Genomic DNA, 113298 nt, shown 5'->3' on the forward strand with positions numbered 1-113298 from the left:
GCGCGTCGGAACTCTCCTTCAAGCCCTTGTTCGAAGGCTGGAACGACGACCACGCGCCTCGGTCACGTTCCAGGCCGAGCGCCTGGGCGAGGTCGCGGAGACCGCCCGAGTACTCCGCCGCGGCGGCGGTCCGCTGGTATCCGGACACGCTGTCCACGGAGGCCACCACGCGCGTGCCGGCGAGCACGACACCCACCGCCGTCGGCACCAGGATCAGCGCCGTCAGGCGCGAACGGACCCGCCAGTTTTTCAAGCCGAACCGGGCGGCAGGCCGCTTGCCACGGTCGGGTGCCGAAGCACCTCCGCTTTCGGATGTCGCCGTAGTCACCGCTCTCGCTACCCCTCAATCACGACACAAGTGGACAACATCAGACCACAAGGTCATGGAAAAGAATCAGCAAAACCGACATAGCGACTTTAATCGTTACGTAGGTGACGAGGGACCGCTACTGTTACCGGAGGGCAGCAAGCACCTGATCACGCACCTGCGCCCGCTGGACCTCGTCGGTCAGCGGGCGGCCGGCTCTGTCGACCACGTAGAAGACGTCCACCGCCTCTGCGCCGAGAGTCTCCACACGGGCGGCCCGCACGTCAAGGCCACATTCACCAAATGCTCTACCAATGCGCCACAAAAGCCCCGGACGGTCATGGGCTCGCACCTCGACGACGGTCGCGGTGTTGGACGCGTCGTCCACCAGGTTCACCCTCGGCGGCGCCACCGGCACCCGGGCCGGGCGCATCGACCTGGTCCTCCTGGCCAGGCGTTGCTCGATGTCGAGGCGGCCGGCCAGGACCAGGCGCAGGTCGGCCTCCAGCGTCGCGGGGTCGGGCGGCGAGCCGTACTCGGGCACGACGGAGAACTCGATCACGGCGGTCGCCCCCGCCGAGGCGGCCGACGCCGCGCGGACCACCATCCGGTGCGCGGCCAGCACCCCGGCCGCGCGCCAGAGCAGCCCGGCGCGGTCGGGCGCGACCACGGTGACCGCTCCCCCGTTGACGCGCACGGCGCCGCCGCCGTGGCGGGCCAGGGACGCCTGCTCCACCGAGAGGGAGGGCGCGGGGCGCAGCGGGGTCCCCGAGAGCGCCGAACGGACCCGGCGTACCAGGTCGGCGACGAGCGAGGCCTTCCACGAGTTCCAGGCGGCGGGCCCGGTGGCGTGGCCGTCGGCCACGGCGAGGGCCGCCAGCAGTTCGAGGACCTCGCGCGAGCCGACGGCCTCGGCCACCCGGGAGATCGTCACCGGGTCGTCCAGGTCGCGGCGGGTGGCCGTCTCGGGCAGCAGCAGGTGGTGGCGGACCACGGTCTCAAGAATGTCGACGTCGGCCGGGGGCAGGCCCATCCGGGCCCCGATGTCGCGCGCGACGACGGCTCCGGTGGTGGAGTGGTCGCCGGGGTATCCCTTGCCGATGTCGTGCAGCAGCGCCGAGATGAGCAGCAGGTCAGGGCGCGAGACCTCGCGGGTGAACGAGGCGGCCCCGGCGGCGGCCTCGATCAGGTGCCGGTCGACGGTGTAGCGGTGCACCGGGTTGCGCTGCGGGCGGTGCCGCACCCGCTCCCAGTCGGGCAGCAGCTTGACCAGCACCCCCGCCTGGTCGAGCTCCTCCCAGACCGGCACGGCCGCGCGCCCCGCGCCCAGCAGTGCCACCAGCGCGTCACGCGCCTCGTCCGGCCAGGGCACGGGCAGCGGCGGCGACTGGGAGGCCAGCGCGGTGACCGTCGCGGGCGCCAGCGGCAGCCCCGCCTCGGCCGCGGCGGCGGCGGCGCGCAGCACCAGGACCGGGTCCTTGCGCGGGTTGACCCCGCGGGCGAGCACGACCTCCCCGCCGTGCTCGACGACGCCGTCGGCGAGCGGGCGGCGGCCACGGGGAGTGGGACCGGTCAGCAACCGGTCGACGGTGCGCCAGGTGGCGTCGAAGGCGTGCCCGATCGTCCTGGCGGCCTCGGCGAGCCTGCGCATCAGCGCCTCGGCGTCGAGCAGGCCGAGCATCCCGGCGACCGCGTCCTGCTCCTGGAGCACCAGCCTGTCCGCGCCCCGGGCGGTCACCAGGTGCAGGCCGTGGCGGATGTCGAGCAGCAGCTCGTAGGCCTCGCGGACCCGGGGGCCGGGCGCCGAGGCGACCCAGGCCGCCGCCACGGCCTGCATCGCCTGCACGTCGCGGATGCCGCCGCGGGAGTCCTTGAGGTCGGGTTCGAGCAGGAACGCCAGCTCACCGCTCGCCTCCGCCCGCTTGTCGGCGGCGTCACGCAGCTCGCCCAGGCGGCGCCGGGAGTCGGCGCGCCACTCGGCGAGCACGATCTCGCGCGCCGAGCGGGTCAGCTCCGGGTCTCCGGCCACGTGCCGGGCCTGGATCAGGCCGAGGACCGCCTTGAGGTCCTCCCTGGCGACCTTGGCCGCCTCGTCCACCGTCCGCACCGAGTGGTCGAGACCGACCCCGGAGTCCCAGATCGGGTACCAGATGCGGTCGGCGACACGCGCCACGTCCTCCCGCCCGTCGTGGAGCAGGACCAGGTCGAGATCGCTGCCCGGCGCGAGCTCGGAGCGTCCAAGGCTCCCGACCGCGACGAGCGCGACTCCACTGAGGGCGCCGCGCTCGTCGTTTCTCGTCGTTCCCCCGTTGGTCCCGTACGGCGTACCGACAGCGGTGCGGACCAGGTCCGTCAGCCAGCGGTCGATGTCCGCGGCCCGTTCCTTACGGGCCGCGGCGTACGAGCGCGTGTCACCTCTCACCGGCTAGAGCGCCTCAGGTCCGCGTTCTCCGGTACGGACGCGAACGACCGTGTCCACCGGAACGGACCAGACCTTGCCGTCACCGATCTTGCCGGTCTGCGAGGCCTTGACGATGACGTCGATGACGTCCTCGGCGTCCTCCTCCTCGGCGAGCACTTCGAGGCGGACCTTCGGCACCAGGTCGACCTGGTACTCGGCGCCGCGGTAGACCTCGGTGTGACCGCGCTGGCGGCCGTAACCGCTGGCCTCGCTGACCGTCATGCCCTTGACCCCGAACTGCTCCAGGGCCGCCTTCACGTCATCGAGCTTGAACGGCTTGATGATCGCTGTGATGAGTCTCATGCGTCCACCTTCTTAGACGCCGGGGTGGGGGCCGGGCCGTTGACGGCGGCCACACCCGAGGAGTGGATGGTGCCGAGGTCGTAACCGGTCTCGGCGTGGGAGGTGATGTCGACGCCGGTGACCTCTTCCTCGGCGCCGATCCGGAAGCCCATCGTCTTGTCGATGATCTTAGCGATGATCCACGTGATGATGAAGGAGTAGGCGCCGACCGCGACCGGGCCGAGAACCTGCAGACCCAGCTGCTTGACGCCGCCGCCGTAGAGGAGGCCGGGGCTCTGCTGGTCCAGGAACGGGTAGGCGGCGATGAAGCCCAGGGAGACGGCGCCGATCACACCGCCGACCAGGTGCACGCCGACCACGTCGAGGGAGTCGTCGTAGCCGAACTTGTACTTCAGGCCCACCGCGTAGGCGCAGACCGCACCGGCGACGAGGCCGAGGAGGAGAGCCGCCCAGGGGTCCACGAAACCACAGGCCGGGGTGATGGCGACCAGACCGGCGACGGCGCCGGAGGCGACACCGAGGCTGGTGGCGTGGCCGTCGCGGAGCTTCTCGACCACGAGCCAGGCGCCCGCCGCGGCGGCGGTGGCGATCTGGGTGTTCATGAACGCCAGGCCGGCGGTGCCGTCCACCGCGAGCTCGGAGCCCGCGTTGAAGCCGAACCAGCCGAACCACAGGAGACCGGCGCCGAGCAGGACCAGGGTCAGGTTGTGCGGCCGCATCGGCTCCTTGCGCCAGCCGGAGCGCTTGCCGAGCACGATCGCGAGTGCCAGCGCCGCGGCTCCCGCGTTGATGTGGACCACGGTGCCACCGGCGAAGTCCTCGATGCCGAGGTTGAACAGCCAGCCGTTGCCCCAGACCCAGTGGGCCACGGGGAAGTAGACAATGGTCGCCCAGACGATGGTGAACAGCACCCAGGCGCCGAACTTGGCGCGGTCGGCGATGGCACCGCTGATCAGGGCGACGGTGATGATCGCGAAAGTGAGCTGGAAGGCCGAGAAAACCAGGCTCGGCATGCCCGTGCCATCGTCCTTGGTGGCGGTGTCGACCAGGCTCTGCAATCCAAGGGCGTCGAAGCCGCCGATGAACTTGTTGACGAGCTCGCTGCCGTTGTCGGTGAAGGTCAGCGAGTGCCCGTAAAGCACCCATGCGATGGTGACGGTGATGATGCTGACGAACGACATCATCATCATGTTCAGGACACTCTTGGCCCTTGTCATTCCTCCGTAGAAGAACGCGAGGCCAGGAGTCATCAACAGCACCAAGGCGGTGGCTGTGAGCATCCAGGCAGTGGTGCCGCTATCGATCTTCATTCGACGCGACCCTCCCTTACAAATGGCGTGTGGCCGGTTTCACAGTCGCAGTGATCGCTTCCTGGGCTCCATCGACCGGCCGCGCACTGACGTTGCGCCACAGCGTGTTCTTCCACCGTTTCAAGGTGCGACCTTGCGTGTTTCACATCTGTGAATCTCGGCCGCATGGTGTTTCAGACGTGTTTCGGACGAGGCATGCCATGACTTGGAGCTGACCGTAAAACCGCCCAGGTGAACCGTGCTTGACCGTTCCCAGGGGCTCGGATGCCCCGCCCACGACGGCCGCCACGCCCAGCATGTCCCCTCAATCCGGACATATAGGTGGGACCGTAAGTCCTGGCCAGTGCCTCATCCGGCCTTGATCGGCTTCGGCGCCGTTCACGCTCCGGTGGGCGGGTATTCCGGACGGCCGTCTCAGTGACGCCCTGGTGATCCAGGCCTCCGGCCTGCGCGGGCGCGGTGGTTGCGGGCTCTTTTGAAGCCGTCCGGAACACCCGCCCACCTCCGCTGCGCCCACTCCCGCCGCACGGCGTACGACCGTAGTGGCTCACTCTCCGGCCGCTCTGTGAACGGTGTGCGGCTGAAGCGATTCGTACGAGACCGTTCAGAGCGGGCCGCCGTAACTGAAGCGTTACTTTCGAAAGGAGCGCACGGCGAGCGCCGTAAAAACACGAACTCCACCGTGCCGATGTCTGGAGCGATCCTTCTCACCGAACAATGCGGCCGTACGTCGCGGAGCCCCGTAAACACCAGCCCTGAAACAGCTGATCGGCTCAGTTCATCCCATTACGGATGGCCAGCGCGTGAAGCTCCGCCGGGACCGGTCCCGCGCCGTACCGCATCCCCGAGATCAGCGTGGCCACCGCCGGTCGTCGGATCTCCTGGGGAGCGGTCCGCTCGGCCGCGAGCAACGCGGTCACCGCCCGATCCCTGCGGCCGAACTGCTCCCAGGCACGAGCCGTGTCAACACACCAGCGAGCATGGCGCTCGGGGGTGGGAAGCAGGCGGTGGTTCACCCCACGGGCGTGGTCGAGGGCGACCCCCGGCTCACCGAGAGCGGTGTGGATGCCGACCCGATACACCGCGACGTTCGCGGGCGTCGGAAGCCTCCCTCGCGACGTGGCCCCGGGAAGACGGCCCGCTGCCCGCTCCGCTTCCCCGATCAGATCGAGCGACTGGGCCCGCAGACCGTTCTGGGCACAGGAATAGGCGGCGGTGCACAGCAGCGCGGCGTAGACCTGAAGCGTCTGCGGCTCCGGAGTCCCCCTGTCCGCCCCCAGGTCGAGCGCGGTACGTGTGAGCATGCCGACCGCACCCTCATGACGCCCCTGGCGCCGCATGGCGATCGCCACCGCCCGGGAGGCCCCGGCGATCGCGAACGGGTCACCCGAGAAGGTGGCCGTGGCGAGGGCCCTGTCGGCTGCCACCCAGGCCATGCCGTCCTGATTGAGCTTGACCGCGAGCTCGCTGGTCAGCATGTAGGCATCCGCGAGACAGGCGTTCACCTGGTCACGTTTGCGCCCTTCGACCTGGGCGAGGGTGGCCTGCACGGCGGTGGCGACTTTCGGAAGCATGGCCGACAGGTCGCCGTATCGGCAGGCGTCGAATGTCGTACGCGCCACGTCCAGAGCCGCGCGCAACTCGGTCATGGTCGCCGGAGTTCCGGCGGTCTCCGTGGTGAGGAACCGTTCGAGACGCTGAGCCATCGTCGCGGCATCGGCCGCCTCCTGAGGCCCCGCGAGGAGGGCCGCCCCGGTCAGCCCGGTGAGCCCGGCGAGAAACCGGCGTCGCTTCACGGCGTCATCCTCCCCTGCCAGGTGAGGTTCAACACTAACGGGCACAGTCGTGGAGCGGGGGTGGACTCTCCGGCACGCGGGGGGATCCTCCGGGGCGGGCGGGGATGACAGCCCCAGCCACGACGATGGGATGTCAAGCACGCGGGCCAGGATGCGAAGCGTGGTGATGTCGTCCAACGCCTGATGCCCGGTTCCGAGCCGCGAGATCGTCGCGGCCGAGTAACCCGCCCGGACGCCGAGTTCCTGTTGTGTCAAACCTTGGGCCCGGCGGGCGAGCCGTACCACTTTCCCGTAGTCGTGCGCGGCGACCGCTTCGCGCATCTGAGGATCCGGCACGTCATGCCTTCGCGTCTCCACCATGGGCCACCCGCATCCAGGGAGGGGATCTCATGCGGCTGGGGTGGAACGCCCAGAACCCGACGGCAACGATTTCCGGCCGGGAACGAGGAGAACGGCCGAGGTCTCATGACCGTGGCGGCCCTGGCCTCCAAAGTCGGATATCGAGGCACCCAGGCCGTCGGCCACGTGGTGTGGGCACAATTCGACCTCACATCCCCGTGACACGGTACGGCGACCCGCCCTGCGCTCCTTTCCGAGGTGGAGCTTCAGCTACGGCGGCCCGCGCTGAACGGTCCCGTACGGATCGCTTCAGCCGCGCACAGTTCACTGGGCGGTCGGAGAGAAAGCCACTACGGTCGCACGCCGTACGGCGGGAACGTGCGCAGCGGAGGTGGGCGGGTGTTCCGGACGGCTTGAGAAGAGCCCGCAACCATCACGCCCGCGCAGGCCGGAGGCCTGAACCACAAGACCGTAACTGAGACGGCCGTCCGGAATACCCGCCCGCCGCAGCGTGAACGGCGACGGAACCCACCGACGCAACCGGCGATGCACCACAGCCTGAACACCCATGGAACCGACCAAGCGTGAACGGTTATGGAACCCGCAGAGAACCCTCACAGAGAACCCGCCGCAACGTGAACAGCGAACCGCCGCAGTGGCAAGACTCACCGCGAAAGCCAAGCGCCCCTGTGATCCGGCACGGTCCAAAAGGAACCGTGCCGGATCGTACGAGGTTAAGCGGCCGTGGCCATCTTTCGCAGCCGGGCCAGGGCGTCGCGCTCGATCCGGCGGGCGCGGTCGCGGCCGATGCCGTAGCGCTCGCCGACCTCGGTCAGCGTGTGCTCGCGTCCGTCCATCAGGCCGTAGCGCCAGCGGAGCATCTCGCGCGTCTGCCCCTCCAGCCCGGTCAGCCACACCTCCAGGCGCTCGCGCTCCAGGATGTCCATCGCCTGCTGCTCGGGATCGGCCCACGTGTCGTCGGCGATCATGTCGCCGAGCTCGGTCTCGTCCTCGTCGCCCACGCCCAGCTGCAGGGAGACGGGGTCGGAGGCCCAGCGGCGGAGCTCGCGGACCCGCTCGATGGGGAGTTCGAGCACCGTCGCCAGGTCGGCGTCGGTCGGCTCCTGGTCGAACTCGGCCAGCATGTCGCGGCGGACCCGCATCAGCCTGGTCATCTGCTCGCCCGCGTGGGTGGGCAGGCGCACCGGCCGGGCCTGCTCATGGATGGCGCGCCCCACCGACTGCCTGATCCACCACGTGGCGTATGTCGAGAACTTGTAACCGCGTTGGTAGTCGAACTTCTCGACCGCGCGGACCAACCCCAGGTTCCCCTCCTGGACCAGATCGATCAACGGCATTCCCCGCCCCGAATATTTGCGCGCGACGGCCACCACAAGACGTAGATTGGCCTGGATGAATTCATCCTTGGCCCTCCGCCCGGAAACGGCCAGTCGTTCGAGCTCCTCATCGGCCGCGTCCCCGATCCGCGGCTCCGTCAATCCACCCAGCCCGCCGTCCAGCAACTGCTCAGCGAAGAGACCCGCCTCGATCCGCTTGGCGAGTTCGACCTCTTCCTCCGCGGTGAGCAGGGGCACTCGTCCGATCTCTGCCAGGTAGGTCCCGAGCAGATCTCGATCAGAGACGTGCTGATCCTGCGTCCGATTCCCCGTCGGCCTTGCCATCCGATGGCACCTCGCTCCGCCTGCTTATGACGTGTCCACTCGCTCGCTTGACGCCCCGTGCGCGCAGACACATCGCTTGTCTTTTCAACGGACGTGCCAGGGCAAAGATTCCCTCAAAAAGTACGCCTGGAGAATGGTTTGGATTTCCTCCTCAAGGAGGAGGTCTCCCAGCGTGCCGCCAAGGCTGGCGACTAACCACCGCAAAGGCGCTCAAACCAGGCGGCGGCCCCGCTTCCACACCTGAGTCACCAGCGGCACCCCCGGCCGGTAGGCGAGATGGACGTACGTGGGTGTGTCCAGAATCACCAGATCACCGCTGCTCCCCACCCGCAGCGTGCCGACGTCCCCTCGGCGCAGCGCCCTCGCCCCGCCGTACGTGGCGGCCCTGATCGCCTCCAGCGGCGTCATCCGCATCTCGCGGACCGCCAGCGCCACGCAGAACGGCATGGAGGAGGTGAAGGAGGAGCCCGGGTTGCAGTCGGTGGCCAGCGCGACCGTCACCCCGGCGTCCAGCAGGCGGCGGGCGTCCGGGTAGGGCGAGCGGGTGGAGAACTCCGCGCCGGGCAGCAGGGTGGCCACCACGCCCGACGACGCCAGCGTCGAGACGTCGTCGTCGCTCAGGTGGGTGCAGTGGTCGGCGGAGACCGCTCCCACCTCGGCGGCGATCCGCACCCCGGGCCCCTCGCCCAGCTGGTTGGCGTGGATCCTAGGCAGCAGCCCCGCCTTCACCCCGGCGAGGAGGATCTCCTTGCTCTGGTCGGCGTCGAAGGCCCCGCGCTCGCAGAACACGTCGACCCACCGGGCGTGCGGCGCGCAGGTCTCCAGCATCTCCCCGGTGACGGTGCGGACGTACTCGTCGGCCGAGGAGGCGTCGGGGGGGACGACGTGCGCGCCCAGGTAGGTGGTCTCCTCGGTGAACCCCCGCGCGATCTCCAGTGACCGGCGCTCGTCGTCGACCGTGAGGCCGTAGCCGCTCTTGATCTCGACCGTGGTCGTCCCCTGGGCGAGCATCTCGGCGACCAGTCCGGCGGTGCGCGTCACGAGCTCGGCGTCGGAGGCGGCGCGGGTGGCCGACACCGTCGTACGGATGCCTCCCGCCGTGTACGGGCGGCCCGCCATGCGGGCGGCGAACTCGGCCGTGCGGTCGCCCGCGAAGACGAGGTGGGCGTGGCTGTCGACGAAGCCCGGGATCACGCAGCGCCCGTTCACGTCCACCCGCTCGTCGGCGTACGGGGCCGCGCCGGAGGGGCCCACCCACACCACCTCGCCGCCCTCGACGACGAGCGCCGCGTTCTCGATCTCCTCCCGCGCGCGGTCGCCCGTGTAGAGCAGGCCGATGCGGTCGAAAAGGGTGCTCGTCACCGGCCGGTCCTCACGCGTCATAACGACTTCCCCTCTCACCGGCCGGTCCTCACGCGTCATACGGACTTCCCCTCTCACCGGCCGACCCTCGCTCGTCATGCAGTTTTCCCCTCTCGCGCCTCGGCGATCGCCTCGGCGAGCATGGTGCCCACGTCGCCGAGGGCGTGCCTGCCGTCGGCGACCACGTGGCGCCCGCCGGACACCACGGAGTGCACGTCGGCGGCCGTGGCGGCGAAGACCACGGTCTCGGCCAGGTGCGCGGGCGCGGCTCCGGCCGTACGGACCGAGTCGAGGCGCACCGACACCAGGTCCGCCCACGCGCCGGGGACGAGCATGCCCGCGCCGGCGAAGCCGAGCGAGTCGTGCCCCGCGGCCGTGGCGGCGTTCAGGAGCTCGGCGGCCGACCAGTGGCCGCGCCGCTCGGTGGCGAGCCGCTCGTCCAGCTCGACCGCGCGGGCCTCCTCGAACAGGTCGACGACCGCGTGGCTGTCCGAGCCGAGCGTGATGGGCGCGCCCGCCTCGAACAGCCTCCTGGCCGGCCCGATGCCGTCGGCGAGGTCGCGTTCGGTCGTCGGGCACATGCACACGCGCGTGCCGGAGCTCCCGAGCAGCGCGACGTCCACGTCCGACAGGTGCGTGGCGTGTACGGCGGTCGAGCGGGGGCCGAGCGCGCCGTGCGCCTCCAGCAGCTGGACCGGGGTCGCGGCGTAGGCCTCCACGCAGGCGGCGTTCTCCGCGCGCTGCTCGGAGACGTGGGCGTGCAGCGGGACCCCGTGCCGGCGGGAGAACTCGGCGACCACCGGGATCTGCTCGGCCCTGACCGCGCGGACCGAGTGCACGGCCACGCCGATCTCCACGTCCCGCTCGCCCCGGTACCCGGCCGCGAGCGTCTCCGCCCGCCCGGCCCACCCGTCGACGTCCCGGTCGCCGAACCGCCGCTGCACGCCGCTCAGCGGGGTGCCGACGCCGCCGGTCAGGTAGCAGGCGTCCAGCAGCGCGATGCGCAGCCCCGCCTCCCGCGCGGCCTGGACGAGCGCGTGTCCCATGGCGTTCGGGTCGTCGTACGGCCTGCCGTCCGGCCTGTGGTGCAGGTAGTGGAACTCTCCCACGCAGGTGATCCCGGCCAGCGCCATCTCGGCGAACGCGGCCCTGGCGAGCCTGAGGTAGGAGTCGGGGTCGAGGGTGCCCGCCACGCCGTACATCTGCTCGCGCCAGGTCCAGAAGCTGCCCTTCTCGCGTTGCGTCGCCCCGCGCAGGGCGCGGTGGAAGGCGTGGGAGTGCGCGTTGGCCAGCCCGGGGAGGGTGAGCCCGGCGAGCCGGACGGCTCCGCCGGGCGGGGTCGTCACGCCGGTGACGATCTCGGTGATCAGGGTGTCGTCGACCCTGACGAGCACCCCCGCGACGACCTCGCCCGGTGGCAGCCAGGCCAGCTCGCACCAGTAGCTCAGCTCCCGCACAGATCCTCCACAACGGCGGCGAGGGCGGTGACCCCGGCGTGGCAGTCGGCCCTGTCCGCGTGTTCCTCCGGAGAATGAGAGATGCCCGTCGGATTGCGGACGAACACCATCGCGCTGGGGACACCCGCGGACGCCAGGATTCCCGCGTCGTGCCCGGCGCCGGTCGGCAGGACGGGCGCGCTCCCACCCCCGGCCGCGCCCCCACCCCCGGCCGCGTTCCCGGCCGCGGCCGCGACCCGCTCCCGCAGGACCGCGTCGAAGTCGACGACCGGGGTCCACGACTCGACGGTCACCTCGGCGCCGGAGAAGTCGGTCAGCTCGTCGACCAGCGCCCTGACCGCGTCCTCGTCGCCGCCCCTGGCGTCCAGCCAGGCACTGACCAGGCCGGGAACGGCGTTGGCGTTGTTGGGCGACACGCGCGTCTTGCCGAAGGTGGCGACCACGCCGTTGCGTTCGGCGGCCTGGCGGGCGTGCAGGACGGTACGGGCGAAGGGCAGCATCGGGTCGTCGCGATCGGCCAGGCGGGTGGTGCCCGCGTGGTTGGCCTGGCCGTGGAAGTCGAACCGCCAGCGGCCGTGCGGCCAGATGGCCGAGGCGACGCCGACCCGGGCGTCCCGGTGGACCAGGTCCTGGCCCTGCTCGACGTGGAGCTCCACGAAGACGCCGATGTGCCGCAGCGTCTCCTCGTCCCGGCCCAGCGCGCCGGGGTCGCGCCCGGCCCCGCGCAGCACCTCGGCCAGCGAGTCGCCCTCGTCGTCCTTCAGGGCGAGCGCCCTGTCCGGGGCGAGGATCCCGGTCAGCAGGCGCGAGCCGACGCACGGGACGCCGAACCTGGCGCCCTCCTCGTCGGTGAAGCAGGCGATCCCCAGGGGGCGTGCGGGCCGGAAGTCCCTCGCCCGCAGCAGGTCGAGGGCGGCGAAGGCCGACACGACGCCGAGGGGGCCGTCGAAGGCGCCGCCCTGCCGCACCGAGTCGAGGTGGCTGCCGGTGACCACGCCGGGTCTGGCGGACGGGTCGCCCCACCAGGCCCACAGGTTGCCGTTGCGGTCCTCCCTCAGGTCGAGGCCGCGCCTGGCGGCCTCCTGCCCGAACCACCGCCGGAGTTCCAGATCCGCGGGCGACCACGCGTCGCGCAGGTAGCCGCGGGTCCGGCCGTCACGTCCGAGGTGCTCTATGGCACCCCACATCTCGTCGAACACCCTCCCATTATGTGAATGACTCCATTCATTGGCGAGCCCGCCGCACCATCGGTCCTCCCCGCGCCCTCGGCCCCGGCCGCCTTTCGTACCGCTCTCAGTTCGGGGGTCCGGCGGCGGGGCGTACGGTGATCTCGGTGATGTGGGCGTCGGGGGACGCGGTCAGGGCCGTCAGTACCAGCCGGGCCACCGAGTCGGGGTCGAGATACTTCTCCGGCTGGTAGGGGCCGCCCTCGCGGTCTCGCACCCCGCGCTGCATGTCGGTGGCGACCCGCCCCGGGTAGACCGTGGTGACCTGGAGCTCGGGCTCCTCCAGGCGGAGCCCGTCGGCGAAGGCGCGCAGCGCGTGCTTGCTGGCCGAGTAGGAGACCCAGTCGGGGTTGGCCCGCTGCCCCGCCCCGGAGTTGATCAGCACCACGTGGCCGCGCGCCGCGCGGAGCGCGGGCAGCAGCAGCCGGGTCAGCTCGGCCACCGCGATCACGTTGACCTCCATCGTGCGCCGCCACACCTCGGCCGGGGTCTCCTCGACCCGTCCTAGGGTCACCACGCCCGCGCTGTGCACCAGCACGTCGAGCCGGTCGATGCCGGCGACGTCGGCCTCCGTGACGGCGGTGAGCTCCACCGGCCAGGGCCGCGACACCGAGGCATCGGGCAGGGCGGAGACCGTCCCGGCCAGCGCCTCGGTGTCGCGCCCGCCGAGCAGCAGGTCGTGCGTGGGAGCCAGGGCCCGGGCGATCGCGGCGCCGACCCCTCTGGAGGCGCCGGTGACCAGCGCGTTGGGGCGTACGGACATGGCAGTCACCTTACTCCGGGCGGGAATCCCTCACTCGGGGCGGAACGTCTCCGGCCCGGGACGCTCCAGCGTCACCGTGAGAACGTCCTCACGCGGATAGCCGAAGTCGTTCGGCCGGATCCCGACCGCGCCGGCCGCCGCCTCCACGATCACACACCGGTACCACTCCCCGTCCTCCAGGAACCGCCAGGGCCGCATCAGCACCTCCAGCCCGGACCGGTGGACCACCTCCAGCGCCTCCTCCTCCGGGGAGGGCTCCCCCAGGGGGTAGCCGAACACGGTCAGGGGCTCCCAGCCCTCACCCGCCGGGCGGATGAAGCCCATGAGGGCACCGTCGCCGTCACGCCTGATCTCTCGCATGGTTGACATCATACTCAAATTTGAATACAAACTTGAGTATGTCTTCCACCCGGACCCTGCTGCTCGGCGTGCTGCTCGACGGCCCGCTGCACGGCTACGAGGTACGGCGCCGCCTCGAACTGTGGGGCGCCGACAGCTGGGCCAACGTGGCCTACGGCTCGATCTACCACGGCCTGGCCAAGATGGCGGAGGAGGGGCTGCTGGAGATCGTCGAGCAGGGCAGGGGCGGCAAGACGATCTACGGCATCACCGGGGCGGGACGCGCCGACTTCCAGCAGCAGCTGATGAACAGCTGGTGGTTCGTGAGGCCGATCGTCGACCCCTTCCAGGTCGCGCTCACCTTCATGGACCGTCTTCCCCCGGCCGACCTGGTCAACGCCATGGAGGCGAGGGCGGAGCAGCTGCGGGCGTCCATCTCGATGATGCGGCGCGCGCTGGGCGGCAAGCAGGGCTACGGAGCCCCCCGGCACATCGACGAGTGCCTCCAGCTCAACATCCGCCAGTTCCAGGCGCAGCTCGACTGGATCGAGGCGTCCGTCGCCGACGTCAGAGCCGGAGAGCTGCCCTGAGCCCCGCCCCCGGGCAGGCCGCTGACGGCCCCGGCCTCACCAGCCCATGGAAAAGCTCACCGGGACACCCGCCGGCCCCCGAAACCTCCGGAGGACCGCCGGGCCGGAAATCCGGTTGAGCCTTCGCCGCTCCTCGAACCTTTCCCCACCCCCACGACGGAGAGCCATGATCATCGAAGCGCACGACCTGCGCAAGACCTTCACCACCAGGCGCGGCAGGGACAGCCCCCGGAAGGTCGAGGCCGTCAAAGGCGTCGACCTGTCCGTCGCCGAGGGCGAGATCTTCGCCTTTCTCGGCCCGAACGGCGCGGGGAAGACCACCACGATCAGGATGCTCGCCACCCTCGTCGCCCCGACCTCCGGCACCGCCCGGGTGGCGGGCCACGACGTGGTCACCGAGGCGGCCAGGGTGCGGGAGAAGATCGGTTACGTCGGCCAGGGCGGCGGCGTGGACGAGAACTCCCCCGGCCGCGAGGGCCTCGTCCTCGCCGCCAGGATCGGCGGCATGTCCCGCGCGCGGGCGAGGGCCCGCAGCGAGGAGCTCCTGGCCGCGTTCGACCTGGCCGAGCTGGCCGACCGTCCCGTACGGACGCTGTCCGGCGGGCAGAAGCGCAGGTTCGCCCTCGCCGTCGGCCTGGTCAATTACCCGCCGCTGTTCTTCCTCGACGAGCCCACCACCGGCCTCGACCCGCAGAACCGCGCCAACCTGTGGGACGAGGTGCGCTCCCTGCGCGAGCGGGGCACCAGCGTGCTGCTGACCACCCACTACCTGGAGGAGGCCGACGCGCTCTGCGACCGGCTGGTCATCGTCGACCACGGCCGCGTCGTCGCGGAGGGCACCCCCGCCGAGCTCAAGAAGGAGGTCGCGGGCGACGTCGTCACCCTCCGCCTCGACCGGGCCGCCGAGGCGCGGGCGCTCCTCGACGCGGAGCCATACGTCAGGGAGGTCCGCGAGGAGGGGGACGTCCTGCGCGCCTACCTCGACGACGGGGAGCACAACCTGCCCGTCCTGCTCCGCGCCCTGGAGGCCGGGGGGCTGCCGATCCGGTCGATCTCCCTGGACCGGGCCACGCTCGACGACGTGTTCCTGCGCCACACCGGCCGTTCCCTGCGCGACACGAACTGAACGACAAGGATCCCCCGTGCTCCGACACACGACGCTGTTCCTGGGCTACGAGCTCAGGGCCACCCTGCGCAACCCCGTCTGGCCGCTGTTCGGGCTGATGCAGCCCGTCCTGTACCTGCTCCTCTTCGCGCCGCTGGTGGCCAACACCACCGCGGGCGGCACCATGGGCGACACGCTGCGGATGTTCACGCCCGGCGTGATGATGATGATCGCCCTGTTCGGCTCGCTCTTCGTGGGCTTCGGCATGATCAACGAGATCCGCAACGGCTACCTGGAACGGCTCGCGGTCAGCGCCGTCTGGCGGCCCGCGATCGTGCTGGGCCGCACCCTGCGCGACATGATCGTGCTGGTCGTCCAGGCCCTGCTGGTGATCGCGCTGGCCACGCTGATGGGCATGCGGGCCAGCCTGCCCGGGCTCGCGCTCATGCTGGTGCTGATGGCGGCCACCGGGCTGCTCGCCTCCGGCCTGTCGTACGGCATGGCGCTGGCGCTGCGCGACGAGAACGGGATGTCGCAGATCATGCAGTTCTTCGCGATGCCGCTGATCCTGCTCACCGGGATCATGCTGCCCATGTCACTGGCCCCCGACTGGATGCGGGCGATCGCGCGGTTCAACCCGCTCTACCACGCGGTCGAGGCCGGGCGGGCGCTGTTCGACGGCGACTTCTCCGACGGCTCGATCCCGCTGGCCTTCGGCCTCATCCTGACCCTGTCCGCGATCAGCCTGCGCTGGTCGGTCGGCTCGATGAAGCGGCTCGCCGGATAGGCCCGGCGAGCCTCGGGTGACCCGCCTCTATCCCGTGACGGCGTCTCTCACGGTGCCAGGCGGGACTCCCGCGCCGTCAGTCGGGCTGCTCGGTGAAGACCCCGGCCTGGTCGGTCATCCGCTCGTACTCCTCAAGCCGGGCCTGGGTGCGCAGCGGCGCCGCGTCGGCCATCGACTCCACCAGCACCATGGCGAGGGCGAGCGGCGCCGCGTGCGAGTCGAAGACCAGCCGCTCGCCGACGGGGGCGGCCAGCACCACGTCGGCCTCGAAGGGCACGTCCCGCCGGTCGGTGATCACCGCCGTACGCAGGCCGAGGTCGCGGGCGTCGCGCAGGGCCCGCACGGCCTCGGCCGGGTAGCGGGGCAGCAGCACCGCGACCAGCCAGCCCGCTCCCGCCCGGCGCGCGGCGTACAGGCCGTCGGCCAGCTCCGAGCCGCCGTGGGTCAGCAGGCGGACGTCGGGGTGGATGCGGCGCGCGAAGTAGGCGAACGTGGTGGCCAGCCCGCTCGACACCCGCAGGCCCAGCACCGGCAGGGGCTCGCATCCCGCCAGGCTGGCGCCCAGCTCCGAGAGGTCGGAGGGATCGCTCAGCGTGTCGCGCACGCTCCGCAGGTTGTCGATCTCCACGTCGATCGCGGTCTGCAGGTCGTTGGCCCGCGACGGCTTCCTGCCGCCCACCACGAGGGGGCGCAGCGCCTGCCTGAGCTCGGGGTATCCCGCGAAACCGAGCACCACCGCGAACCGCGTCACCGACGGCTGGCTCACCCCGGCCCGGTCTGCCAGCTCCACGCTGGACAGGAAGACGGCCTCGGAGAGGTGGTCGCCCAGATAGCGCGCGATCCGCCTCTGCACGGGCGACAGCCGCCGCCCCTCCAGAAGCCGGTCGAGTCCGTCGCCCACGCCCCCTCCAACCGCTCGAAGACCCACGAGCATTCCCCTCCCCCGTCCCGCCCCGTTGTCGTTCCTACACCCGTAGGGGAGGGAGCGAGCACCCGGAGGGGAGGGAGCGAGCGGCGCCCGGCGTATTCGCTCTCCGGAACCGGGACACGGCACGCGAATCGGCACCCGCCGTCCGGGCCGGTGGAAAGCCGGGTGTCCTCCGTCGGGACGCGCGCCGCCCGGGACTCGCACGTCGCCGGTCGAGACCCACGCGGCCCGGGACTCACGTGTCCCCGGTCACCGGCGGGGCGGTCAGGACTCGCATCTCCTCGGTTAACGGTGGGCCGGTCAGGACTTCGCGAGCCCCGGTCGCGGCGCGAGTCCCGACGGGACGCGCGAGCCGCAGGCACGGCACACGTCCCCTCGGGACTCGCGAGCCCCGGGCGCGGCTCGCGGCCCGTCAGGACTCGCGCATCGGGATGCGCACGCCTCGTTCCTCGGCCACGGTGACGGCCTCTTCGTACCCGGCGTCGACGTGGCGGATGACGCCCGTGCCCGGGTCGTTGGTGAGGACCCGGTTGAGCTTCTCGGCACCGAGCGCGGTGCCGTCGGCAACGGTGACCTGACCGGCGTGGATGGAACGGCCGATGCCGACGCCGCCGCCGTGGTGGATGGAGACCCACGCGGCGCCGGAGGCGACGTTGAGCATCGCGTTCAGCAGCGGCCAGTCGGCGATCGCGTCGGAGCCGTCGGCCATGCCCTCGGTCTCCCGGTACGGGCTCGCGACGCTGCCGCAGTCGAGGTGGTCACGGCCGATCACCAGCGGGGCCTCGATCTCCCCCGAGGCCACCATGTCGTTGAACCGCTCCCCGGCCAGGTGGCGCTCGCCGTACCCGAGCCAGCAGATGCGGGCGGGCAGTCCCTGGAAGTGGACCTTCTCCCCGGCCAGCCGGATCCACCGGGCGAGCGGCTCGTTGTCGGGGAACAGCTCCAGGATCGCGCGGTCGGTCTTGGCGATGTCGGAGGCGGCGCCGGAGAGCGCGGCCCAGCGGAACGGCCCCTTGCCCTCGGAGAACAGCGGCCGGATGTAGGCGGGCACGAAGCCGGGGAAGTCGAACGCGCGGGTGTAGCCCGCGAGCCGCGCCTCGCCCCGGATCGAGTTGCCGTAGTCGAAGACCTCGGCCCCGGCGTCCTGGAAGCCGACCATCGCCTCCACGTGGGCGGCCATCGCCTCGCGGGCCCTGCGGGTGAAGCCCGCCGGGTCCTTCTCCCGCTCGTCGGCCATGTCCTCGAAGGCCACGCCGATCGGCAGGTACATCAGCGGGTCGTGGGCGGACGTCTGGTCGGTGACGACGTCGATCTCGGCGCCCCTGCGCAGCAGCTCCGGCACGACCTCGGCCGCGTTGCCCTCGACCCCGATGCTCAGCGGCCCGCGCCGGTCACGGGCCTCGTACGCCAGGCGCAGCGCCTCGTCGAGGTCGGCGGCGCGGACGTCCAGGTAGCGGTGCTCGATACGCCGGTCGATCGACCTGGGGTCGCAGTCGACGCAGATCACCACGCCGCCGTTCATGGTCACGGCCAGCGGCTGGGCGCCGCCCATGCCGCCGAGCCCGGCGGTCAGCGTGATCGTCCCGGCGAGGCTCCCGCCGAACCTCTTGGCGGCCACGGCCCCGAAGGTCTCGTAGGTGCCCTGCAGGATGCCCTGGGTGCCGATGTAGATCCAGGAACCGGCCGTCATCTGCCCGTACATGGTCAGCCCGGCGGCCTCCAGGCGCCGGAACTCCTCCCAGTTGGCCCAGTCGGGCACCAGGTTGGAGTTGGCGATGAGCACCCGGGGGGCCCACTCGTGGGTGCGGAACACCCCGACGGGACGGCCCGACTGCACCAGCAGCGTCTCGTCGCCCTCCAGGGTGGTCAGGGTACGGGTGATCGCGTCGAAGGAGCGCCAGTCGCGGGCGGCCTTGCCCGAGCCGCCGTAGACGACGAGCTGTTCCGGATGCTCGGCGACCTCGGGATCGAGATTGTTCTGGATCATGCGGAGTGCCGCCTCCTGCGGCCACCCCTTGGCGGTGAGCGTGGTACCGCGCGGCGCGCGCACGATCCGGCTGCCGGACATGCCCGACCTCCCCCTCAGGAATGAATGAACGTATTCATATTTGGTCACCCGGAGGCTACAGGTCAACCCGGAAAAGGGGGTGTCGCGGGCAGCGCGCCCGCGACACCCCCGGTGGTAGCCGTAACGATCGTCACGCCCCGATCCTCGTCCCGCACGGACGGGACCGGGTGATCGAATGCGGCGAGCGCCCGATCGGCGCCCCGATGCGAAGGAGAGGCTTCGCACAGGCGGGGATGCCCGATTCACCGGACGGCGAATCAGCCCCTCGGCCCGGTGTCCGATTTATTCCTTTATGGACGATATGAATTTACACAACCGAGCCAGTGACCGCAGGTTCGGCTGGGCAACGGGGACGGGCGCGCGGCTCCGGCGGGCGGCCGGAGCCGTCCCTCGGCTCCGGGCAGGCGACGGGCAACGGCTACCGGGCAGCGGGAACCGGGTGACGGCTCTGGGACAAGCGGCAAAAGGCTCTAGGTGGGCAGGAGGAACTGGGTGGTGGCCAGCTCGCGGTAGAGGGCGTCGTCGGCGAGCAGCTCGTCGTGGGTGCCCACCGCCCGCACCCGGCCCGCCTCCATCACCACGATCCGGTCGGCCCCCGCCACGGTGGAGAGGCGGTGGGCGATCACCAGCACGGTCGTCTCCGCCGCCACCTCCGCGATCACCTCGCGGAGCCGCAGCTCGTTGACCGCGTCGAGCTGGGAGGTGGCCTCGTCGAGCAGCAGGAGCCGGGGGCTGCGCAGCAGGGCGCGGGCGATGGCGACCCGCTGCCGCTCGCCACCGGAGAGCATGATCCCCCGATGGCCGACCCTGGTCTCCAGCCCCTCGGGGAGCCGGGAGACCAGGTCCTCCAGGCGGGTGCGGGCGAGCACCCGCCAGATGTCGGCCTCGTCCACGCCCGGCGCGGCGAAGACGAGGTTCTCCCTGAGCGTGCCGTCCAGCACCGGCGCGTCCTGCTCGACGTAGCCGAGGCAGGCGCGCAGCTCGGCGAGCGGCCAGTCCGCGAGGTCGCGGCCGTCGATCGCGATCCTCCCCGCCTGCTGCTCGTAGAACCGCTCCAGCAGGGCGAAGATCGTGGACTTGCCCGCCCCCGAGGGCCCCACCAGGGCGGTCAGCCCGCCCGCGAGCACCTCGAAGGAGACGCCGTCGTGGACGACCGGCCTGTCGTCGCCGTACCGGAAGGCGACGTCCTCGAAGACGACCCCGGCCGGGGCCCTGCCGACCTCGTACACCGTGCCGTCCGCCTCCTCGGCGGGCAGCTCCTCGATCTCGCGGATCCGCTTCACCGCGGCCAGGCCGTTCTGCACCTGGGTGAAGCCGTTGACCAGCTGGCCGATGGGTGCCACCAGGTAGAACAGGTACAGCAGGAAGGCGATCAGCGAGGAGACCTCCAGCGAGCCCGAGGAGACCCGCGCGCCGCCCACGCCGAGCACGGCCACGAAGGCCAGCTGCGCGGACACCCACGCCGAGACACCGGCGATCGAGGTCAGCCACGCGACGGCGATCCCGCGGTCGCGCGCCTCGCGGGCCGCCTCGCCCACCGCGGCGATCTCCCGTTCCTCGGCCCCGCTGGCCTTGACCGTGCGGAACGCCTGGAGCACCCGGTCGAGGACCGCGCCCATCTCGCCGACCGCGACCTGCGCCTGCATCGAGGCCTGCCGGATGCGGGGCATGATCAGGCTGACGAACCCGCCGACCACGACCAGCACCCCCAGCGTGATGAGCAGCAGCAGCCCGTCGATGACCGCCATCATCACCACGGCGCCCACGAGCATGAACAGCGAGCTGACCGTCTCGACCACGCCGTTGGTGAACACCGCCCGCAGCAGCGTGGTGTCGGAGGTCACCCGGGACATCAGGTCGCCCGGCTTGAGCCGGTCGACCTCGGACACCCGCAGCCGCAGCATCCGGTCGACGAGCGTACGGCGGGCGGAGAAGACGATGCCCTCGCCCATCCGCTCCAGCACGTAACTGCCCAGCGCGCCGATGGCCGCGCCCAGGAGCACGGCGGCGGTCAGGCCGAGCACCGGGCCGAGCAGGGAGCGCTGCTCGCCGAAGGCGTCGATGACCGTCTTGGCCAGCAGCGGCATCGCCAGCCCGGCCAGCGAGCCGACGAGGCTGAGCACCCCGCCCAGCAGCAGCGCCCTGCGGTGCGGCCTGATGTACGCGACCAGCAACCGCCAGGACGCGGTCCCGGGCGCCGCGTCCCCCGCCCCCGTCTTCGGCCCTGTCTTCCCCGGTCCCGGCTTCTCTGATCCCGTGTCTCCCGGCACCGTGTCGTCCGGGCTCCCCGGCACCGTGTCGTCCGGCAATGTGCCCCCCGGCAATGTGTCCCCTTCCGAAGCGACGCGATCGGCCTCCGGCCGCCTTTTCTGTCTACCGCGCATGAGCCCACCCCGAGCGTCTCGCCCTGTTTTGTAATGAAAGTCGATGCCGTCAACATAAGTTGACACCATCGACGTTGTCAATACAGGTTGACGCCAAGGCGACGTCTCCTCCGATTCGGCCGGGGCCGTGCGGGATGCCGGGGATCCGGCGAAGAGATCAGCACCAAGAAGGCGTTACCGCCTATTTCGCCTGATGAATCAATAAATGAGGCGGCGAAAACTCATCTCCTCCAGGACCAATCCGGGGAGGCCGCGGCGGCGAATGGGCGCCGAGGAATCCGGCCGGATCCTTCCTTCCCCGTACCCACGGCCGGTCACACCGTGACCGGCGGCCGAAAGGACCAACTGACATGGAGCTCCGGATCAACCGGCGCGCCCTGGTCGGCATGGGCGTCATAGGGGCGTTGACCGTTTCCTCGTTCACCCTGCTCAGGGCCGAGACCGGCACCGCCTCCTCGCACCGCGAGGCGCCGATGATCGCGGGTGACCCCCGCAACGACAACACCGACGTGTACGCGTTCGTCAGCCCCGACAAGCCCGACACCGTCACGCTGCTCGCCAACTTCATCCCGTTCGAGGAGCCGAACGGCGGCCCGAACTTCTACCAGTTCGACACCAACTCCCGCTACAACATCAAGATCGACAGCAACGGCGACGCCAGGCCCGACGTCGTCTACCAGTGGACGTTCCGCAACGAGGACCGGCGCGGCAACGGCACCTTCCTGTACAACAACGGCCCCATCACCTCGCTGAACGACAAGAACCTGCTGTTCAGGCAGCGCTACAAGCTCACCAGGAGCACCGCGCACGGCACCAAGACCCTCGTCGCGAACGGTGTGGTGGCGCCGAGCAACACCGGCCCCGCCTCCGTCCCCGACTACGGCAGGCTGCGCGCCCAGGCCGTCAAGAGGCTGCCCGGCGGGGGCAGCGTCTTCGCCGGTCAGTCGGACGAGGCGTTCTTCGCCGACCTGCGGGTCTTCGACCTGCTGTACGGCGGCGACCTGTCCGAGGTCGGCCAGGACACGCTCAAGGGCTACAACGTGCACAGCCTCGCCCTCCAGCTGCCCAAGGACGAGATCGCGCTGCGCGGCGACCCGAAGCGCAACCCCGTCGTCGGCGTCTGGTCCACCGTCGACAAGTGGAGCCCGAAGGGCTACGTCCAGGTCTCCCGCCTGGGCCAGCCGCTGGTCAACGAGGTCGTGGTCCCGGCCGGGCTGAAGGACGCCTTCAACGCCCTGCCGCCGGACCAGGACGCCGGGGTCCCCGCCGTCGTCAAGCGCGTCACCGAGCCTGAGGTGCCCAAGCTCCTGGAGGCCATCTACGGCCTCAAGGCGCCGAAGACGCCGCGCAACGACCTGGTCGAGATCTTCCTCACCGGCATCGCCAAGGAGAACGGCCCGATCAAGGCCGACCTCAACTCGCAGAGCCTCAACAAGGACGCCGGGAAGCTGCGCCCGTCGGAGATGCTGCGGCTGAACATGGCGATCCCGCCCGCCGCGACCCCGAACAGGCTCGGCGTGCTCGCCGGAGACCTGCAGGGCTTCCCGAACGGCCGCCGCCTCGGCGACGACGTGATCGACATCGCCCTGCAGGCGATGGCGGGCGCCGCGCAGACCGGCAAGCTCGTCGACGCGCTGGCCACGGGCGACAAGGTCGACGCCAACGACAAGTCGTTCGGCACGGTGTTCCCGTACATCCCGCTGCCGGGCAACACGTCGGTGAACGCGAGCTGACCGCGAGGGCGCGGCGCCCGGCTCTCCCCGGGCGCCGCGCCCCCCCGGGCCCCCGCGTGCTCCCGCGCCGACCAGAGGGACGATGACCATGAAGACTTCCGCGAAAGCCCGTACCGCCGCGGCCGTGCTGGGCCTGGCCGCGGCGCTGACCCTCGGGGCGGCGCTGATCCCCGGCGACCGGCCCGTACCCGCCACCGCCACCGCCGCCCCGGCCCGGGTGGAGCTCGCCGGGACGCCCGCCTCCGCCGTCTCCCTCGACGGCGCGATCAGGGCGCTGACCGACCGGCTCCGGCGGCTGCCCGCCGACCACCTCGCCTGGGCGCGGCTCGGCGCGGCCTACGTCCAGCAGGCGCGCGTCACCGCCGACCCTTCCTCCTACCCGCGCGCCGAGGAGGCGCTGGCCAGGGCCTCCGCGCTGAGCCCGGGCGACCCGGAGGTGCTCGCCGGCCTGGCCGCGCTCGCCGCCGGGCGCCACGAGTTCGCCGAGGCCGTACGGCTGGCCCGCTCCTCGGTCGCCGCCAACCCCTACGGCCTGGACGCCCACGCGGTGCTGGCCGACGCCTACACCCAGCTCGGCCGGTACGGGGAGGCCGGGCGGGCCGTCGACAGGATGATGGAGCTCCGCCCCGGTGTCGCGGCCTTCACCCGGGCCTCCTACGACGCCGAGCTCAGGGGCGACCGCGCGACGGCCCGCCGGATGCTGGAACACGCGCTCTCCGACGCCTTCTCCCCCGCCGACGTCGCCTACTGCCGCCACTACCTGGGCGAGCTGGCCCTGCACTCCGGTGACCCGCGCGGCGCCGCCGAGCAGTACCGGCTCGCGCTGGAGGCCGACCCCGGCTTCCTCCCCGCCCTCGCGGGCGCCGCCAGGGCCGCCGCGCTCGACGGGCGCACCGCCGAGGCGATCGACCGCTACGCCACCGTGGTCGCGCGGCTGCCCCTCGCCCAGTACGTGGTCGAGTACGCCGAGGTGCTCGCCGCCACGGGCGGGGACCCCTCCGAGCAGTGGACCCTGCTGCGGGCGCAACGGGACCTGATGCGGGCGGCCGGGGTACGGGACGACCTGACCTGGGCCGAGTACGAGGCCGACCACGGCTCCCCGGCGCTGGCCGTCACGCACGCGCGGGCCGAGTACGCCCGCAACCCGAACGTGGTCGCCGCCGACGCCCTGGCCTGGGCCCTGCACCGCGACGGCCGCGACCGCGAGGCCCTGCCGTACGCGAGGAAGGCCACCGCCACCAGCTGGCGCAACGCCCTGCTCCTGCACCACCGCGCGGAGATCGAACGCGCCCTGGGCATGACCGCGGAGGCGAGGCGTTCCACCGCCCGCGCCCGCGCGGCCAACCCCTCCTTCTCTCCCAGCCTGCCCGCCCTCGCGAGGTTGTCATGAAGCTCACAGCGGTCCAGAGACCGACGACGGCGCGCGAATCCGCGAAGGCGCCGAGGCCGGTGAGGCCGGTGAGGCCGGCGAAGTCGTCGGGGCTCGCGTCGGTGGTGTCGCGTGTGGTGCTCGGCGCGGCCCTCCCGGTCGCGGCCGTGGCCGCGGTGTGCGCGCTCACCGTCCTCGCGCCCCCGGCCTCCGCCACCACCGCGTCCGGCTCCGCCGCAACCGGCACCGCCACCGCGGCCCGTCTGTCGGCCGCGACCGGTGCGCGGGTCGCGCATCCGCTGGGCAACTTCACCGTCAACCACTACAACGGCCTGCGGATCGGCCGGGAACTGGTGGAGAACCTGGCGGTGGTGGACAGCGCCGAGCTGCCCACCCTCCAGGCTCGCCCCTCGGTGGACACCGACCGCTCGGGCACGGTCTCGGACTCAGAACGGTCGGCGTACGGCACCGCCCGCTGCGCCGAGCTCGCCTCCGCGCAGCGGCTGGCGGTGAACGGGACCGCGACACCCTGGCGCGTCGCCGAGAGCGCCTTCACCTACGAGCCCGGCCAGGGCGGCCTGGAGACCACCCGCCTGACCTGCCGTCTCTCCGCCGTCGCCGCCCCCCTCCAGGGGACCGGGACGATCTCGTTCGGCGACGCGTACCTCGCCGACCGGATCGGCTGGCGGGAGATCACGGCCGTGGCGTCGGGAGGGGTACGGCTGGCGCGCTCGTCCGTGCCCGGCACGAGTGCCAGCCGGGAACTGCGGGCCTACCCGGACGGCCTGCTGTCCAGCCCGCTCGACCAGCGCGCCGCCGAGCTGGGCGTGGCCCCGGGGACCGGATCGGTGGCGGTCACGACGCTTCCGTTCGTCCCCGACGGGCCGATCGCCGACGCGCTGGCCGCGCTGGACCGTACGTTCGTCGGCCTGATCGGCACCCGCTCGCCGACCCTGCCGCTGGGACTGCTCGCCGTCCTGCTGGCCACGGTCCTGGGCGCCGGGCACGCGCTCATCCCCGGCCACGGCAAGACGGTCATGGCCGCCTACCTCGCGGGCAGGAGGGGCCGCCCCCGTGACGCGCTGGTCGTCGGCGCCACCGTGACCGCCACCCACACCCTGGGCGTCATCGTGGTCGGCCTCCTGCTGAGCGCCTTCTCCGCGCTCACCGGGGAGGGGGTCCTCGCCTGGCTCGGCCTCGCCAGCGGCCTGCTGATCTCCGCCGTGGGCGTCCGCCTGCTGCTGTCCGCCTGGCGCGCCTACCGCACCGGCGAGGCCCCGTCCCACGGCCACTTCGGGCATGGACACGGGCATGGTCACGGGCACGGGCACTTCGGCCATGGCCACGGGCACGGGCACGACAGGCTCGCAGAGCTCGCGGAGGAGGGTCGTACCGTGGCGCTGCTGGAGCGGGAGGGGGCCGCTCCAGGCGAGGAGGCCGCACGGTCGCGGGACGACGGAACCGCCCGTCCCAAGGGCGGGAAGGCGGCGCCCTCGAAGGGCGGGCTCGTGGGCATGGGGGTGGCCGGAGGGCTCGTACCCAGCCCGTCGGCGCTCGTCGTCCTGCTCGGGGCGATCGCGCTCGGCCGCACCTGGTTCGGGATCGCGCTGGTCCTCGCCTACGGCGTGGGGATGGCGGGCACGCTCACCGCCACCGGGCTGCTCCTGGTCAAACTCACCGGGCGGCTCGACCGCCTCGCCACGGCGGGGGGCGGCCTCGCGGCCCGTGTCTCGGCCCGCGTCTCGGCCTTCGCCCCGGTCGGCACCGCCGCCCTCGTCGTCCTGCTCGGCCTGGGGCTGGCCCTGCGGGGCCTCACGGGCCCCCTCTAGGCGACCTCAGGGACAGCGTGCCACGCACTCGCCCGGCCGGGTGGCCGGGCACGGGCCCTTCTGAGTGACCTCAGGGATCCTGGGCGACCCGTCGGACCGCCACCGGTGTCCCGCCGATGCGGAGTCGGTCCCGGGGGGAGCCCATCGGCGGGACACCGGTGGCCGGTGCGGGAGTCACCGTCGGCGGGCGCCGTACTCCTTGCGCATCTCCGCGACGGTGTCCAGGATCTCGTCCTGGGTCTTCAGAAGCTTCGCCTCGGCCTCCTCGGTCCTGGCCTCGGCCACCTTCCGGCGGTCGCCCGTCCGGCTGGCCAGCTTCAGCTTCGCCTTGGCCTTCATTTCGCGCAGGTTGAGCTTCTCCATGAGACCCATGATCAGCACCCTTCAGCAGAGAGGACCGTCACCTGCCCGGCGGGCGGCCGGATATGCGTCCCAGAGGTTTTCCCGTCTCCCTCGTGCCCCCGGCCTCACCACCGGCCCGGCCCCGACGGCTTTCCGGATCCGGAGTGTCAGAGGGGAACCAACCCCAGCGGAGAAGCCCGCCTGAGCTTGGCGGCCGCGATCAACTTGGGCACGTGTGAGGCGTCGCCGGACGTCACCTTCGCCGGTCCGCTTCCGGTGGCGGCGGTCGCGACCACGAGGGCGTCGACCACGCGTTCGTGTCCGTCCAGGCCGGTGTCCTCAAGCAGCAGGGCAGCGAGGTCGGCGACCGTCTCGGAGGCGGGAATCACCGTCAGGCGCGACCGCTGCCAGGCCAGGCGCCTGCCCACCTGACCGGCGCGGCGCACCTCCGCCAGGGTCACGGTGCTGATCGCGGGAACGAACCCCTCCTGCCGGGCGACCGCGATGCGTGCCACGATCCTGGGGTCGTCCTCGGCGAGAAGGGAGAACGGCTGAGCGTCGAGAACGAGCAGCGGTGTGGGAAACGCGACCTCCGGTGGCGCGTTCCGTCCTCTCACTCTCCGTGCCACGCGCGCCTGGCTTCTTCCAGATCCGCCTCGGACAGCGGAGCGACCCTGGTCTCGTGGTCCTTCACGATCTCCTGGGCCTTCAAGAGCGCGAGCCCGTACTCGACCGACTGATCGACGAAGTGCGAGAAGCCCCGGGGGCCCGTTCTGGACTCCACCTCCTCGGCGACGGATCGACGCAGGGTGACCGACTTCTTGATCGTTGGATCTACGGGCTGAGGCATGGCCATACGCCAACTATGCCACCGGCAGTGGCATAGTTGGCGGCCTTCCGGCCTCTCAGGCCCCGGTCTTCTCAGTCGGGGTCGGGGACGTCGTCGTAGTCGACGTCGCCCTCCTCGGCGCGGCGGAGGCCGATGTCCTCCACCCAGGCGCAGGCGAACCGGCGGATCTCCATGATCTGCTCGCCGTCCACGCCGTACGCCTCGAAGTCCTCGTCGGCGATCAGGTCGACGAACTCCAGCCGCATCACCAGCTCGGCGACCGAGAACTCCTCGTTGTGCAGGCGGGCGAGGTGTTCGAGCTCGCGGAAGCCGTACAGGTGGGAGACCGAGGCGATGTCGATGACGTCGCGGGCGAGGCTGCGCTCGTGCAGGGCCCGCATCTTCAGGCCGACGGCGTCGTCCAGGGAGACGACGGAGACGTCGCCGACGATCACGGGCTGCTGCTGGAACGCCTCCCTGAGCAGGTCGAACTCGCAGCTCTGCTCGGTCACCGGATCGCTGACCACGAGACGGCCCATCCGGGGCGTCACCTCCGTCAGGGTGACCTCCAGCCCGGCCTCCCTGAACGCCTCGGCCATCCCCTCCGCGACCTCGGGCAGCGGCGTCTCGGCGGCGGTGGCGAAGTCGAGGTCGTTGCTCGGGCGTTCGGTGAAGCCATGGGCGTTCATCGCGTAACCGCCCGCCAGGACCAGCCCGAACCGGGTGCAGGCGGGCAGCGCGGCCTCCAGCATCCGCTGCTGGAAAGGAGGCAGGATCACCGCTCCCACCCCGGCGTCGCGGCACCCGTCCCGGTTCCGGGAGTCCACGCCGGCGTCACCGCGCTCGTCCCGGTTCCGGGAGTCCAGCTCGGCGTCACCGCGCTCGTCCCGGCGTCACGCCCCGTCGCGGTGCCCGCCGTCCCTGCTTCACGACCTGTCCCGGCGTCGGAGACCACGCTGGTACCCGATCCGGCGGCATGGCCCGTCCCGGTGCCCGGTCCGGCGTCGGGCCGCCACCCCAGGGCGGTGATCTTGGTTTCCCAGGCCCTCCGGTAGCTCGGCCCGATGCCCCGGCGCAGGGTCGGCCAGTCGGCCACGAGGATCTCGGCGTTCAGGTAGGACTCGGCGTCGGACCGGCCACCGCCGGTGATGACCGTACGGTAGAGGCTCATCCGTAGCAGCGGGTTCACCAGGTCGTACTCGGTGAGCCCGGACCAGCCGAGGTGCACGGGCAGGGCGACCGTCCCCGTCGCCGGGCCGCGCAGGTCGGCCAGCGATTCGGGGACGCGCTGCTCCACGCCGTCCCAGCGGGACGGAAGCGTACTCACGTCCCCCAGTATGCCCGCCATTCGCCCGAGGTCCACGGGGCGCGCGGGCTCAGCGGCGGGAACGGCGGCGGGTGGAGGGGAGATCGTGGCGGCCGGAGAGGAACTCCTGGAAGGCGATCTTGCCGCGGATCACCGGGCGGCGCCAGCGCTCCTCGCGGCCCTCGGCCCTCGCCATCTTGCGGGGCTGCGGGCGCCGGGAGTCCGGCGCGAAGAACCAGTGGGCCCAGGGCGATCCGGGGCGGGCCAGCCGTACCGCGCCGGGCACCAGGAGGATCGGGACGAACAGTCCGGCGAGGCCCGTCCAGATCTTGCCCTTGAGCAGCGTGATCACGGCGAGCACGAGGTTGGTCACGATGAAGCCGACCGTGAGCCACGTGCCGCGGGGTTCGCTGTCGTAGTCCTCCCAGCCGAGGGGGCGCAGGCCGAGCAGGAGCAGGGCGGTGATCGCGACGGCGATGAACACGGCGTCGACCGACGCCCGGCCCTCCTCCTCCCAGTAGACGTCGTGCAGGTGCAGGATCAGCGCGAACTCGTCCAGGATCAGGGCGGCTCCGGCGCCGAAGACGGCCGCCGTCACGGCGTACCAGCCGTCGGAGACCCCCGAGACGATGAGGCCGGACACCCCGCCGAGCAGGGTCAGCACCACGCCGAACACCACGTGGTGGATGTGCATCTCGCCGACGTTGACGTCGCCGAACCAGCCGATCTTGGCGCGGATGAGCCGGACGTTGATCCTGGTGAACAGGAAGACGACGATCAGCGCGACGAAGAAACAGAACAGCGGCAGCCGTCCTGTGTCCATGATCCGCTCTCGGAACAAATCCCCCACCGTCCCCCCAGGCTATGCGAGGGAGGCCCCCCGGCAGGCGCGGGAGTCCCGGCGGCACGGCGGTTTCCCGGGCGTCCTCCCTCGGCAGGAGGCGCTCCGCGCGTCAGGTGAGGAATCCGCGCAGCAGTGCCGCGGTCCCCTCCAGGTGCTCGGCCACGGCGCGGCGGGCGGCCTCCGGGTCCCCGGCGAGGATCGCCGTCACGATCGCCTGGTGCTGGACCGCGGCGTGCTCGATGTTGCGCTGGAGCACCGGGATGGCGTTGAGCAGGTCGGTGACCCGGAGCCTGGCGTCGGCGCAGGCCCCGGCGAGCAGGGTGGAGCCGGTCAGCTCGGCGATGGCCAGGTGGAAGGCCGTGTCGAGACGGCGGTAGTCGTCGGGCCCGGCCGCGTTGACCTCGCCCAGCCTCTCCCGCAGGGTCTCGCGCCGCTCCGGGGTCAGCGGGGTGGTGGCGAGCACCTGGGCGGCGCCGCACTCGACGGCCATCCTGAAGGTGAGCGCGTCGGACAGGTCGTCGGTGCCCATGTCGACCACGGCCCTGCGCAGGTCGTCGCGGTGCGGGCGGGGCGGGGCGTAGGTGAGGAAGGCGCCGCCGTACCGGCCGCGGCGCACCTCCAGGTAGCCCGCGTCCTGCAGCTCGCGGATGGCCTCGCGCAGGGTGACCCTGCTGATGCCGAGCTGGGCGGCGAGCTCCCGCTCCGGCGGCAGTTTCTCGGCCACCAGCCCCAGTTTGACGACCTGGAGCAGGCGCTCCACGGTCTCCTCGAACGCGTTGCCCGCGCGCACCGGCCGCAGCACGGCGGTCAACCGCGACACCTCGTCCAATTATCCCCTCCGGCCCTTGACAAGGCTCCCCCCGCTACACGTCAATGGTCTGACACTAGCCCAATAGAACCCCGACGAGGAGGGCATGTGGACGTCACCGAGCTCCACGACGAGGTGCGGGCAGGGCGGATCGACACCGTGCTGCTGGCGGTCGTCGACATGCAGGGCCGCCTCCAGGGGAAACGCCTGTCGGGACGTTACTTCGTGGAGGAGGTGCTGGGGCACGCCTCCGAGGGCTGCAACTACCTGCTCGCGGTCGACGTCGACATGAACACGGTCGAGGGGTACGCCATGTCGTCGTGGGAGCGCGGATACGGCGACTTCGTCATGAGGCCCGCCATCTCCACCCTGCGCCGCGTGCCGTGGCAGGAGGGGACGGCCCTGGTGATGGCCGACCTGGTCTGGGAGGACGGCTCCGACGTGACCGCCTCGCCGCGCCAGATCCTGCGGCGGCAGCTCGCCCGGCTGGACGAGCGGGGCTGGGGCGCCTTCGTCGGGACCGAGCTGGAGTTCGTCGTCTTCGACGACACCTACGAGGACGCCTGGCGCCGCGGCTACCGCGACCTGACGCCTTCCAACCTCTACAACGTCGACTACTCCCTCCTCGGCACCGCCAGGGTCGAGCCGCTGCTGCGCAGGATCAGGCTCGGCATGGAGGGCGCGGGCATGTACGTCGAGTCGGCCAAGGGCGAGTGCAACCTCGGCCAGCACGAGATCGCCTTCCGCTTCGGCGAGGCCCTGTCCAGCTGCGACAACCACTCGATCTACAAGAACGGCGCCAAGGAGATCGCCTCCCAGGAGGGCATGGCGATCACCTTCATGGCCAAGCCGAACCAGCGCGAGGGCAACTCCTGCCACATCCACATCTCGCTCAGGGACGCGGGCGGCGAGCCGGTCATGTCCGGCTCCGGGCCGAACGGCCTGTCGGCGACGGGACAGCACTTCATCGCCGGGCAGATCGCGCTGATGCGCGAGCTGACCCTGCTGTACGCGCCCAACATCAACTCCTACAAGCGGTACGTGCCGGGCAGCTTCGCCCCCACCGCGGTCAAGTGGGGCGTGGACAACAGGACGTGCGCGCTGCGCCTGGTCGGCCACGGCCCCTCGCTGCGGATCGAGAACCGGGTGCCCGGCGGTGACGTCAACCCCTACCTCGCGGTCTCGGCGCTCGTCGCGGCCGGGCTGTACGGCATCGAGAACGAGCTGCCGCTTGAGGACGCGTTCACGGGGAACGCCTACTCGTCGGGCGCGGAGACGGTGCCGAGTACGCTGCGGGGCGCGCTGGAGCTCTGGGAGGGCTCCGAGTTCGCGACGGCCGCCTTCGGGGAGGACGTCGTGGCGCACTACGCGAACAACGCCCGGGTCGAGCTGGCCGCCTTCGACGCGGCGGTGACCGACTGGGAGCTTTTCCGGGGATTCGAACGGATGTGAATGTGAAGATCATCAACCCGGCGACGGAAGAGGTCGTCGCCGAGGTCGAGATGGCGGACGCCGCCGAGACCGACCGGGCCGTGGAGCGTGCCAGGCGGGCCTTCGCGACCTGGCGGGACGTCGGCCCGGGAGACCGGGCCCGGCTGCTGCGCCGTTTCGCCTCGCTGGTGCGCGAGCACGCCGAGGAGCTGGCCCTGCTGGAGGTCGCCAACTCCGGGCACACGATCGGCAACGCCCGCTGGGAGGCGGGCAACGTCGCCGACGTGCTCGACTTCTACGCGGGGGCGCCCGAGCGCAACCACGGCCTGCAGATCCCGGTGCCCGGCGGGCTGGACGTCACCTTCAGGGAGCCGCTGGGCGTCGTCGGCGTGATCGTGCCGTGGAACTTCCCGATGGTCATCATGACCTGGGGGCTGGCCCCGGCGCTGGCCGCGGGCAACACCGTGATCGTCAAGCCCGCCGAATGGACCCCGCTCACCGCCCTGCGGGTGGCCGAGCTCGCCCTGGACGCCGGTCTGCCCGAGGGGGTGTTCCAGGTGCTGCCGGGGGCCGGGGAGGTGGCGGGCGCCCGGCTGGTCGAGCACCCCGGCGTGGCGAAGATCGTGTTCACCGGCTCGACCGAGGTCGGCAAGGAGATCGCCGCCGTCTGCGCCGGGCAGGTCAAGCGGCTCACCCTGGAGCTGGGCGGCAAGAGCGCCAACGTGGTCTTCGCCGACGCCGACCTGGAGAGGGCCGCGGCGACCGCGCCGTACGCGGTGTTCGACAACGCGGGCCAGGACTGCTGCGCGCGCTCCCGGATCCTGGTCGAGCGCTCGGTCCACGACGAGTTCCTCGCGCGGTTCGGGGAGGCGGTGCTGGGCGTCAGGGTCGGTGACCCCCGCGACGAGGCCACCGAGATGGGCCCGCTGATCAGCGCCGAGCACCGGGAGCGGGTCGCCTCCTTCGTCACCGGGCCGCCCCACCTGCGGGGCACCTGCCCGCCGGGGCCGGGGTTCTGGTTCCCGCCGACGGTCCTGACGCCCGGCTCGGCGGACGACCGGGCGTTCACCGAGGAGATCTTCGGGCCCGTGGTGTCGGTGGTGCCGTTCGACGACGAGGCGGACGCCGTGCGCATCGCCAACGACACCCCGTACGGCCTGAGCGGGTCCATCTGGACCCGTGACGTCGGCCGGGCGCTCCGGGTGGCGAGGGCGGTCGAGGCGGGCAACCTCAGCGTCAACTCGCATTCGAGCGTCCGCTACTGGACCCCGTTCGGCGGTTTCAAGCAGTCGGGACTCGGCCGCGAGCTGGGCCCCGACGCCCTGTCAGCGTTCACCGAGATCAAGAACGTCTTCATTTCCGAGGAGTAGTAGCGATGCTGCGTTTGCAGGACCGGGTCGCCGTCATCACCGGCGCCGGAAGCGGGATCGGCCTGGCCACCGCGCGCCGGTTCGCCGAGGAGGGCGCCCGCGTCGTGTGCGTGGACCTGGACGAGGCGACCGGTTCCAAGGCCGCCGACGAGGTCGGCGGGCTGTTCGTGCGGGCCGACGTGACCAGCGAGGACGACGTCGCCCGCGCGTTCCGGACGGCGTTCGACACCTACGGCAGCGTGGACATCGCGTTCAACAACGCGGGCATCTCGCCGCCGGACGACGACTCGATCCTGGAGACCGGCATCGACGCCTGGCGCCGGGTCCAGGAGGTCAACCTCACCTCGGTCTACCTGTGCTGCAAGCACGCCATCCCGTACATGCGGCGGCAGGGCAAGGGGTCGATCGTCAACACCGCGTCGTTCGTGGCCGTGATGGGGTCGGCGACCAGCCAGATCTCCTACACCGCGTCCAAGGGCGGGGTGCTGGCCATGTCCCGCGAGCTGGGAGTGCAGTTCGCCCGCGAGGGCATCCGGGTGAACGCGCTGTGCCCGGGGCCGGTGAACACGCCGCTGCTGCGGGAACTGTTCGCCAAGGATCCCGAGCGGGCGCAGCGCCGCCTGGTGCACATCCCGGTGGGCCGCTTCGCGGAGGCGTCCGAGATCGCCGCCGCGGTGGCATTCCTCGCCTCGGACGACGCGAGCTTCATCACCGGCTCGGAGTTCCTGGTGGACGGCGGCATCTCCGGCGCGTACGTCACCCCGTTCTGAACACCGGCGACGGGCGTCCCCGCACGGGCGCGCCGCGCGTCACCGGCCTCACTCCTTGCCGACCGGCGTCCGGCACACCCGTGCCGTACGCCGGCCCGTGCCCGCGACGACGCCCGTCACCGGTGTCCCGGCACGCCCGTGCTGCCGCGCGGGGTGAGCCTGGCCGTCTCGGTCTGGACGCCGGTGACGTGCTCGCCGGCGATCAGCGCCAGCAGGCTCCGCGCGGCCCGCGCCCCGTACTGGGGGATGTCCCTGCCGAGAGCGGTCAGTGCCGGTCGCACCACCTGGGAGAGGGGCGAGTCGTCCCAGGCCACGAGGGACAGGTCCGCGGGCACCTCCAGCCGCATCTCCTGCGCGACGGAGAGCCCGGCGACGGCCATGATGTCGTTGTCGTAGACGATCGCCGTCGGCCGGTTCGCGGTGCTGACCAGCCGACGGGTGGCCCGCGCGCCCTCCTCGCCGGTGTAGTCCGTGTGCACGATGGAGTGGCCGGTGAGGCCGAGCCCGTCGCACGCGGCGGTGAAGGCACGGTCGCGCAGGACGGTGTGCACCAGCGCGGGCAGCCCGGCGACCCTGGCGATCCGGCGGTGGCCGAGCGCGGCGAGATACTCCACCGTCTCCCGCATGGCCGCGCCGTCGTCGGACCAGACGGGGGCGAGCGAGCCGGTCTCCGACGGGTGGCCGATCACCACTGCCGGCAGGTCGAGGTCCTCGATCTCGGGGACGCGCGGGTCGTCGAAGTGCAGGTCGACCAGGATGACGCCGTCGACGCGGCCCTCTCCCCACCACCTGCGGTACACCTCCGCCTCCTGCGCGTGGCCGGTCACCATCTGCAGGAGCAGGGCGTAGGAGCGGGCCGACAGCTCGCTCTCGATGCCGCTGATCAGCTCCATGAAGAACGGTTCCATCCCCAGGACCCGTGCCGGGCGGCACACGGTCAGGCCGACGGCGCGGGCCCGTGCCCCGTTGAGGGCGCGCGCGGCGCTGTTGGGCTGCCAGCCGATCTCCCTGGCGATGGCCTTGATGGTGTTCCTTCGCGCCTCCGACACGCCCGGACGGTCGTTCAGCGCGTAGGAGACCGCGACCTTGGACACCCCCGCGCGACGAGCGATGTCGGCGATCGTCGGTCGCTTCACGAGACCTCCACCTGAACCGGTTACCCGACGCGTTCCCGCTGCGCACCCTACTACGCGCGTCCCGGCCCCCGGCGATCTCCATGGCGGCCGGCGACCCGCCCTGAACAGCGGCCATGGCCGGACGCCCGTGCCCGCGACGAGACCGGGAGCGGTGACTCCCGAACCGCCTTCTCGGCGGCGGATTCGCTTAACCACTTAACCCTCGCCGCGTGCCTCTCCGCCGCCCGCGCCCCGGCGGCCCCCGGCGGCCCCCGGCGGCACGTCGTTCCGCCCCGGCCGGTAACGTGCGGGGAGGGCACCGGGCCGGGCACGATCGGCACCATGGGTACGAGGGGTACGAGGGGTACGAGGGGTACACGGTGCCAGGACCTCGGTGGAAGCACGGCGAAACAGGAGATCATGTCCCGTCCCGTCATCGGTATCACCTGTTACGTCGAGCCCGCGCGCTTCACCGTCTGGGAGACCACGACCGCGCTCCTGCCGTACGACTACGTCGACCACGTGGCCCGCGCGGGCGGGCAGCCGGTGATCCTGCCCCCGGCGGGCGACCCCGCGACGCTGGTGGAGCGCCTGGACGGGCTCGTCCTGGCCGGTGGCGGGGACGTCGGCCCGGAGCGGTACGGGCAGGAGCCGCACGAGCGGACCGGCTACGTCCGGCCGTTCCGCGACGACGCGGAGCTGGGGCTGGTCCGGGCGGCGCTGGAGCGCGGCCTGCCCTTCCTGGGCGTCTGCCGGGGCATGCAGGTCCTGAACGTCTCGCTGGGCGGCACCCTCCACCAGCACCTGCCCGACGTGGTCGGCCACCCGGGACACGCCCCGGCCCCCGGCCACTACGGCAGGATGCCGGTGTGGCTCGCCCCCGGCAGCCGGGCCTCGAAGATCTTCGGGGCCGAGACCGTGGACGTGGCCCACTACCACCACCAGGCCCTCGACCGCCCGGCCCCGGGCCTGACGGTGACCGCCCACGCCGAGGACGGCACGATCGAGGCCGTAGAGGTGGACGACCACCCCTTCGCCGTCGCCGTCCAGTGGCACCCCGAGACCGACGACGAGTCGGCCCTGTTCGAGGCGCTGGTCCGGCACGCCGCCCCCTGACCGGCACGGATCGGGGGGACGAGGGGATTTCGCTCGGCCGGTGCGGGCGGTTAGGCTGGCCGCTGACACCGATGATTCCCGTGCGGGAGAGCGTCCTGACATCCAGGCCAGGACCCCTGAAGGAGCAAGCCCTCCCCGCGAACCTCTCAAGGCAAAGGACCGTGCGGGTAGGTGCCCTCTGGAAAGCAGGTCCCACGACCTCGCCGAAGGTGAAAATCCGGTAAAACCCGGATGAAACTCTCAGGCACCCACGACAGAGGGGGAGGATGCTCTCATCTGTCCCTTGTCTGAGGTGCGCACATGTCCCGACCTACGCCGCTGCGCGGCGTGCACGAGTCCCTCGGCGCGACGCTGACCGACTTCGCGGGCTGGCTGATGCCGCTCCGCTACGGCAGCGAGTCGGCCGAGCACAACGCGGTCCGCCAGGCGGCCGGCCTGTTCGACCTCTCCCACATGGGCGAGATCTTCGTGACCGGGCCGCAGGCCGCCGAGGCCCTCGACCACGCCCTGGTCGGTCACCTCTCCGCGCTGGAGCCCGGCCGCGCCCGCTACACGATGATCGTCGACGCCGAGGGCGGCGTGTTGGACGACCTGATCGTCTACCGGCTCGCCCCCGCCGAGTTCATGGTCGTCGCCAACGCCTCCAACTACCCGCGGGTGGCCGCCGAGCTGACCGGCCGCGCCAAGGGCTTCGACGCCGCGGTGGACGACCGCTCCGAGCGGTACGCGCTGGTCGCGATCCAGGGCCCGCGCTCCGCGGAGATCCTCGGCGCGCTCACCGACGCCGACCTCGACGGGCTCAGGTACTACGCCGGACTGCCCGCCGTCGTCGCGGGCCGCGAGGCCCTCATCGCCCGTACCGGCTACACCGGCGAGGACGGCTTCGAGCTGTTCGTCGCGTCCGGGGACGCGGAGCCGGTCTGGGCCGCCCTCACCGAGGCGGGCGCCCCGCACGGCCTCATCCCCGCGGGCCTGTCCGCCCGCGACACCCTCCGGCTGGAGGCCGGGATGCCGCTGTACGGCAACGAGCTGTCGTCCGCGCTCACCCCGTTCGACGCCGGGCTCGGCCGTGTGGTGAGGTTCGACAAGCCGGGCGACTTCGTCGGCCGGGCCGCCCTCGAATCCCGCAGAGACGTCCCGCCGTCCCGCCGCCTGGTCGGTCTGGTCGCGACCGGCCGCAGGGTGCCCCGGCACGGGTACCCGGTGGTGGTCGCCGGTGACGGCACGGTCGTCGGCGAGGTCACCAGCGGGGCGCCCTCCCAGTCACTGGGCAGGCCCATCGCGATGGCCTACGTGGACAACGGCCTGTCGTCAGGACTGGCCGTCGACATCAGGGGCAGCCACGAGCCGGTCGAGGTCGTCGCACTGCCCTTCTACAGGAGGAAAAAATGAGCAGCATTCCCGAGGACCTGCACTACACCAAGGAACACGAGTGGATCTCCGGCATCGATGACGGCCTCACCCTCACCGTCGGCATCACCGCCTACGCCGCCGAGGCGCTGGGCGACGTGGTCTACGTGCAGGTGCCCGAGGTCGGCTCGACCGTCGCCTCCGGTGACGCGGTCGGCGAGGTCGAGTCGACCAAGTCGGTGAGCGACATCTTCGCGCCGGTCGCCGGCGAGGTCGTCGAGGTCAACCAGGCCGTCGTGGACGACCCCTCGCTGGTCAACAGCGACTCCTACGGCGACGGCTGGCTGTTCCGCGTACGTCTTGAGGGCTCCGCCGACGACCTGCTGTCGCCGGAGGAGTACGCCGCGCTCACCTCGGGTGAGTCCTAAGCCTCTCCCCCCTCGCGTCACGGCCACGCGTGTCCCCGGGCGCGCGTGGCCGTCCACGCTGGAAGGATTCAGATGACGATCAGCGTCTTCGATCTCTTCAAGATCGGAATCGGCCCGTCCAGCTCGCACACCGGCGGCCCGATGGCCGCCGCCCACAAGTTCGCCCGCGGCCTCGACCAGGACGGGCTCCTGGAGAAGACCGCCCGGGTGAGTGCCGTCCTGTACGGCTCGCTGGGCCTGACCGGCAAGGGCCACGGCAGCGACAAGGCCGTGCTGCTCGGCCTGTCGGGCGAGAAGCCCGAGCTGGTCGACGTCGACACGGTCGACGAGCGGCTCGCCGCCATGCGCGAGTCCGGCACCCTCTCCCTGTACGGCTCCCGCGAGATCCCCTTCGTCATCGGCGAGGACCTCGTCTTCGAACGCAAGATCTCACTCCCCGGCCACCCCAACGGCATGCGCTTCACCGCGCTGTCCGAGTCCGGCGAGACGATCCGCGAGAAGGTCTACTACTCGGTGGGCGGCGGCTTCGTCGTCGACGAGAACGCCACCGGCGCCGACCGGATCAAACCCGACGACACCGTCCTGCCGTACCCCTTCACCACGGCCGCGGAACTGCTCGCCCAGTGCGCGGAGACCGGGCTGTCGATCTCCGGGCTGATGCTGGAGAACGAGCGGGCGTTCGGCCGCACCGAGGCCGAGATCCGCGACCGGCTGCTCGTCCTGTGGCGGGTCATGAGCGAGTGCGTGCGGCGCGGCATCGGCAAGGAGGGCGTGCTGCCCGGCGGCCTGAAGGTCCGCCGCCGCGCCCACCAGCTCCACCGGCAGCTGCGCGGCGAGTCGCCGGAGAAGGACACGCTGCAGACGATGGACTGGGTCTCGCTGTTCGCCCTCGCCGTCAACGAGGAGAACGCCGCCGGAGGCCGCATCGTCACCGCGCCCACCAACGGCGCCGCGGGCATCATCCCGGCCGTGCTCACCTACTACGACCGCTTCACGAAGGACTCCGACGACGAGGGCGTGATCCGCTTCCTGCTGACCGCGGGGGCGATCGGCGTGCTGTTCAAGGAGAACGCCTCCATCTCCGGCGCCGAGGTCGGCTGCCAGGGCGAGGTCGGCTCGGCCTGCTCGATGGCCGCCGCCGGGCTCACCGAGGTGATGGGCGGGACCCCGGAGCAGGTCGAGAACGCCGCCGAGATCGGCATCGAGCACAACCTGGGGCTGACCTGCGACCCGATCGGCGGCCTGGTGCAGATCCCGTGCATCGAGCGCAACGCGGTCGCCTCGATCAAGGCCATCGCCGCCGCCAGGATCGCGATGCGCGGCGACGGCCGCCACTTCGTCTCTCTGGACAAGGCCATCAAGACGATGCGCGACACCGGCCGCGACATGCTCGACAAGTACAAGGAGACCAGCCGGGGCGGGCTCGCGGTCAACGTCATCGAGTGCTGAGCGGGCACGGGACGACCGAGGCGCCGGGGGCTCCCGGCCGCCCGAGTCTCTGACGCGAAGAACCACGGGTCACCGACCGGCGCGCGAGGAGAGTCACGGGCCCCTGGGAACATACAACCCGATCACCAACAAATTTCGCATCACGTGCAAGACCCTCCGATCCCACGCCTATGCTGGGTGGCCATGTGCGCGGGACTCGGGAGGTCGCGGTGGTAACGGGAACGCACCCGGCAAGCCGTTCCCGTCGCTCCCAGCGCCCCGCGAAACCCTCCCTCCCCCTGCGGGCGCTCCGCTTCCTCCGGTCGCACTGGCTCTTCATCACCGCCCTGCTGGCGGGCGGCGGCCTGCGGGTCCTCGCCATGCTCGGCTACCGGCCCGCCCTGTGGTTCTGGGCCGACTCCTTCGTCTACCTGAACGCGGGGCTCGACCCCCGCCCCCTGGAGTCCCGCCCGGCGGGCTACGCGCTGTTCCTGTGGATTCTCAAGCCGCTGTCCAGCGTCCCCGCGGTGGTCGCGGTGCAGCACCTGCTCGGACTGGCCGTGGCCGTCTGCGTCTACCTGCTGCTGCGCAGGCTGGGCGGGCTGCCCGGATGGGGCGCGACACTCGCCGCGCTGCCGGTGCTGCTGGACGCCTACCAGCTCCAGCTCGAACACCTCGTCATGGCGGACCTGCTCTTCCAGTTCCTGGCGGTGCTGGCGGTCACGCTGCTGCTGTGGCGGCGGCGCCCCGCGGTTTGGGTCGCGGCGCTGGCCGGGGCGCTGCTCGCCGCGGCGACCGTCACCCGCACGATCGGGCTGCCGCTGATCGCCGTGGCGCTGGTCTGCATGCTGATCCGCCGGGCCGGGTGGCGGGCGGTCGTCGCCGCGACGCTGGCCGCCGCGATCGGCCTGGGCTCGTACGCCACCTGGTTCAGGGCCGAGCACGGCAACTTCGGGCTGACCAGGGGGAACGCCTTCCTCTGGGCGCGGACGATGACCTTCGCCGACTGCGACAGGATCCACCCTGCCGGTCCCGAGGCGGCCCTGTGCCCCGTCGAACCGCTCGGGCAGCGCGCGGCGCCGCCGACCTACATCTGGGACGGCGACTCGCCGCTGAACAAGGTCAAGGGCAGCTGGGCCGAACGCGACGCGCTCGCGGGCGCCTTCGCCACCCAGGCGATCCTGGCCCAGCCGTTCGACTTCCTGCGGGCGGGCCTGGACGACGCGGCCCACATCTTCGACTGGAACCGGCGCGTCTACCCGGCTCCCGGGCCGCAGAGCGCCTACGTCTTCCCCGACACCGTGCGGCCCTTCTCCCCGGGGGCCGCCTCGCAGGGAAAGACCGCCGAGCAGCTGACCGTGGCCTACCAGGGCTCGTCGGGGGCGCCGGTGATGGCCGAGCCGTACGCGGGCTGGCTGCGCGGCTACCAGGAGTACGGCTTCGTGCGGGGCCCGTATCTCGCGGTGATCCTGCTGGTCGGCCTGGTCGGCGTGCTGATGCGGCTGCGGCGGCTAGGCGGCGCGGTGCTGCTGCCCTGGGCGGCGGGGACGATGCTGCTGATCCTGCCGCCCTTCATCGCGGCCTTCGACCACCGCTACGTCATCCCCGCCCTCCCGCTGGCCTGCCTCGCCGCCGGACTGGCCTTCGGGGTCAGGCACGAGGAGAACGCCCCCGAGGCGGCGGCCGTCGCGCCGGACGAGGATCCGCCGTACGAGGACCCCGGCGGCGAGGACCCGTCGTACGGCCCGACGACCGACCGTCCGGTGTACGCGAGCCCCATCGGGGAGACGGGGTACGGGCCGTACGACGAGCGGGGGTACCGGGACGCGGCGCACGAAAGCACCGGGTACGGAAGCACCACGCACGGAAGCACCGGCTACGGAAGCACCGGGTACGGGGACACCACATACGGGACCACCGCGTACGGGGACACGGCGGAGCGGCCGATGTACGGCGCGACCGGCGAGCGGCCCGCGTACGGCACGACGGCCGAACGGCAGGCGTACGGCGTCACCGGCGAGCGGCCGGGGCCGGCGTACGGCGCGACCGGCGAGCGGCCCGCGTACGGAGGGACGGGCGAGCGGCCGGGGTTCGGGAGGTCAGCGGCGGCGGACGTGCAGGCGAACCACCACGCCGAGTTCTACCTCCCCGAGCGCCCGTCGGACCTTCCCCACCGCGTCCCTGTTCAGCCGGGCCACGAGTTTGCCGACATCGGCCGCGGGCGCGCAGGCGACCCCGATGCGCAGCCGCTCGTGCCGTATGTACCTGACGCGGACACGGGTGAGCCCTTCGACTTCTTTAAGAGCAACCCCGAGCATGGCGGTCCCCGTCCCGGTCCGCCTGCCCCACCGCCCCCATCCCAGGGCGTGTAGCAGCCACCGCACCGCCAGGAGGGCGAGCGCCACCAGCAGCAGCGCGACCAGCCAGCCCAGCCACGGATGCGCGGCCAGCCAGCCGGGGAACCCCTTGCGCACGAGCCTGGCCCCGGGCGACTGCCCGGGGAGGTCACCGCGTCCTCGCAGGAAGGCGTAGAGCCCCGCGGACGCCAGCGCCGTCCCGGTGACGGCCAGGCCGATCCGGTTGCCCGGATAGGGCCTCATCACGCCTTCTTCCTGCGCAGCCTCACGACGACGTCACCCGCGCACATCGCGCCCAGCCCGGACAGCCGGTCGCCCACCGCGGCGCCCACCCGGCGCAGCACGGGCCCGGTGCGCTCGGCGTCGGTGAACACGGTGACCTCGACGATCCGCGACGTGAGCCGGACCCGGGCCCCGTTCACCTCGTCCACCGTCTCGGCGGCCTCCCGCAGCGTGCGGCGGAGCCCGGACCTGGTGATGCCGATCACCATGTGCGGGTCCCCCGACTCCAGCGGCACCAGCCGGGTCCGTCCCGGCAGCGCGGCGAGGACGAGCATCACCAGGCCCGCCGCGATGGCGAGCGTCGACGCGGCGAACGTGGCCGGATCCGACCAGTTCCACGCGCCGGCGCCGTTGACGAGCCGCCGGTAGGGCACCCGCGCGACCGGCGACTCCATGAGCATGCCCACCGTCACCGAGGCCGAGACCACCAGCACGGCGGACGCCGCCAGGGCAGCGGGGACGCCGGCGGGGGTCCTGCCCGGCCGCAGCAACCGTACCGACCTGCGCCGGACGTCCTGGAACTGCTCGGCCGCCGCCTTGCCTCCCGAGCCCCCGGTGGTGGTCCCCGCGCCGCCGGTGCCTCCCGAGCCCGCCAGGATGTCCTGGAGAGTAGTCGTCATTCGGTCATGTGTACGCGTTCGGGCAGGACCGGGGCGGGGATCAACCACCCACTTACGCGATCTTGGAACCCTCCTGGCGGGAGCATTGACCACCCGTCCGGCAACGTGAATATCACTCATATTCGCTGGGGCCGGGTTATCCTGCGGACATGGACGACCGCCAGCGCTACGACCGGGCCACAGCGCACCTCGATCCCCCCTTCGCCGTCCTCGACCTGCCCGCCCTGCGCGCCAACGCCGAGGCGATGGCCCGCCGGGCCGACGGCAAGCCGATCAGGGTCGCCAGCAAGTCCGTCAGGTCCCGCGCCGTGCTCGAACGCATCCTCGCCATGGACGGCTTCACCGGGATCATGGCCTTCACCCTCCCCGAGGCCCTCTGGCTCGCCTCCACCGGGATGCGGGACGTGCTGGTCGCGTACCCCACCGTCGACCGCGCCGCGCTCGCCGAGCTGGCCGCCGACCCGGTCGCGGCGCGAGAGATCACGATCATGGTGGACCACACCGAGCACCTGGACCTCGTCGAGTCCGCCGTCTCCGGGGTCCGCGACCGCCACGAGATCCGGCTCTGCCTGGACGTCGACGCGGGCTACCTCGCCTTCGGCGGCCGGTTCAGGGCGGGGGTCCGACGCTCCCCCGTCCGCGAGGTCGACCAGGCCGCCGACCTCGCCACCGAGATCGCGAAACGGCCCGGCTTCCGGCTCGCGGGCCTGATGGCGTACGAGGCGCAGATCGCCGGGGTCGGCGACGACGCTCCGGGCAACCCCGCCCTCACCCGGGCCGTACGCCTCATGCAGGCCCGCTCCCGGCGCGAGCTGATCACGCGCAGGGGCCGGATCGTCCAGGCCGTCCGCCAGGTCACCGACCTGGAGTTCGTCAACGGCGGCGGCACCGGCAGCATCGAGAAGACCACCAGGGAGAGGGCCGTCACCGAGATCGCCGCCGGATCCGGCTTCTTCCATCCCCGCCTGTTCGACTTCTACCGGGGATTCACCGGCCGGCCCGCCGCCCTCTTCGCCCTGCCCGTCGTACGCCGCCCCGCTCCCGGCGTCGTCACCGTCCTCGGCGGCGGCTACCCCGCCTCCGGCGCCCCCGGCGAGAACCGGCTGCCCCAGCCCTACCTGCCGTGCGGGCTGCGCTACGACTCCGACGAGGGAGCCGGAGAGGTGCAGACCCCCCTCATCGGGCAGGCCGCCGAGGACCTGCGCGCCGGTGACCGCGTCTGGTTCCGGCACGCCAAGGCGGGCGAGCTCTGCGAGCGCTTCGCGAGCCTGCACCTGATCGACGGGGACGAGGTCGTGGACGAGGTCCCCACCTACCGCGGCGAGGGCCGCACCTTCCTCTGACCCCTGCCCCCTCCGGCGAACCCGTGGCCGGGAGCGACGGGAACCCCGGGATCCGTGGCCGGGAGCGCTCGGTGTCGTCGCCGGGAACGGCGAGAACTTCGGGGGGCACCCTTCTCGAACCCGGCACCGCCCGGGACACGAGAACAGACCCGGCACCGCCCGGGACACGAGAACGAAACCGGCACCGCTTGGAACACAAGAACAGACCCGGCACGCGAAACGGGCACCCGCCGCTACCCCGGCGAGTGCCCGTTCCTGCCACATCTCAGCCCCTGCCCCCGGACGACGGCCCGCGGTGTGCTCCCGCGCCCGGGGGGACCGGACCTCCGAGGGGTCTCAGAAGCCCAGGTTGAGCTCTTTCCACCTGCTGCAGCTGGAGGTCGACGAGCTCCGGTACTTGACCTGGCAGGTCTTGACCCGCACCTCACTGACATCGTGCGCCGTGACGCGGAAGCGCTTGGTGTCGTCGTAGCTGCACAGCCTGACGCGCTTGACGACGTCCCAGTCCTCGTCGCCGGACGAGATGACCTGGACCTCGGTGTAGGCGCAGCGACCGCCCTGGCGGAGGGTGCGCCTGTCACCGTCGTACAGTTCGCCCGTCAGCCTGAACGTGTTGTCCTCCTCCTCGTCGCCCTCGACCGAGTACTCGGCCTCCAGCGTGGCCCGGCCGTTCCTGGACTCCTGCTCGAAGCTGTCGTCGAAGTCACGCGCCGACGCGGACGCCGAGGAACCCGAAGACACCGAGGACACCGAGGACGCGGTCGACGCCGATGTCGCGGCGAAGGCGGCCGGAGCCACGGTCAGCATGAGACCGGTGGTGGCGCCCACCGCGATCGCGGCTCGAATGATGTTTTTCATGGATTTACCCCTCCCTTTCACCTACTGCGATGTTCCGCGCGCAGGAAAAAGGTCACATGAGTAAACCCCTACTCAATTCGGAGCCGCCGATCGGACATCGGCCACGTTCGAAACCCCCGGTCAGCGACGACGGCGCCGCCACAACACGACCACCGCGCCGAGCGCCAGCACCGCGCCCACCCCGATCAGGATCGGCGCCAGGTCCGGCCGGTCGTCCGCCCACAGGTTCTCGGGCTCGCCGGCGAGCTTGACCGGCTTCGGCCCCGCCACCCCGCCCACCAGGTCGCCGACCTGGGCGACGAGATGCTCCGCGTTCGCCCTGACCTTCGCCACACCACGTGCCGCGACCCGCTTGGGGCTCACCCGGTCCGCGATGGCGTCCACCGTCTGGGCCAACTCCGCGCGCGTGCGCTCGATCTGCCGCTCCAACTCCGCGGGATCGGTGTCCGCCATGGCTCTCCCCTCCCTACTCCTTGACATCGATCAGTCTGTCAGGTCCCACCCGCCCACGACACTTCGGACAGGCCGGTAAGTTGACCGGGGAACCATTCCTCGGAGGAACACCATGAAACTCGAGCCGGGCGACGCCGCCCCGGACTTCACGCTTCCCGCCGCCGACGGCACGACCGTGTCGCTGGAGGCACACCGCGGCAAGCGCGTCATCCTCTACTTCTACCCCGCCGCGATGACCCCGGGCTGCACCAAGCAGGCCTGCGACTTCCGCGACAGCCTCGCCTCACTGACCTCGGCCGGGTTCGCCGTGCTCGGCGTCTCGAAGGACGGCCCCGCCAAGCTCGCCAAGTTCGTCGAGCACGACGCCCTCACCTTCCCGCTCCTGTCCGACCCCTCCCTTGAGGTCCACAAGGCCTACGAGGTGTACGGGGAAAAAACGATGTACGGCAAGACGACCGTCGGGGTCATCCGCTCCACCTTCGTCATCGACGCCGACGGCAAGGTCGAGAAGGCTCTCTACAACGTGAAGGCGACCGGCCACGTGGCCCGCCTCCGCCGCGAACTCGGCGTCGACTAACACCCCTTTTTGGCCATTTAATATGACGTGCGCACACCCCAAGAATTGTCAGTCCCATTGCCTAGGCTTGGGGCGTGCCCATCAAATACAAATACACCCCCGAAATGCCGGCGGAGGCCGCGGCCGCCTCACTCAGCATCGCCGACGTCCTGCGCCATCTCGGCATCACCGTCGCGGGCGGCAACCATGCCCACATCAGCCGCCAGCTGAAGCGCTTCGAAATCGACACGTCGCATTTTCGCAGAGTCTCTCCCAACAGGGGGAAGCCCTCACCACGCCGTAGTCGTCCGGAACAGGTTCTCGCCATGCGACCGGATGGCAGCCCGCGCCCGGACCCCGGGCAGCTCAGGCGCATCTTGATCGAGATCGGGGTGCCGTATCGCTGCACGGGATGTAGGATCGAGGGCGCCTGGCAGGGCCGGGCATTGACGCTGCACGTTGACCACGTCAACGGCAACTGGCCGGACAACAGAAAAGAAGACCTGCGATTCCTCTGCCCCAATTGCCATTCACAGACAGAGAATTTCGCAGGAAAGAATAGGGGTCGTAGCCCAACGGCAGAGGCAACGATTTTAGGTGTCGTACAGAGCGGGTTCGAATCCCGTCGACCCCACAAAACAATTCAGAATCGCCCGGTCGAAATCAAGTCGATAGACACCAGCGTAACGATATCGGCCCAGGATTCATTCTTCATTGAATACTGCCGGAGCGAGAAACGTTTCGCGTCGAGATCCGCGGTCATACGCAGGGCCATTCAGTTGATGCGCGAATCCGTCCTCGAAGAGGACCGTGCCGCCGCGTCGGGCGGGGTGGGCGAGGGCGGTGACGCGGGTTCGCGTGGCCTCGCCGTGCGGGGTGGCTGTGACGACTCGTCCGCGTGGGATCCGGCCGCGTCGTCCGGGATGGCACGGTGTCCGACGCCGGACGGGAAAGCCCCTGTGGATCGATTCGGCTGATCGGGTGAGATCACCGGAACATCCGAGCGTGCGGGGCGGCGGTAGTCTCGCGCGGTGGCTGCCCGGGACGGCTGTCAGGCGGCGTGGTGCGGGAAAAACGTCAGGTCGCGCGGCCCATCCTCGTGGCCGCGCGACCCGGCGTCGTTGTGATTGATCACCACAAACTATCTCCCTTTACTCACCCCAGAGGGCGCTCCCGGAAACCATGGTGCCTCAGAGACCGTAAAGGCCGTGTAAGCCGTACCGAATGTCCGACCCGGTGTGCGACCTGAGTCGTACACCGGGTTCCACCTTGAGGGGGAAGGTCGCTGATCTGGGCGTCCGTATCGTAGTGATGTGTTCGGCAGACTACGCGCCTGGAGTGGGCGCCATCCCAGGATCACGGACGCCCTGTGGCTGATTCCGTTCCTGCTGGTCTCGCTGCTCAACGTCTGGACCGTCGGGGTGGTCGACCTGGTGGCCTGGGGGGCGGCGAAGCTCGGCGCGTGGGGGTTCGCGGGGCTGTCGCTGTTGCTGTTCGTGCCGCTGTTCTGGCTGCGCGAGCGTCCTGTCGCGGTCTTCGCGATCATCTCGCTGACCTCTTTCGTCCAGTGGCTCGCCGGGGTGCCGACCCTGTTCTTCAACGTCTCGGTGCTGGTCGCCATGTACGGCGTGGCGTCGCGGCGCCCGTTGCGCTGGGCGGTCGGGGCGGGCCTGGTGGTGGAGCTGGGGTTGTTCCTGGTGTTCGGGCGGGTGCCTCAGGGGCTTGACCCGGGTGCGTTCGCGACGGCCTCGGCGTTCGCGATCGCGATCTGGATGGCGGGGATCTACGCGAACACCCGCCGCCGTTACCTGGAGGGGCTGGAGGAGCGGGCCGAGCGGGCGGAGCGGGAGCGGGATCAGCAGGCCAGGCTGGCGGCCGCGGCGGAGCGGGCCCGGATCGCCCGTGAGCTGCACGACGTGGTCGCGCACAACGTGAGTGTGATCATCGTTCAGGCCGACGGGGCGGGGTACGCGATCGACAGCGATCCCGAGCAGGCGCGCAGGGCGATGCAGGCGGTCTCGGCGACGGGCCGCAGGGCGCTGGCGGAGATGCGGCGGATGGTGGGCGTGTTGCGGGCCGACGGTGTCCAGGAGGAGTACGCTCCGCAGCCGAGCCTGTCGCAGCTGGACGCTCTGGTGGCGCAGGTGCGGGAGTCGGGGTTGCCGGTGGAGCTGCGGGTGTCCGGCGTTTCCCGGGAGCTTCCCGAGGGGGAGCAGCTGACGGTCTACCGGATCGTGCAGGAGGCCCTCACCAACACCCTCAAGCATGGCGGTCCGGACAGCAGGGCCACGGTCGAGATGGAGTACGGCGCGCGGGAGCTGCTCCTGCGGGTGACCGACGACGGTCGCGGTGCCGCGACGCCGGAGCGTGAGGGCGGGCACGGCCTGGTCGGCATGCGGGAGCGGGTGGCGTTGTTCGGCGGGAGCGTGGAGGCGCGGCCCGTGCCTGGCGGCGGGTTCCAGGTGGTGGCGCGGCTGCCGATCGGTGACGCCGGGGCGGGGCGGGCGGCTTGACGGGGCACGCGGTGGACGACCAGGTGATAGACGGAGCGCGCGGTGGGTGACCAGGTGATCCGGGTGATGCTGGTCGACGATCAGGAGTTGCTGCGCACCGGTTTCCGGATGGTTCTCGGCGCCCATCCCGGGATCGAGGTCGTCGCGGAGGCGGGCAACGGGGCGGCGGCGGTGGAGGCGTTGCGGACGGTCGCCGTCGACGTGGTGCTGATGGACGTGCGGATGCCGGTCATGGACGGGGTGGAGGCGACGCGGCTGATCCGTTCGGTGGCGGGTGGGCCCCGGGTGCTGATCCTGACCACGTTCGATCTTGACGAGTACGCGTTCGCGGCGTTGAAGGCGGGTGCGTCGGGGTTCCTGCTGAAGGATGTGCCGCCCGCCGACCTGGTGAGCGCGATCCAGTCGGTGCATAGCGGGGACGCGGTGGTGGCGCCGAGCACGACGCGGCGGTTGCTGGAGCGTTTCGCGGTGCATCTGCCCTCGGCGGGGGCGGCCGAGCCCGCGGTGCTGACCGGGTTGACCGCCCGGGAGCGGGAGGTGCTGGTGCTGGTGGCGAGGGGATTGTCGAACATGGAGATCGCCGGTCGGCTGGAGCTGGCGGAGGCGACGGTCAAGACGCACCTGGGCCGGATACTGGCGAAACTGAGCCTCAGAGATCGAGCTCAGGTCGTCGTATATGCGTATGAATCAGGGATCGTAACTCCGCATTCGGCGGACTAGCATGATCTTATGACGCACCCTGACGGTCAGCTCCGCGCGTCGCACGCAGACCGGGACGTGGTTGTCGAGCAGCTGCGCGTGGCCGCCGGAGAAGGGCGGCTCACCCTGGAGGAGCTGGAGGAGCGGATCGAGCGGACGCAGGCCGCCAGGACGTACGACGACCTGAGGGTTCTCACCGCCGACCTGCCGCCGAACTCGTCGCTCGCCGCGCCGGGTGGCGGGGGCGGGGTCCTGGAGTTGCGGACGAAGCACGGGCAGGTGCGGCAGAAGGACTACTGGGTGGTGCCCGCGCGCATCGTGGCGAGTTGCACCTCGGGCAACGTGAAGATCGACTTCACCGAGGCGGTGTGCTCGCACCGCGAGGTGCTGCTGGAGGCGACCTGCGGGATGGGCAACATCGTGGTGATCGTGCCGCGCGGGTGGACCGTGTGGGTCGACTCGCTGACGACGAACATGGGCACGATCAGCAACAAGGCCACCGACCCGGGCCACCCGGACGCGCCGGTGCTGCGCGTCACCGGCAGGGTCGGCATGGGCAGCCTCAAGATCAAATACCCGCGAAAGTAGCGCCGGCCGCCTCGGCCGAACGGCCGATGCCGCGCTACGACGGAGGTCGCGCCCGTCCTTCTCCGGGCCTCCTCCGTAGCACCGCAAGTCAGGCTTAATGCCTGATGGATCCCTCTTTCCCCATCAATAACGTTTGGTCCGTCATAACGCCATACGTTGTTGAAGGAGAGCTGCCGTGACCATCACCGGAGAGGTCGGCGCGTGGGACGCGCGGGGAAGCGCGGTGCCGGCCGTGACGGCCAGGGGTCTCACCAAGGTGTACGGCCGGGGGGACACCGCCGTGCACGCGTTGCGAGGGGTGGACGTCTCCTTCTCGACGGGCGCCTTCACCGCGATCATGGGCCCTTCGGGGTCGGGGAAGTCCACGCTGATGCACTGCCTGGCCGGGCTGGACACGGTGAGCGGCGGGCAGGTGCGCGTCGGGGACGTGGAGCTGACCGGGCTCAACGACAAACAGCTCACCATGCTCCGCCGCGAACGGATCGGCTTCGTCTTCCAGGCGTTCAACCTGCTGCCGACGCTGACGGCCGAGCAGAACATCCGGCTCCCTCTGGAGATCTCCGGGCGGCTCGCCGACCCCGCGCTGTTCGACCTGGTCGTGGAGACCGTGGGCCTGCGCGACCGGCTGGGTCACCGGCCCGCGGAGCTGTCGGGCGGCCAGCAGCAGCGCGTCGCGGTCGCCCGCGCCCTGATCAGCGGGCCGCAGGTCATCTTCGCCGACGAGCCCACCGGCAACCTGGACTCGCGCAGCGGCGCCGAGGTGCTGTCCTTCCTGCGGACGTCGGTACGCGAGCTCGACCAGACGATCGTGATGGTCACCCACGACCCGGCCGCGGCCTCGTACGCCGACCGCGTGGTCTTCCTCCGTGACGGCCTGCTGGTCGACGAGCTGACCGGGCCGACGCCGCAGTCGGTGCTGGACACGCTGATGAAGCTGGAGGCGTGAGGTGCTGAGGACGACGCTGGCCGGGTTGCGGGCGCACCGGCTGCGGCTGCTGCTGACGTCGCTGGCCATCGCGCTGGGGGTGGGCTTCATCGCGGGGACGTTCGTGCTGACCGACACCATCGACGCGGGTTTCACCGAGAAGTTCTCGGCGGCGGCCGACAGGATCGACGTCGCCGTACTCCCCCGGGCCGAGGGGAACGAGGCTCCGGCAGCCTCCGAGGCGACCCTGGAGAGGATTCGCGCCGTGGACGGCGTGGCCGACGCCCAGGGGCTGGTGCGGGGCACGTCCGCCCTGCTCGGCAAGGACGGCAAGGCCGCCGGGGACTTCCCCACCGCGGGCATCTCCCTGCCCGAGGGCGACCTGAACCGTACCTCGATCGTGAGCGGCGCGGCCCCGAGGGGCGCTACGCAGGCCGTGCTCGACGAGGGCACCGCCAGGACCAGGGGTTTCAGGCTCGGTGACGTCATCGCGGTGCTCGACGCGAAGAACGTCCGGCACGAGTTCACACTGGTGGGCCTGTTCGACATCGGCCTGGACCAGGAGCTCGGATACTTCGGCGCGGTCGGCTACACCACGGACACGGCCAAGGAGATGACCGGGCGGAAGGGCTACCGGGAGATCGACGTCGCCGCCGCCGAGGGCGTCACCCAGGAGGCGCTGCGCGGCTCGGTCGCCGCGGCGGCGGGCGCGGGTCACGAGGTCAAGACGGGTGAGCGGTACGCGGCGGACCTGGCCAGGTCCAACGGCGCCAACAGTGACTTCCTGATGCTGGGCCTGCTGCTGTTCGGCGTGGTGGCGATGTTCGTGGCCGCGCTGGTCATCTACAACACCTTCAACATCCTGGTGGCCCAGCGGACCCACGAGATGGCGTTGCTGCGGTGCGTCGGGGCGACGCGTGGACAGGTCTTCGGGTCGATCGTGCTGGAGTCGGCCGTGGTCGGCCTGCTGTCGTCGGTGCTCGGCCTGCTGTTCGGCTACGGCCTGGGCGCGGGGGCGCTCGCCGTGCTGGCGGCGTTCGACGCGCCGCTGCCCTCGGCCGCCGCGACCACCCTGACACCGCGTACCGTCGTCCTGGGCCTGGTCATCGGTCTGACGGTCACGGTCGTCGCGGCGCTGCTGCCCGCGCGGGCGGCGACGCGGGTGGCGCCGATCGCGGCGCTGCGCTCGCAGACCGAGGAGCGGACCTTCAGGGCCGGTCTGGTACGGATGATCTTCGCCGGGTTGTTCCTGGTCACGGGCGTGGGTGTCTCGGTGGCCGGGATGTCCATGAAGCCCGGCGAGACCGCCCTCGTGGTGGTCATGGCCGGTTGCTCGCTCGTCTTCCTCGCGGTGCTGGTCCTCGGGCCGGTGATCGTCAGGCCGCTGTCGGCCTTCGCGGGGTGGGTGCCCGCCAGGATCTTCGGTGTGCCCGGCAGGCTCGCCGTGGACAACTCCCGGCGCAACCCGAAGCGGTCGGCGACCACCACCGTGGCGCTCACCGTGGGCGTGACGCTGATGACGGTCATCAGCGTCGTCACCGGCACAGTGCGGGTGACGTACACCCAGCAGCTCGACGAGCAGTTCCCCTTCGACTACCTGGTGCAGACCCAGGAGCGCGACTCCGGCCTGCCCCGCGCGATCGCGGAGGACCTGCGGACCAGGCCCGAGCTGGCCTCGGTCATCGCGTTCCGCGAGACCACCGCGAGGCTCGCGACCGGGACCGCGCGGTACGACGTGGGGACCTTCACCCCGACACCGGGCTTCGACCCGCCGCTCGACGCGGGCTCACTCGACCGGCTCGTGCCGGGCACCGCGCTCGTCGCCGAACGCGTCGCGGAAAAGCTCGGGATCGGGCTCGGCGACCGGATCACCGTACGGACGGCGAAGGCGGGCGCGGTCGCCCTAACGGTCGTGGGCGTCTCCGACATCGACGCGAGCCTCGGCGCCCTGACGGTGCCCGAGCGGGACTTCGACCACTACTTCGGCGGCGAGGTCGGCGACACCAGAGTGATGATCAAGCACCGGGACGGCGTGGACCCGGACCGGGCGCTCGCGGTGGTCGAGGCGGCGACGGAGCCGTACCCGACGGCGAAGGTCGCCAGCTCGACGGCGATCCGGGGCGAGTTCGACGAGGCGCTCGACATGATGCTGATGATCATCACGGGGTTGCTCGGCCTCGCGGTGCTCATCTCCCTGCTGGGCATCGCCAACACGCTCTCCCTGTCGGTCCACGAACGCACCCGCGAGTCCGCGCTGCTGCGGGCGCTCGGCCTGACCCGGCCCCAGCTGCGGCGGATGCTCTCGGTCGAGGCACTGGTCCTGGGCCTCATCGGCGCGCTGGTCGGCGTGGTCCTGGGCATCGCGTTCGGCTGGGCCGCCGCGCAGACGATGACCGACAACGTCGTCTTCCAGCTGCCGGTACCGCAGATCCTGTCGTTCGTGGCCCTGTCCGGCCTGGCCGGGGTACTCGCCGCCGTACTCCCCGCCCGGCGCGCGGCCCGCGCCTCGGTCGTCGGCGCCCTCGCGAGCGGCTGACCCGGGCCGGGCCCGTGGCGAAACCGGGGGCTCGGCGGGCGGGACCGGAAGGGCTGAGCACGGTCGGACGGGGCGAGACCGGGAAGAGCGAGCGGCTCGCGGCCCGGGCGGAGGGGGCCGGGTGGCGCCGGACTCACCCCTTGGGGCCCGGTCCGGCCGCACCCGGGCCGGGCCCCGGTGGCCGGGACGTCTCGCTATCGGGGGCGGCGTCCCGGCCACTGCTCGGCCACGGTCTCGGGGTTGAGAAGTGGCCGGATGACGATCTCGCCGGTGGTCCTGTCGATCACCACGCACCCGGATCCGACGGTGTCGGGCAGCACGCTGGGATCGTCGGACTCGGGCTCGTTCGACCAGGCGACATAGCCCTCGTTGAAGGCGTAGATCCTGATCTCGACGGCGGAGCCGGGCCCGCGGACCCCGTTGAAGTACTCCTCCGCCACCGCCCTCGCCTGGTCCGGGTTCACGCCGTCCTCCTCGTCTCGCGGGAACGGCCGCGGGAATCAGTCTCCGTGGAGAAAGCCGCGAGGAAAGGCGCCGGTGAGGCCGTCGAGGAAGGAAAAGGCATCACAGCCGCCGCCCCTCCCTGTCGATCACGACGCAGAACACGCCGGTCACCGACTCGTACGGCGGCTCCACCGCCATGTGGCCCCGCTGCGCGTCGATCCAGATCACCTCGCCGTCGAAGTTCACCGCGTTCCAGGCGTGGCTGCCCCCGGCCGGCCAGCGGTTGATGATGACCGCCGAGGAGCCGTGCCCCCCGGCCAGCAGCGCCTGCGCGATCGGAAGGTAGGAGTGGCGGCCCTGCCCCACGTACTGGAAGCGCTGCCCCAGCCACCGTTCCGCCCTGGCCACTCCCCCGGCCTCCCCGCTGAGCAGCGGCTTGCCCACCCGGTCGTACTCGGGCCTGCGCGGCGCGGCCACCGCCGGGGAGCCGTACCAGGTGGAGAGGACCGACAGGGCGCAGTCGATCGCGTTGGTCGCCCGGAACGGGTCGTCCGCCGGGCCGGTCCCGTTGACCAGCCTGATCCACATGCCGCGCGGGTCGGGGAAGCGGCGCGGGGTGCCCTGCTCGGTGAGGGGAACGGCCCGCAGCATGTCCTCCTCAGTCTGCGGATCGGGCCTGGCCAGCCCGCCCGCCACCCCGTACGGCCTGCACTGGTCCAGCCGCGCCGGACCCCAGCGCATCCGCTCCCGCTCGCGCGGCGCCAGCGGCACGGCCGGCACCTGGATCTCCAGCTCGAAATCCCGCCACCGCTGCCCGTCCACCGTCACCACGGGGTTGTAGACCCCCGAGGCCAAACTCCACTCGTTCACGGCTCCCCCGTCACCATCCCCTGGGAGCCAGATAGTAGGGCGGCCCCTTTAGCGACACCGAGGAGTTGACCATTTACAAGCCCGGCGCCCGCCCCGGGATGGGGCAGCGGAGAAGCGTGACCGCGCCTGCTCAGGACATAAGGTCGTCCAGCGTCGGGTGCTCCACGACCGGGTAGCGCCGCGAGCCGACCCCGATGTCCTTGAACCCGCTGGAGGTCGCCACGCAGACCACCGGCCCCTCGAAGTCACGCCGCAGCTTCCGGTACGCCGCCAGCCCGGCGACCCCCGACAGCTCCTGCCACAGCCCCTCGTGGGCGAGGTCGCGCTGTGCCGCCCGCAGTTCCTCGTCGGTCACCAGTACCGCCTCGCCTCCGCTGTCGCGCACGGCCACCACGCCCCTGTGCCCGCCGACCGGCCCGGCGATGGAGTACGCGTCGCTGGGTCCCGGCTCTACGATCGCGGCGGGCGCGCCGGTGGCGAGCGCCCGCGCGTGGGGCCCGCCCGCCTCCGGCTCGCAGGAGAAGATCCGCGGCGTCCGCCCGGCCACGCCGAGCAGCCGCAGCTCCACGAAGCCCTTCCACACCCCGTACAGCAGCTCGGCGTAGCCCGTGGGCGCGAACACCGCCGCCGGCACCTCGCCCAGCTGCAGGAACAACTCGTACGCGATCGTCTTGTAGCCCTCGGGCCCGAACGGGTGGCCGGTGTGCGTCACGGTCTGGTTGCTGACCGGGTGGTAGCCGAGCCGGTCCACGACCTCCCGCAGCAACGGCCAGCGCTTCCCACTCGGCACGGACACGACCGTGGCGCCGTACGCCCGGGTGAACGCCTGCACGGCCGGAGGCGAGTCGGCCGAGGTCAGCACGATGGCGCGCAGCCCGGCGCGGGCGGCGTACGCGGCGGCCGAGGCCCCGTGGTTGCCGGACGACGCCACGACCACGCCGGGCGCCCCGCAGGCGACGGCGGCGCTGACGGTGACACGGTTGAGCCGGTCCTTGTGCGACCAGGTTGGGTTGCTCGACTCGTCCTTGACGTAGATGTCACCGACCTTCACCAGCGGTGTCCCGCCCTCCCCGAGCGTGGGCGCGTCCAGCGGCGGCAACAACGGCGACCACCGCGCGATGTCCGGCCCGGGCTCCTGGCCGAACAGGCTCCCGTCCACCCGCGCGTAGTCGTAGACGACTTCCAACGGGTAGGCGATCTCGCTCGTACTCGTCAGAGGACAACCCCGGGTCAGCGGCGGGAACAGCGGAAACTCGACCGAGGCGTCACCGAGCGAACGCTGGCGGAGAGCGAGCGAAGGACCGTTCACACGAACGAATCCTACTGATCACTCCCGCGTACGCCGGGTAATCCGGCCGCCGGAACCATCCAGGATGAGCCGGAGCCGCGCATCTCCCTGGCCGGGAGAGCAGGGCTATGGCTCACACCGGAGTTCATCTCTACCGTCGTTCGGACCGCCTTGAGCAAACGGCATGGCCACCCGCCAAGGCGAACCCGTGCTCACCCGCTGCTCCCAGAGGCTCATCCAGAGTCTCGGGCACGACATATGGACGGAGCGCTCCATACCCCCTGGCATGCATAACCCCAGTGTGCCCATATGTGTTCACGGGTGTCCCCAAGGTGCGGCGGCGCGGGCACGAGGGAAGGCCGCGCCGCCGCACCGGCTCAGGGGGTACGGTAAGCCGCTCGGTGGTGAGGTCGCTGCGGTCGGATCACCAAGAGGGCGTCACTCGACACGGTGGTGACGATGGAGTCGCCCGTGGAGAACTCGCAGTAGATCGCGATGGGGTAGACGGGTGGCTTCCACCAGCGTTGGCCTCCGGCCAGTGGTGCGAGGTCGGCGAGGTGCGCCCACAGCAGGCCCGCGAACCGGTGACCGGGCTGTTGCCAGTCCTCGCCCCGTACCTGAGTGGTCACGAAGGGGTTGTCCGCATCGCGTTCGAACAGCAGGGCGTAGCCGTTGCGCAGGTCGGCGGCGGGCCGCACGATGACCCCTCGGGCACGGGCATCCGCAGGAACGTCGACTTTCCCCGCGTGAACGATCATGGCCGTTCTCCCGACCTGGCCGCGAGGATCAGTTTCACGACCTGTTCGGGGTGCTCGCTCCTCACGGTCTGCGGGTCGGTCCCGTTGCGCAGGGACACCAGGTAGCAGCCAGAACGCGGCCCCATGGTCACCGTGGCCTCACGCCGTCCTCCGGGAGCGATCACGGCCAGCTCGGGCGGATACCGGTTCATCCAGGAGCGGGGTGTGGGCCTTTCGCGGCAAGTTGGGGCATCCGGAAGGCTGGCGTAGAGCCAGAGGCTGATCGTCTGATGGCGCCGAGCGCGGATTCCTCGCTCGATGAGGAGTTGATGCACAACGGCCAGCGCCTTGTCATGGCGTTCCGCCGTGGCCTCGTCAATCACGTCCTGGGATTCAGCTGGTGCCGCGTGCTATGTCACCCGTCCTCCAAGGTCGAATCCGGAAAGCGAGAGGTTCGCTACTCGCTGTCACCGTGACCTTAGAAACGGTCAAGGGGTCTGCCGTACACAGCTTGTGCACAGCGGACCCCTTGACGCGTTCACCCTTTAGACGGCCATGCGACCTTGCAACGCCCGCAGCGGTTCGGGAATCCTGCGATGGACCCGCACGAGCTGGCGAACCGTCTCTCTCGCCGAGGGATGGAAGCGCACCATCTGGGGCGCCATCCGTTCAGCGTTGATCATGCGTCTGAGCGCCTTGTCGTTGTCATTGGCCCACAGGTGAGCCCGCGCCATGTCGATCTCGTGGTGCGACCGGCGCTCGTCATTGAGATCTCGCCCGGACATATCGACTCCCCGGTCCAGTCGGATGGCCTGATCGCAGTCGCCCAGCTCGACAGCCACCGCGCATCCATGGATGGCGGCGTTTCCTGGATTCGCCTGCAGGTCGTAAGAATCACGGCGATCTCTTGGGCTGATTCGCGCTATCGCCTCAGTCGCGGTTCCATGATGCTCCCAGGCATCCGCCGACTTCCCAGCCCTGGCGGCGGTAATGGCTGCGGTCAGGTGCAGTGAGCCGAAGACCTCCGTCGACACCGGGTTGTCTTGGTCGACCATGCTCGTCGCCTGCTTGATCATCTTGAGAGCGACATCCCAGGAGCCCAGGGTCATCAGCAGACGCGCCCGCCCCAAGGTGACCAGGTGAGGCAGGTGCGGATCTTCAGCGCGCTGGGCGGAGACCGTTGTTCGTTCTACAACGACCTGTGCCAGGTCGTTGTAACCGAGGCGGCGTACCAGCGACCCGGCGTGGCGCTGAGCGCGATTGAGCAAGCGCCACGCGCGTGCATCGCCCGACTCCATCACCTGCACGGTCAGTTCCTCCAGAACCGCAGGCAGCAGAGCACCGAGCTGGGCGTACGCCACGGATTTCTGGAATTTCCGAAACCTGACCAGCTCGGCGGCCAACTCATCGAGTGTCCGAGGAGACATGCCCAGCTCAGGTGTGACGTCCGCGTAGGCCAGGGCCATGCGAATAGCGGGGATGGCCATGTGAACGGCATCGCTGCGCTCGTCGGTTCCCCGATATGGCTGCCCATTGATTTCCGCTGGATCCACCGAGCAGGCCCGCGCGACAGCGCCGACAAGGGACGGGGTCGCGGGCCGGGAACCTGCCTCAACCTTGGCGATCAAGCTCCGCGAGACGTTCGCGAGCCCGGCCAAGCCTTCCTGGGTAAGGTTTCGAAGTTTGCGTACCTTGGCTATCCGCTGCCCGGTGTGCTCATTACGTTCGGCGTATGTCAGGTCAGGGTTCCAGTCTTGCCCGGTCATCTCGATGCCCTCCTCGCGACAGCGCGGCACCTCCACCATAATGAGCCGCCCCCGCCGCCAAGGGAAACATTCCCTCTTCAACAAGCCCTTCAACGAGGTCCGAGCACCATCCCCGCATGGCACTTACTTACTCTCTGGCGGCTCTGAGATCCCGCTTCTTCACCGACATGACAGCATCAATCAGCGCAGAGGTATCGACGAGATCCGGCAACGTAACATCCGCCCCCTCGTTTTCCAGCTCCTGAACCGTGTCGAGGCCCGAGGCGACCGCGATCACGTAGGTCCCGCTTTCCTTGCCCGCGCGAACATCTCGAACGGTGTCCCCGATGATTACCGTCGTCGACTCGTCGAAGGACGTCTCGTACTTGGCCCCCGCTCTCCTGCGGGCGACTCCGACCAGGTTCGCCCGGACACTGTCGTCGGATCCGTAGCCGCCCACCTCAAAATCAAGACCGGAGTCCAGGCCGAACGTGGCGACCTTGATGAAGGCATTTTGCTTGATATTGCCCGTTAGAACCGTCTGAACTATCCCGCCCAGATTTCCAAGAGCGGCTATCGCTTCTCGCGCCCCCGGAAGCTCGTATCCGCGCCTCTGTAATTCTTCCTGCCTGGCCTGCAGTGATCTTTCCAACGCGGCGTTCAGCATGGACGCGTGAGCGTCGGTCATCTCGATTCCGTGCTGGTCCATCAGGTCGCGCATAACCGCCGGATCGGTACGGCCATCGGTCCGCGCTCTGTGGATCGGGGGGCGGCCGGTGAGCAGTTCGTAGGCTCCGGCGTAGGTCTCCTTACTGACTCCGCCGTTCTCGATCAGCGTGTGGTCGACGTCCCACAACACCAAGATCCTGGAAGCCTCCGAGTTCACCGCGTCCCCTTCCTGACCGCCAAACACCATCAGCCTGTACGACACAGAAGGCTAGCCACCCCAAAACACTGCCGGAGAGAAGAACGGGTCAGGCGACCTCGACGGTGATGGTGTGCCAGCCGGTGGCGCCGTTCGGGGTGATGGGGGCTCGGTCGCCGGTCTGGGTGTAGCCGGTGGCGTCGGTGGCGCGGACCTCGATGGTGTGGCTGCCGGGGGTGGCGTCCCAGTCGTCGAGGACCCACTGGCGCCAGGTGTCGGCGGTGGGGGCCTCGGCGAGGCGGGTCTGGCGCCACGGGCCCTGGTCGACACGGACCTCGACCGCGTCGACGCCCTTGTGCTGGGCCCAGGCGACGCCCGCGACGACGTTCTTCCCCGCCGGAACGGTCGCGCCGTCCCTGGGCAGGTCGATGCGCGACTCGGTCTTGATCGGCCCCTTGGCGGACCAGCCCCTGGGGGTCCAGTAGGCCTCGTCCCGGTCGAAGCGGGTGACCTTGATGTCGGTGACCCACTTGGTGGCCGACACGTAGCCGTAGAGGCCGGGGACGACCTGGCGGACCGGGAAGCCGTGGTCGACGGGGAGCGGCCGGCCGTTCATGCCGAAGGCGAGCAGGGAGTCGCGGCCGTCCATGACGACGTCGACCGGGGTCCCGGCGGTCCAGCCGTCGGCGGAGGTGCTGAGCAGCATGTCCGCGTCCTTCCGGACCCCCGCGTCGCGCAGCACCCCGGCCAGGCTCACGCCCAGCCAGCGCGCGTTGCCGATGTAGGGGCCGCCGACCTCGTTGGAGACGCAGCAGAGCGTGACGTCGGCCTCGACCACGGCGCGTTTCATCAGGTCGGCGAAGGTGAGCTCCACGGGCCTGTCGACCAGGCCGTGGATGGTGAGGGTCCAGTCGCGCGGGTCGACCTGGGGGACCACCAGGGCGGTGTCGACCCGATAGAAGTCGTTGTCGGGGGTGACGAACGGCGACAGGCCCTTGATCCTGAAATCGACTCCGGCGGGCAGCGCGGCGAGGGGTTTCGCGGGCCGGGGCAGCAGGACGGCGCCGCGTGCCGCGTTCACCTCGGTCCGCCCCGAGAGCGCGCGCCCGGCCAGCCCCGCCACCCCGGCGAGGGCCACCCCGCCGACCGCCCCGGTCAGCAGGCCCCGGCGGTCGAAGGCGCGCAGGTCGTTCCCCGCTCGCATGACGGGCGGGGTCGACGGATCACCGCGCTCCCCGGCCCCCGGCAGGGGCTCGGGCAAGGGCTCGGGCAGGGGCGTCGTCCCGGCGCCGGCGCCACCGGGAACGCCTCTGGACAGGACAGCCGAGGAATCGGCCGGTGCGAGGGATCGGCGGATGAGCCAGCGCAGGGCGAGCATGGCGGCGCCGACCCCGGCCAGCGTCGGGACGACGTCCATGAGCCCGGAGCCTGAGCGGGTCAGCACGGCGACGATGCCGATGAGGCCGAACACGGCCAGCCCGGCCAGCCCGTACCGGAGGTCGCGGACGGCGGCTCTTCCCAGCGCGGCGGCGATCGCGGCCAGGATCAGGAAGATCCCGGCGAGCAACACGGTCTTGTCGCTCTCCCCGAAGGCGCGGATCGCCCATTCCTTCAGCGGGGCCGGGGTGAGGTCGACAACGGCGTTGCCGACCGCGACGACCGGGAAGGCGGCGGGTTTCACCAGGCCCGCGACGAGCAGCGAAACCGCCACCGCCACCGCGCCGGACACCAGGCCGATCAGCGCCGAAGCCCACGAGGGCATGCGCCTGTTGCTCTGCATGACTCCGACGCTACGCCCACACGGGACCGCAGGTTCTTACGCCCCGATTACAGCCCCGGCCGGACGCCCGCTCACTTTTTGTATGAGTCTCCGCGGCCACCCGCCGCCGTCGGGAGAAAGCCGAATGATCACTTCCACTGGACGGGGCGGGGAGATGCTCCACGACCGGGCCTCAGGGCGAGCCGGAGAGGTCGAACACCACTCTGGCCAGGAGTCGGACCGGTGCGGTCAGGCGACCACTTCGGCGATGATCGGGGCCAGCGCGCGGAAGGCGCGGCCTCGGTGGCTGATGGCGTCCTTCTCGGCCGCGGACAGCTCGGCGGTGGTCCGGATCTCGCCCTCGGGGACGAGGATCGGGTCGTAGCCGAAACCGCCGGTGCCGCGCGGGGCGGTGATGATCACGCCGTGCAGCGCCCCCTCGGTCACCCGCTCCTCCCCCGACGGGAGGGCGAGCGCCGCCGCGCACGCGAAGTGCGCGCCCCGGTGCCCCTCGGGCACGTCGGAGACCTGCGCGAGCAGCAGGGCGAGGTTGGCCGGGTCGTCGCCGTGCCTTCCCGACCAGCGGGCGGAGAAGATGCCGGGCATGCCGTTCAGGGCGTCGACGCAGAGGCCGGAGTCGTCGGCGATCGCGGGCAGGCCGGACTGCTGGGCGACCGCGTGCGCCTTGAGCAGGGCGTTCTCCGCGAAGGTCAGGCCGGTCTCGGCGACGTCGCCGATCTCGGGGAACTCCTCAAGCCCGACGATCTCCACCGGGATCGAGGCGTCGGCCAGGATCCGGCGCAGCTCGGCGATCTTCCCGGCGTTCCGGGTGGCGAGGACCACGCGCGCCTTGGCCGTACCGGAGGCGGCCGTGTCGGACCCGCTCATGCCAGTGCCTCCCGCTGGAGGCGGGTGAGCTCGGCGCATCCGGCCGCGCCCAGGTCGAGCAGCTCGTCGAGGGCGGCCCGGTCGAACGGCTTGCCCTCGGCGGTGCCCTGGACCTCGACGAACTCGCCGGAGCCGGTCATCACCACGTTCATGTCCGTCTCGGCGGCGACGTCCTCGGTGTAGCAGAGGTCGAGCAGCGGCGTGGAGCCGACGACGCCGACGGAGACGGCCGCGACCGAGTCGACCAGCGGGTCCCCGCCGCACATCTTGCGCTTGCGCATCCACGCGACCGCGTCGACCAGCGCCACGTACGCCCCGGTGATGGCGGCGGTGCGGGTGCCGCCGTCGGCCTGGAGCACGTCGCAGTCGATGACGATCGAGTTCTCGCCCAGCGTCTTGTAGTCGACGCAGGCGCGCAGGGAGCGGCCGATCAGGCGGGAGATCTCGTGCGTACGGCCGCCGATCTTGCCGCGGACCGACTCGCGGTCGTTGCGGGTGTTCGTGGCGCGCGGCAGCATGGCGTACTCGGCCGTGATCCAGCCCTGGCCGCTGCCCCGGCGCCAGCGCGGCACGCTGTCCTGCACGGAGGCGGCGCAGAGCACCTTGGTGCCGCCGAACTCGACGAGCACCGAGCCCTCGGCGTGCGCGAGCCAGTCACGGGTGATGGTGACGGGGCGGAGTTGATCGGGAGAGCGTCCATCTGCGCGAGCCATGAAACTCACCCTAGGTCATACCGGGCCCCGCTCCGTGCGAGTTCCATGCGCCCGCCGAACCCGCCTCGGGAGGCGTCCTCCAGGACGCGGTCGCGGTCGTTCCAGGGCACCAGGTGGGTGAGGACCAGGGTGTCCACGTCCGCCCTGGCCGCGTGCTCGGCCGCCTGGCGGCCGTTCAGGTGCAGGCCGGCGGGGAGGTCCGGCTTGTCGAGGTGTGACGCCTCGCACAGGAGCACGTCGGCCCCCGAGGCGAGCTTGACCAGTTCGGCGCTCTCACCGGTGTCCCCGGAGTAGGCCACCGAGCGCCCGCCGTGCGAGACCCTGAACCCGTAGGTCTCCACGGGGTGGTTGACCAGCGCGGCCGTCACCTCGAACGGGCCGACCTCGAACGTCCCCTGCGTCAGGCTCACGAAGTCGAAGGCCGTGTCGAGCGGCGGCTCGTCCGGCATCGCGTAGGCGGAGTTCAGCCTCCGGCGGGCGTCGGCGGGCGCGTACACCGGTACCGGGGGCAGCGGGCCCTGCGGTGAGTAGGTGCGGACCACGTGGTACGGGCACATGTCGAGGCAGTGGTCGGCGTGCAGGTGCGACAGGCAGATCGCGTCCACGTCGTACAGGCCTATGTACTTCTGGAGGGCGCCGAGCGCGCCGTTCCCGAAGTCGAGCAGCATGCGGAACCCCTCCGCCTCCAGCAGGTAGCAGGAGGAAGGGCTGTCAGGCCCGGGGAAACTCCCCGAGCATCCGATGATCGTCAATTTCACGGCGGCCTCCTACGGTTACTGTGCGGCGCCGCGTGTCACGGCGCGGGCGCCGGTGGCCGGTATCCGTCCCCCTTCGTCCGCCGATCTCCGGCGCTCCCCCTACAGGGCGCCCGAGCACCGTCACACGCGATGCCCGTTGTTCGGGACATCCCCTACTAACGCCACCTCGACCGCCTGGATCTCCGGCCCGAGGAACCGTCGTCCGAGGTCGGCGAAGAGGCCCGCGTCGCCGGTGGCGCGGAAACGGTGCCTGGGCGCGCCCCCTACGGCGGCCAGGCCCCGGTCGTGCAGGACGCGGTAGACGTCCTTCGCCGTCTCGTCGGCGCTGGACACCAGCGTGACGCCGTCTCCCGCCACATAGGAGATCGGCCCGGCGAGGAGCGGGTAGTGCGTACATCCCAGGATCAGCGTGTCGCACCGGTCGGCGAGCACCGGCTCCAGGTATCCGCGGATGACGTCGATGAGCTCGTCGCTCATCGTCTCCCCCCGCTCGACGAACTCCACCAGGCGCGGCGCCGCCACCCCGGTCAGCCGGACGTCGGGAGCCGCGGCGAACGCGTCCTGGTACGCCATCGACGCGATCGTGGCCCTGGTCCCGATCACCCCGACCCTGCCGTTGCGGGTGGCCCGCACGGCACGGCGCGTCGCGGGCTGGATCACCTCGACGACCGGGACGCCGTAGCGCTCCCGGGCGTCGCGGAGCACGGCCGCGCTGGCGCTGTTGCACGCGATCACCAGCATCTTGACGTCGTGCTCGACGAGGTGGTCCATCACCTCCAGCGCGTAGGCGCGAACCTGCGCGATGCTCTTGGGGCCGTACGGCTGCCTCGCCGTGTCCGCCACATAGAAGATCGACTCGTTGGGCAACTGGTCGATGATCGCGCGGGCCACCGTGAGACCACCGACACCACTGTCAAAGATTCCAATACTCGCTTGCGACACAGTTCCCAAGGCTAGGCGACCTGGGACGACCGCTCACGGTAAGAATCCTCACAACGCCGAATACCAGCTCAGCCATGTATTTTTCGTGACATCTCTGATCGCACGACGCGGTACGAAGCCAACGGTCCAGGGCGTCAGCCGCGCCCGACGCGGGCCAGCTGGCGGGACTGGGCGACCAGGCGGCCGGTGGAGTCCCAGACCTCGACGTCCTCGTCGAACCAGCCGTCGCTGATCAGGCGGCCTCCGCCGATGAGGGTGAGCCAGCCGGGGGCGGGCAGCGCGCGCAGGTGCCAGGTGAGGTCGACCGTGGGCGCCCAGCCGCGCCCTCCGGCGGAGAAGACCACCGGCGGGAGGGCGTCCACGGCCAGCGCGAGCACGTACGGGTCGGGGTCCTGCGGCTCGGCGAGCCGGAAGTAGGCGCGGGCCTCGGGCCTGCCGGTGGGCCTGCCGTCGAGCCAGCCGATGGTGGGAGGGTCGAAGACCAGCTCCATCTGGGCGTTGAGCGTCATGTTCGACTCGGCCTTGGGAGCGGGCAGCGAGACGCAGTCCTCGATCGGCGGCATCGCCACCGAGGGCTCGTCCGTCCAGTCGGGGACGGCGTCGCCGAGGGTCGCGGTCGTGACGAGTCCCTCGATGAAGGACCTGCCGTCCTGGACCAGGGTCGCCCGGGTCATCGTGGCGGTGCGGCCGGTCTTGAGCTGCTCCAGGCGCACCTGCGCGGGGCCGGGCCTGGCCGCGCGCAGGAACTGGACGCCCGTGGTCACCGGATGCTCGTGGGGGGAGGCGGCCACGACCGCGCGCAGCAGCACGGCCATCAGGTAACCGCCGTTGAGGGGGCCGCCGATCGAGTATCCGGTGTCGAGGCACACGTCGTAGGTGGTCTCGTCCACCCTGATGGCCGCTGTCGCCTCGTCGAACTTCGTCATCCACGCTCCCGAACCTTGTTCTAGAAAGGCCACTTTACCCATTCCGTACGGCCCTCGTTTCCCCCGCCCCCGGATGACTCGCCCGCCGGAGCCGGGACGGCGGAGCCCGCGGAAAGAAGCGGGGGACGGAGGTACGGAAGAGACGGCAGCGACCTGCGGGAATAGACCGACAAAGCAGACGATGGCCTATAAAACACTGTTGAACAGGAGCTGATCCCGCTTAGATGCACCAATCACATAGTTAGTTCAATGCAAGCGGGTTGCTAGCAATGTGCACTAACTTCTCCCTATCCGCTAAGCCCACCTTGTGAGTGATCATGCCTGCCAACAATCCCCCCGACCAGTCGCCCACGCCGGGTCAGAACCCCGACAGGACGATCGCCTACCGATGGAACGAGGGCTCACAGCACAACGACCAGCCGCACACACAGGCCTATCCGCAGAACGGCCAGCCCGGATATCCCCAGCCGTCCGGCGGCTACCAGCAGGGGCAGCCCTACCCGCAGCAGGGCCAGCCCTACCAGCAGCAGAACCCCCAGCAGGGCTACCAGCAGCCGCAGCAGCAGCCGTACGGCCAGCAGAACTACGGCCAGCAGGCCGGTCAGCAGGGTTACGGCCAGCAGCAGGGCCAGCAGGGTTACGGCCAGCAGTCAGGTCAGCCGTACGGCCAGCAGCAGCCCGGCTACCAGCAGCAGAACTACGGCCAGCAGGCGTACGCGCAGCAGGGCGGGAACTGGCAGCAGGGTCCCGACTTCCTGAGCGCCGGGCCGCCGGCCGGGCCCCCCGCGCGCAAGGGCGGCGGTAAGGGCTGGCTGCTCGCGGCGATCGCCGCGCTGGTCGTGGCCCTCGTGGGCGGTGGCGGCTTCTTCGCGGTCAACCTGCTCAGCGGCGGCGGCGCGCAGCCGCACGACGTACTGCCCGGCAACGCCATCGGCTACGTGCGCCTCGACCTCGACCCGGCCGCGAACCAGAAGGTGGCGCTGTTCAACATCGCCAGGAAGTTCACGGTCACCAAGGACTCCTTCACCGGCGAGGACCCGCGTCAGGCGATCTTCGACCTGATCAAGAAGGACACCGACAGTCTCAGCAAGGTCGACTACGCGGCCGACATCGAGCCGTGGCTCGGCGTCCGCGTCGGCGTGGCCGCGCTGCCCCCGGCCAAGGCCGGCGCCGAGCCCGGCGCCGTGGTGGCCGTCCAGGTCACCGACCAGGACAAGGCCAAGGCGGGCATCGCGAAGCTGATGGGCGAGGAGAAGTACGGCATCACGTTCCGCGACGACTACGCGCTGCTCGCCCCGACCCAGGCCGAGGCCGACAAGGCCGTCGCCGCCGAGCCGCTGTCGGGGAACGCCAACTTCTCCGACGACCTGAGCGCCCTCGGCGAGACCGGCGTCCTCTCCTTCTGGGCGGACGCGGGCAAGATCGCCGGACTGGCTCCCGAGCTGGCGACCCAGGACCCCGCCACCCTCGCCCAGATCAAGAACGTCCGCGTGGCGGGCGCCCTTCGCTTCGACGGCGAGTACGTCGAGCTCGCGGGCATCAGCCGCGGCGCCGAGAGCCTGGACATGGGCACCCCCGAGGCCTCCAAGATCGGCACGCTTCCGGCCTCCACCGCCGGCGCGATCTCGATCTCCGGTCTCGGCGAGGTGATCGGCAAGCAGTGGGCACAGGTCATGAAGTCGGCCGACCAGGCCGCGGGCGGCGGCGTCCAGCAGTTCGCCGACCAGGCCAAGCAGCAGTACGGCCTGGCGCTCCCCGACGACCTGGTGACGCTGCTCGGCAAGAACATCACCCTCGCCATCGACTCCAACGGCCTCGACGGCAACCAGCCGAAGATCGGCGCGAAGATCGTCACCGACCCGGCCAAGGCGCAGGAGGTCGTCGGCAAGATCGAGAAGTTCCTCGTGGACTCCGGGACGACCGTCCCGCAGCTCGCCAAGGTCCCCGGCGACGGCGTCTTCGTCCTGGCCAGCGCGCAGGACTACGCCGCCGAGCTCAACAAGGAAGGCGCCCTGGGCGACAGCGAGACCTTCCAGCTCGCGATCCCCAACGCCGGTGAGGCGACCTTCGCGCTCTACGCCGACCTGGACAAGGTGGAGAACCTCTATCTCAACGGCCTCCAGGGCGAGGACAAGGCCAACCTCCAGGTGCTCCGTGCCGTGGGCATGAGCGGTACGCAGTCGGGCAGCGAGGCGTCCTTCTCGCTGAGGCTCCTGTTCAACTGACCGGCCCGATCGTTCGGCCGACCGGCCCGATCCACCTGATCCACCCGATCCACCCGGCTCCCTGATCCTGTTCGATCGGGGAGCCGGATCCCCGGCCGGGGATCGTCCCCATCCGGGGACGGCGAGGGCGGGCGTCCCACCGGGACGCCCGCCCTTCCTCATTCGCTCGTCCGCTCGTCCGCTCGTCGTCGCGGCCGCTCCCGCCGACCCCGTCACGGCGCGAAGCCCAGCGGATCATTCCAGGGAGATCCCCGGATCAGGAGACGGGTCAGGCCCAGAGCTGGCCTTCGAGCCGCTCCTCGGCCTCGTCCAGCGTCCCCTCGTAAGCGCCGGTGGAAAGGTACTTCCAGCCGCCGTCCGCGACCACGAACACGATGTCGGCCCGCTCCCCCGCCTTGACGGCCTTGGCCGCCATGCCGAGCGCGGCGTGCAGGGCGGCCCCGGTGGAGACCCCCGCGAAGATGCCCTCCCCGGCGAGCAGCTCCCGGGTGCGCCGGAGCGCGTCGGCCGAGGAGACCGAGAAACGCGTGGTCAGGACGTCGGCGTCGTACAGCTCGGGGATGAAGCCCTCGTCCACGTTGCGCAGCCCGTACACCAGCTCGCCGTACCGCGGCTCGGCGGCGACGATCCTCACGTCGGGGACGCGCTCGCGCAGGAACCTGCCGACGCCCATCAGGGTGCCCGTGGTGCCCAGGCCGGCCACGAAGTGGGTGACGGACGGCAGGTCCTCCAGGATCTCCGGCCCCGTCGACTCGTAGTGCGAGCGCCAGTTGGCCGGGTTGCCGTACTGGTAGAGCATCACCCAGTCGGGGTTCTCCGCGGCCAGGCCCTTGGCGACCCTGACCGCCTCGTTGGAGCCGCCCGCCGCGGGCGAGGAGATGATCCGCGCCCCCCACATGCGCAGCAGCTGGCGGCGCTCCTCGGAGGTGTTCTCCGGCATCACGCAGATCAGCTTGTAGCCCTTGAGCCTGGCGGACATCGCGAGCGAGATGCCGGTGTTGCCGCTCGTGGGTTCGAGGATCGTGCGGCCCGGCTGGAGGAGCCCGTCCTTCTCGGCCTGCTCGATCATCCACAGCGCCGGGCGGTCCTTGATCGAACCTGTCGGGTTGCGGTCTTCGAGCTTGGCCCAGATCCGCACGTCCTCCGAGGGCGAGAGCCTGGGCAGGCCGACCAGCGGGGTCCGGCCGACCGATTCGATCAGTGAGTCAAAACGCATGGTGTACGGCTTCCGCCTCGGGTTGACCTTGTGCCTCGGGTTGACCTTGTGGTGACAGACCTGTGCCGCGCGGTGACAGCCCCGGAACCGCGGTGTGCGCCGCCCGTCTCGATCTGGTGGGACGGGCGGCGCCACGCGGCTAGCGGGAACCGCCGGCCACGGCGGGCAGGACGGTGACCGTGTCGCCGTCGGCGACCGGCGTCTCCAGCCCGCCCAGGAAGCGGACGTCCTCGTCGTTCAGGTAGACGTTCACGAAGCGGCGCAGCGCGCCCTTGTCGACCAGGCGCTCCTTCAGCCCGGGGTGCCGGGCCTCCAGATCGCCGATGAGCTCCTCAAGCGTGGCGCCCTTGGCGTCGACGGCCTTGGCACCGTCGGTATAGGTGCGCAGGATGGTCGGAATGCGAACCTCGATGGCCATCGCGGGTCAATCTCCTTGCGTCGTCATGGGAGTAAAGCCCACCGGATCAGAACACCGGCGAGCACCGGAGGATTCCAGGAAAACCGGTCAGCGACAGTCGTAGACGACGACGGAGGGCGTGTGCGCGAACAGGAAGTTCTGTACGGGCGCGACACCCGCGTGCCGTGCCCGGGGGCCGGGACGCGAGAGCACGACGTCCTCCTGGCTCGGGGCGGCGGTCGGCATGCTCACCAGCTTACCCAAAGGGGCCATTCACCTCACGGCCGTACCGGCCACCGATGCCGTAAGAACCTCGGACGCCACCGGGCGCGGCCGTCCGGCCGGGAAACGAGGCCCGGGTACGAGGCTTCGGACGGTGAGGCGCCGGACGGTGACGGTCACCCGGAGGTGATCGTCACCTCCTCCTCGCCCACCACGCCGTCGACGATCCGGTACGAGCGGAACTCGGCCTTCTCCCCCAGCTCCTCACGGGTGGAGACCAGCACGTAGTGGGCGTTCGGCTCGGAGGCGTAGGAGATGTCGGTGCGGGAGGGGTAGGCCTCGGTGGCGGTGTGGGAGTGGTAGATGACCACCGGCTCCTCGTCGCGGTCGTCCATCTCCCGCCAGACGCGCAGCTGCTCCAGCGAGTCGAACCGGTAGAACGTCGGCGACCGCTCGGCGTTCTCCATCGCGACGAACCGTTCGGGGGAGTCGGAACCGACCGGCCCGGCGACCACGCCGCAGGCCTCGTCGGGGTGGTCCGCCCGAGCGTGCGCGATGATCCTGTCGACCAGTTCCCGAGAGATCGTGAGCATGACTGGAAGTTACCAAAGGGCTCACCAAAGGGCGCGGACCAGGGTGTCCTGGAGGTAGGTCAGCCAGTCGTAGATGACATACGCCGGATATCGGGGGTCGTTCTCCGACATGTCGGCGATCTCGTCGTGCACCTCCTCGGTCACCTCCAGCCGGGTGCCGAGCGCGAGCCGCACGTCGTTCAGCGCGCGCATCCACGCCTGTGCCTGCTCCCTGGTCAGCTCGACCCGGCCGGGCTCCGCGCTGTCGAGCATCGTCTTGGCGTCGGCCCGCTTGCCCTCGCGCAGCGTCGCCTCGGTGTATCTGCGGAACTCGGCGGCCGCCTCGCCGTCCTCGTACGCCGAGGGGAACAGCCTGGCCAGCACCGGGTCGTTGGACTGCTCGGAGGCGCCGATGCCGAGCGCCTTCTCCAGGGGGTCGTCACCGGTCTCCCCCGGCTCTATCAGGCCCAGGATCTGGGTGACCAGCGAGCGCAGGATCGACACCTCGGCGGCGTCGAAACCCGTGACCACACCGCCCTCGCGCCCCGGCTTGAACCCCGAACTCATCTCTCGCCCACCGTTCCTCGCGGACTCCGCCCGAGACCCGCCCGCCACCCGCCACGACCCCGTAGCGCCGCCCGCGCGCTCACGAATCCCGCTGGACGGTGGCCCACAGCCCGTACGAGTGCATGATCTGCGCGTCGCGCTCCATCTCCTCGCGGGTGCCGCTGGAGACCACGGCCTTGCCCTTGTGGTGCACGTCGAGCATCAGCTTCTCCGCCTTCTCCTTGGAGTATCCGAAAACGGACTGGAAGACGTACGTCACATAGGACATCAGGTTGACCGGGTCGTTCCAGACGATCGTCAACCATGGCAGATCGGGCCTTACGTCGGTTGACGGACGCTCGACCTCCGTTGGAGCGGTGCTACCCACATTCACCAGTCTGCCCTACCCCGGGCTTAGTCTTCGACTCGTGACAAAGAGCATGAGCACCGCGTTGCTTACCGATCACTATGAGCTGACGATGCTGGAGGCGGCGCTGAGAAGCGGGGCCGCCTCCAGGCGGGCGGTTTTCGAGGTGTTCGCGCGCCAGCTGCCCGGCGGGCGGCGCTACGGGGTCGTGGCGGGGACCGGCCGGGTGCTGGACGCGCTGGAGTCCTTCCGCTTCGACGAGGAGTCCCTGGCGTTCCTGCGGGACAACGAGGTGGTCGACGAGCCCACCCTGGAGTTCCTCGCCGGATACCGGTTCTCCGGGAGCGTGGACGGCTACGCCGAGGGCGAGTGCTACTTCCCCGGTTCCCCGATCATGACGGTGGAGGGCACGTTCGCCGAGGCCGTGCTCTTGGAGACCTTGATCCTGTCGATCCTCAACCACGACTGCGCGATCGCCACCGCCGCCGCGCGCATGATCCGCGCGGCCGGCGCCAGGCCCCTCATCGAGATGGGCTCGCGGCGCACCCACGAGGCGGCCGCCGTGGCCGCGGCGCGGGCCGCCTACCTCTGCGGGTTCTCCTCCACCTCCAACCTCATGGCCGGCCACGAGTACGGCGTCCCGACCGCCGGGACCGCGGCCCACGCGTTCACCCTGCTCCACGACTCCGAGGACCAGGCCTTCCAGGCCCAGATCGCCTCCCTCGGCCCCGGCACCACACTGCTCGTGGACACCTACGACGTGGCCCGGGCCGTACGGACCGCGGTGGAGCTCGCCGGGCCCTCCCTCGGAGCGGTCCGCCTCGACTCCGGCGACCTCGCCCAGGTCGCCCACGAGGTCCGCGAGCAGCTCGACGCGCTCGGCGCCCACAAGACCCGGATCATCGTCACCAGCGACCTCGACGAATACGCCATCGCCGCGCTCGCCTCCGCCCCCGTGGACGGCTACGGCGTCGGCACGTCGCTGGTCACCGGCTCCGGCTCGCCCACCGCCGCCCTGGTCTACAAGCTCGTCGCCCGCGAGGACGCCGAAGGGGTCATGCGGCCGGTGGCCAAGAAGTCGGTGGGCAAGCCCAGCCGGGGCGGGCGCAAGGACGCCTTCCGCGAGCTCGACGCCGGCGGCACGGCGGTCGCCGAGCTGGTCACCGTCTCGGGCGAGACCCCCTCGGGCGCCCGCCCACTGCAGGTTCCGCTGGTCAGGGCGGGGGAGATCGTCGGCCGCGAGAAGCTGGACGCGGCCCGCGTCCGGCACCGCGAGGCCGTCGCCGAGCTGCCCTCGAACGCCTATCAGCTGTCCCGGGGCTACGCCGCGATCCCCACCGTGTTTGACTGACCGCATGCCAACCGCACTCATCATCGTCGACGTCCAGAACGACTTCTGCGAGGGCGGCAGCCTTCCGGTCGGCGGCGGCGCCGAGGTGGCCGCCGCGATCTCCCTGCACGCCGCCTCACACGGCTACGACCACGTCGTGGCCACCCGCGACTATCACGTCGACCCCGGCTCCCACTTCGCCGCCGAACCCGACTACGTGAGCACCTGGCCCGTCCACTGCGTCGCCGGGACACCGGGCTCCGGCTTCCACCCCGCCTTCGACACCTCACGCGTCGAGGAGGTGTTCAGCAAGGGTGCCCACAGCGGCGCCTACAGCGGCTTCGAGGGCGCCACCGCCGACGGTACGAGCCTGGCCGACTGGCTCGGCGAGCGCCGCGTGGACGCGGTGGACGTCGTCGGCATCGCCACCGACCACTGCGTGCGGGCCACCGCCCTGGACGCGGTCGCGCACGGCCTGTCCGTCCAGGTGCTGCTCGACCTCACCGCCGGGGTGTCCGCCCCGACCACCGAGGCCGCCCTCGCCGAACTCGGCTCCGCCGGAGCCCGCCTCACGGGCACTCCCGTGGTCCGCCCGGCCTGACGGTCCTCTCAGCTCGCCGGCATCCCCAGAAAGAGGATCATCCTGTCGAGCTTCCCGTCCATGGTGCGGTAGTTCTCCTTCAACTCACCGATGTCGCCCGCCATGACCTTCATGTCGCGCTTCACCCCGACCATGTCCTCCGCCAGGGCCGCGACGTCCCGCTTGACCCCGGCCACCTCGACCTTGACCTCGGTCAGCTCCTCCTTGACCCCCGCCACCTCCACCCTGAGCTCGGCGACGTCCCGCTTGACCTCGGCGAGCTCCTCCTTCGTCGCGCACTTCGCGACCTCCGCCCGAAGCTCGGCCACCTCCTCCTTGACCTCGGCCATGTCCACCTTGAGCCCGGCGACATCCACCTTGAGCTCAGCGACATCCTCCTTGAGCTCAGCGACATCCTGCTTGACCTCGGCCATGTCCACCTTGAGCCCGGCGACATCCTGTTTAACCTCGGCCATGTCCACCTTGAGCTCAGCGACATCCTCCTTGAGCTCAGCGACATCCTGCTTGACCTCGGCCATGTCCACCTTGAGCCCGGCGACATCCTCCCTGACCTCGGCCATGTCCACCTTGAGCTCGGCGACATCCTGCTTGACCTCGGCGAGCTCCTCCTTGGTCGCGCACTTCGCCACATCGAGCCGGAGCTCGGCGACCTCCTGCTTGACCTCGGCGAGGTCCTCCTTCGTGGCGCACTTCGCCACGTCCTCCTTGGTGGCGAGGGTGTCCATCCTCGCCATGATCTGCTCGAACATCGGAGCCACGTACTCCAGGATCTCGGTACGGATCATCTCGGCCAACACTCGTCCTCTTTGGGAGCATCACAGGGGGAACCCGGCGGAGGGCCCGGGATGGTTACCCCGACACGTTACCAACGACGCCTACTCTGAGCATCCGAACGATTACCGGATCGGCATGGATGGGCAAACAGAACCATCACCGGTTGCGACAGGAGTATCACGGGGAGTTGAGACTTCTTACTACCGGTGGTGACCTCATATGTTCGTGCTCGGCGTCTCCTGGCTGATCCTGACCCCGCTGTGCCTGTGGAACCTGTTTCGCGGAGGGACGCTGGTGCGGTTGACGAGCGTGCTGTCGCTGGTCGCGCTGGAGACGGCCACGATCTGGGCCACCACCGTCGTCCAGATTCCCACGCGGACCCCGATCGCCGCCCCCCCGGCCCCGGCGGCCCAGCCACAGTCCCGGCCCCCGTCCCCGACGTCCCCGGCGTTCCCTGCGCTCCAGCCGCCGACGCCCCTCCCCGGAGCGGCCCAGCAGGGCGCGCGGGACACCCTGGGAGCACAGGCGGGACGGGTCGAGCCGCTCATCCGGGACGAGCCGGACGAGCGAGGCGCGTCCGGCGAGCGAGAGACCTCCTGCCGCGGCCGGATGCCGGCTCCCGAGCGGGTGCGGCTGGCTCGCCGCCAGGGCGCGCCGCGCGGCGTGACGCTCTTCTGGAAGGCCAGGGCGGACGAGTGCGACACCGCGACCGTGGTCCTGCACCATAGGAAGCGCACGATCAAGGTGTGGATGCGCGAGGACGAGGCGGAGAGCCGTTCGTCCGACGCCACCACGTGGCCCGTGAGCGTCGCCGGTGGCGTGGCCTCCCTGGAGGTGCCGCTCACGGCGCCGGTAGGCGACACGGGGGCGTTCAGGGCGATCGACGGGCGGACCGGCAGGCCGATCGCCCTCATCCGGCCGGGGCGCGTACCGGAGGAACCGTCCACGGTCCGCTGATGACGCGTACCGGAGGAACCCCCTACGGTCCGCTGATCCCGCCCGGCGGGACCGCCGGGCCGCCGGTCGGGTGATCGGAACCGGAGGAGACCGCCCGGCTCGGCGGCCGACCGACGAGGACCGCTCGACTCCCGGCCAAGGTACCGCTCGACCCGCCGGCCGGAGCCGCCGTGGATCACCCGGCCCGATGACCGGACCGGGCGAGGAGCACCCGGATCGGGCGGGAATCCGCCCGATCCGGTGATCCGATCGGTATCCGGTGCCCCGATCAGTCAGTATCCGGCGACCCGATCAGTGGGAGCGCTGGGTGGCCCAGTGGCGGATCTTGCCGATCCGTTCCTGGATCTGCTCGGCGGAGGCCTGCGCGATGGCGGGCCCGCCGCAGGCCCTGCGGAGCTCGGCGTGGATGACGCCGTGGGGCTGGCCGGTGCGGTGGTTCCAGGCGCCGACGAGGCCGTTGAGCTCCTTGCGGAGGTTGGCGATCAGCTCGTGCGGGGCGAGCTGCGGCTCCTTGGGCTCGGGCTTGTCGCGCCTGGCCTTCAGCTGGTCGGACTGGCGCTTGCTCAGCAGGGTGCGGACCTGGTCGGGCTCCAGCAGGCCCGGCAGGCCGAGGAAGTCCTCCTCCTCGGGGGAGCCGGTCTCCGCGGCGCTGCCGAACTCGCCGCCGTCGAAGAGGACCCGGTCGAAGGTGGCGACCGCCTCCAGGGTCTCGAACGGCAGCTCGTCGCCGACGACGTCGGGGTTGTCCTTCTTGCGCTGGGCGTCCTCCAGGAGGAAGTCGTCCAGCCCCTCCTCGGGGGGCTTGCGGTCGAGCACGTGGTCGCGCTCGGCCTCCATCTCCCCCGCCAGGCCCATCAGGGTCGGCACGGAGGGCACGAAGACGGACGCGGTCTCGCCCCGCTTGCGGGCCCGGACGAAGCGGCCGACGGCCTGGGCGAAGAACAGCGGGGTCGAGATGCTCGTCGCGTAGACGCCGACGGCCAGGCGCGGGATGTCGACCCCTTCGGAGACCATCCGGACCGCGACCAGCCAGCGCTGCTCGGAGGCGGAGAACTCCTTGATCTTCTTGGACGCCGTGGGATCGTCGGAGAGCACGACCGTGGCGCCCTCCCCGGTGATGGTCCGGATGTGGCGGGCGTAGGCGCGGGCGGTCTCGTGGTCGGTCGCGATGACCAGGGCCCCGGCGTCGGGCACGCCCCTGCGCACCTCGGTCAGGCGCCGGTCGGCCGCCCGGAGGACCTGGCGGATCCACTCGCCCTTCGGGTCGAGCGCGGCCCTCCAGGCCTGGCCGAGCTGGTCCTTGGTGAGCGGGGTGCCGAGGGTCGCGGCGATCTCGTCGCCCGCGCGGGTCCGCCAGCGCATCTCACCGGCGTAGGCGAGGAAGATGACCGGCCGGACGACGCCGTCGGCGAGCGCCGGGCCGTATCCGTAGGAGTAGTCGGAGACGCTGCGCCGGACCCCGTCGCCGTCCTCGGCGTAGGTGACGAAGGGGATCGGGTTGACGTCGGACCTGAAGGGGGTGCCGGTCAGGGCGAGGCGTCTGGCGGCCGGCTCGAACGCCTCCCGCACGCCGTCGCCCCAAGACTTCGCGTCGCCCGCGTGGTGGATCTCGTCGAAGATCACGAGCGTCTTGCGGGCCTCGGTGCGGGCGCGGTGCAGCGCCGGGTGCATGGACACCTGGGCGTAGGTGATGGCCACCCCGATGTAGTCGCGGGAGGTGGCGCCCTGGCTGTTCTTGAACTCGGGGTCGATCGCGATGCCGACCTTGCTCGCGGCGTCGGCCCACTGCTGCTTGAGGTGCTCCGTCGGTGTGACGATCGTCACAGCCCGGATGATCCCTCGTGACAGGAGGTCGCTGGCGATGCGGAGCGCGAAGGTCGTCTTGCCCGCACCCGGCGTGGCGACCGCGAGGAAGTCGCGTGGCTCACGGCTGGAGTACAGGTCAAAGGCCTCCTGCTGCCACGCGCGAAGCTTCGGCGCGGTGCCCCAGGCGGCACGGTCCGGATATGAGGGCGAGAGGTGGGATGCGGCGAAAGTGCTCACAGTGTCCCCAGGGTAATCTGCGCCGCCGACAAGACGTGCCGATCCGCCGACATCCTCGCCAAGGTCGTCTCCTCGTGCTAGCGGACGGCGAAGCCGGGAACGGCGGGCTCGCGGCCCCGGCGACGCGGCCTCCCGGAGCCGGAACCACGGGCTCACGGACCCGGAACCCTCAGCGCAGGCCCGCGATCACCTTGTCGATCTCGGCCCTCGACACGGGATCGTCCGGCTGGGTCATCCCGACCACGACCACCGGGCGCCCTCCGGCCCCCGTGAGGAAGACCACGCGCAGGTACGCGGGCCGGTTCACCACGTCCAGGTACTCCGCGCGCAGGGAGCGGGTGTGCCCGGTGCGTGCCCCCACGGCGATCTCCGTGTCGTCCACGACCTTCAGCTCGTCGCCGTGGAGCAGGAGCCGCGCGTACAGGTCGCTGAGCTCGGTGGCGGCGGCGCGCACGTCGGTCACCGGCTCGGCGGGCATGACCATCACGGTCGTGTTGACGCCGTCGCCCGCGGCCGAGGTGAAGTCCGTGACCGGTGGCACCGTGCCGGAGAGCCAGCGGTCGGGCAGCGGGTAGCTGACCCCCGCGACCGGATCGGTCACCCGCCCCGGCGACGGGGTGGGCAGCGCCCGCAGCGACAGCACGACCACCCCGGCGATGACGCCTCCCCCCGCGGCCAGGGCGAGCAGTACGAGCAGCACGCGCCTCAGGCGCCCCGGACGGCGCTCGGGGGGCGCGATGGGCGTGCCGTACCAGCGGGCCGAGGGCGGGAGGTCGTCGCCGGGCTCGGGGATGCGGGGAGGCCACGTCAGGCCGGAGCGGGCGTCGGGCGGTTCGTCCTCCGGCGGCGGCCAGGGACGGTACTCGTCGTCCTCGGGGGCCGGCCAGGGGCGGCGCTCGTCGTCGAGGTCCGGATCCGACGGCCACACCTCGTTCCTGGCCGCCCGCGCGGCCCTGCGGGCCCGCCTGGACCGGCGTCCACCGCCACGGCCGGGCTCGTCGGGCGGGTCCGACCGGCGAGGTCGTTCGTGCACGGGACCTCCTCCCGGCGGTGACGGTCCTACCGTCCTACCACGCATCCCGCGGCGTGACCCGGCTATGGGTGATCACTGTTACGGGAGTGACCAATGAGTCATGGGATGTCCCGCATACGCCGGGCCACGATGACCCCGAAGATCCCGATGCAGGCCATCAGCGCGACGATCGTGGTGTAGCCGGTGGCGATGTCGTCGTGGCCGATCAGGTTGATCAGGACCCCGCCGGCGCCGATGGTGATCGCGCTGCCCAGGGTGTCGACGACCTGGAGCGCGGCGGAGTTGGCGCCCTGCTCCGCGTCGGGGGACTGGCGCATCGCGGTGACGTTGACGCTGGTCATGCCGATGCCCATGCCGAACCCCGCGACGACCCAGGCGGGCACGGTGACCCAGCCGCTGACCCCGGGCACGAGGGTGAGCAGGGTCATCAGGATGCCCGTGGTGATCGCCGCGGCGCCGATCCTCACCAGCAGCGGCCTGTCGTACGAGCGGCGAGTCTGCAGGTAGGAGCCGGTGGTCCAGCCCAGGGCGCCGAGGGTGAGCGCGACCCCCGCCTCGGCGACGGAGAAGCGGTGCACCTCGGTGAGGAGCAGCGGGATGAAGGAGTTGACCCCGAAGAACGCCGAGGCGAGCACCCCGCGCATCATGATCGTGGTGGGCAGGCCGCGGCCGAACCTGAGGGCCCGGGGAGGCAGCAGCTTCGGCAGGCCCGCGGCGAGGACGGCCAGCCCGGCGGCGGTGGCGATCCCGCCCGGTACCGGGGTGTCGTGGAGGTGGCTCACCCCGTACAGCAGGACGCCGGCGCCGCACGCCGTGGCGGTGGCGGCCAGGGTCATCGCGAGCGGCCTGGAGCGTGGTCCCGTGGAGGGCGTGGGCGTCGGGGAGTGCCCGCCGATGCGCAACGCGGGCAGGAGCATCACGAGGGCGGGGACGACCAGCGGCACGATGCCGTAGAAGACCCACCTCCATCCCGCGGTCTCGGCGATGAGCCCGGTGAGACCCGGCCCGACGAGGGCGGGGAGCACCCAGGCCGCCGACAGCGCGGCGAACACCCGGGGCCGGGTCGCCGGGACGTAGACCCGCGCGATCATCACGTAGATCGCCACGATGACGGCGCCGCCGCCGAGGCCCTGCACGACCCGCGCGACGATGAACAGCTCCTTGGACCCGGCGGCCCCCGCCAGGGCCATACCGGCCGTGAACAGCCCCACGCCGAGCAGGAACGGCCAGGCGTGCCCCCGCCGGTCGGACCAGAGCCCGGCGACGACGTTGGCGAGCAGGCCGGCGATGAGGAAGGCGGAGAAGCTCACCCCGTACAGGTCGAGGGCGTCGAGGTCCTTGGAGACGGCGGGCATGACCGTGCCCACGGACATGCCCTCGAAGGCGATCAGCGTGACGACGAGCAGGATGCCCAGGGAGGCGGTCCGGTATTCGGGACCGAAGATCCGGGGGGATTCGTATGGAGCGTCTGCTGTCTTCGGTGCTGTCACCCGTTAAGGGTAGTGTCCGCTCCCCGGCCCCGGTAGACGGCCCACATCTCCTGCATCCTGACCGCCTGACCAGGGGTGAACCCGGACATGCACCGGTCGTCGGAGTAGTCCATGAAGTTGTGGACCGGGTCGGGCCCGCCGCCCTTGCACGTGTCCTTGACCAGCGGGCAGCCCTCGGTGGGCTGCCCCTCGGGCTCGGTGTCGGCCACGCTGTCGCCCAGCGGATCGCAGCCCTTCTCGAAGGTGTGCAGCAGCCCGAGCCAGTGCCCGATCTCGTGGACGCCGGTGTATCCCCGGTCGAAGTTGCGCATCGCCCCGCCGGGCAGGCTCCGCCAGTCGACGACCACGCCGTCGAGGGCAGGCTCCTTGACGTAGCCGTGGGGGTAGGTGGAGTAGCCGAGCACCAGCTCGCCGAGCTGGGCGAGATAGAGGTTGAGGGTCTCGGGGCCGCCCCTGCGCATCCGCTTGATCGCCCGCTCGTTGGTGACGGGCTCGCGGAACCAGGCCGCGTTGGCGGTACGGGTGACGCCGTCCAGCCTGAACCGGATCCCGGTGTCCGCGCCGCCGAACCTTCCGGAGTAGGCGGCGTTGAGCGTGGCGATCTGGGCGCGTACCGCGATGTCGGGCGCGCCGAGGCGGCCGTCGGTGATGACGTGCACCCAGGTGGGCACGGTGATGGCGAGCACGCGCGGGAGCGGGCTCGGCCCGCGCAGCCCGGCGGCGTGCGCGGGTGACGGCGCGGACGGCACCGGCGGTAACGGAGGCATGAACGGCGCCCGCGCGTGCTCCGCCGCCACGGAGCGGGCGGCCCGGGAGGCGTGAGAGGCCCGGAGGGCCTGAGAGGCCCGGGAGGCGTGGGCGCACCCCGGTGACCCGGACGCGACGGCCGTCCCACCGGGAACCTCCGGAGCGGCCGAGACCTCCAGAGCCGCCGTCCCGCCGAGAATGTCCGGAGCGGCCGGAACGCCCGGAGGAACGGGAGGAGCGGCGCCCATCGTCAACAGGCATGCGGACACAACGGCGATCGCACGCCCGAACATGGACTCCCCCGGCAGATCCCAGACGCTGGTCGTTCGCCGCCCCCCGGCGGCATCCCGACCGTAGCCTCATCTGTGGCGATCACCCATGAGCAACACTCACTCGTTGTCGCCGTCTTCGCCCTTCGGCAGACCCGAGTAGATCTCCTTGCACTCCGGGCAGACCGGGAACTTCTGGGGGTCGCGGTTCGGCACCCAGACCTTCCCGCAGAGCGCGCGGACCGGGGTCCCGCTCAGCGCGCTCTCCATGATCTTGTTCTTCTCGACGTAGTGGGCGAAGCGCTCGTGGTCGCCGTCGCCGTGCGACAGGTCCGGGCGGACGTCGCTCTCAGGGAGAATCTTCGTACTCACCCTGGCGATTTTATGCCCGTACCACCGTGCCCGGGGCACCGGCGGCCGGTGGGTCGCGGAAGGAGGGCGCGGAAGGGGAGCGCGGAAGGGGCGTCGTGCGGCTAGTTCATCGACGGGTCGTCGGGACAGGTGGCCACGTAGGCGAGCTCGCCCCGCTGCCTGCGGAGCACCGCCCGCCACAGCGACTCGGGCTCGTGGTGGAAGGTGTCGCCGGGCTCCGCGTCCACGACGTACCAGGCGCCCTCGCCGATCTCGCTCTCCAGCTGGCCCGCCGACCACCCCGCGTACCCCGCGAAGATGCGCATCTGGGCGATCTCCCCGGCGAGGATCTCCGGCGGCGCGTCGAGGTCGACGGTGCCGAGCCTGGAGACGGCCGCGGTGCCCGCGTGCAACCTCCGCCAGCCGAGCGGTTCCTGCCCGCTCGGGACGGCGGCCAGCGCCAGCGCGCTGTCCGTCTGGACGGGGCCGCCCTGGAACAGCACGGACGGGCCGGTGACCATGGTGTCCCAGGTGGGGAGCACCTGGGTCACCGAGATGTCGCTCGGTCTGTTGAGCACCACGCCCAGGGTGCCGCCGTCGAGGTCGTGTTCCAGCACCAGGACCACGCTGCGCCGGAAGTTGGGATCCTCCAGCTGCGGGGTCGCCACCAGAAGCCCACCGACGTAGATCGCCTCCGCCATACCTCCATCATGAGGGGTGAACCCCCTTTCGCGCTGCTCCCCCCGCTCTTCCGATGATTCGGGCCTCACGCGGCCTCGCGCGGCGTCACGTGACGCGCACGCGAGGGCACTCCACGGAGCGAGGCGGGCGCGAGGCGGGCGGCGCGAAGGGCTCTGCGCCTCCGTCACACCTCCGTCACGCCTCCGTCATGCCCGTACGGGCCCGGCCACCGGCCGACTCGCGCACGGCCGCCGCGACGGCGCCCGACACGTCCGGGTGGAACACGCTGGGGACGATGTAGTTGGGGCCGAGCTCCTCGGCGGTCACCACGGCGGCCAGCGCCTTGGCGGCGGCGAGCAGCATCTCCTGGCTGACCACGGTGGCCTGGGCGTCGAGCAGGCCGCGGAAGACACCGGGGAAGGCGAGCACGTTGTTGATCTGGTTCGGGTAGTCGGAGCGGCCGGTGGCGACCACGGCGGCGTACTCGCGGGCGTCGTCGGGCGAGACCTCGGGCTCGGGGTTGGCGAGCGCGAAGACCACGGCGTCCTTGGCCATCGAGGCGATGTCGTCGCCGTTGAGGATGCCGGGCGCGGACACGCCGATGAACACGTCGGCGCCCTTGACCGCGCCGCGCAGGTCGCCGGAGTAGCCCTCGGCGTTGGTGTGGTCGGCGATCCACTGGAGCGAGTCGTCCAGGTCCTGGCGGCCGCGGTGCACGGCGCCCAGGTAGTCGCAGACGACCATGTTGCGGGCGCCCGCGGCGAGCAGCAGGCGCAGCACCGCCGTGCCGGCCGCGCCCGCGCCCGCGAGGGCGATGCGGACCTCGCCCAGGTCCTTGCCGACCACGCGCAGCGCGTTGGTGAGCGCGGCCAGCACGCAGATCGCGGTGCCGTGCTGGTCGTCGTGGAAGACCGGGATGTCCAGCAGGTCGCGCAGCCGCCGCTCCACCTCGAAGCAGCGCGGCGCCGAGATGTCCTCCAGGTTGATGCCGCCGAAGCCGGGGGCGATGATCTGCACCGTGCGCACGATCTCGTCGACGTCCTGGGTGTCCAGGCAGATCGGCCAGGCGTCGATGTCGGCGAACCGCTTGAACAGCGCGGCCTTGCCCTCCATGACGGGGAGCGCGGCGGCCGGGCCGATGTTGCCCAGGCCGAGCACCGCCGAGCCGTCGGTGACGACGGCGACGGTGTTGCGCTTGATGGTGAGGCGGCGGGCGTCCTCGGGGTTGCGGGCGATGGCCATGGAGACCCGGGCGACGCCGGGGGTGTAGGCCATCGAGAGCTCGTCACGGTTGCGCAGCGGCACCTTCGACCGCATCTCGATCTTGCCGCCGAGGTGCATGAGGAAGGTCCGGTCCGAGACCTTGTGGATGACGACGCCCTCGACGCCCTCCAGCTTGTCGACGATCGCCTGCGCGTGATCGGTGTCACGCGCGGCGCAGGTGACGTCGATGCGCAGCTTCTCGTGTCCGGCCGTGGTCACGTCGAGCGCGGTGACCACACCTCCGGCTGACTCTACGGCGTGGGTGAGCTGGCTGACGGCATTGCCGCCGGCGGGCACCTCCAGGCGCACGGTGATGGAGTACGACACACTCGGCACGGTGGCCACAGCCAATCCGCTCCTTTGCGACTGACTTTGGTTGGGATGGTTTCCATCGTGCCATCCCATGACGAGTGTGCGCGCCCTGGTCGGCGGACCTGCGCATATAGATGCGGTCACGACGCGCCCGTGCCACCCGGCACCCGAGCCGGGCCGTGAACCGGCCGGGAACCGGGTGCCGGGGCCGCCGATCGCCCGGAGAACGCCCGGAGAACGCCCGGAGAACGCTCAGAACAGGGCGCTGGCCAGGTTCCTGCGGGCCCTGCCGATGGACGGGTCGTCGCCGGGGAGCGTGTCGAACAGGCCGAGCAGGTGCACCCTGGCCGTGTCGCGGTCGGCGCCCGAGGTGCGGCGCACCACGTCGACGAGCCGGTCGAAGGCCTTGTCGACCTCGCCGGAGAGCATCTCGAAGTCGGCGGCCAGGAGCTGGGCCTCGACGTCGGCGGGGTCGGCCAGGCGGCTCTGCAGGCCGGCCGGGTCGACGTCCTGGGTGCGGCGGATCAGGCCGAGGCCGGCCAGGCCCAGCTTGGCGTCCTGGTTGCCGGGCGATCGGGCCAGCAGCCGCTCGTACGCGGCCACGGCGCCGTCGAGGTCGCCGGCGTCGATGGCCTGCTCGGCGGCGAGCACGTCCGGGTCGACAGGGGGCTCCTGAGGCTGCTGCTCCTCCTCACCGCCCGCGGCCTCCTCACCGGGGGGCGGGAGGTACTGGGCGAGCGCCTCCATCAGCTGCGACAGCCAGTCGCGCAGCTGCGGCTCGGTGGCGATGCCGGGGACGACGGCCACCGGCTGCCCCTGGAAGATCGCGTACAGGGCGGGCACGTTCTGCACCCGGAGCGCCTGGGCGATCTGCGGGCTGAGCTCGACGTCCACCCTGGCCAGGAGCCACCGGCCGGTGTTCTCCGCGGCCAGTTTCTCCAGCAGCTGGCTGTACTGCTTGGCCTGCTCGGCGCGGGTGACGGTGAGCTCCAGCAGCACGAGGCCGTTCATGGAGCGTTCGACGACCTCGGTCGCGAAGTTGGCGTCGTCGACGTCGATGACCGGCGCCGGAACACCGCCGGTTTCCTGCGCGGTGGTCTCCCGCCGCGCCTGTGCCTCTAGTGCCTGCTTGCGGGCGCCGAGATCGACGGCGCCGTAGAGCGATCCGGGTCGAGTGAAGTCCGCTGGGCTCATGACTCCAATCCTGCCGTATCCCGGTCGATGCCCCGACGCGCCGTCGCTAGAAGCGAGCGGGTTCGGTGTAGACGCCCCATTCGTCGCGCAGCGCGTCGCAGATCTCGCCCAGCGTGGCCTCGGCCCTGGCCGCGTCGAGCATGGCGGGGATCATGTTGCCCTCACCCCTGGCGACCTGCACCATCGTGGCCAGGGCGGCGTCCACGGCCGCCTGGTCGCGGGCGGCGCGGCGTTCGGCCAGGACGCGGTTCTGCTCGCGCTCGACCTCGTGGCTGACCCGGAGGATCTCCAGAGGCTCGTCGATGGAGGCCGTGTGGCGGTTCACCCCGACGATCCTCTTCTCGCCCTTCTCCAGCTTGCGCTGGTAGTCGAAGGCCGCCTCGGCGATCTCTGACATGAACCAGCCGTCCTCGATGCCGCGCAGGATGCCCGAGGTCATCGTGCCGTCCGAGCCCATGTCCCTGATCCTCGTGAAGATCGCCTCGGCCTCGGCCTCCAGCCGGTCGGTCAGCGCCTCCACGTACCAGGACCCGCCGAGCGGGTCGGCGACGTTGACGATCTCGGTCTCCTCCATGAGCACCTGCTGGGTGCGCAGCGCGATCTCCGCCGCCTTCTCCGAGGGGAGCGCGAGGACCTCGTCGAGCGCGTTGGTGTGCAGCGAGTTGGTGCCGCCGAGCACCGCCGCGAGCGCCTCGACCGCGGTCCGGACCACGTTGTTGTACGGCTGCTGCGCGGTCAGCGACACCCCGGCCGTCTGGGTGTGGAAGCGCAGCCACTGGGCCTTGTCGGTCTTCGCGCCGTAGACGTCGCGCAGCCACCGCGCCCAGATCCGCCGGGCGGCCCTGAACTTCGCGATCTCCTCGAAGAAGTCGATGTGCGCGTCGAAGAAGAAGGACAGGCCGGGGGCGAAGACGTCGACGTCCAGGCCGCGCGACAGGCCCAGTTCCACGTAGCCGAACCCGTCGGCCAGCGTGAAGGCGAGCTCCTGGGCGGCCGTGGACCCGGCCTCGCGGATGTGGTAGCCGGACACGCTGAGCGGCTTGTACGCGGGGATGTCGGTGGCGCAGAACTCCATCAGGTCGCCGATCAGCCGCAGGTGCGGCTCGGGGGCGAACAGCCACTCCTTCTGCGCGATGTACTCCTTGAAGATGTCGGTCTGCAGGGTCCCGTTGAGCTTCCCGGCGGGCACCCCCTGCCGCTCGGCTGCGACGACGTACATGCAGAAGATCGGGACGGCCGGGCCGCTGATCGTCATCGAGGTGGTGGTGTCGCCGAGCGGGATGCCGTCGAAGAGCAGGTCCATGTCCAGCGCGGAGTCGATCGCCACGCCGCAGTGGCCGACCTCGCCGAGCGAGCGCGGGTCGTCGGAGTCGCGGCCCATCAGCGTCGGCATGTCGAAGGCGACGCTCAGGCCGCCGCCGCCCGCGCCGAGGATCATCTTGTAGCGCTCGTTGGTCTGCCTGGCGTTGCCGAACCCGGCGAACTGCCGGATGGTCCACGCCTTGCCCCGGTAGCCGGTGGGGTGCAGGCCACGCGTGAACGGGTACTCGCCCGGCCAGCCGATGCGCTCCATGCGCGCGTCGGCGCCCTCGGGCCCGTAGACCGGATCCACGTCGATCCCCGAGAGGGTGCGGAACTCCGCCTCGCGCTTGCGCGCCCCGTCGAACCGCGCCTGCCAGCGTGCCCGTCCCGCCTCGACCCGCTCAGCGTCCATGGCCAACCCCCTTGTACGGCATGTGGCTTCTTATCCGGCTTGTGGCCTCATGCAGATACTAGGACGTCCTACTAATTCTTGGCCAGGCACGAGGCCGTACGGGTCCACACGAGGGCGGATCCGGGGAGAGAAAGGGACCGCGACGCGAGGCGCCGCCGTCAGTGCCGGAAGTCGCCGGCGGCCACGCGGAGGGTCCTGAACAGGTCGAACATCTGCTCCAGCCTCGCCTCGTCGTACATGGGCATGGCGAAGTCGGCCTCCATCAGGTCGGCGGTCGCCCTCCGTACGGTCTCGCGGCCCTTGTCGGTGATCTCGGCGAGCACGCCCCGGCCGTCGCGGGGGTTGGGCATGCGCCGCACCAGACCGGCACGTTCCAGGCGGCCCACGGTGTTGGTCACGCTCGTGGGGTGGACCATCAGCCGTTCACCGATCTTGGAGAGCGGGAGCGCCCCCGCCTTGCTGAAGGTCAGCAGCACCAGTGCCTCGTACCGGGCGAAGGTCAAGTCATGCGGTTTGAGCAGCGTGTCCAGTTGCGACAGCAGGATCTGGTGCGCTCTCATGATCGATGTGACGGCGGCCATGGCCGAGGAGGGCCCGAAGTGAACGCGCCACGTCTCCGCGGCACGTTCGATGGGGTCAAACGGGAGATTCAGCTGACCTGTAACCACAGGGCTACGGTAGCGCGGCCTCATCCCGATTCGCCCGTATACGTAGAGTCACCGGACTGACGGCTTCACCAAGAAGCCGGACGCCAAACGTCACGCTCCGTTATGGTTCCCACATCGAATGGTGAGGCCGTGGCCAAGTGGCCACGATGACTCAGTCCGGCCTGCGGGGGACGCGAGCCGGACCGGTGCCGAGGGGACCGGCATCCGCACATTCACGGCACGGGGGGTGCTTGATGAACGACAATCCGACGGCGTTCGAACGCCGGGCAGGCTTCGGCCACGACGACACGGCGTGGGTTACCACCACGCCGGCCGGTGCGTGAGCACAGGGGCGTTTCACGCGAGGAGCTCCAGCAGAGCGGGTTGATGGCCGTCGCCATCCTGCTCGTGCTCGGGGTGGTCGCGGCGTGGAGCGTCCTGGTTCCCGGTGTCAGCGCGTGGGAGAACATCGTCGTCGCGGTGATCGGCTCGCTCCGGCTCACCGGCCCGGTGGCGGCCGCGTTCGCCGCCTGGGTGGCGGTGCGCAGGCGGCGCGGGACACGCGGGCGGTCGATGACCCCGTGGCAGGCGGTGCGGGCGCCGCTCGCGATCCTGGTGGTGACGGGAGGCGCGTTCACCGCCACCGTCGTGGTCCTGGCGGTCAGGATCATGGTCACCGAGCAGGCCGGGCGGCTGCTGCCCAGCGGCCTGGTGATGGGCGCGGCCGGGCTGGCGCTGTACGTCGTCATCGGCTGGGTGATCGGCTGGCTGCTGCCCTGGACGATCACACCGGTCCTGGCCGGGCTCGGCTGCTACAGCCTGTTCACCTGGCTGTGCCAGGGGCCGGCCTGGGGCGACCGGCTCGCCCCCGCGACGCGGGAGCCGTACGACCCGTTCCAGGGGCTGAACGCGGCGGCGTTCACCGACCAGACGCTCTGGCTGGTGGGGATCAGCGCGGCGCTGCTGCTCGGCTGGGCGGCGGTGGTGACCCGCCAGGCCCTGGTGCTGGCCGCCGCGCTGATCGCGGTGCTGGCCGCGGGGACCGGCATGGCCCGGCTGTTCACCGAGCAGCAGCCGGTCTCGGCCCAGCAGGTCGTCTACAGCTGCCAGGAATGGCCGATCATGGTCTGCGTGCACCCGGGGATGCGCGCCGGGCTGCCGGACCTGGGCTCGGAGTTCATCAAGATCGCGTCCCGGCTGGCGGGGACGCCCGGGGAGTTCTCCCGGGTGGAGCAGCACCCCCGGCGCGACACCACCCCGGTCGCCGCGGGCGTGATCGCGATCCACGTCGACGACCTGGCGGCCGGGTTCGCCGAGAAGGCGGCCGACGAGTTCGTCGACGGCCTCGCCGCCCGGTGCGACGCCACCCCCGCGGAGGGCTACCGCGACATCGTGGCCGCGTGGCTGCGCGGCGAGCCCCTGCCCGGCGGGCCGCTCCCCGAGCACCGGTACGCCGCGGCGTGGTTCTCCGGTCTCACGGACGTGCAGCGGCGCGACTGGCTCAGGCTCTACTACACCGACTTCACCGGCTGCCGGCTACAAAGCAGTCACTTCGGGGGCCAGTCCGGACAGACCTCTCAGACAGGACAGGCCGGACAGGGCGCCGGGGGCGCCTCGACCGGCCCCGAGCCCCCGCCGGGCACCGTCCACCAGGCACCCGGCGGGACCCCGTCCCCGGGGGCGAGCGTCCCGGGCGGCCCCTGGCGGGCCCCCTTCGCCGAAGGCGGCGCGCTCCCTTCGCCACGGGGATAGGAAGATCGGCATAGGCTCCGCGTGAGAAGGTCACCGTCCGGGGAAGGAGAGCGCTGTGAAAGCCTCCCAAGAAGCTCCGCCCGCGGCGCCCCACACGGCCCGTCGCGGGCGCGGCTGGCGTTTCCTCGCCGGGCTGCTCGTCGTCGTGGTCCTCCTTGTCGTGGGCGCCCGCCTCACCTGGTCGTGGCTGAACCCGTTCGGTGAGGAGACGGTCGACCGCAGCCAGCCCGTGCTGCTGGAGTCCATCCACAACCTCAGCCGTTTCGAGGCCGCCACCGGCAACTTCCAGGTCGTGGTGGACCTGGAGAAGGACGCGGCCTTCCTGCCCGACGCGGTCAAGGGCAGCCGGACGCTCTTCGTCGGGGCCGGCGGCGTCGACGCCTACGTCGACTTCGGCGGCATCGCCGGCAACGCCCTCACGGTCTCCCCCGACCGCACCGAGGTCACGGTGAGGCTGCCCCGCGCCCAGCTGGAGAAGCCGAACCTCGACAACAAGCGCTCCTACGTCTACGCCCAGCAGCGCGGTCTCTTCGACCGGGTCGAGGATCTGCTGTCCTCCTCCCCCGGCGACCAGCGGGAGCTCTACATGCTGGCCGAGAAGAAGATCGCCGAGGCCGCCCAGGCCAGCGACCTGCGCAACCGGGCCGACCAGAACACCAAGATCATGCTTGAGGGCCTGCTGAAGGGCCTCGGCTTCGAGAAGGTCACCGTCAAGTTCGCCGACGAGACCTGAGCCACGGTGCCCGAGCGTTCGGCTCGGGCACCGTCGCTCCGGGCACCGTCTCGGCACCACGAAGGCCCCGGCACCACGAAGGTTCTGGCACCACGAAGACCGGCGGCCCGGACACCGCGGCGTACGGGCCCGGACACATGAACAGCGGCGGAGGCCCGTGGGCCTCGCTCAGCCCGCGGCGGCCAGGAGTTCGTCGGCGGCGGTGTAGGGGTCGAGGCCCGCGTCCAGGACGCGGGTGGCGAGGGCGTCGAGGCGCCGGTCGCCGTGCAGGTGGGCGAAGCGGGAGCGCAGGGTGGTGAGGGCGATCGCCTCGATCTCGTCCCTCACCCTCGCGTGGCGGCGCCGGACGAGCTCGCCCGACGCCTCCAGATAGGCCAGGTGGTCGCCAAGGGCGTCGACCACCTCCTCGCCTCCCTCGCCCCGGTAGGCCACGGTCTGCACGATCGGCGGTTTCCAGGGCCGCTCGACCAGGGCGATCATGTTGCGGAGCTCGCGGACGGTGGCCTGGGTGCCCTCGCGGTCGGCCTTGTTCACCACGAACACGTCGGCGATCTCCAGGATGCCCGCCTTGGCCGCCTGGATGCCGTCGCCCATCCCGGGGGCGAGCAGCACGACGGTGGTGTCGGCCATCGAGGCGATGTCCACCTCCGCCTGGCCGACCCCGACGGTCTCGACGAGGATGACCTCGCAGCCGGCCGCCTCCAGGACGCGCAGCGCCTGGGGCGTGGCCCACGACAGCCCGCCCAGGTGCCCCCGGCTCGCCATCGACCTGATGAACACGTCCGGGTCGGTGGCGTGGTCCTGCATCCGGACCCGGTCGCCCAGCAGCGCCCCGCCGGTGAACGGCGAGGACGGGTCGACGGCGAGCACGCCGACCCGCAGGTCCCGCTTGCGGAACGCGTGGACCAGCATCCCGGTCGAGGTGGACTTGCCGACACCGGGAGAGCCGGTGAGCCCGATGATCCGGGCCCGGTGCGGCCGGTCCGCGCAGAGCAGGCCGGTGATCTCCCGCAGCCGCGGGGAGCCGTTCTCGACCATGGAGATCAGCCGGGCCACGGCCCGCGGCCTTCCCTCCCTGGCCATCGCGACCAGGTCGGAGACCTCCGCGGTCATGCCGAGGGGACGCGGACGATCAGGGCGTCGCCCTGCCCGCCACCGCCGCAGAGACCGGCCGCGCCGAGGCCGCCGCCCCTGCGCCTGAGCTCGTGGGCGAGGGTGAGCACGATGCGTGCGCCGGAGGCGCCGATCGGGTGGCCGAGGGCGATGCCGCCGCCGTTGACGTTGATCCTGTCGAGGGGGACGCCGAGCTCCTTGGCCGACTGGAGGACGACCTGCGCGAAGGCCTCGTTGATCTCCAGCAGGTCGAGGTCGCCGGCGGAGAGGCCCTGCTTGCCGAGGGCGTGCTTGATCGCGTTGGCGGGCTGGGACTGGAGCGAGTTGTCGGGTCCGGCGACGTTGCCGTGGGCGCCGATCTCGGCCAGCCAGTCGAGGCCGAGCTCCTCGGCCTTCGCCCTGGACATCACGACCACCGCGCAGGCGCCGTCGGAGATCTGCGAGGCCGACCCCGCCGTGATCGTGCCGTCCTCGGTGAACGCGGGGCGCAGCCGCGACAGGACCTCGGCGGTGGTGTCGCCGCGCACGCCCTCGTCGGCGGAGAAGACCACCGGCTCGCCCTTGCGCTGCGGGATCGCCACCGGCACGATCTCGTCGTCGAGCGTCCCGTTCTTGATCGCGGCGGCGGCGAGCTCGTGGGAGCGGGCGGAGTACGCGTCCTGCTCCTCGCGGGTGAGGCCGAGGCGCGCGTTGTGCCGCTCGGTGGACTCGCCCATGGCCACCTGGTCGTAGGCGTCGGTGAGACCGTCGAAGGCCATCGAGTCGACGATGCCGGCGGAGCCGTACTTCACGCCCCTGCGCAGGCCGGGCAGCAGGTGCGGGGCGTTCGACATGGACTCCATGCCGCCCGCGACCACGATGTCGAACTCGCCGGCGCGGATGAGCTGGTCCGCCAGGGCGATGGCGTCCAGGCCCGAGAGGCAGACCTTGTTGATCGTCAGGGACGGCACGGTCATCGGGACGCCCGCCTTGACGGCGGCCTGGCGGGAGGGGATCTGACCGGCGCCCGCCTGGAGCACCTGCCCCATGATCACGTACTGCACGGCCTCGGGGGCGACGCCGGAACGCTCCAGCGCGGCCTTGATCGCGATGCCGCCGAGATCGGCGGCCGACAGGCCGGACAGCGAGCCGAGCAGTCTTCCGATGGGCGTACGAGCTCCGGCGACGATGACGGAACCAGACATAATTGGAGCCTCCCTGGCGGGCTTGGGGCGACTTTGCCACCATACCCATGAGTACATCAGCGATCGCCATGGAGGATGTCCCTATGTTCATGCGCATCGATCATGTGGGAATCGCCTGCCACGACCTTGAGGAGAAGATCGCTTTGTTCGAGCGGATCTTCGAGCTCACGGTGGTGGCCCGCGAGGTGAACACCGAGCAGGGAGTGAAGGAGGCCATGCTGCACATCGCCGACGGCGAGGGTGGTGGATCGTATATCCAGCTCCTCGAACCGCTCGGCCCCGACACGCCGGTCGGTAAATTCCTCGCGAAACGCGGTGAGGGCGTTCACCATGTCGCCTTCGGTGTCCCCGATGTCGTGCGGGCCCTGGAGAAGATCGACGAACGGGGTGTCCGTCTCCTCGACAAGCAGCCGCGCCACGGCTCCCTGGGCTCCTCGATCGCCTTTCTTCATCCCAAAGACGTCGGGGGAATGCTCACCGAACTCGTACAGGCCGCGGAAAGGCAAGCCGGGGTCACCCCGAATGCAAGAAACGCTGATACGTAACAAGTCACGCATAAAGCCGGACGAGACCGCCAACTCGGCACCGGCGGAGTACGCTGGCGTACCACCGGACGTGGATCCCGCCCCGGCTCCCGCTTCGGATGCCTGAAACCCCCGTCCGGCCCGTGTAGCCGTCTCGACAACCCAGGATCGAGCCTCCATGCAGTCCGACATCGACGCCCAGCTCAACAATTTCTTTGAAGACGCCCCCGCTCGGGAATTCGACGTGGTGCTCCGTGGCTATGACCGGCACCAGGTCCACGACCACCTGAAGCAGCTCGACGGCGAGCTCCGGCAGTCCCGGGAGCAGGTTCAGGGCCTGCAGCGGGATCTGTCCGACTCCCAGCGCCAGCTTCAGGAGCAGGAGCGCCCCACCTACTCGGGGCTCGGCGCCCGCATCGAGCAACTGCTCCGCCTGGCGGAGGAGCAGGCGACCGAGCTGGTCCAGGCCGCCAGGTCCGAGGCGAACGAGATCAAGGCGGCGTCCAAGGTCGAGGCCGCCGACCTGCGCGCCGCCGCCGAGAACGAGGCGGCCGAGAAGCGCGCCCTCGCCACCCGCGAGGTCGACGAGATGCGCACCAGCGCGGAGCGCGAGGCCGAGGAGATCCGCTCGACCGCCCGCCGCGAGGCCGACGAGCTGACCGCCACCACCGAGCGCGAGGTCTCCAAGCTGCGGGCCACCGCCGACCACGAGGTGGCCGAGAAGCGCGCCGACTCCGAGCGCGAGATCGCCAAGCTGCGCACCACCACCGAGCGCGAGGTGGCCCAGCTGCGCGCCTCGACCAAGCGTGAGCGCGACGAGGTCCTCACCACCGCCAAGCGCCAGGCCGACGAGATGCGCGCCCAGGCCCAGCGGGTGCTTGAGGAGTCCGAGGCCAAGCGGGCCCAGGACGAGGCGGAGTTCGAGATCCAGCTCGCCGCCAGGCGCGAGGAGGCCGAGCGCCAGGAGGCCGAGCGCCACGCCAACGCGCAGGCCGCGGCCCAGCAGCTGACGGCCACCGCCGAGCAGCGGGCGGCCACCGCCGAGCAGCGGGCCACCAAGGCCACGCAGCAGGCCGAGCAGACCCGCCGCGAGGCCGACACGCACGCCAAGCAGCTGCTGGCCAACGCGCGCAAGAACGCCGACCAGGTCGTGTCCGAGGCCAAGTCGAGCGCCGAGTCCATCGTCTCCGAGGCGAAGGCCGAGTCCGAGCGCAGCCGCTCGGTCGCCCAGCGCCAGGTCGACGAGCTGACCCGTCAGCGCGACAGCATCACCAGCCACCTCGCGCAGCTGCGCCAGCTGCTCGGTGGCGCGCCGCTCCCGGCCGCCGAGCCGGAGCCCGCGATCGCCGCGGCACCGCCGAAGCCGGCCATCCCCGCCGCCACCAACGGCGCCGAGAAGCCGGTTCCCGCGCCCGCCAGGGCCGAGGCGAAGGACGACGACGCGGAGTGGTGGCAGGAGTAGGCGGCCACTGACTCGGGGCGTTGGTGACGGCTGAGAAACGGCTACGAAAGAGCCTGGCGACCTTCACGGTCGCCAGGCTCTTTTCTTGTCCTTCTTGTCCTTCTTGTCTTTCCTGTCCTGGTCTCTCCCCACCATCCGGGTCGCGCCGTCTCTCCCCGCCGCCCGCTGTCGTACGGGCCGCACGCCGTCGTACGGGCTCGCCCGCCCCCAGGCCGCGACGATCGCACCGCTCACCCGCGAGGCGGTGACCCTCCGGCGAGCTCGGCGACGAAGCCGGACACCGCGCGGTTGAACGCCTCGGGCTGCTCGATCGCGCTGAGGTGACCGGCCTTCTCGATCACGGCGAGCCGCCCGTCGGGCACGGCCTCGACCATCGCGCCCGCCTCGGCGGGCGAGGCGATCTCGTCCTCCTCGCCCACGATCACCAGGACGGGCGTCTTGAGCGCCCGCAGCGTGTCGAAGGAGTCGGGGCGGCCCGCCATCGCCCGCTGCGCCCAGGCGACGGCCGTCGGCGGGGCCGACTGGACCAGCCCGCGCACCCGCCCGAACACCATCGCCCTGCGCCGCACGGTGGTCTGCCCGACCAGCCCGGGGAGCACCTCCCGCAGCAGGACGGACGTGCCCTCCTCCAGCACCTCGGCGGCGATCCGCTCGCGGTTGGACCTGGCGGCCTCCGGGTCGGCCCCCGCCTTGGTGTCGGCGAGGATCACCCCCAGCAGCCGGTCGGGGTGGCGGCGGCACAGGGCCATCGTCACGTAGCCGCCCATGGACAGCCCGCCGACGACCGCGCGGTCCAGGCCCTCACGGTCCAGCAGGCGTACGACGTCGTCGGCCATCACGTCGAGGGAGGGCTCGTCCTCGCCCAGCACCGAGCCGCCGAAGCCGCGCAGATCGGGGGTGATGACCTTGCAGACCGCGGACAGCCCCTCCCGCTGGGCCAGCCACATGGCCGAGGAGAGGGGGAACGCGTGAAGGAGGACGACCGGAAGCCCTTCTCCAGCCGACCGTGTGTACAGCTGCACGCCGTCCACCGTATTCCCGGGGCCCTCTCCTGACACCCCCGGTTCCACAACCGTTGATGACGTTGTGGTAACTCCGCCGCCGGTGAACGGGACCCGCCCGGCGATACGGCGACGAGGATCCCGTGAGGGGTCCGAACCGGACAGGCTCCTAGGCGTCCGGGACCTCGGTGGGCAGGGGGTGGGCGGCCGGATTCACCCGCAGGACGATCCGGTCGAGGACGACGCGCACGTACGGCTCGCCCACCCACAGGTGCTTGGCGTCGTCCACCCCGACGACCTCGGCCTGGGGCACCCTGGCGAAGCGCTCGCGGGCCTGCTCGGGACGCAGGTAGTCGTCGAACTCCGGGACCATCGCGGTCAGCGGCCGCCCGAACTCCGCCCACGCGTCGAGGTCGGCGTCGGTGGCCCGGTGCAGCGGCGGGGAGAGCAGGATCGCGCCCTCCACCAGCGGGTCGCGGCCCCACTTGAGCGCCAGCTCGGTGCCGAAGGACCAGCCGAGCAGCCAGACCCGGGGCAGGTCGTGGAAGTCGGCGTACTCCAGGGCGGCGGCGACGTCCATCCGCTCGTCCTCTCCCCCGCCGAAGGCGCCCTGGGAGGTGCCCCGGTCCGAGGTGGTGCCGCGCGTGTTGAACCGCAGCACGGCGAGGTCGGCGAGGGCGGGCAGCCGGTTGGCCGCCTTCTTGTAGACGTGGCTGTCCATCATGCCGCCGTGGGTGGGCAGCGGGTGCAGGCAGACCAGCGTGGCCACCGGGGGCCGGTCGGCGGGAAGGGCCAGCTCGCCGACGAGCGTCAGGCCGTCGCCGGTGTGCAGCTCGATCGGCTCCCTGCGCGCGGGCAGCACCGTAGAGGCCCGAATCTCCATGTGTCTCCTCGAATCCGCTTCGGCCGGTCGGCGTCAGCGCCGGTCGTGGCCAGTCGTGCAGGTCGTGGCCAGTCGTGCAGGTCGTGGCCGGTCGGTCAGTATCTGCTTCGGCCGGGACCGCGCCTGACCCGGTTGCGCCAGCACGCGGTGTGCCAGTGCCTGCGCTCGTCCTCTCCGCCCTGCCAGGCGGGCCAGCTGACCAGGTGCGGCAGGCCGGGTCTGATCTCCTGGTCGCAGCCGGGGCAGCGGTAGACCTTGTCCGCCGCGCCACCGGTGACCCGGCGTACCTGCCAGTCGCCGTCGGGCCACTCCTCGGTACGGTCGACGCCGGGCACGGAGCCGCCGACGGGACGGGCGTGTCCCCGGTTGCCGCCGCGGTCGAAGGGGTCGGCGCGGCGGGCCTTGCGGGGGCTCACGGCAGGTCCCGGAGACCCCGGGCCCCCGCCGCCTCACAAGTGCTCGTCATCGCTCTCCCACCCTGCCCACCAGGCCCGCCCCACATGGCGAACCACCGTCCCGGCATCGCAACAGTCTCCCAGAGAGGTACGGGCTACCCCAAAATCCGAGGCGCTAGCCAAAGAGCGGACAGAAAGTACTTGAACGAGAGTTGAGTAACAAGTACCGTTTGAGCACATGAGCGGAGGAGGGGACATGAAGGAGGAGCTGTCACCCGAGGAGGCCCTGCGGCGGATCGGCGAAGTCGGCCGGCGCACCCGGCGACCGGCGCGCGTCGTCGGCCTGCTCTACGCGATCGTCGGCCTGGGCACGATCGTCTACTGGCCCGTCATGTTCCTCGGTCCCGCCTGGTCCAGGGCCGTGGCCGGGGTCGCGTGGATCACCCTGACCGTCCTGTTCGTCGGCTACCTCGGCGGCATGAGGACTCAGGACCCGGAGGTCACCCGGGTCAACAGGCCCACGGGCCCCGTGACGGTCTCGTACGTCGTCCTGGTCGTCGTAGTGTTCGTGTTCGGCATGTTCCTCCTCCCCGACGCCCCGGGCGGTGGCTGGAGCGCGGCGCTGATCGCGCTGGCGGCCTGCACGGGCGTCCCCCTCTTCTACGCGGCATGGCGTGTGCTGCGGGTGGAGCGGTGAGCGAGACGAACGGCACGGAAGACGCGGAAGAGACGGGCCCCACAAGCACCGGTACGAGCAGGGCGGTACGTGGCGCGGGGAGCGCCGGGGCCGCCGGGGGCGCCGGGGGCGCGGCGCGCGGCGCGGGCTCACACCCACGGCACGCCCTCGACGACGTCATCCACGCGCCCGTCCGGCTGTCGATCATGGCCGCCCTGTCGGCCACCGACAAGGCCGAGTTCCGCTTCCTGCGCGACACGATCGAGGTCAGCGACTCGCTGCTCTCCAAGCACGTCATCACCCTGGAGGAGGCCGGCTACGTGCACGTGGAGAAGGCCTTCGTGGGTAAGCGTCCACGCACCTGGCTGGCCATGACCGACGAGGGCCGCCGGGCGTTCCATGACTACGTCTCCGTGTTGAGGCGCCTCACCGAGGGATCCCCCCAATGATCGAGATAGACGACCTGCACAAACGGTACGGCGACAAGGTCGCCCTGGACGGCGTGACGTTCTCCGTGAGGCCCGGCGAGATGTTCGGCTTCGTCGGCGCGAACGGCGCGGGCAAGACCACCACGATGCGGATCCTGATGGGCGTGCTCACCGCCGACTCGGGCTCCGTGCGCCGCGACGGCAAGGCCCTGACGTTCGACGACAGGCGCCGGTTCGGCTACATGCCGGAGGAGCGCGGCCTCTACCAGAAGATGCGGGTCTTCGAGCAGGTCGAGTACTTCGGCAGGCTCAGCGGCCTGACCTCGGCCGGGGCGAGGAAGGCCACCGGCGAGCTGCTCGAACGGCTCTCGCTCACCGAGCGCGCGAACGACGCGGTGGACGCGCTCTCCCTGGGCAACCAGCAGCGCGTGCAGCTCGCGGTGGCGCTGGTGCACGACCCGGAGGCGCTCATCCTGGACGAGCCCTTCTCCGGGCTCGACCCGCTCGCCGTCGACGCGCTGGCCGGGGTGCTCGCCGAGCGGTGCGCCGCGGGCGTGCCGGTGCTCTTCTCCAGCCACCAGCTGGACCTCGTCGAGCGGCTCTGCGACTCGGTCGGCATCATCTCCGCGGGCCGCGTGGTGGCCAGCGGCACGGTCGAGGAGCTGCGCGACCGGGAGGGACGCGGCCTGCTCAGGGTCGTCGTCAGGGACGCCTCCCCCGGCTGGGCCGCGTCCCTGCCGGGAGAGGTCACCGAGAAGGGCGACGAGGTCCTCGTAGCGGGCGTCGACGGCGACGGCCAGGAGATCCTGCACCTCGCGGTCAAGGCCGGAAGGGTCGAGCACTTCGGCTGGCGGCGCCCCACACTCACCGAGATCTTCAGGGAGGCCGTCGCGTGAACGGGTTGTGGCTGGTCGCGCGGCGAGAGATCGTCACGCGCGGCCGTACGAAGGCGTTCGTCATCGGGCTCGTGGTCAGCGCCGTCCTGGTCGCGGCCCTGGCGTTCCTGCCCAGGCTCTTCTCCGGGCCCGACTCCTACACCGTTGGACTCGCCGGGGCGCAGTCGCAGGCGCTGGCACCGGCCCTGACCGCCGCGGCGAAGGACGTGAAGCTCACCGTCAGGGAGTTCCCCGACGAGACCTCCGCGAGCGGCGCGGTCAGCGCGGGCGACGTGGACGCCGCCGTGGTGGACGGCCGCAGGGTGCTCGCCGACGGCGAGGTGGGCGGCGAGCTCGGCCTGCTGCTGGAGACCGCGAACCAGACCGCCCAGACCCAGCGGCAGCTGTCCGAGGCGGGCCTGGACCCGGCCAAGGTGGCCGCCGCCATGCGGGTCGCCCCGCTGGAACAGGTCTCCGTCGGCGCCGACGCCCGTTACGCGGGCGTGCGGGTGGGCATCGCGTCCCTGCTCGTCATGGTGCTGTTCTTCCTGCTCATCTACTCCTCCATGTACGTCGCCATGGGCGTGGTCGAGGAGAAGGGCAGTCGGATCGTGGAGATCCTGCTCACCTCGGTCCGGCCCTGGCAGCTGCTCGGCGGCAAGATCGTTGGACTGGGCGCGCTCGCGCTGGCCAACATGGTCGTGATCATCGTCGCCGGTCTCGGCGCGGCGGCGGCGACCGGCCTCGCGGCCGACCTGCCCCCGGGGATGGCGGGCATCGTGGTGAGCGCCCTGTTCTGGTTCGTCCTCGGGTACGCCTTCTTCGCCGCGATGGCGGCGGCGCTCGGGTCGCTGGTGTCCCGGCAGGAGGACGCGAACAGCGTCCTGACCCCGATGACGATGCTCATGATGGTCGCCTACCTGGTCGCCTACTTCGCGGCGGTCCAGCCGAACAGCCCGGTGGCCAGGATCCTGTCGCTGGTGCCGCCGTTCTCCTCGATGGTCATGCCGGTCAGGATGGCCGGGGGCGAGGTGCTCCTCTGGGAGATCGCCGTGGCGGCCGTCCTGATGCTGCTGGCGACGGCGGGCACCCTCGTGCTCGGCGCGCGCATCTACAGCCGCGCGGTCCTGCGCACCGGCGCCCGCGTGAAGCTCTCCGAGGCGATGCGCTGACCTTCACGGCATGCTCCCCTGGCTTTGTACGGCCCGGGGAGCCACGTCTCCTCCCACCGGGCCACCGCTGGAGCGTCTGGACGGATCGCGGGGATCCGGGCCCCGTCCGGCCGATAGGGTTCGGTCATGCGTCTGGTCATAGCGCGGTGCAGCGTGGATTACGTCGGGAAGCTCACCGCCCATCTCCCGATGGCGCCTCGGCTCATCCTCATCAAGGCCGACAGCAGCGTCTCCATCCACGCCGACGACCGGGCCTTCAAGCCGCTCAACTGGATGAACCCGCCGTGCAAGCTCCGCGAGGAGGAGGGCACCTGGACGGTGACCCACGGCAAGACCGGCGAGAAGCTCGTCCTCACCATGGAGGAGATCATCCACGACACCAGCCACGAGCTGGGCGTGGACCCGGGCCTGATCAAGGACGGCGTCGAGGCCCACCTGCAGGAGCTGCTCGCCGAGCACATCACCACCCTGGGCGCGGGCTGGACGCTCGTCCGCCGCGAGTACATGACGGCCATCGGCCCCGTCGACATCCTCTGCCGCGACAACACGGGCGCCTCCGTCGCCGTGGAGCTCAAGCGCCGCGGGAACATCGACGCGGTGGAGCAGCTCACCCGCTATCTGGAGCTGATGAACCGCGACCCCCTGCTCGCCCCGGTCGCCGGAATCCTCGCCGCTCAGAGCATCGCCCCCCAGGCCAAGACCCTGGCCGAGGACCGCGGCATCCGCTGTGTCACCCTCGACTACGACGAACTGCGCGGCATCGAACGCAACGACACCCTCTTCTGACGGCCCCAAAACGGAGTCCGACAGTCGCTACGGCGTGCCGAACTCGCCGTCCAGCACCCCACCCAGGAACGCCGACCACTCCGCGGGCGTGAAGACCAGGGCGGGGCCGTTCGGGTTCTTGCTGTCGCGGACGGCGATGACACCGGGCAGATTCCGCGCCACCTCGACGCAGGCACCACCCTGGCTGTTACTGCGAGCGCTCTTGCGCCACTCGGCGCCCGACAGGTCTACAGGCTGATCGTTGACGGACATCCCCGCGTCCCTTCCCCCGGCGGTCACTACTCAAGCTCGGCCGCGATTTTCGCGATGAGAGTTCTTGAAGCCTCTACAGGCAGTGCGGCTGCGCGCAAATGGTCAAACATCAGCGTATACCGCTCGACTTCTGGAGTCTTCTCCAAATACAGGGTGCCGGTGGTGTACTCGATGTACACCACATCGGGGTCACCCGACCCGAAACCCAGCACGTGGAACGGGCCGTCCATCGCGGCGTGCGCGCCGACCGAGAACGGCAGGACCTGCAGCGTCACGTTGCGCAGCTCGCTGGTCTCGACCAGCCGCAGAAGCTGCTCCCGCATCGTCTCCGGCCCGCCCACCATGCGGCGGATGGCCGCCTCGTTGACGACCGCCCACAGATGCGGCGCCTCGGGACCGGTGAGGAGCTGCTGCCGCGCCAGGCGGACGGCTATCCGCTTCTCGATGTCCTCGTCACCGATCAGCCCGGCCCGATATACCGCGCGGATGTAGCCCTCCGTCTGGAGCAGGCCGGGCACGAACTCGGCCTCGTACACCCGCAGCGACGTCGCCTCGGACTCCAGTCCCACGTACGCCTCGAACCAGTCGGGCACCGCCTCGCCGTACGTGTGCCACCACCCGCGCTGCCGCGCCTCGCGGGCGAGTGTCAGGAGCCGGTCGGATTCCGGTGCCCGTACGTCGTAGACGGCGATCAGGGCGCGGACGTCGCTCGGCTGGATCGCGCGGCGGCCCGTCTCGAAGCGGCTGAGTTTCGTGGCGTGCCAGTCGATCTCGGCCGCGACCTGGTCGATAGTGAGCCCGCGTTCCTCCCGGAGGCGGCGCAGCTCGGAGGCGAGCCGACGACGGCGGACGGTGGGGCTGTAGCGGCGGGTGGACATCGGCACCTCTTCCATGGGGCCACAGTGTGGCAGGCGATCGCGGGCGGGAAATAATTTTAAGTGAGTTGCCCTGTGGCAGTTGCCAAAAAGCAACCACAGCCGCAACACTGGCCATGCTCGCACCAACCAACGCGGCGCACGCCCATATCGAACTACTCTCAGCAACGTTTCGATTACGGGTGGGGGAAGTCGCCGCGTTCAAGAGCGCGCGGCCGGTGAGCGAAGCAGGAGGGTCTTCCTCGCCGGTCGCGCCCCGTGAACCACGCGTCCGTCAGCCCGACGACACCGGTCGGCACGAGAAACGCCACCGGACGCGCCGCCACCAGAGGAATCCGGATGGTCGACCTCACGATGCGACGACAGAACCGCCTAGAGCTCTGCGTACACCCCGGCGCCGCTTTCCTCGCGCGCATGCACGTACGCCGGACACTGATCGGCTGGGAACGGCGGGACCTGCTGGACACCGCCGAGCTGATCGCCTCCGAGCTGGTCACGAACGCCGTCAAGGCGACGGGCGACATCACCGTCTCCCACGAGAAGGCCATGCTCTCGCCCGACCTGGTGACGATCGGCATGTACCGGACCGGCCCGTACGTCGTCATCGAGGTGTGGGACGGCGACCGCACACCGCCCATCCCGAAGACCCCGTCCGACGACGACGAGAGCGGGCGCGGCCTGCTGCTCGTCGAGCTGATGTGCCGTAGCTGGGGCTACCGGTGGCCGATCACCGGCGGCAAGGTCGTCTGGTGCGTGATCGAGGGTGATCCCGACCACGCGTCCGGGAGCGGGAGACCCGTCCCGAGGTCGTACACCGGGGAATGACGAAACCGCGTGTCCTCCGTTCGGTGGACACGGGGTTCCATCGAACGTTGGTGCCGCGCGAATCCCGTGAACGCGACGCTTGGGACATGGACACAGCGGTAAGAGTGAGAGGCCTGACCAAGCGCTACGGCGACGTCCAGGCCGTCGGGGGGATCGATCTCGACATCCACGCGGGCGAGGTGTTCGCGATCCTGGGCCCGAACGGGGCCGGGAAGTCCACCACGGTGGAGATCCTGGAGGGGCACCGCAGCAGGGACGCCGGGGAGGTCAGCGTCCTGGGCGTCGACCCCGGCAGGCCCACCCGCGCGTGGCGTTCGCGGATCGGCGTCGTGCTGCAGACGGCCAACGACGCGGCCGAGGCGACCGTACGGGAGACCGTGCGGCACTTCGCGGGCTACTACCCGGGAGGCAAGGACCCGGACGAGGTGATCGAACAGGTCGGGCTCACGGAGAAGGCGGACCAGCGCATCCGGAAGCTCTCGGGCGGCCAGCGGCGCCGGGTGGACGTCGCGCTGGGGGTGATCGGCGACCCGGAGCTGCTCTTCCTGGACGAGCCGACCACCGGGTTCGACCCGGAGGCCCGCAGGCGGTTCTGGGAGCTGATCCAGGGCCTGGCCCGTGGCGGCACCACGATCGTGCTGACCACCCACTACCTGGACGAGGCCGAGGCGCTGGCCCACCGGGTGGCCGTGGTCGCCGGGGGGCGGATCGCGGCCGAGGGCGAGCCCAAGACCCTGGGCGGCAGGGCCACCGCCAAGGCCGTGGTGAGCTGGTCGGACGCGGGTGAGCGCCGCTCCCTGGAGACGGACACGCCGACCACGACGGTCCTGGAGCTGACCGCCCGCTTCGGCGGCGAGGTCCCCGAGCTGGCCGTGACCCGTCCCACCCTGGAGGACGTCTACCTCCGCCTCATCGAGACCCCCGCCTGATCGTCCCCGTCCGAACAGCAACCGATCCCCCGAGGTGACCGACCAGATGAGCCAGACCCTTGCCCGACCCTCCGCCCCGGCCGTCAGGCCCGGGCAACCCTCCGTGACACGACTGGGGCTGTCACGGATGGTCATCGAGAACAGGATGTTCTTCCGCGAGCGGGACGCGGTGATCTTCACCTTCGCCCTCCCGATCGTCATGCTGGTGCTCTTCGGCTCGATCTTCGCCGGCGAGATGGAGGGCACCGGCCTCACCGTCTCCCAGCTCTACGTGGCCGGGCTGATCGGGACCGCCACGATGACCGGGTTCCAGAACCTCGGCATCAACGTCGCGATGGACCGCGACGACGGCACCCTCAAACGGCTGGCGGGCACCCCGCTGCCCCGTACCTCCTACTTCATCGGCAAAGCCCTCAACACCCTGTTCGTCTCCTTCCTCCAGGTCGTCATCCTGCTGGCCATCGGGGTCACGCTGTTCGGCCTGGAACTGCCGTCGGAGGCGTCCCGATGGGTCACCTTCACCTGGGTGTTCGTGCTCGGCGTGATCGGCTCGTCCCTGCTCGGGGTCGCGATCAGCGGCCTGCCCAGGTCGGCCAAGAGCGCCAGCGCGGTGATCGCGATGCCGTTCGTGGTGCTGCAGTTCGTCTCCGGGGTGTTCATCCCCATCGGGCAGCTGCCGTCCTGGCTGGTGAACATCGCCTCGGTCTTCCCGCTCAAGTGGATGTGCCAGGGGTTCCGGTCGGTCTTCCTGGGGGACGCCGGTGTCACGCTTGAGGTCGCGAAATCATATGAACTCGACCGGGTCGCCCTGGTTCTGGGAGCCTGGGCGGTCGGAGGACTGGTGCTGTGCCTGATGACGTTCCGCTGGAAGAGCCGCCGCGACGGGTGAACTCCGCCGACCACACCGAGCTCCCCGCCCGGGGGGCCGGTGCCCATGCCTGGGAGTCGCTGTGGGGCTGGGAGGTGCTCCTGGTCATCGCGGTTCTCCTGCCCACCTGGACCGCGCTCAGCATCGACGTGCCCGTACGCGAGAAGGTGATCGTGACGGGCTGCCTGCTCGCGATCCTGCCGCTCTACGTCCTGCTGGGCCGCCCGGCGATCCTCGGCGAGGACCGGCCGCGAGGGGCGGTCTACATCGCCCTGCTGATCGCGCTGTTCGCCGCCCCGGGGCTCGTCGCGCCGTACGCGACGTTCGCGCTGTTCGGGCTCTGCCCGCAGTGCTTCATGGTCTTCCCCGCCAGGCGGGCGATGGTCGCCGTGGTCGCGCTGAACCTCTCCCCGACGATCCGCTACCTGTTCCTGGCCGAGAATCCGGATCTGTTCAACTTCGTGATGGTCACCACCATCGTCATCTTCTTCTCCACCATCTTCGGCGTCTGGATCGAGCGGATCACCCGGCAGAGCGAGGAGCGGGCCGCGCTCATCGAGGAGCTGGAGAGCAGCCGGGCCGAGGTGTCCAGGCTCTCGGCCGAGCGCGGGGCCCAGGCCGAGCGCGAGCGGCTCGCCGGGGAGATCCACGACACCCTGGCGCAGGGCTTCACCAGCATCATCATGCTGATCCAGGCGGCCGAGGCGCAGCCGGACCCGTCCCGCCACCTGGCGCTGGCCATCCAGACGGCGCGGGAGAACCTGACCGAGGCCCGTCTGCTGGTCACCACGCTGAGCCCGGCGCCGCTGGACGGCTCGACCCTGGACGAGGCGCTGCGGCGGCTGACGAACCGGCTCGGCGAGGAGACGGGCCTGTCCGGCGGGTTCGAGGCGCGCGGGGAGTCCCGGCCGCTGAGCGCGCCGATCGAGGTGGTACTCGTCCGCGCCGCCCAGGAGGGCCTGGCCAACGTACGCAAGCACGCGGCCGCGAGATCCGTCACGGTCTCGATCGCCTACCGGGACGGCTCCGTGCGGCTGGAGGTACGCGACGACGGACGCGGTTTCGAGCCGTCCGGCGGCGAGGGGTACGGCCTGCGGGGCATGCGCGCCCGCGTGGAGCAGGTCGGCGGGACCCTCACGGTGGCGGGGCCGCCCGGCGAGGGGACGGTCCTTGAGGTGGTCGTCCCCACCGACCGGCTCCCCCTCCCCACCGACGACCTCCCGGACCCGACCGGCGTCACCGCCGACCGGCTCCCCCTCCCCGCCGACGATCCCTCGGACCCGTCCGACGCCCCCGGCGGCCCGGCCGGCCGAACCGACCAGCCCGCCCAGAGGGTGTGACACATGCTTCGCGTGATGATCGTCGACGATCACCCGGTGGTCCGGGAGGGCCTTCGGGGCATGCTGGAGGCCGACCCCGGGATCACGGTGGTGGGCGAGGCGTCGTCCGGGGACGAGGCCGTCGTGCGGGCCGGGGAGCTCGCGCCGGACGTGATCCTGATGGACCTGCGCATGCCGGGCGGGGACGGGGTGAGCGCCACCTCGCGCATCCTCATCGGGCGGCCGGAGAGCCGGGTGATCGTGCTCACCACCTACGAGACCGACGCCGACATCGTACGGGCGGTCGAGGCCGGTGCGGCGGGCTATCTGCTGAAGGACACCTCAAGAGCCGACCTGCTGGCCGCGATCCGCTCGGCGGCGCGCGGGGAGACCGTGCTGTCGCCGTCGGTGGCGACCAGGCTGGTCACCAGGATGCGGGCTCCGGTGGCGGAGTCGCTGTCGCCACGCGAGACGGAGGTGCTCTCCCTGGTGGCCAGGGGGCTGACCAACGCGGAGATCGGCAGGAGCCTGTTCATCGGCGAGACCACGGTGAAGACCCACCTGCTGCGCGTATTCGGCAAGCTCGGTGTCTCCGACCGCACCGCCGCCGTGACCACGGCCCTGGACCGGGGCCTGCTCACCCGCTGACCACCGGCCCGGGGCCGGCGCCCTCATGGGCGGACGCGAGCCGGAACCGGGTTTTCCCGCTCCTCCCGGAATGGCCACACCCCGTTCGTACGAACGGAGGGACCTTGACCGGCTACTCAGACTTGTCACCTTCTTGCACCACGGATGTAAGCAATAATACAACGGCCCTTCCGCAAAAAGGATCTTGCACCCATAATGGTTGATTCCGGGGGCCAGAACCATGAGGTGGAAGTGATAAAGCGAGTATCTGTCAACCTCGCGCTGACCTGCGGGAGCTTGACATGAATGGACGGTCCTACCGGGGAATGTCGGCGGAGGAGCGACTGGCCGAACGCCGGGAGCGCCTGATCTCCGCGGCGTACGACCTTTACGCCGACCCCGGATTCCCGGAAACGACGATCGAGAGACTGTGCGCCGCGGCACGCATCTCCAACCGCGCCTTCTACGAGTGTTTCTCGGGTCGCGACGAGCTGATGCAGACCGTGTACGACCGGTGCGTTCACGAGACGCTGGAGTCGATGACGAAAGCCATCGACCAGGCCCCCGACACCCTGGCCTCCCGGGTCAAGACGGGGGTCACCAGCTACATCAGCTTCGTCACCGGCGACAGGCGCCGCGCGCGGATCATGCATCTGGAGGTACGCCGGGCGGGCGACTGCCTCACCACCTCCAGACAGTCGGCCGTCGAGGCCTTCATCAAGACGATCGAGTCGAACGTCGCCGACCTGCCGGAGGTCACGAAGGCCAACCAGCGCCTTCTCGCGCTGGGCATGATCGGAGCGATCCAGGAACTGCTCATCGAGTGGGTCCTGGCCGACGATCCGCCTCCGGTCGGCAAGCTGATCGACACCGCCACGCACATCTTCCACAGGTCCTTCGTGACCTGATGCCGGCGGGAGGCGAGGACGGGCCTGCCGGGCCCGTCCTCAGGCGTGTTCCGGCGCCCGTCGTCCCGGCCCCGGACGGGTTTCCGGATCAGGCAACCGCGGCCACGGGACTCGACTCCGGATCAAGCCTCCGAAGTCACGGGAGCTCGACCCCGGATCAGGCCACCGCGGCCATGGGAAGCTCGACGGCGAGGACCCGGTTGAGCCGGGTCACCGCCAGCACCCGCATGACCCTCGGCGGCACCCCCCTCAGGATGAGGCGGCGTTCCGCGCCCACGGCACGGCGATGCGTGCCCACCAGCACCCCGAGGCCGGTGGCATCGATCATTTCCAGCCTGGAAAGATCTACGATCAGGTCGCCGCGCCCGGAGTCGACCGCCTCGTGCAGCCGTGGGCGCACCCGGGACACGGTTCCGGCGTCGAGACGATTCCCGACGCCGACCACCTGGGCCCGGTGGTTACCAGGGACGCGCATGCCTCCTCCTCACGCCCGGCCGCCGAAGGGCATCGGCCCGGCACAACGGCGGTGCGTCACCACAGCCGTCCGATCACGCACCGCATTCATGCGATGTCAAAACGTACAAGAAGGTGCGAACCTCCCTCGGTCCCGAGGCCAACTTTCTGGCGAACATGTGAGTCCCTTGCCCGAATCAAGTGAGAAAACGCGGTTTAAAGCCAACCTTTTTGTTGAGCCGACCGGATCGCGGTGATCCGGTTGGTCGCGCCCAGCTTGGTGATGGCGCTGGACAGGTAGTTGCGGACGGTGCCCTGGGTGAGGTTGAGCGCGGCGGCGATCTCGGCGACCGAGGCCCCCTGTGCGGCCAGTGCCAGGGCTCCGCGCTCACGTTCGGTGAGAGGGCTCTCCCCCGCCATCATCGCCGAGGCGGCCATCTCGGGGTCGAGATAGCGCCCGCCCGCGTGGACCTTGCGGATCGCCGTCGCCAGCTCGTCGGCGGAGGCGTCCTTGGGGATGAAGCCGCGCACCCCGGCCGCGAGTGCCCGCCTCAGGTGTCCCGGCCGCCCGAAACTGGTCAGCATCAGCACCGCGTGGCCCGGCAGCGTCTCGGCGACGCTCAGCCCGTCCATTCCCGGCATCTCGATGTCCAGCACGACCACGTCGGGCCGGTGCTCCAGCACGGCCGCCGCCACCAGGTCTCCCCTGGCCACCTCGGCCACCACCTGGATGTCCGGCTCCAGGCCGAGCAGGGTGGCGATCGCCTTCCTGACCAGGTGCTCGTCGTCGGCCAGCAACACCCGGATCACCGCGCCGCCCCGGCCGGACCGCTCGCCCCGGCCTGACCGCCCGCCCCCGCCGGACGGCCCGGCACCGAGGTCACCGTATGGATCGTCATTCTCCCCCCAGCGGAATCGTCGCCCGCAGCCTGAACTCCCCGGGCCCGCCGGGACCCGCCGTGACGGTCCCGCCGATGGCGGCGACCCGCTCCGACAACCCGAGAAGGCCGGTCCCGCCCCGGCTGTCCGCCCCGTCCGCCCCGTCCGTCCCGAACGCTCCGTTCACCGCACCCGCCCTCTTCACCCCGTCGTTCGTCATCGTCAGCACGGCGCACCCCTCGTGGACGGTGATCGCGATGCGGCACTCGGTGGCGGAGCTGTGCCGCAGCACGTTGGTGGTGCCCTCCCTGACCACCCAGGCCAGCAGGGTGGACGCCCCCTCGGGGACCTGGTCGCGCGGCGTCTCCAGCCTGCAGCGGATGCCTCCGGCCTCCAGCACCGCGGTCATCGCGCGCAGTTCGGCGACGAGGTCGACCGTACGGTAGCCGCGCACCGCCGCGCGGATCTCCCTGAGCGTCTGCCGCGCCAGGGCCCGTACCTCGTCCATCTCCCCGGCCGCCCGCGCGGCGTCCACCCCCGAGAGTTTCGCGGCAACCTCGCTCTTGACGGCGATCGCGGAGAGGCTGTGCCCGACCAGGTCGTGCAGGTCGCGGGAGAAACGCAGCCGCTCCTCGGTGACGGCCAGCCTGGCCTGCGCCTCCCTGCCCTCCTCCGCGTCCCTCACCACCTGCCAGAACCAGAGCTGGAACCGGTTCGCCCACGACGCCGCCACGGCCACCCCGACGTAGGCGCCGATGGAGGGAAAGACGCTCTGGTACGGCGCCAGGAACGTGTTGGCGAACGCGGAATCGGCGATCGGAGGCGCGAGAAGCAGGCTGACGACGACCGTCGCGACGGTGACGACGACCGTGGCGGACCTGCTCAGCAGCAGCGCGGCACCCGACGCCCAGGCCGGGCCGAGCAGTCCCCACGACCAGGGTTCGCCGTCCTGGGTCAGCATGAGGATCACCGCCACCACGGCCGAGGCGACGATCTCGCCTCTCGCGCCGGTCCCGGCCACGGCCGCCTGGAGGATCCTCACGTACAGGACGCTGAAGATCACCAGGCCCGGCACCCCGACGGCCAGCAGCGGGAGCCGGGACTGCTCGCCCACGGTTCCCAGCGAGCCGAGGGGGCCGATCCAGGCCAGGACGAGGCCCATGCTCAGGGAGAGGATGGTCATCCGGCGGAGCCGCTGGACGGGAGACCGCCGCTTCCTCCGGGGAAACCCGGAGGGGATGAGGCGCGCGAGGCGCCTCATCCCTTTTTCGCCGTTATCAGATGACATTTCGCTATGAACGTTATCCGTGCCGGGGTTCCCAGCGGAACAACCACCGGGCCAGCAGCCCGGCGACCACGAGCCAGCCCAGCAGGATCCCGAAGGAGGGCAGCGCGGCCACCCACTGCCCGCCCACGCTCAGCGCCGCCCCTCCCCCGGAGATGTGGTCCCCGCCCAGGAAGGCGGTGCGCGCGATCTCCACGACCGGGGTCGCCGGGAGCAGGGCGGAGACGCCGCCCAGCACTCCGGGCAGCGTGTCGGCGGGGAAGGCGACCGGAGCGCCGACCAGTACGACCAGGAGCACCGGCAGCACCGTGACCTGGGCGAGTTCCGCGTTCGGCGTGAGGCCGGAGAAGGCGGCGGCGAGCAGGCAGAACAGCGCGACCCCCAGCACGGCGACGGTCACGAGCATCGGCACGTTGGCCACCGTGGCCCCCTCGGCGCGCTGGATCCAGACAGCCAGGAGCGCCACCTGGGCGAGATAGAGCGCGAGCGCCCCGAGCGCGCTGCCGCCGAGGATCGCGGGCCCCGAGGGCTGGCCCGCGCGCAGCCGCTTGAGCACCAGTTCCTCGCGCCGGGCGGTGAAGGAGTTCACCAGGTTGATGAAGACCGCGAACACCAGGATCAACCCCGGCAGCCCGGTCAGCACGAAGAGCCTCCCGGCCACGCCGTCGATCCTCTCGGCGCCGACGGCCTGGGTGTACACCCAGGCCATCAGGATCGGCAGCAGAAGCACGTTGAACAGGACCGTGGTGTTCCTGCCCACCAGGGTCAGGTCGAGCCTCGCGAGCCTGATCGCGTGCAGCACGTCGGTTCTCATCGTCACTCGCCCCTTCTCGCCGGTCCCGCCGCCACCGGCCCGCCGCCGGCCCCTTGAATCACCGCGCCCGCTCCGGTCCCCTCCCCGTCCGCGAGTGCCTCCCCGGCCACGCGCATGAAGGCGTCCTCCAGGGTCCCCCGGCGTACGGCCAGCCGCTCCAGGATCTCGTCCCGCGCGTCGGCCCAGGCCATGAGCTGCCGTACCGCCGCGTGCGCACGAGCCTCGGCCTGAGCGCCGGTCAGTGTGTACGCGACCTCTGTGTCGCCGCCGTAGGTCAGCACGGGGGCCACGCCGTCCAGCGAGGGAAGGTCGCCGAAGGCCCAGGAGATGCCGGGGAGGCGGAAGGAGATCCGGTCGCCCGACCCGGACACCACCTCCTCGACGGTGCCCTGGAGGTGGATCCGGCCCTCGTGCATGATCGCCAGCCGGTTGGCGAGGCGCTCGGCCTCCTCCAGGTAGTGGGTGGTGAGCAGCACCGTGGTGCCGCCCGCCCGCAGGTCCTCGATCACCTTCCAGGTGGCGCGCCGCGCCTCGGGGTCCATGCCGGTGGTCGGCTCGTCCAGGAAGAGCACCTCCGGCCGGGAGATCACCGCCAGCGCGAGGTCGAGCCTGCGCCGCTGGCCGCCGGAGAGCTGCCGCACCCTGGTCTTGGCCTTCCTGCCCAGCCCCGCCGCCTCCAGCGCGTCCGTGGTCCGCGAGCCCGTGCCCCCGCGCCGGCCTCCCGAGGGTCCGGCCGAGGCCCCCGCGCGGCCCGCGTCCCGGCTCAGCCCCTCCCACAGGCCGACGGTCTCGGCGACCGTGAGGTCACCGAAGAAGCCGCCCTCCTGCAGCATGATCCCCACCCGGGGCCGCAGCTTCCCGCGCTGCCCGACCGGGTCGAGCCCGAGCACGCGGACGCTGCCGCCCGTGGGGGCCCGGAAGCCCTCCAGGACCTCCACGGTGGTGGTCTTACCGGCGCCGTTCGTGCCGAGCAGGGCGAACAGCTCGCCCCTCGGAACGCTGAAGGAGACGCCGCGCACCGCCTCGAAGTCCCCGTACGCCTGCCGGAGCCCGCCGACCTCGATCACGTCGTCGAGGCCGGCGGCGGCGCCGGGAGGGTCCGTCACCTGTGGTGTTCTCATGGGGACAATCGTCGTCGTCCCGCGTTCGGCCAGGTAGTCGCCGATATCACCGGAAAAGCGTGATCTTTAATGCGTTCCGGGTGACAAATGTCAACTACGGGCGGGGCGGCAGTGCGGGACGCCGACGGGAGGGCCGGGTGGTGGGGTCGGGCGGGGTCGCCGCCGGGCGCTCGTCGAGCGCGGCGAGCACGAGCCGTACCGCCTCCTCGATCTGCGGGTCCCTGTCCTCGGCCCAGTCACCGGGGGCGATGTCGACCTCGACGTCCGGATCGACGCCGTAGTTCTCCACCCCCCAGCCCAGCTCCTCGAACCAGAAGGAGTACTTGGGCACGGTGATGTGCGAGCCGTCGACCAGGCGGTGGGCGTCCTCGATGCCGATGACGCCTCCCCAGGTACGGGTGCCCACCACCGGCCCGAGATTGTGGATCTTGAAGGCCGCGGTGACGATGTCGCCGTCGGATCCGGCGTTCTGGTCGGTGATCGCGACCAGCGGGCCGCGCGGCGCGTCCTCGGGGTAGGTGATCGGCGTCATGCCCCGGGGCAGGTCCCAGGCGATGACCTTGCGGATCAGCTTCTCGATGACCAGCTCGGAGGTGTGACCGCCCCGGTTCCCCCGTACGTCCACCACGAGTCCCTCGAAGGTCATCTCCCTGCGCAGGTCGCGGTGGAACTGCGCCCAGCCCTCGGCCACCATGTCCGGGATGTGCAGGTAGCCGAGGCGCCCGCCGCCGAGCTCCCTGACGCGGGCCCGGTTCCCGGCCACCCAGTGCTGGTAGCGCAGGCGCCGGTCGTCGCGGAGCGGCGTGACGACCACCCGCCTGCCGCCGTCCAGGGTGAGCTCGACCGGCTTGTCGGCGGCGCCGACCAGCAGCCGCGCGGGCCCCTCGGGCGGCACCGGACGGCCGTCGACCGCGAGCAGCGCCTCACCCGGCTGGACGCCCGCCCCCGGCTCGGCCAGCGGCGAGCGGGCGTGCACGTCGGAGGACTCGGCGGGCAGCACCCGGTCCACCCGCCAGCGGCCGTCGTCGCCCCTGGACAGGTCGGCGCCGAGCAGCCCGATCGGGTCGGAGGCCGGGTAGCCCCAGGGAGCGGCGTCGACGTAGGCGTGCGAGCTGCCCAGCTCCCCCACGACCTCCCAGAGCAGGTCGGCGAAGTCGTCGGCGGTGGCGACCCGGTCCACCAGCGGCCGGTACTCCTCCAGCACGCCCTCCCACTCCACGTCGGCCATGTCCTCGACCCAGAAGTCGGCGCGCATCCGGCGGCCCAGCTGGGCGTACGCGTGCCGCCGCAGCGCCCCCGGGTCGGCGGTGATCCGGATCCTGGACAGGTCGACGGTCGTGTCGTCGCCGTTCTTGCCGCCCGGCTTGCCCCCGGCCGGGCGGACCGTGAGCGTGCCCTTGTCGCTGACGACGAGCTGCGTGCCGTCACCGCTCACCCGGTACCAGTCGAGCTTCTCGACCACTTCCTCCCACTTGCGCTTGACCAGGTCGTAACGGTCCAGCGCCGGGCGGGGCGCCTCGCCCCCCACCTCGTCCCTGTCCTCGCCGAGCTCCCCGGCCAGCGGCTCCCGCAGCCAGACGAACCCGCCCTTGACCGCCCGCAGGTCCGAGTAGCGCCCCTCGGGCACCGGCACCTGCACGACCCTGGCGGCGATGCCCTCCAGGTCCACGGTGATCGCGCCGTCCTCCTTCTTGTTGCCGTCGTCGTCCCCGGAACCGGAGCCGGACCCGGAGTCGGCCGCCCGCCCCGCGGAGCTGGGCGCGAACGGGGACGGCGTGGACGCGGACAGCGGCACCAGATAGGGCCGGTAGCCGAAGGGGAAGGACATGTCGAAGGAGTGCGCGTCGTAGACCGGGTCGAAGCCGCGCCGCGACAGGAACGCCAGATAGTCCCCCGCGAACGCGGGCGAGATGTCCACGAACCGGCCGTCGGTGACGTCGGTCACGACCCGGTCCGCCACCCTGGCCAGCCTGATCCTGCGCAGCTGCGGGCCGTCCGGGTGCGACCAGGCCAGCCAGGCCGAGTCGGGCGACCAGCTGAGGCCGTGGATCTCCCCGTCGGCCCTCGCCAGCTCCACGACCTCGCCGGAGGCCACGTCGGCCAGGAGCAGCCGCCCGTTCCTCGCGGTCACCGCGATCGTGTTCCCGTCGGGCGCGACGGCGAGGTCCCCGACCTCGCCCAGCGCGCCCACGGCGATCCTGCGGCCCTCCCCGCCCCCCGCCGGGGCGATCTCCAGCCCCTGCGTCTCGCCGTCGTCGAAGACCCACACCACGCGGTCGTCACCGAGGACGCGCGGCCGTCCCGCCGACAGGCCGTTGCTGAGCTGCCGCGCCGGGCCGTCCCGGTGGGTCACCCAGTGCACCGTTCCCTGGACCTCCACCGCGCTGGCCCGCCCGGTCGCGTCCACGGCCAGGTCGTGCACCCGCCTGCCCGCGTTGACCTGGTACGGCTGCCGCCCCCGCAGCGGGGAGCCCGGGGCGACGTCGAGCTTGCGGGCCTCGGCGTCGAGATCGTCCAGGAGATAGAGGTCCCCGGCGTTCTGGTAGACGATCCTGGTCCCGTCGGTGGTGGCGTGCCGGGCGTAGAAGACGTCGTGGTCGGTGTGGCGGCGCAGGCCGCCGCCGTCCGGCTCGCAGGAGTAGAGGTTGCCGACGCCCTCGTGGTCGGAGACGAAGACGATCCGCCCCCCGACGAGCATCGGGTTGGCGAGGTGGCCGTTGAGGTCCGCCAGGATCCGGGTGAAGTCACCGTCACCGCCGCGCACCCACAGGCGGCCCGCCGTGCCGCCCCGGTAGCGCTTCCAGGTCCCCGGGTCGCGGGCGAGCCCCCCGGTGAGCAGCGCCACCGTGCCTTCCGGGCCCCCCGTGACCGACAGGTCGTTGACCGGGCCGTACGGCAGCCTCTCCGGGCGTCCCTCCCCGAGCACGTAGGCCCAGGTCTGCGAGACGAACGGCCGGCCGGTCGCGCTGATCGCGAGGACCTCGCCGTCCGGTGTCCAGCCGCGGGTGCGCGTCCTCGGGTCTCCCCAGTAGGTCAGCCGTTCCGCCGAACCGGAGCCGAGATCCGCCAGGTGGATCTCGGGGGCGCCGTCCCGGGCGCTGGTCCAGGCGATCTTGGTGCCGTCGGGCGAGAGACGGGGATGGCTCGCGGGGGCCCGGTCCGAGGAGAGGCGCCACGCCCGGCCGCCGTCCGCCGGGGCCGCCCAGACGTCGTCGTCGGCGACGAAGGTCAGCGTCTCGTGGGAGATGTGGGGGAATCGCAGGTAGAA

The 113298-nt window shown here is 71.1% G+C and carries 109 protein-coding genes, 1 tRNA gene and 2 riboswitches (2 of these 112 cut by a window edge); of the genes, 41 read left to right on the forward strand and 69 right to left on the reverse strand.

Annotated features, from left to right (window positions below; all coding sequences use genetic code 11):
• The 11 genes from ACSC1Q_RS15825 to ACSC1Q_RS15875 form a co-directional block, all read right to left on the reverse strand.
• A protein-coding gene (locus ACSC1Q_RS15825) for a sensor histidine kinase (RefSeq protein ID WP_436759460.1) crosses the window boundary here: on the reverse strand, positions 1-253 show its beginning. It extends 2642 nt beyond the left edge of the window; the window shows 253 of its 2895 coding nt (coding positions 1-253); its start codon is at positions 251-253; the stop codon falls past the left edge of the window.
• Positions 254-452: 199 nt separating this feature from the next.
• On the reverse strand, positions 453-2729 hold the full coding sequence (locus ACSC1Q_RS15830) for a [protein-PII] uridylyltransferase (protein WP_436759461.1): 2277 nt from the start codon (positions 2727-2729) through the stop codon (positions 453-455).
• A 3-nt stretch (positions 2730-2732) separates the two neighbouring features.
• Positions 2733-3071, reverse strand: coding sequence for a P-II family nitrogen regulator (locus ACSC1Q_RS15835; protein ID WP_329091194.1), 339 nt, complete (start codon positions 3069-3071; stop codon positions 2733-2735).
• Positions 3068-4381: an ammonium transporter gene (locus ACSC1Q_RS15840; RefSeq protein ID WP_436759462.1), complete on the reverse strand. Its 1314-nt coding sequence runs from the start codon at positions 4379-4381 to the stop codon at positions 3068-3070. Before ACSC1Q_RS15840 ends, ACSC1Q_RS15835 begins: the two co-directional genes overlap by 4 nt.
• Positions 4382-5154: 773 nt before the next feature.
• Positions 5155-6498: a helix-turn-helix domain-containing protein gene (locus ACSC1Q_RS15845; RefSeq protein WP_436759463.1), complete on the reverse strand. Its 1344-nt coding sequence runs from the start codon at positions 6496-6498 to the stop codon at positions 5155-5157.
• Positions 6499-7250: 752 nt separating this feature from the next.
• Positions 7251-8198 (reverse strand): sigma-70 family RNA polymerase sigma factor, encoded by a 948-nt coding sequence (locus ACSC1Q_RS15850; protein WP_386155644.1) that lies wholly within the window; start codon positions 8196-8198, stop codon positions 7251-7253.
• 210 nt (positions 8199-8408) lie between these two features.
• Positions 8409-9581, reverse strand: a complete 1173-nt coding sequence (gene hutI / locus ACSC1Q_RS15855; RefSeq protein WP_436759464.1) for an imidazolonepropionase — start codon at positions 9579-9581, stop codon at positions 8409-8411.
• Positions 9582-9655: 74 nt separating this feature from the next.
• On the reverse strand, positions 9656-11017 hold the full coding sequence (locus ACSC1Q_RS15860) for a formimidoylglutamate deiminase (protein WP_436759465.1): 1362 nt from the start codon (positions 11015-11017) through the stop codon (positions 9656-9658).
• Positions 11005-12204: an allantoate amidohydrolase gene (locus ACSC1Q_RS15865; RefSeq protein ID WP_436759611.1), complete on the reverse strand. Its 1200-nt coding sequence runs from the start codon at positions 12202-12204 to the stop codon at positions 11005-11007. Before ACSC1Q_RS15865 ends, ACSC1Q_RS15860 begins: the two co-directional genes overlap by 13 nt.
• Positions 12205-12310: 106 nt before the next feature.
• Positions 12311-13006 carry an SDR family oxidoreductase gene (locus ACSC1Q_RS15870; protein WP_436759466.1) on the reverse strand — a complete coding sequence of 232 codons (696 nt, stop codon included), beginning with the start codon at positions 13004-13006 and terminating at the stop codon, positions 12311-12313.
• A gap of 30 nt (positions 13007-13036) precedes the next feature.
• On the reverse strand, positions 13037-13366 hold the full coding sequence (locus ACSC1Q_RS15875; RefSeq protein WP_436759467.1) for a hypothetical protein: 330 nt from the start codon (positions 13364-13366) through the stop codon (positions 13037-13039).
• Positions 13367-13404: 38 nt separating this feature from the next.
• Between ACSC1Q_RS15875 and ACSC1Q_RS15880 the strand changes: the two genes are divergently transcribed.
• From ACSC1Q_RS15880 to ACSC1Q_RS15890, 3 genes are all read left to right on the forward strand, one after another.
• Positions 13405-13935 carry a PadR family transcriptional regulator gene (locus ACSC1Q_RS15880; RefSeq protein ID WP_436759468.1) on the forward strand — a complete coding sequence of 177 codons (531 nt, stop codon included), beginning with the start codon at positions 13405-13407 and terminating at the stop codon, positions 13933-13935.
• Between the two features lie 166 nt (positions 13936-14101).
• Complete coding sequence (locus tag ACSC1Q_RS15885; protein WP_436759469.1) at positions 14102-15061, forward strand: ATP-binding cassette domain-containing protein; 960 nt, start codon at positions 14102-14104, stop codon at positions 15059-15061.
• 16 nt (positions 15062-15077) lie between these two features.
• Positions 15078-15827 (forward strand): ABC transporter permease, encoded by a 750-nt coding sequence (locus tag ACSC1Q_RS15890; RefSeq protein ID WP_436759470.1) that lies wholly within the window; start codon positions 15078-15080, stop codon positions 15825-15827.
• 76 nt (positions 15828-15903) lie between these two features.
• Here ACSC1Q_RS15890 and ACSC1Q_RS15895 read toward each other — a convergent pair whose 3' ends face one another.
• From ACSC1Q_RS15895 to ACSC1Q_RS15905, 3 genes are all read right to left on the reverse strand, one after another.
• Complete coding sequence (locus tag ACSC1Q_RS15895; RefSeq protein WP_436759471.1) at positions 15904-16728, reverse strand: MurR/RpiR family transcriptional regulator; 825 nt, start codon at positions 16726-16728, stop codon at positions 15904-15906.
• A gap of 439 nt (positions 16729-17167) precedes the next feature.
• Positions 17168-18823, reverse strand: a complete 1656-nt coding sequence (gene hutU, locus ACSC1Q_RS15900; protein WP_436759472.1) for a urocanate hydratase — start codon at positions 18821-18823, stop codon at positions 17168-17170.
• 470 nt (positions 18824-19293) lie between these two features.
• The gene (locus tag ACSC1Q_RS15905; protein ID WP_436759473.1) at positions 19294-21132 is read right to left on the reverse strand and encodes an ABC transporter ATP-binding protein; all 1839 of its coding nucleotides are present in this window, start codon (positions 21130-21132) and stop codon (positions 19294-19296) included.
• Positions 21133-21557: 425 nt separating this feature from the next.
• Between ACSC1Q_RS15905 and ACSC1Q_RS15910 the strand changes: the two genes are divergently transcribed.
• The 3 genes from ACSC1Q_RS15910 to ACSC1Q_RS15920 all read left to right on the forward strand — a co-directional run bounded on the left by ACSC1Q_RS15910 (position 21558) and on the right by ACSC1Q_RS15920 (position 26138).
• Complete coding sequence (locus ACSC1Q_RS15910) at positions 21558-22940, forward strand: DUF4331 domain-containing protein (protein ID WP_436759474.1); 1383 nt, start codon at positions 21558-21560, stop codon at positions 22938-22940.
• An 88-nt stretch (positions 22941-23028) separates the two neighbouring features.
• Complete coding sequence (locus ACSC1Q_RS15915; RefSeq protein WP_436759475.1) at positions 23029-24330, forward strand: tetratricopeptide repeat protein; 1302 nt, start codon at positions 23029-23031, stop codon at positions 24328-24330.
• A 59-nt stretch (positions 24331-24389) separates the two neighbouring features.
• Complete coding sequence (locus ACSC1Q_RS15920) at positions 24390-26138, forward strand: nickel/cobalt transporter (protein WP_436759476.1); 1749 nt, start codon at positions 24390-24392, stop codon at positions 26136-26138.
• Between the two features lie 174 nt (positions 26139-26312).
• Here ACSC1Q_RS15920 and ACSC1Q_RS15925 read toward each other — a convergent pair whose 3' ends face one another.
• The 7 genes from ACSC1Q_RS15925 to ACSC1Q_RS15955 form a co-directional block, all read right to left on the reverse strand.
• Entirely contained in the window at positions 26313-26501 is a 189-nt protein-coding gene (locus tag ACSC1Q_RS15925) for a hypothetical protein (protein ID WP_350973641.1), read from the reverse strand.
• Positions 26502-26647: 146 nt separating this feature from the next.
• Positions 26648-27097, reverse strand: a complete 450-nt coding sequence (locus tag ACSC1Q_RS15930) for a hypothetical protein (RefSeq protein ID WP_436759477.1) — start codon at positions 27095-27097, stop codon at positions 26648-26650.
• Positions 27094-27336: a hypothetical protein gene (locus ACSC1Q_RS15935; protein ID WP_436759478.1), complete on the reverse strand. Its 243-nt coding sequence runs from the start codon at positions 27334-27336 to the stop codon at positions 27094-27096. Before ACSC1Q_RS15935 ends, ACSC1Q_RS15930 begins: the two co-directional genes overlap by 4 nt.
• Positions 27337-27401: 65 nt before the next feature.
• A complete protein-coding gene (locus ACSC1Q_RS15940) occupies positions 27402-28088 on the reverse strand; it encodes a nucleotidyl transferase AbiEii/AbiGii toxin family protein (protein ID WP_436759479.1) in 687 nt (228 codons plus the stop codon).
• Complete coding sequence (locus ACSC1Q_RS15945; RefSeq protein ID WP_436759480.1) at positions 28085-28636, reverse strand: hypothetical protein; 552 nt, start codon at positions 28634-28636, stop codon at positions 28085-28087. The genes ACSC1Q_RS15940 and ACSC1Q_RS15945 overlap by 4 nt, the downstream gene beginning before the upstream one ends.
• 49 nt (positions 28637-28685) lie before the next feature.
• Positions 28686-29438 (reverse strand): hypothetical protein, encoded by a 753-nt coding sequence (locus ACSC1Q_RS15950; protein ID WP_436759481.1) that lies wholly within the window; start codon positions 29436-29438, stop codon positions 28686-28688.
• Positions 29439-29568: 130 nt separating this feature from the next.
• A complete protein-coding gene (locus tag ACSC1Q_RS15955; RefSeq protein ID WP_436759482.1) occupies positions 29569-30288 on the reverse strand; it encodes a FadR/GntR family transcriptional regulator in 720 nt (239 codons plus the stop codon).
• A gap of 87 nt (positions 30289-30375) precedes the next feature.
• Here ACSC1Q_RS15955 and ACSC1Q_RS15960 point away from each other — a divergent pair, with 87 nt between their 5' ends.
• Genes ACSC1Q_RS15960 through ACSC1Q_RS15970 form a run of 3 tightly spaced genes read left to right on the forward strand, consistent with a single transcriptional unit; the run spans position 30376 to position 33838 of the window.
• Complete coding sequence (locus ACSC1Q_RS15960) at positions 30376-31719, forward strand: glutamine synthetase family protein (RefSeq protein ID WP_436759483.1); 1344 nt, start codon at positions 30376-30378, stop codon at positions 31717-31719.
• Between the two features lie 2 nt (positions 31720-31721).
• Positions 31722-33068 (forward strand): aldehyde dehydrogenase family protein, encoded by a 1347-nt coding sequence (locus tag ACSC1Q_RS15965; RefSeq protein WP_436759484.1) that lies wholly within the window; start codon positions 31722-31724, stop codon positions 33066-33068.
• A 5-nt stretch (positions 33069-33073) separates the two neighbouring features.
• Positions 33074-33838, forward strand: coding sequence for a 3-oxoacyl-ACP reductase (locus tag ACSC1Q_RS15970; protein ID WP_436759485.1), 765 nt, complete (start codon positions 33074-33076; stop codon positions 33836-33838).
• Positions 33839-33954: 116 nt separating this feature from the next.
• Here the strand turns inward: ACSC1Q_RS15970 and ACSC1Q_RS15975 are convergent, their stop codons facing one another.
• The gene (locus ACSC1Q_RS15975; protein WP_436759486.1) at positions 33955-34974 is read right to left on the reverse strand and encodes a LacI family DNA-binding transcriptional regulator; all 1020 of its coding nucleotides are present in this window, start codon (positions 34972-34974) and stop codon (positions 33955-33957) included.
• 399 nt (positions 34975-35373) lie between these two features.
• Here ACSC1Q_RS15975 and ACSC1Q_RS15980 point away from each other — a divergent pair, with 399 nt between their 5' ends.
• From ACSC1Q_RS15980 to ACSC1Q_RS16000, 5 genes are all read left to right on the forward strand, one after another.
• Positions 35374-36069: a gamma-glutamyl-gamma-aminobutyrate hydrolase family protein gene (locus ACSC1Q_RS15980; RefSeq protein WP_436759487.1), complete on the forward strand. Its 696-nt coding sequence runs from the start codon at positions 35374-35376 to the stop codon at positions 36067-36069.
• 73 nt (positions 36070-36142) lie between these two features.
• Positions 36143-36241: riboswitch (glycine riboswitch) on the forward strand.
• Positions 36242-36336: riboswitch (glycine riboswitch) on the forward strand.
• A gap of 33 nt (positions 36337-36369) precedes the next feature.
• Positions 36370-37461, forward strand: a complete 1092-nt coding sequence (gcvT, locus tag ACSC1Q_RS15985) for a glycine cleavage system aminomethyltransferase GcvT (RefSeq protein WP_436759488.1) — start codon at positions 36370-36372, stop codon at positions 37459-37461.
• Positions 37458-37847 (forward strand): glycine cleavage system protein GcvH, encoded by a 390-nt coding sequence (gene gcvH, locus ACSC1Q_RS15990; RefSeq protein ID WP_436759489.1) that lies wholly within the window; start codon positions 37458-37460, stop codon positions 37845-37847. The genes gcvT and gcvH overlap by 4 nt, the downstream gene beginning before the upstream one ends.
• Positions 37848-37919: 72 nt before the next feature.
• Positions 37920-39296 (forward strand): L-serine ammonia-lyase, encoded by a 1377-nt coding sequence (locus ACSC1Q_RS15995; protein WP_436759490.1) that lies wholly within the window; start codon positions 37920-37922, stop codon positions 39294-39296.
• Positions 39297-39505: 209 nt separating this feature from the next.
• Positions 39506-41647, forward strand: a complete 2142-nt coding sequence (locus ACSC1Q_RS16000) for a hypothetical protein (protein ID WP_436759491.1) — start codon at positions 39506-39508, stop codon at positions 41645-41647.
• A gap of 227 nt (positions 41648-41874) precedes the next feature.
• Here ACSC1Q_RS16000 and ACSC1Q_RS16005 read toward each other — a convergent pair whose 3' ends face one another.
• Positions 41875-42534, reverse strand: a complete 660-nt coding sequence (locus ACSC1Q_RS16005) for a DUF6286 domain-containing protein (RefSeq protein WP_436759492.1) — start codon at positions 42532-42534, stop codon at positions 41875-41877.
• Between the two features lie 149 nt (positions 42535-42683).
• Between ACSC1Q_RS16005 and ACSC1Q_RS16010 the strand changes: the two genes are divergently transcribed.
• Complete coding sequence (locus ACSC1Q_RS16010; RefSeq protein ID WP_436759493.1) at positions 42684-43877, forward strand: amino acid deaminase/aldolase; 1194 nt, start codon at positions 42684-42686, stop codon at positions 43875-43877.
• A 336-nt stretch (positions 43878-44213) separates the two neighbouring features.
• Here the strand turns inward: ACSC1Q_RS16010 and ACSC1Q_RS16015 are convergent, their stop codons facing one another.
• Positions 44214-44735: a hypothetical protein gene (locus ACSC1Q_RS16015; protein ID WP_436759494.1), complete on the reverse strand. Its 522-nt coding sequence runs from the start codon at positions 44733-44735 to the stop codon at positions 44214-44216.
• A gap of 120 nt (positions 44736-44855) precedes the next feature.
• Positions 44856-45188, reverse strand: coding sequence for a DUF3618 domain-containing protein (locus tag ACSC1Q_RS16020; protein ID WP_436759495.1), 333 nt, complete (start codon positions 45186-45188; stop codon positions 44856-44858).
• A 112-nt stretch (positions 45189-45300) separates the two neighbouring features.
• Between ACSC1Q_RS16020 and bcp the strand changes: the two genes are divergently transcribed.
• From bcp to ACSC1Q_RS16055, 7 genes are all read left to right on the forward strand, one after another.
• Positions 45301-45765, forward strand: a complete 465-nt coding sequence (gene bcp, locus ACSC1Q_RS16025) for a thioredoxin-dependent thiol peroxidase (protein ID WP_436759496.1) — start codon at positions 45301-45303, stop codon at positions 45763-45765.
• A gap of 540 nt (positions 45766-46305) precedes the next feature.
• Positions 46306-46378 (forward strand) — tRNA-Leu (locus tag ACSC1Q_RS16030).
• 679 nt (positions 46379-47057) lie between these two features.
• Complete coding sequence (locus ACSC1Q_RS16035) at positions 47058-48257, forward strand: sensor histidine kinase (protein ID WP_436759497.1); 1200 nt, start codon at positions 47058-47060, stop codon at positions 48255-48257.
• Positions 48258-48311: 54 nt separating this feature from the next.
• Complete coding sequence (locus ACSC1Q_RS16040; protein WP_436759612.1) at positions 48312-48977, forward strand: response regulator; 666 nt, start codon at positions 48312-48314, stop codon at positions 48975-48977.
• Between the two features lie 9 nt (positions 48978-48986).
• Positions 48987-49544: a DUF1707 SHOCT-like domain-containing protein gene (locus ACSC1Q_RS16045; protein ID WP_436759498.1), complete on the forward strand. Its 558-nt coding sequence runs from the start codon at positions 48987-48989 to the stop codon at positions 49542-49544.
• A gap of 181 nt (positions 49545-49725) precedes the next feature.
• Positions 49726-50490 carry an ABC transporter ATP-binding protein gene (locus tag ACSC1Q_RS16050; protein WP_436759613.1) on the forward strand — a complete coding sequence of 255 codons (765 nt, stop codon included), beginning with the start codon at positions 49726-49728 and terminating at the stop codon, positions 50488-50490.
• Between the two features lies 1 nt (position 50491).
• A complete protein-coding gene (locus ACSC1Q_RS16055; protein WP_436759499.1) occupies positions 50492-53005 on the forward strand; it encodes an ABC transporter permease in 2514 nt (837 codons plus the stop codon).
• A 194-nt stretch (positions 53006-53199) separates the two neighbouring features.
• On the opposite strand, the gene ACSC1Q_RS16060 is transcribed toward ACSC1Q_RS16055, so the two are convergent.
• The 13 genes from ACSC1Q_RS16060 to ACSC1Q_RS16120 all read right to left on the reverse strand — a co-directional run bounded on the left by ACSC1Q_RS16060 (position 53200) and on the right by ACSC1Q_RS16120 (position 64940).
• On the reverse strand, positions 53200-53469 hold the full coding sequence (locus ACSC1Q_RS16060; protein WP_386155585.1) for an SUKH-4 family immunity protein: 270 nt from the start codon (positions 53467-53469) through the stop codon (positions 53200-53202).
• A 100-nt stretch (positions 53470-53569) separates the two neighbouring features.
• Entirely contained in the window at positions 53570-54319 is a 750-nt protein-coding gene (locus tag ACSC1Q_RS16065) for a toxin glutamine deamidase domain-containing protein (protein WP_436759500.1), read from the reverse strand.
• Positions 54320-54449: 130 nt separating this feature from the next.
• Positions 54450-55628 (reverse strand): threonine synthase, encoded by a 1179-nt coding sequence (locus ACSC1Q_RS16070; protein WP_436759501.1) that lies wholly within the window; start codon positions 55626-55628, stop codon positions 54450-54452.
• Positions 55629-55984: 356 nt separating this feature from the next.
• Positions 55985-56365: a hypothetical protein gene (locus ACSC1Q_RS16075; RefSeq protein ID WP_436759502.1), complete on the reverse strand. Its 381-nt coding sequence runs from the start codon at positions 56363-56365 to the stop codon at positions 55985-55987.
• Positions 56362-56556 (reverse strand): hypothetical protein, encoded by a 195-nt coding sequence (locus ACSC1Q_RS16080; protein WP_436759503.1) that lies wholly within the window; start codon positions 56554-56556, stop codon positions 56362-56364. The genes ACSC1Q_RS16075 and ACSC1Q_RS16080 overlap by 4 nt, the downstream gene beginning before the upstream one ends.
• A 333-nt stretch (positions 56557-56889) precedes the next feature.
• Complete coding sequence (locus ACSC1Q_RS16085; RefSeq protein WP_436759504.1) at positions 56890-58110, reverse strand: helix-turn-helix domain-containing protein; 1221 nt, start codon at positions 58108-58110, stop codon at positions 56890-56892.
• Between the two features lie 127 nt (positions 58111-58237).
• Positions 58238-59020, reverse strand: a complete 783-nt coding sequence (locus ACSC1Q_RS16090) for an HAD family hydrolase (protein ID WP_436759505.1) — start codon at positions 59018-59020, stop codon at positions 58238-58240.
• Between the two features lie 43 nt (positions 59021-59063).
• Complete coding sequence (locus ACSC1Q_RS16095) at positions 59064-60734, reverse strand: molybdopterin-dependent oxidoreductase (RefSeq protein ID WP_436759506.1); 1671 nt, start codon at positions 60732-60734, stop codon at positions 59064-59066.
• 228 nt (positions 60735-60962) lie between these two features.
• On the reverse strand, positions 60963-61601 hold the full coding sequence (rdgB, locus tag ACSC1Q_RS16100; protein ID WP_436759507.1) for an RdgB/HAM1 family non-canonical purine NTP pyrophosphatase: 639 nt from the start codon (positions 61599-61601) through the stop codon (positions 60963-60965).
• Positions 61598-62314 (reverse strand): ribonuclease PH, encoded by a 717-nt coding sequence (gene rph / locus ACSC1Q_RS16105; protein ID WP_389922691.1) that lies wholly within the window; start codon positions 62312-62314, stop codon positions 61598-61600. Before rph ends, rdgB begins: the two co-directional genes overlap by 4 nt.
• Before the next feature lie 5 nt (positions 62315-62319).
• Positions 62320-63072, reverse strand: a complete 753-nt coding sequence (locus tag ACSC1Q_RS16110; protein WP_436759508.1) for an MBL fold metallo-hydrolase — start codon at positions 63070-63072, stop codon at positions 62320-62322.
• 120 nt (positions 63073-63192) lie between these two features.
• On the reverse strand, positions 63193-63963 hold the full coding sequence (murI, locus tag ACSC1Q_RS16115) for a glutamate racemase (protein WP_436759509.1): 771 nt from the start codon (positions 63961-63963) through the stop codon (positions 63193-63195).
• A 185-nt stretch (positions 63964-64148) separates the two neighbouring features.
• Positions 64149-64940, reverse strand: coding sequence for a thioesterase family protein (locus tag ACSC1Q_RS16120; RefSeq protein ID WP_436759510.1), 792 nt, complete (start codon positions 64938-64940; stop codon positions 64149-64151).
• Positions 64941-65257: 317 nt separating this feature from the next.
• Between ACSC1Q_RS16120 and ACSC1Q_RS16125 the strand changes: the two genes are divergently transcribed.
• Positions 65258-67165 (forward strand): DUF3352 domain-containing protein, encoded by a 1908-nt coding sequence (locus tag ACSC1Q_RS16125; RefSeq protein ID WP_436759511.1) that lies wholly within the window; start codon positions 65258-65260, stop codon positions 67163-67165.
• A gap of 268 nt (positions 67166-67433) precedes the next feature.
• Here ACSC1Q_RS16125 and ACSC1Q_RS16130 read toward each other — a convergent pair whose 3' ends face one another.
• From ACSC1Q_RS16130 to clpS, 6 genes are all read right to left on the reverse strand, one after another.
• Complete coding sequence (locus ACSC1Q_RS16130; protein ID WP_436759512.1) at positions 67434-68381, reverse strand: PLP-dependent cysteine synthase family protein; 948 nt, start codon at positions 68379-68381, stop codon at positions 67434-67436.
• A gap of 139 nt (positions 68382-68520) precedes the next feature.
• A complete protein-coding gene (locus ACSC1Q_RS16135; protein WP_030906436.1) occupies positions 68521-68799 on the reverse strand; it encodes a MoaD/ThiS family protein in 279 nt (92 codons plus the stop codon).
• Positions 68800-68886: 87 nt separating this feature from the next.
• A complete protein-coding gene (locus ACSC1Q_RS16140; RefSeq protein ID WP_350973581.1) occupies positions 68887-69024 on the reverse strand; it encodes a hypothetical protein in 138 nt (45 codons plus the stop codon).
• Between the two features lie 152 nt (positions 69025-69176).
• Positions 69177-69593 carry a M67 family metallopeptidase gene (locus ACSC1Q_RS16145; RefSeq protein ID WP_436759513.1) on the reverse strand — a complete coding sequence of 139 codons (417 nt, stop codon included), beginning with the start codon at positions 69591-69593 and terminating at the stop codon, positions 69177-69179.
• Positions 69594-69614: 21 nt separating this feature from the next.
• A complete protein-coding gene (locus ACSC1Q_RS16150) occupies positions 69615-70139 on the reverse strand; it encodes a DUF2017 domain-containing protein (protein WP_436759514.1) in 525 nt (174 codons plus the stop codon).
• A gap of 79 nt (positions 70140-70218) precedes the next feature.
• Complete coding sequence (clpS, locus tag ACSC1Q_RS16155) at positions 70219-70506, reverse strand: ATP-dependent Clp protease adapter ClpS (protein ID WP_436759515.1); 288 nt, start codon at positions 70504-70506, stop codon at positions 70219-70221.
• A 52-nt stretch (positions 70507-70558) separates the two neighbouring features.
• Between clpS and ACSC1Q_RS16160 the strand changes: the two genes are divergently transcribed.
• Entirely contained in the window at positions 70559-71836 is a 1278-nt protein-coding gene (locus tag ACSC1Q_RS16160) for a nicotinate phosphoribosyltransferase (protein WP_436759614.1), read from the forward strand.
• Between the two features lie 4 nt (positions 71837-71840).
• The gene (locus ACSC1Q_RS16165; protein WP_436759516.1) at positions 71841-72416 is read left to right on the forward strand and encodes an isochorismatase family protein; all 576 of its coding nucleotides are present in this window, start codon (positions 71841-71843) and stop codon (positions 72414-72416) included.
• An 8-nt stretch (positions 72417-72424) separates the two neighbouring features.
• On the opposite strand, the gene ACSC1Q_RS16170 is transcribed toward ACSC1Q_RS16165, so the two are convergent.
• Positions 72425-73210, reverse strand: a complete 786-nt coding sequence (locus ACSC1Q_RS16170) for a hypothetical protein (RefSeq protein WP_436759517.1) — start codon at positions 73208-73210, stop codon at positions 72425-72427.
• Between the two features lie 199 nt (positions 73211-73409).
• Here ACSC1Q_RS16170 and ACSC1Q_RS16175 point away from each other — a divergent pair, with 199 nt between their 5' ends.
• The gene (locus tag ACSC1Q_RS16175; RefSeq protein WP_436759518.1) at positions 73410-74147 is read left to right on the forward strand and encodes a hypothetical protein; all 738 of its coding nucleotides are present in this window, start codon (positions 73410-73412) and stop codon (positions 74145-74147) included.
• 291 nt (positions 74148-74438) lie between these two features.
• On the opposite strand, the gene ACSC1Q_RS16180 is transcribed toward ACSC1Q_RS16175, so the two are convergent.
• The 10 genes from ACSC1Q_RS16180 to ACSC1Q_RS16225 all read right to left on the reverse strand — a co-directional run bounded on the left by ACSC1Q_RS16180 (position 74439) and on the right by ACSC1Q_RS16225 (position 85936).
• The gene (locus ACSC1Q_RS16180; protein WP_436759519.1) at positions 74439-76190 is read right to left on the reverse strand and encodes a DEAD/DEAH box helicase; all 1752 of its coding nucleotides are present in this window, start codon (positions 76188-76190) and stop codon (positions 74439-74441) included.
• A 169-nt stretch (positions 76191-76359) separates the two neighbouring features.
• A complete protein-coding gene (locus ACSC1Q_RS16185; RefSeq protein ID WP_436759520.1) occupies positions 76360-77223 on the reverse strand; it encodes a hypothetical protein in 864 nt (287 codons plus the stop codon).
• Between the two features lie 98 nt (positions 77224-77321).
• Positions 77322-78713, reverse strand: coding sequence for an MFS transporter (locus ACSC1Q_RS16190; protein WP_436759521.1), 1392 nt, complete (start codon positions 78711-78713; stop codon positions 77322-77324).
• The gene (locus ACSC1Q_RS16195; RefSeq protein ID WP_436759522.1) at positions 78710-79480 is read right to left on the reverse strand and encodes a zinc metalloprotease; all 771 of its coding nucleotides are present in this window, start codon (positions 79478-79480) and stop codon (positions 78710-78712) included. Before ACSC1Q_RS16195 ends, ACSC1Q_RS16190 begins: the two co-directional genes overlap by 4 nt.
• A gap of 369 nt (positions 79481-79849) precedes the next feature.
• The gene (locus tag ACSC1Q_RS16200; RefSeq protein WP_436759523.1) at positions 79850-80101 is read right to left on the reverse strand and encodes a DUF3039 domain-containing protein; all 252 of its coding nucleotides are present in this window, start codon (positions 80099-80101) and stop codon (positions 79850-79852) included.
• Between the two features lie 101 nt (positions 80102-80202).
• Complete coding sequence (locus tag ACSC1Q_RS16205) at positions 80203-80781, reverse strand: YqgE/AlgH family protein (protein ID WP_350973560.1); 579 nt, start codon at positions 80779-80781, stop codon at positions 80203-80205.
• 175 nt (positions 80782-80956) lie between these two features.
• A complete protein-coding gene (locus ACSC1Q_RS16210; protein ID WP_350973689.1) occupies positions 80957-82369 on the reverse strand; it encodes an NAD-dependent malic enzyme in 1413 nt (470 codons plus the stop codon).
• Positions 82370-82588: 219 nt separating this feature from the next.
• Positions 82589-83530: a tetratricopeptide repeat protein gene (locus ACSC1Q_RS16215; RefSeq protein WP_436759524.1), complete on the reverse strand. Its 942-nt coding sequence runs from the start codon at positions 83528-83530 to the stop codon at positions 82589-82591.
• A gap of 46 nt (positions 83531-83576) precedes the next feature.
• On the reverse strand, positions 83577-85244 hold the full coding sequence (gene icmA / locus ACSC1Q_RS16220) for a coenzyme B12-dependent isobutyryl-CoA mutase large subunit (RefSeq protein WP_436759525.1): 1668 nt from the start codon (positions 85242-85244) through the stop codon (positions 83577-83579).
• Between the two features lie 158 nt (positions 85245-85402).
• Positions 85403-85936 (reverse strand): MarR family winged helix-turn-helix transcriptional regulator, encoded by a 534-nt coding sequence (locus ACSC1Q_RS16225; protein WP_436759526.1) that lies wholly within the window; start codon positions 85934-85936, stop codon positions 85403-85405.
• 291 nt (positions 85937-86227) lie between these two features.
• Between ACSC1Q_RS16225 and ACSC1Q_RS16230 the strand changes: the two genes are divergently transcribed.
• Together ACSC1Q_RS16230 and ACSC1Q_RS16235 are read left to right on the forward strand one after the other, a co-directional pair.
• Positions 86228-87643: a hypothetical protein gene (locus ACSC1Q_RS16230; RefSeq protein ID WP_436759527.1), complete on the forward strand. Its 1416-nt coding sequence runs from the start codon at positions 86228-86230 to the stop codon at positions 87641-87643.
• 55 nt (positions 87644-87698) lie between these two features.
• A complete protein-coding gene (locus tag ACSC1Q_RS16235) occupies positions 87699-88376 on the forward strand; it encodes a DUF4230 domain-containing protein (RefSeq protein WP_436759528.1) in 678 nt (225 codons plus the stop codon).
• Positions 88377-88544: 168 nt separating this feature from the next.
• Here ACSC1Q_RS16235 and meaB read toward each other — a convergent pair whose 3' ends face one another.
• Positions 88545-89489 (reverse strand): methylmalonyl Co-A mutase-associated GTPase MeaB, encoded by a 945-nt coding sequence (gene meaB / locus ACSC1Q_RS16240; protein WP_436759529.1) that lies wholly within the window; start codon positions 89487-89489, stop codon positions 88545-88547.
• Positions 89486-90673 (reverse strand): acetyl-CoA C-acetyltransferase, encoded by a 1188-nt coding sequence (locus ACSC1Q_RS16245; RefSeq protein WP_436759530.1) that lies wholly within the window; start codon positions 90671-90673, stop codon positions 89486-89488. The genes meaB and ACSC1Q_RS16245 overlap by 4 nt, the downstream gene beginning before the upstream one ends.
• Positions 90674-90756: 83 nt before the next feature.
• On the opposite strand from ACSC1Q_RS16245, the gene mce reads away from it, so the two are divergent.
• Both mce and ACSC1Q_RS16255 read left to right on the forward strand, forming a co-directional pair.
• Positions 90757-91218: a methylmalonyl-CoA epimerase gene (mce, locus tag ACSC1Q_RS16250; protein ID WP_436759531.1), complete on the forward strand. Its 462-nt coding sequence runs from the start codon at positions 90757-90759 to the stop codon at positions 91216-91218.
• 157 nt (positions 91219-91375) lie between these two features.
• Positions 91376-92659: a DivIVA domain-containing protein gene (locus ACSC1Q_RS16255; protein WP_436759532.1), complete on the forward strand. Its 1284-nt coding sequence runs from the start codon at positions 91376-91378 to the stop codon at positions 92657-92659.
• Between the two features lie 63 nt (positions 92660-92722).
• Here the strand turns inward: ACSC1Q_RS16255 and ACSC1Q_RS16260 are convergent, their stop codons facing one another.
• The 4 genes from ACSC1Q_RS16260 to ACSC1Q_RS16275 form a co-directional block, all read right to left on the reverse strand.
• Positions 92723-92893 (reverse strand): hypothetical protein, encoded by a 171-nt coding sequence (locus ACSC1Q_RS16260; protein ID WP_436759533.1) that lies wholly within the window; start codon positions 92891-92893, stop codon positions 92723-92725.
• The gene (locus tag ACSC1Q_RS16265) at positions 92890-93681 is read right to left on the reverse strand and encodes an alpha/beta fold hydrolase (protein WP_436759534.1); all 792 of its coding nucleotides are present in this window, start codon (positions 93679-93681) and stop codon (positions 92890-92892) included. Before ACSC1Q_RS16265 ends, ACSC1Q_RS16260 begins: the two co-directional genes overlap by 4 nt.
• 148 nt (positions 93682-93829) lie before the next feature.
• On the reverse strand, positions 93830-94543 hold the full coding sequence (locus tag ACSC1Q_RS16270; protein WP_436759535.1) for an alpha/beta hydrolase: 714 nt from the start codon (positions 94541-94543) through the stop codon (positions 93830-93832).
• Positions 94544-94638: 95 nt separating this feature from the next.
• Positions 94639-94959: an Rv1322 family protein gene (locus ACSC1Q_RS16275; protein ID WP_350973539.1), complete on the reverse strand. Its 321-nt coding sequence runs from the start codon at positions 94957-94959 to the stop codon at positions 94639-94641.
• A gap of 235 nt (positions 94960-95194) precedes the next feature.
• Here ACSC1Q_RS16275 and ACSC1Q_RS16280 point away from each other — a divergent pair, with 235 nt between their 5' ends.
• The 5 genes from ACSC1Q_RS16280 to nucS all read left to right on the forward strand — a co-directional run bounded on the left by ACSC1Q_RS16280 (position 95195) and on the right by nucS (position 98875).
• The gene (locus ACSC1Q_RS16280; RefSeq protein WP_436759536.1) at positions 95195-95635 is read left to right on the forward strand and encodes a hypothetical protein; all 441 of its coding nucleotides are present in this window, start codon (positions 95195-95197) and stop codon (positions 95633-95635) included.
• Entirely contained in the window at positions 95632-96063 is a 432-nt protein-coding gene (locus tag ACSC1Q_RS16285; RefSeq protein WP_436759537.1) for a winged helix-turn-helix domain-containing protein, read from the forward strand. Before ACSC1Q_RS16280 ends, ACSC1Q_RS16285 begins: the two co-directional genes overlap by 4 nt.
• Positions 96060-96938, forward strand: a complete 879-nt coding sequence (locus ACSC1Q_RS16290) for an ABC transporter ATP-binding protein (protein ID WP_436759538.1) — start codon at positions 96060-96062, stop codon at positions 96936-96938. Before ACSC1Q_RS16285 ends, ACSC1Q_RS16290 begins: the two co-directional genes overlap by 4 nt.
• On the forward strand, positions 96935-98089 hold the full coding sequence (locus tag ACSC1Q_RS16295) for an ABC transporter permease (RefSeq protein WP_436759539.1): 1155 nt from the start codon (positions 96935-96937) through the stop codon (positions 98087-98089). The genes ACSC1Q_RS16290 and ACSC1Q_RS16295 overlap by 4 nt, the downstream gene beginning before the upstream one ends.
• 126 nt (positions 98090-98215) lie before the next feature.
• Positions 98216-98875: an endonuclease NucS gene (gene nucS, locus ACSC1Q_RS16300; protein WP_436759540.1), complete on the forward strand. Its 660-nt coding sequence runs from the start codon at positions 98216-98218 to the stop codon at positions 98873-98875.
• 27 nt (positions 98876-98902) lie between these two features.
• Here nucS and ACSC1Q_RS16305 read toward each other — a convergent pair whose 3' ends face one another.
• Together ACSC1Q_RS16305 and ACSC1Q_RS16310 are read right to left on the reverse strand one after the other, a co-directional pair.
• On the reverse strand, positions 98903-99127 hold the full coding sequence (locus ACSC1Q_RS16305) for a DUF397 domain-containing protein (RefSeq protein WP_389922591.1): 225 nt from the start codon (positions 99125-99127) through the stop codon (positions 98903-98905).
• Between the two features lie 26 nt (positions 99128-99153).
• Positions 99154-100020, reverse strand: a complete 867-nt coding sequence (locus ACSC1Q_RS16310) for a helix-turn-helix domain-containing protein (protein WP_436759541.1) — start codon at positions 100018-100020, stop codon at positions 99154-99156.
• A gap of 321 nt (positions 100021-100341) precedes the next feature.
• Here ACSC1Q_RS16310 and ACSC1Q_RS16315 point away from each other — a divergent pair, with 321 nt between their 5' ends.
• The 6 genes from ACSC1Q_RS16315 to ACSC1Q_RS16340 all read left to right on the forward strand — a co-directional run bounded on the left by ACSC1Q_RS16315 (position 100342) and on the right by ACSC1Q_RS16340 (position 105478).
• Positions 100342-100827 carry an ATP-binding protein gene (locus tag ACSC1Q_RS16315; protein ID WP_436759542.1) on the forward strand — a complete coding sequence of 162 codons (486 nt, stop codon included), beginning with the start codon at positions 100342-100344 and terminating at the stop codon, positions 100825-100827.
• Between the two features lie 86 nt (positions 100828-100913).
• Positions 100914-101756: an ABC transporter ATP-binding protein gene (locus tag ACSC1Q_RS16320; RefSeq protein WP_436759543.1), complete on the forward strand. Its 843-nt coding sequence runs from the start codon at positions 100914-100916 to the stop codon at positions 101754-101756.
• 46 nt (positions 101757-101802) lie between these two features.
• Positions 101803-102645 (forward strand): ABC transporter permease, encoded by an 843-nt coding sequence (locus tag ACSC1Q_RS16325; RefSeq protein ID WP_436759544.1) that lies wholly within the window; start codon positions 101803-101805, stop codon positions 102643-102645.
• On the forward strand, positions 102603-103964 hold the full coding sequence (locus tag ACSC1Q_RS16330; RefSeq protein WP_436759545.1) for a sensor histidine kinase: 1362 nt from the start codon (positions 102603-102605) through the stop codon (positions 103962-103964). Before ACSC1Q_RS16325 ends, ACSC1Q_RS16330 begins: the two co-directional genes overlap by 43 nt.
• Positions 103965-103967: 3 nt before the next feature.
• A complete protein-coding gene (locus tag ACSC1Q_RS16335; protein ID WP_436759546.1) occupies positions 103968-104591 on the forward strand; it encodes a response regulator in 624 nt (207 codons plus the stop codon).
• A gap of 281 nt (positions 104592-104872) precedes the next feature.
• On the forward strand, positions 104873-105478 hold the full coding sequence (locus ACSC1Q_RS16340; RefSeq protein ID WP_436759547.1) for a TetR/AcrR family transcriptional regulator: 606 nt from the start codon (positions 104873-104875) through the stop codon (positions 105476-105478).
• A gap of 157 nt (positions 105479-105635) precedes the next feature.
• Here the strand turns inward: ACSC1Q_RS16340 and ACSC1Q_RS16345 are convergent, their stop codons facing one another.
• From ACSC1Q_RS16345 to ACSC1Q_RS16370, 6 genes are all read right to left on the reverse strand, one after another.
• Positions 105636-105953 (reverse strand): STAS domain-containing protein, encoded by a 318-nt coding sequence (locus tag ACSC1Q_RS16345; RefSeq protein ID WP_436759548.1) that lies wholly within the window; start codon positions 105951-105953, stop codon positions 105636-105638.
• Positions 105954-106147: 194 nt separating this feature from the next.
• Entirely contained in the window at positions 106148-106741 is a 594-nt protein-coding gene (locus ACSC1Q_RS16350; protein ID WP_436759549.1) for a response regulator, read from the reverse strand.
• Positions 106742-106826: 85 nt separating this feature from the next.
• Positions 106827-107993, reverse strand: a complete 1167-nt coding sequence (locus ACSC1Q_RS16355; RefSeq protein ID WP_436759550.1) for a sensor histidine kinase — start codon at positions 107991-107993, stop codon at positions 106827-106829.
• A 118-nt stretch (positions 107994-108111) separates the two neighbouring features.
• Positions 108112-108909: an ABC transporter permease gene (locus tag ACSC1Q_RS16360; RefSeq protein ID WP_436759615.1), complete on the reverse strand. Its 798-nt coding sequence runs from the start codon at positions 108907-108909 to the stop codon at positions 108112-108114.
• 2 nt (positions 108910-108911) lie between these two features.
• Positions 108912-110030 (reverse strand): ABC transporter ATP-binding protein, encoded by a 1119-nt coding sequence (locus ACSC1Q_RS16365; protein ID WP_436759551.1) that lies wholly within the window; start codon positions 110028-110030, stop codon positions 108912-108914.
• A 94-nt stretch (positions 110031-110124) separates the two neighbouring features.
• Positions 110125-113298, reverse strand: the 3' portion of a protein-coding gene (locus ACSC1Q_RS16370) for a S41 family peptidase (protein ID WP_436759552.1). It continues 12 nt past the right edge of the window; only the last 3174 of its 3186 coding nucleotides appear in the window; the start codon falls outside the window, past its right edge; the stop codon is at positions 110125-110127.

This window comes from Streptosporangium heterodermiicola, assembly GCF_051390675.1.
In the GTDB taxonomy this organism is placed as follows: Bacteria; Actinomycetota; Actinomycetes; order Streptosporangiales; family Streptosporangiaceae; genus Streptosporangium.

Bases quoted from the DNA above. Each gene is read 5' to 3' on its own strand.
- ACSC1Q_RS15835 (WP_329091194.1), bottom strand. From the start codon at position 3,071: ATGAGACTCATCACAGCGATCATCAAGCCGTTCAAGCTCGATGACGTG.
- ACSC1Q_RS15840 (WP_436759462.1), bottom strand. From the start codon at position 4,381: ATGAAGATCGATAGCGGCACCACTGCCTGGATGCTCACAGCCACCGCC.
- ACSC1Q_RS15845 (WP_436759463.1), bottom strand. From the start codon at position 6,498: ATGCGCGAAGCGGTCGCCGCGCACGACTACGGGAAAGTGGTACGGCTC.
- ACSC1Q_RS15850 (WP_386155644.1), bottom strand. From the start codon at position 8,198: ATGGCAAGGCCGACGGGGAATCGGACGCAGGATCAGCACGTCTCTGAT.
- hutI (WP_436759464.1), bottom strand. From the start codon at position 9,581: ATGACGCGTGAGGACCGGCCGGTGACGAGCACCCTTTTCGACCGCATC.
- ACSC1Q_RS15865 (WP_436759611.1), bottom strand. From the start codon at position 12,204: ATGTGGGGTGCCATAGAGCACCTCGGACGTGACGGCCGGACCCGCGGC.
- ACSC1Q_RS15870 (WP_436759466.1), bottom strand. From the start codon at position 13,006: ATGTCCGTACGCCCCAACGCGCTGGTCACCGGCGCCTCCAGAGGGGTC.
- ACSC1Q_RS15875 (WP_436759467.1), bottom strand. From the start codon at position 13,366: ATGCGAGAGATCAGGCGTGACGGCGACGGTGCCCTCATGGGCTTCATC.
- ACSC1Q_RS15880 (WP_436759468.1), top strand. From the start codon at position 13,405: ATGTCTTCCACCCGGACCCTGCTGCTCGGCGTGCTGCTCGACGGCCCG.
- ACSC1Q_RS15885 (WP_436759469.1), top strand. From the start codon at position 14,102: ATGATCATCGAAGCGCACGACCTGCGCAAGACCTTCACCACCAGGCGC.
- hutU (WP_436759472.1), bottom strand. From the start codon at position 18,823: ATGTCCGGCAGCCGGATCGTGCGCGCGCCGCGCGGTACCACGCTCACC.
- ACSC1Q_RS15910 (WP_436759474.1), top strand. From the start codon at position 21,558: ATGGAGCTCCGGATCAACCGGCGCGCCCTGGTCGGCATGGGCGTCATA.
- ACSC1Q_RS15915 (WP_436759475.1), top strand. From the start codon at position 23,029: ATGAAGACTTCCGCGAAAGCCCGTACCGCCGCGGCCGTGCTGGGCCTG.
- ACSC1Q_RS15925 (WP_350973641.1), bottom strand. From the start codon at position 26,501: ATGGAGAAGCTCAACCTGCGCGAAATGAAGGCCAAGGCGAAGCTGAAG.
- ACSC1Q_RS15935 (WP_436759478.1), bottom strand. From the start codon at position 27,336: ATGGCCATGCCTCAGCCCGTAGATCCAACGATCAAGAAGTCGGTCACC.
- ACSC1Q_RS15950 (WP_436759481.1), bottom strand. From the start codon at position 29,438: ATGGACACAGGACGGCTGCCGCTGTTCTGTTTCTTCGTCGCGCTGATC.
- ACSC1Q_RS15970 (WP_436759485.1), top strand. From the start codon at position 33,074: ATGCTGCGTTTGCAGGACCGGGTCGCCGTCATCACCGGCGCCGGAAGC.
- ACSC1Q_RS15980 (WP_436759487.1), top strand. From the start codon at position 35,374: ATGTCCCGTCCCGTCATCGGTATCACCTGTTACGTCGAGCCCGCGCGC.
- gcvT (WP_436759488.1), top strand. From the start codon at position 36,370: ATGTCCCGACCTACGCCGCTGCGCGGCGTGCACGAGTCCCTCGGCGCG.
- gcvH (WP_436759489.1), top strand. From the start codon at position 37,458: ATGAGCAGCATTCCCGAGGACCTGCACTACACCAAGGAACACGAGTGG.
- ACSC1Q_RS15995 (WP_436759490.1), top strand. From the start codon at position 37,920: ATGACGATCAGCGTCTTCGATCTCTTCAAGATCGGAATCGGCCCGTCC.
- ACSC1Q_RS16005 (WP_436759492.1), bottom strand. From the start codon at position 42,534: ATGACGACTACTCTCCAGGACATCCTGGCGGGCTCGGGAGGCACCGGC.
- ACSC1Q_RS16010 (WP_436759493.1), top strand. From the start codon at position 42,684: ATGGACGACCGCCAGCGCTACGACCGGGCCACAGCGCACCTCGATCCC.
- ACSC1Q_RS16015 (WP_436759494.1), bottom strand. From the start codon at position 44,735: ATGAAAAACATCATTCGAGCCGCGATCGCGGTGGGCGCCACCACCGGT.
- ACSC1Q_RS16020 (WP_436759495.1), bottom strand. From the start codon at position 45,188: ATGGCGGACACCGATCCCGCGGAGTTGGAGCGGCAGATCGAGCGCACG.
- bcp (WP_436759496.1), top strand. From the start codon at position 45,301: ATGAAACTCGAGCCGGGCGACGCCGCCCCGGACTTCACGCTTCCCGCC.
- ACSC1Q_RS16045 (WP_436759498.1), top strand. From the start codon at position 48,987: ATGACGCACCCTGACGGTCAGCTCCGCGCGTCGCACGCAGACCGGGAC.
- ACSC1Q_RS16075 (WP_436759502.1), bottom strand. From the start codon at position 56,365: ATGATCGTTCACGCGGGGAAAGTCGACGTTCCTGCGGATGCCCGTGCC.
- ACSC1Q_RS16080 (WP_436759503.1), bottom strand. From the start codon at position 56,556: ATGAACCGGTATCCGCCCGAGCTGGCCGTGATCGCTCCCGGAGGACGG.
- ACSC1Q_RS16085 (WP_436759504.1), bottom strand. From the start codon at position 58,110: ATGACCGGGCAAGACTGGAACCCTGACCTGACATACGCCGAACGTAAT.
- ACSC1Q_RS16095 (WP_436759506.1), bottom strand. From the start codon at position 60,734: ATGCAGAGCAACAGGCGCATGCCCTCGTGGGCTTCGGCGCTGATCGGC.
- rdgB (WP_436759507.1), bottom strand. From the start codon at position 61,601: ATGAGCGGGTCCGACACGGCCGCCTCCGGTACGGCCAAGGCGCGCGTG.
- rph (WP_389922691.1), bottom strand. From the start codon at position 62,314: ATGGCTCGCGCAGATGGACGCTCTCCCGATCAACTCCGCCCCGTCACC.
- ACSC1Q_RS16120 (WP_436759510.1), bottom strand. From the start codon at position 64,940: ATGACGAAGTTCGACGAGGCGACAGCGGCCATCAGGGTGGACGAGACC.
- ACSC1Q_RS16125 (WP_436759511.1), top strand. From the start codon at position 65,258: ATGCCTGCCAACAATCCCCCCGACCAGTCGCCCACGCCGGGTCAGAAC.
- ACSC1Q_RS16130 (WP_436759512.1), bottom strand. From the start codon at position 68,381: ATGCGTTTTGACTCACTGATCGAATCGGTCGGCCGGACCCCGCTGGTC.
- ACSC1Q_RS16135 (WP_030906436.1), bottom strand. From the start codon at position 68,799: ATGGCCATCGAGGTTCGCATTCCGACCATCCTGCGCACCTATACCGAC.
- ACSC1Q_RS16140 (WP_350973581.1), bottom strand. From the start codon at position 69,024: ATGCCGACCGCCGCCCCGAGCCAGGAGGACGTCGTGCTCTCGCGTCCC.
- ACSC1Q_RS16145 (WP_436759513.1), bottom strand. From the start codon at position 69,593: ATGCTCACGATCTCTCGGGAACTGGTCGACAGGATCATCGCGCACGCT.
- ACSC1Q_RS16150 (WP_436759514.1), bottom strand. From the start codon at position 70,139: ATGAGTTCGGGGTTCAAGCCGGGGCGCGAGGGCGGTGTGGTCACGGGT.
- ACSC1Q_RS16160 (WP_436759614.1), top strand. From the start codon at position 70,559: ATGAGCACCGCGTTGCTTACCGATCACTATGAGCTGACGATGCTGGAG.
- ACSC1Q_RS16165 (WP_436759516.1), top strand. From the start codon at position 71,841: ATGCCAACCGCACTCATCATCGTCGACGTCCAGAACGACTTCTGCGAG.
- ACSC1Q_RS16175 (WP_436759518.1), top strand. From the start codon at position 73,410: ATGTTCGTGCTCGGCGTCTCCTGGCTGATCCTGACCCCGCTGTGCCTG.
- ACSC1Q_RS16195 (WP_436759522.1), bottom strand. From the start codon at position 79,480: ATGCCTCCGTTACCGCCGGTGCCGTCCGCGCCGTCACCCGCGCACGCC.
- ACSC1Q_RS16205 (WP_350973560.1), bottom strand. From the start codon at position 80,781: ATGGCGGAGGCGATCTACGTCGGTGGGCTTCTGGTGGCGACCCCGCAG.
- ACSC1Q_RS16215 (WP_436759524.1), bottom strand. From the start codon at position 83,530: ATGAGCCCAGCGGACTTCACTCGACCCGGATCGCTCTACGGCGCCGTC.
- icmA (WP_436759525.1), bottom strand. From the start codon at position 85,244: ATGGACGCTGAGCGGGTCGAGGCGGGACGGGCACGCTGGCAGGCGCGG.
- ACSC1Q_RS16225 (WP_436759526.1), bottom strand. From the start codon at position 85,936: ATGAGGCCGCGCTACCGTAGCCCTGTGGTTACAGGTCAGCTGAATCTC.
- meaB (WP_436759529.1), bottom strand. From the start codon at position 89,489: ATGACCGCGGAGGTCTCCGACCTGGTCGCGATGGCCAGGGAGGGAAGG.
- ACSC1Q_RS16245 (WP_436759530.1), bottom strand. From the start codon at position 90,673: ATGTCTGGTTCCGTCATCGTCGCCGGAGCTCGTACGCCCATCGGAAGA.
- mce (WP_436759531.1), top strand. From the start codon at position 90,757: ATGTTCATGCGCATCGATCATGTGGGAATCGCCTGCCACGACCTTGAG.
- ACSC1Q_RS16255 (WP_436759532.1), top strand. From the start codon at position 91,376: ATGCAGTCCGACATCGACGCCCAGCTCAACAATTTCTTTGAAGACGCC.
- ACSC1Q_RS16270 (WP_436759535.1), bottom strand. From the start codon at position 94,543: ATGGAGATTCGGGCCTCTACGGTGCTGCCCGCGCGCAGGGAGCCGATC.
- ACSC1Q_RS16280 (WP_436759536.1), top strand. From the start codon at position 95,195: ATGAAGGAGGAGCTGTCACCCGAGGAGGCCCTGCGGCGGATCGGCGAA.
- ACSC1Q_RS16290 (WP_436759538.1), top strand. From the start codon at position 96,060: ATGATCGAGATAGACGACCTGCACAAACGGTACGGCGACAAGGTCGCC.
- nucS (WP_436759540.1), top strand. From the start codon at position 98,216: ATGCGTCTGGTCATAGCGCGGTGCAGCGTGGATTACGTCGGGAAGCTC.
- ACSC1Q_RS16305 (WP_389922591.1), bottom strand. From the start codon at position 99,127: ATGTCCGTCAACGATCAGCCTGTAGACCTGTCGGGCGCCGAGTGGCGC.
- ACSC1Q_RS16310 (WP_436759541.1), bottom strand. From the start codon at position 100,020: ATGGAAGAGGTGCCGATGTCCACCCGCCGCTACAGCCCCACCGTCCGC.
- ACSC1Q_RS16315 (WP_436759542.1), top strand. From the start codon at position 100,342: ATGGTCGACCTCACGATGCGACGACAGAACCGCCTAGAGCTCTGCGTA.
- ACSC1Q_RS16320 (WP_436759543.1), top strand. From the start codon at position 100,914: ATGGACACAGCGGTAAGAGTGAGAGGCCTGACCAAGCGCTACGGCGAC.
- ACSC1Q_RS16325 (WP_436759544.1), top strand. From the start codon at position 101,803: ATGAGCCAGACCCTTGCCCGACCCTCCGCCCCGGCCGTCAGGCCCGGG.
- ACSC1Q_RS16335 (WP_436759546.1), top strand. From the start codon at position 103,968: ATGCTTCGCGTGATGATCGTCGACGATCACCCGGTGGTCCGGGAGGGC.
- ACSC1Q_RS16340 (WP_436759547.1), top strand. From the start codon at position 104,873: ATGAATGGACGGTCCTACCGGGGAATGTCGGCGGAGGAGCGACTGGCC.
- ACSC1Q_RS16345 (WP_436759548.1), bottom strand. From the start codon at position 105,953: ATGCGCGTCCCTGGTAACCACCGGGCCCAGGTGGTCGGCGTCGGGAAT.
- ACSC1Q_RS16355 (WP_436759550.1), bottom strand. From the start codon at position 107,993: ATGACCATCCTCTCCCTGAGCATGGGCCTCGTCCTGGCCTGGATCGGC.
- ACSC1Q_RS16360 (WP_436759615.1), bottom strand. From the start codon at position 108,909: ATGAGAACCGACGTGCTGCACGCGATCAGGCTCGCGAGGCTCGACCTG.
- ACSC1Q_RS16365 (WP_436759551.1), bottom strand. From the start codon at position 110,030: ATGAGAACACCACAGGTGACGGACCCTCCCGGCGCCGCCGCCGGCCTC.